Below are 115343 nucleotides of genomic sequence, written 5' to 3' on the forward strand. Positions count from 1 at the left end.
TCTCCGAATCTTAGTTTTTATGAATCTATCTATAGTTGACAAAGAGCGAAAGTTTTCTAAACTTTTATTCTTCTTTTTTCTTCATCAAGACTACTCCTGTCAATGCCATTAGGAGACTGAGAAGGAAAGCTGAATCCAATGTCGTTCCTGTATTTGGTAACGTTTCGGCTTTCTTGTTTACCTGCTCTTGGGTAGAAGCTTCTGTTTTACCTTTCTTCACTTGTTTCACAGTTGGCTTGTTCATTTGGTTCTGTGTAGGGGTTTCTGGTGTGCTTGGCAGTGTTGGTTTTTCTTCCTTAGTTCCCACTTCTACAATCTGATCCACTGGAGCTTTGGAGATAAAGCTATCACGTATCACACGCCCTATTTCTTGATCATTCTTAACAGTAATTTCAACCAAAGTCGTCTTCTCACCAACCTTACCTTCTTGAACAACTTTTCTTGTTCCTTTAGGCAATTGTGGATTTTCTCGTTCTATGGTCTTGAATGGAACTTCTTCCGTTACTACATCCAAGCGTGGCTTCTCTACTATCGGCGCTGCCTTTCCCTCATCTGGAGTAACCTGTCCTACTATCTTCTCATAGGTTACCGTGATTTCGACATTTGTTTTTGTGCTTTGAACTGGAACTTCAGATAGGTTATTGCTTGGTTCGCTAGTCTGTTTGACCTTATATCCTTCCACTTGTGGATGCGGAACTGCTTTGAAGTTATCTTCTGATTCTAATACCCACTTGACATTCTCTGTATCTACAGGTTTTCCATCATCGCCAAGTGTCACTTCATCCTTCGCAACTGTCAATTCTCCTTGAGCGTTAGTCGCAATGTAGTTTTTCTCGATGATCTTATCCTCTTGTGAAACTCCATCAAGGATGTTTTGACGGTAACCCAGTACCTTTTCATCCTCAGCACCAATACCAGATTTTACATAGCTGAATTTCTTTTGAGGGTCTGTTTGCTCTACTGTTACACGTGTTGTTTCTTGGACTTTATCAGGAGAAACTGTTTCTCCATTGGTATTGACATAGCGGATGGTTTCGCGGACAACACTCTTGTTTGTAATCTTAGCTTTTGGTATGTACAAGATTGTCGCAGATAACTTATCCATCGTGATGGTCTTACTACCGTTAGCCCTGCCAATCTGGTCATACAAGTTCTTAGAGTTAGTAGCAACCACATAGGCGTTGCTAAAGTCATTAATATCACCACGGCTCTTATCAGAGCCATAATAGTAACTGTTTCCTCCTAAAGTTAGACTAGAGTTGTTATCTGAGAAGGTATTGTTATTAAAGACTGCAAGATAGCAATCGCCGTTTTCCTTGGTCAATTCATAAGTCACGATACCTGATCCTTTTTGGGCATTGGTGATTTTCATGTGTTTGAAAATCTCATTTTGATAGTCAGACAAGTGCCACAAGGGGTCATTTTTTCGCAAGCTGATCAGTGATTTAGTAAAGTTTACCGCATCAGCATTTTTATTGACAAGTCCCCAATCAATCTTATTTTTCTCGTCCCCAGCATTATAGGTGTTATGTGAGTTTGACTTAGAACGGAGAAATTCTTGACCATGTTGTGAAAAATGAATCCCTTGAGAGAGAGCACTCATGGCTGTGGCTAACTCGACACGATTCATGTGTTCTTCTTCCGTGTCGTTAGGATTATAATGTTTGAGCAAGTCACTTAAAGTCATGCCATCATGTACTTCTACATAGTTGAGTTGTTGAGAAGCATTGACAAAACTACGACCGTGACCACCCATGAGGCTATCAACTAAGGTTTTTATTTTCCCTTCATCGTGTTTATAGTCTGATTGATGGTTAACGAATCCTGGAGGGTTACCATTATCATAATGAGAACCTGCGATGGAATCACGTCCGACACTGTCAAAATATCCGACTTCTGGGGTGTCTTTGGCATTGCTGACACTAGCTGGCTTGTCACCGTCTTTTTCTAAATATTTACCCATGCTGTCCCAACCTTCGCCGTAGGTTACGATGTTAGGGTCAATCTTGTTGATTGCTTCACGAACAGCTTCCATCGTTTTCACGTCGAGATCGCTCATGGCATCAAAACGGAACCCATCCATTCCGTATTCCATCGCCCAGTAAGCAACTGAGCGGACGATGTACTGACGCATCATTTGGGAGTTGGAACGGACAGCATTTCCTACACCGACATCATTATTCATCTTTCCATCTCTATTGATGGCATAGTAGTAGCCAGGGACTGTGTATTCAAATGGATTGTTTTGCCCATCGTACAGGTGATTGTAGACGACATCCATGACGAGATTTAAGCCTTCATCGTGGAGTTTTTGAACCATAGTCTTGACTTCACGGATACGATTTTCAGGATCGCTTGGATCCGTCGCATAAGAACCTTCTGGGACATTATAATTTTTAGGATCATAACCCCAGTTTTGTTGGTCTTTAGCTGAGAATTCTTTAGAAATTTCGTTATTTTTCGGATCGTTCTTTTCTAGTTCAGGAACAGTTTGATAGTCATAGATAGGCATGATTTGGAGATAGTTTACTCCGAGATAGCGGAGATAGTCTAATCCTGTCATTTTGCCTGTTTGCGGATCAGTTGTCCCTTTCTCAACGAGTCCAAGATAGTTCCCTTTATTTGCTTCTATCACACCCGAGCTCTTATCGATAGAGAAGTCACGTACGTCAACTTCAAGTACACTAAGCTTTGTTTTAGAGTTAACACGCTTGTTCTGACTAACAGTAACCTTGTCTCCAACAGTACTTGGATCTAAAATAACAGAGCGTTTCCCGTTTTTGACAACTGCTACTGAGTAAGGATCCTGGGTGGTAACTGTTTCGGCAGGACCGTTGTACATTTTAGCAATCTCTGCGTGAGAAGCAGTGGATGAGAGTTCTTCTTTTATGCCTTTAGATGCAGAAGCAGAGTTGACATATTTATCACCCTTCTGAATAAAGTAAGCTTTCGGTATGGTGAGGGTGTAATCGTAAGCGACTTTATTGAGAGTTTCCAATGTTGATGCTACTTCACTTGGTTTTAGGTGATAACTCCAAAGTCCAATGGTATTTTTTGTATGGTCATTTTGATTTTCATCAGTTCCACGAGTCATTTCAAATTGTTTCAGAAGAGGAGCATTTTCTGCAGTCGATTGATAAACATTTAAAGTGACTTTCTCTGCGGTCGGCGCCCAGACATTGATAGTTGCACTACCGTCAGCATGGAGGGTAGCACCCAATGCTCCTTTAGAACCGACAACATCAAATTTACCTTGCTCATTTACGACCTTATCAGTATATCCATGCTTTTTATCAAATTCTGGAGTTTGAACATTCAAAAACTGTGAATACCAGCCATCTGCACCATGATAGATGTCAACAGCACTTGCTTTGAGGACAGTTGCCGTCATGTCTCCTTCACCGCTAACCTTATTTGCTCCTTCCCATGTATCCTTATCAGTAATGATATATTGGAAAGATTTTACATCTGCGTCTGGTTTGACTGTTAAGACACGTTCCCCACCTTTGTTTTCCATTTTTAAGAAACGTCCGTCGGTCTGGTGTTGAGCAGTATCTCCCCAAACCCATGCATAATACTCCCTTGTATCACCATCTGCTGGTTTATAGTGGATGCGTACATCTTGAGCGACCTGAGCTATTGGTTTTGCTTTATCCGCTGTTGAAACAGCATTCTTGACTATCTGTTCGTTTACAGCATTATCCGTTGTATGTTCTTTGTTTTCAGTGTTGACTGATGTTGGTTCGGATTGTTCGTTAGTAACTGCCTTTACTTTTTCGATAGCCTCTTGTTCATTATTCTCTTTCCCAGTTTGCTCACCAGATGTTGCTACAACTGTGGAAGAGATAGCCTTCACCTCTTCTATCACTGCCGGATTTGTAGGTTGAGGACTGTCTGCAAACGTTTGCAATTGACCGCCTAATAAAACACTGGCGGTAACAGCAACACCAAATAACCAGTGTTTTCCTGATTTCCACATCCTAAACCCACGCAAGTTTTTCGTCTCTTTAATAGCCATGACAGCCTCCTTTGATATATATTATTTTTTTCTATTATGCAATCGTTTTCGAAAAGTGTCAAGTTTTTTTAATGATTCATTTTTATAGTGTTCTTGACCTGTTTCAGCAAAATATTCCTTATATTAAATAACCTTTTCATTTTTGATTCTTCATTTGTGTAACAGTTCCACGTTTTAGTTCACGACTAATCGTAGAACGATTTCTACCAAGTTCTCATGCAATTTCTGATTGAGATTTTCCTTGTTTATAAAGCACCTCAAATTTTCCTCTTTCGATAGCTGAAAGATGATTATAAGATGATTTTGTGGTACTATTTTCTTTAGACATAACTATCACTCCTATGCTTTGTTTTCATCGACTTAAGTATATCAAATAGTTATGTCTTTTTGTTGCACTTCATTTTACAATTCAGCTTTTTCTTTTTACAAAACAAAAACTCTTCCTTTCCTACTTTCATAGAAAAGAAAGAGTTGAATGTTATAATAATGCTTCAATTATTGGAAGATAATCTTTTTCTTCTATCTTTTGAATCATAATAATACCATCTCCTAATGGAACTAGAGTGGATTTCAACGCTTCATCTTTTTGAACAAAGTCTAAAAACAAGTTTAGACGACGATGAATTTTTCGAACTTTTCTTGGAATTTCACTTTCATCTTGTAAAATTGTTCCCCCTTGGAAAATATCATCTACCACAAGTACTCCACCTGTTTTTAATACTCGCATACAATGAGGGAAAAATTCAATATATTTCGCTTTTGCACTGTCCATAAAAATAAAGTCATATTGTTGTTCTAATGTTGGTAATACATGTGCTGCATCTCCCTCAATTTGAGTGACAATATCATCAATCCCTAATTTTTTAAAATTCTCTTTTGCTCTTGAATACATCAATTCATATCGATCAATCGTTGTCACAGAACCGCCTTTTGGTACATATTGCGCCATTAAGCTCGCAGAAAAACCTATTGCTGTTCCAATTTCTAAAATATGAGTCGGACGATACAATCCTAATAAGAAATCTAAATATACTGCTGTTTCATGGGGAATAATTGGAATTCCTAAATCATTCGCCATTTGTTCTAGTTCTCCTAATTTTCCAGGAAAGAAACGTTGACTTTTTCTCATATATTCGACCACTTCAGGTTTAACAACTGGTCGAAACATCATTTCATTTAACATATTTACTCCTTTTATCTATTTATCATGAAGCTTTTAGAAACCTCCACCGCCTGATCCTCCACCAGATCCAAACGAGCTTCCACCACTAAATCCTCCACCAAAACCACCACTATTTGGTGAATCTGAACTTGAAGTAATTTCATCCATTGCTGAATTGTAACTATCAAAGAATGTATCTTGTAAAATATTATGATACATTGCTAACTGCCAACCATATGTCGGTGAATAATAAATACTTTCTTGAATCCATTCAGGGAATTTTTCTTCTAATACTTCAATGACTTCTTCAGCAACTCCTAAAGAAATCGCATAAACAAGCAAATGATCCCAAATTTGAATACTTGGTAAATCAGCTCTATCTAAACTAGAAATATCGACTAACATTTTACGGAACGCTTCCCAACGTCGATATTCATATTCACCTTTAATACTTCTCTGTTTAGAAGTTATTAAGCTTAAACGCAAAATAACCAAATAGAGAACAACACTAATCGCTACTGCTATAATGAGTGATAGTAGATCCTTCGTTGCCCAAAATACACTGACAACAATTAAAATACAACCTAAAAGCCCTAAAATAGGAGCTCCTATCGCTTTTGGAATTTTTTCTCCTTTTTCTAAACGATAAGCACTATATTCTTTCGCATCATCTGCTACTTGATCAAACCAATCTTGCATCATATCTGCATATTTCTGAGGACAATTCTCTGCATAGTCTTGAACATCCGCTAAATCTAATTGATTTCCTTTCGCAATTTTTTCAAATAAAATCTCTACTAATAATTGTTCATGAGGAAGTAAAGACTTCGTAGAATCTTTCAATCCTAAAATATATGGCTCATGACTTGTTAATATTAAGACCTTTTTGCGGACCAAATTCATCACTGTTGCACTAAAATCATCCATATCTACACCATAATAAATGGCATCTGACATCACTGCTGGTGACATATCTTGAGGTAATTCAAATAAATGTTCTGGAACAAATGGAACTTTGGCTAAACGTTTTTTATTGGCTAAATATCCTTTCAACCATGCCCATACTACTGAAATCAGACTAATAATTGCTCCAATTCCAACAACCGTCCACTTCGTTTGTTGCTCTTCTACTTGTTTTTGTACAAGGCTCTCTTCCATTTCTACAATTCTTTGGAAGGCATCCATATTTTCTGTCACAGGATTATCCTTTGTGATGTATGTTGGAAAAACCATATGTGTTTCTACAAAACTTCCTGGATGATTTCTCTTTGCTGTAAAAGTAGCCCCTTTATAATCCGGATCAATTTCTACTGTACCACCAATTCCACCATGACCCCAAGCTCTTAATGTTTCTTTCGTTGCAGCTTCTGGTAAACTTACATGAATTTGAATATTTTTTTGATCAATTTCCCAATTTTGCCCAACAACTCTTCGATTTAATTCAGCAGTATCTCGATAATTTTTAATCATATGCGGAATCGTATAATTAAAAACGACTGTTCTAGAATCATTTGCAAAAGGTAAGAAAACTTTGAATTTCAATACTTTTCCACTATTTTCTGAATAATAAGTACTATTATTTCCTGTATCTCTTTTGGCTAATGGGACGACTTCTCCCTCACTTGTTTTAAAAGCAACAGATACATCTTTTGGCTCTTCTTCTCCTAAATAATCTAAATGATAGAAAACACCATTATAGCTACCCTTCGCTTGAAACGTAATTTCTTCTTTAAAACGAACATCACCATTTGCACTTACACTTGCATCAATATGATATTGACTAACGATTAAACTTTTACCTTTCGCTTCAATTTTTGAAGTGAAAAAGAATAGAGATACCATCAAAAACATGAACCAATATAAAATTTTTCGTAATGATTTCATCATATTCCCCCTTATATAGTAAATGTGGGCAAGAAAATTTTCATTTCTACGCCCACAATAACATCTCTTCATCAGTAAACAGATGTCTTATAAAATACCGCCACGAATATCCAAGGTTTTTTTCAAATACCATTTTAAAACAAGGGAACCTGAACCGATAAATAAGTACACAATAGCTGGGAAGACATAGTTAATGCTTGTTGGAATCAATAATTGTGTTCCCATTACAATGACTAACCATGCAAGCATCACTAATGAACTCACCACTAAATAGCGAATATAGCCACGTTTACCTTTTGGTCGATTAATATCTGGTGTTACTTTAGATAGAGCTAATAATGCTAATCCACCTGCAATAAAGTTCATGATTAATGAGATAACGCCCATCGCTTCGGATTGTTCTGGATTTAAGAATAATGTAACTCCAGCGATTAAAGCGAAGAATCCTCCAACCATTAATCCTCCATCTACTGCAATTTGCCAATCTGGTGATTTTACCATTGGATCTTTTTTAGGCCCTTCCAATACAGATTGAGTTTGTTGTGTCACGGTACCAAATAGTTGGCGAGCTGTTAAGCCTTTTTTCTGTTTTTCTACTATAACCGGAAGCATTTCTTCTAAAGTTGAAGCAATTTTCGATTTAGACACTTGAGCTTCTTTTAATGAACGTTCTAATTGTAAAATATATTGTTCATTTTTTTTCGTTAATTGACTACGTAATGTAGCAACATCTACTTTTTTTACTTCAGTTTGATTTTCTGTCATGATTCAATCCCCCACAAAATATGATGATTACACGTTAAATCTGAAAAGCATAACATCGCCATCTTGTACGATATACTCTTTTCCTTCTTGACGAACTTTCCCATTTTCTTTTGCAGCAGCCATACTACCAAATTCTAATAAGTCTGCATACGCTACTGTCTCAGCACGAATAAATCCTCTTTCAAAATCAGAGTGAATAATCCCCGCACATTGTGGAGCTTTCATTCCTCTACGGAAAGTCCAAGCACGAACTTCTTGTTCTCCAGCAGTGAAGTAAGTGGCTAATCCTAATAAATGGTAAGCCTTTTGAATTAAACTATCTAAACCTGAAGTTTTAATTCCCATTTCTTCTAAGAAAACTTGTTTTTCTTCTTCTTCTAATTCAGCGACTTCTTCTTCTACACGTGCACAAATAACAACTACTTCTGCATCCTCTTTTGCAGCGTATTCTTCTACTAATTGAACATATTGATTATGTCCACCTTCTGCTACATCATCTTCTGAAATATTAGCAATATATAACATAGGTTTTGTTGTTAATAAGAATAAACCTTTCACGATTGGTAATTCTTCATCTGTAAATTCAATCGTACGCGCTAATTGACCATCTTCCAATACTGGTTTAATTTTTTCTAAAACCGCTAATTCTGCTACTGCATCTTTATCTTTTGTTTTAGCAATTTTAGCAACACGAGCAATTCGTTTGTCAACAGATTCTAAGTCTGCTAATACTAATTCTAAATTAATCGTCTCAATATCCGCAATTGGATCTACTTTACCAGCAACGTGTGTAATATTTTCATCTTCAAAGCAACGAACAACTTGGCAAATTGCATCTACTTGGCGAATGTGGCTTAAAAATTTATTTCCTAAACCTTCTCCACGACTAGCACCTTTTACAATCCCTGCAATATCCGTAAATTCAAATGTTGTTGGAACTGTCTTTTTTGGTTTTACTAATTCTGTTAATTTTTGAAGTCTTTCATCTGGAACTTCTACTACCCCAACGTTTGGGTCAATAGTCGCAAACGGATAGTTTGCTGCCTCTACTCCAGCTTTTGTAATTGCATTAAATAATGTCGATTTCCCAACGTTTGGTAATCCAACGATTCCTGCTGTTAACGCCATGTATTTTTCACACTCTTTCTATTCATTATTTTCTTTTTTAAAAGTTACTTTTTTCATTTTGCGTTCAAATTCTCGTCTTGGCATTAAGACCATTTGCCCGCAATGATTACATTTGATACGAATATCCATTCCCATTCGAATGATCGTCCATGAATTGGTTTGACATGCATGAGGTTTTTTCATTTCAACACTATCTCCAAGTGCATATTCCATAACAGCCATTCTATTCACTCCTAATCATCTAATTCAATTTCTAATACATCTAAAATACGAGTTAAATCTTTTTGAGAAAGGTATTCAATCTCGATTTTCCCACGTTCTCCTTTCGGAGTGATTTGGACAGATGTTCCAAATTTATCCATTAATCTTTCTTCAGACTCCACAATGTAAGCTGGTTTTTCTTGAATCTTTTTGATTTTTTTGACTTTTTCAACAGGCTCATTCATTGTTTGAATCAATTCTTCTAGCGCTCGAACCGTCATTCCTTCTTCAATTACCTTTTTAGATAAAGGAATTATTTTGTCTGCTTTTTTTAATCCTAATAAAGAACGAGCATGCCCTACTGATAATTGACCTTCTTGTAATTGTGTTTGAACTTCCAATGGTAATGATAATAATCGAAGGAAGTTCGCAATATACGGACGACTTTTCCCAATTTTTTTTGCCACTTCTTCTTGGTTTAATTTTAATGCATCCATTAATGTTTTATAAGCTAGTGCTTCATCAATTGGTCGTAAATCTTCCCTTTGTAAATTTTCTACAACGGCTACTTGAATCATAATTTCTTCGCTATATTTACGAATAATAGCTGGAATGGTTTCTTTTCCCGCAAGTTTAGAAGCTCGTAATCTTCTTTCTCCTGCTACTAGTTCATAGCCTTTAATACTTGACTTACGAACGATGATTGGTTGAAAGACTCCTTGTTCTCGAATAGAATTAGCCAATTCTTGTAAAGCTTCTTCATTAAACTCTTTTCGAGGTTGATACGGATTTGGACGAATTTCACTAATTAGAATTTCTTCAATTGTTTCATTTTTTGTATCTACTTTTTCTAAATTTTCGATACTATCAAAATTCCCACCAAAAAGTGCATCAATTCCACGACCTAAGCCTTTTGATTTTTGATTTTTAACCATTTGATAACACTTCCTTTGCTAATTCGAGATACACTTCTGCTCCTCTTGAACGAGGATCATAATCCACAATGGCTTGTCCATAACTTGGTGCTTCTGATAAACGAACATTTCTTGGAATAATGGTACGATATACTTTTTCTCTGAAGTATTTAATGACATCATCTTTTACTTCATTTCCTAAGTTTGTTCGTGCATCAAACATTGTTAGTAAAACACCTTCAATTTTTAATTGAGGATTAAAGTGTTTACGAACCATCGTGATCGTATTCATTAATTGAGATAATCCTTCTAATGCATAATATTCACATTGCACAGGAATTAATACTGTATCACTAGCAGTAAATGCATTCATTGTTAAATGTCCTAGTGAAGGTGGACAATCAATAAAAATATAATCATATTCATCACGAATCGTTGTTAAAGAACGTTTCAATCGTTGCTCACGATGAGTCTGATTTGTTAATTCGATTTCAGCTCCAGCCAACTGAATCGTTGAAGGTACAATCATTAAATTTTCTCTAGTAGTTGGTACAATCACTTCATGAACATCGACTTCATTTACAATTACATCATAAACATCATAAGCTAACTCTGCTTTTTGTACCCCTAATCCACTTGTTGCATTTCCTTGAGGGTCACTATCAATAATTAAAACTTTTTGACCAAGTTTTGCTAGGGAAGCTGCTAAACTCACCGTTGTTGTTGTTTTACCAACTCCACCCTTTTGATTCGCAACCGAAATGATTCTTCCCATTCTCTTACCTCCAATCTTCATAAAAAAAGGAGAATGCAAGCATTCTCCCTCTCGCATGTCTACAAAATGTTTTCCATTTCTCGCAATTGTTAAAATTTATCCATTCCTATTGTAACAAAAAAACAAGAATATGAGTAGTCTTTTCCTTGGAAATCCATTGAGAGCATGACAAAATATATGTACTATTTTACAATGGTAATGCTTTTTTATGTTGTTGATTCATTCCGTTAAACATTACTTCATAAGTCTTCTGAATGGTTTCATCTTCTTCATTTAATACTAAAGAAAAACTTTGAATGACGTTCGTCTTTCGATCAGCTTTCATTTTTATCGTGATTTTAGTATTCTCATGCACCTGAATATTAATCGAAGATAATGCTAAACGTACTGCAGAATCACTTCCTTGGTAAGTGAATGTTCCATCCGTTTGCCATGTAGCAAAAGTAGCAATATTTTGAGCTAATTGCAATACACTATGATAAGAAAAACCTATAACATTTTGTAAACTAGATTGTGCAGAAATCGTTGGCTCCCAGCGATCTTGATAATATCGAATAGCTCCTTTACTGCCTTCACTAATGACTTCAATTTGATTCGTTGCTTTTCCATCCGTTTTATCAATACGAGTCCCAAATCCTGTACCATCACCCCAGACAGAAGCATTCGCAATGACTTGAGTTGAACTTGTACTATCCTTTTTCTTCACTTCATTTTGCTTCAATGTTAAATGGTAATTTTTAATTTGTGTTTCTTGTTGAACTAATTTATCTTGAAATTCTTTATCATCAATCGCTTTACTACACGCAACAAAAAAAATTGCTATAAAGCTTAAAAGAAATAAATGTATTTTTTTCATTTTGCATTCTCCATTACTGTTTATAGAAATAGTATACAAAAAAAGAGAATTTCCTTCCAGAAATTCTCCTTCTAATCAAAAGCGTGGCAACGTCCTACCCTCACAGGGGGAAACCCCCAACTACTATCGGCGCTAAGAAGCTTAACTTCTGTGTTCGAGATGGGAACAGGTGTATCCTTCTTGCCATCGTCACCACACTTCTCTCTTGAAAAAGCTCTCGCTCTCTCAAAACTGAATCTATATCCAATTCCTTCCTCATTTACCTTCAACCTTGGTTAAGTCCTCGACCGATTAGTACTAGTCCGCTCCATGCCTCACGGCACTTCCACTCCTAACCTATCTACCTGTTCGTCTCTCAGGGGTCTTACTCATTTTAAATGATGGGAAATCTCATCTCGAGGGGGGCTTCACGCTTAGATGCTTTCAGCGTTTATCCCGTCCACACATAGCTACCCAGCGATGCTCTTGGCAGAACAACTGGTACACCAGCGGTGTGTCCATCCCGGTCCTCTCGTACTAAGGACAGCTCCTCTCAAATTTCCAACGCCCGCGACGGATAGGGACCGAACTGTCTCACGACGTTCTGAACCCAGCTCGCGTACCGCTTTAATGGGCGAACAGCCCAACCCTTGGGACCGACTTCAGCCCCAGGATGCGATGAGCCGACATCGAGGTGCCAAACCTCCCCGTCGATGTGAACTCTTGGGGGAGATAAGCCTGTTATCCCCAGGGTAGCTTTTATCCGTTGAGCGATGGCCCTTCCATTCGGTACCACCGGATCACTAAGCCCGACTTTCGTCCCTGCTCGACTTGTTGGTCTCGCAGTCAAGCTCCCTTCTGCCTTTACACTCTTCGAATGATTTCCAACCATTCTGAGGGAACCTTTGGGCGCCTCCGTTACACTTTAGGAGGCGACCGCCCCAGTCAAACTGCCCGTCTGACACTGTCTCCCACCTTGCTTCTAGGTGCGGGTTAGAGGGTTCATGTAACAAGGGTAGTATCCCACCATTGCCTCCTTGGAAACTGGCGTTCCCATCTCTTCGGCTCCTACCTATCCTGTACATGTCACACAAACACTCAATATCAAACTACAGTAAAGCTCCATGGGGTCTTTCCGTCCTGTCGCGGGTAACCTGCATCTTCACAGGTACTATAATTTCACCGAGTCTCTCGTTGAGACAGTGCCCAGATCGTTACGCCTTTCGTGCGGGTCGGAACTTACCCGACAAGGAATTTCGCTACCTTAGGACCGTTATAGTTACGGCCGCCGTTTACTGGGGCTTCAATTCAAAGCTTCGCCCTAATGGACTAACCTCTCCTCTTAACCTTCCAGCACCGGGCAGGCGTCAGCCCCTATACGTCATCTTTCGATTTTGCAGAGACCTATGTTTTTGATAAACAGTCGCCTGGGCCTATTCACTGCGGCTGGTATTTCTACCAGCACCCCTTCTCCCGAAGTTACGGGGTCATTTTGCCGAGTTCCTTAACGAGAGTTCGCTCGCTCACCTTAGTGTTCTCCACTCAACTACCTGTGTCGGTTTGCGGTACGGGTTCTGTTAATCTCACTAGAAGCTTTTCTCGGCAGTGTGACGTCAGTTGCTTCGCTACTTTTTTTCGCTCCCCTTCACAGCTTACCCCGTTTGTGACAAGCATTTCACTCATCAGCGGACTCGCTGCTTGGACGTACTTTTCCACTCGTACGCTCAACTTAGCCTCCTGCGTCCCTCCATTGCTCAAACAATTAACAGAAGTACAGGAATATCAACCTGTTATCCATCGACTACGCCTTTCGGCCTCGCCTTAGGTCCCGACTAACCCTGGGAGGACGAGCCTTCCCCAGGAAACCTTAGTCATTCGGTGGACGGGATTCTCACCCGTCTTTCGCTACTCATACCGGCATTCTCACTTCTAAGCGCTCCACATGTCCTTACGGTCATGCTTCTTCGCCCTTAGAACGCTCTCCTACCACTCAGTTATTATCTGAATCCACAGCTTCGGTAATCTGTTTAGCCCCGTTACATTTTCGGCGCAGGGTCACTCGACTAGTGAGCTATTACGCACTCTTTGAATGATGGCTGCTTCTAAGCCAACATCCTAGTTGTCTGTGCAACCCCACATCCTTTTCCACTTAACAGATATTTTGGGACCTTAGCTGGTGGTCTGGGCTGTTTCCCTTTCGACTACGGATCTTATCACTCGCAGTCTGACTCCCGGACATAAATACATGGCATTCGGAGTTTATCTGAATTCGGTAACCCGAGATGGGCCCCTAGTCCAAACAGTGCTCTACCTCCACGATTCTTCATTCCGAGGCTAGCCCTAAAGCTATTTCGGAGAGAACCAGCTATCTCCAAGTTCGATTGGAATTTCTCCGCTACCCACACCTCATCCAAGCACTTTTCAACGTGCCCTGGTTCGGTCCTCCAGTGCGTTTTACCGCACCTTCAACCTGGACATGGGTAGATCACTTGGTTTCGGGTCTACGTCAACATACTCTGCCGCCCTATTCAGACTCGCTTTCGCTACGGCTCCGACTCTTCATCTTAACCTCGCATGTTAACGTAACTCGCCGGTTCATTCTACAAAAGGCACGCCATCACCCATTAACGGGCTCTGACTACTTGTAAGCACACGGTTTCAGGTACTCTTTCACTCCCCTCCCGGGGTTCTTTTCACCTTTCCCTCACGGTACTGGTTCACTATCGGTCACTAGGTAGTATTTAGCCTTGCCAGATGGTCCTGGCGGATTCCGACGGGATTCCTCGTGTCCCGCCGTACTCAGGTGCTCTCTTGTGCCAACTTTCTGTTTTGCATACAGGACTGTCACCTTCTTTGGCCCTGCTTTCCAACAGGGTTCTGCTACAGATTGTCATACACGTTGTTGAAAGTCCTACAACCCCAGTGTGCATGCACACTGGTTTGGGCTCTTCCCGTTTCGCTCGCCGCTACTCAGGAAATCGATTTTTCTTTCTCTTCCTGCGGGTAATGAGATGTTTCAGTTCCCCGCGTCTACCTCGTCATAAGCCTGCGCTTATGCGTAACACCCCATCACGGGTGTTGGGTTCCCCCATTCGGAAATCTCTGGATCTTAGCTTACTTACAGCTCCCCAAAGCATATCGGTGTTCGTTCCGTCCTTCTTCGGCTCCTAGTGCCAAGGCATTCACCGTGCGCCCTTATTCACTTAACCATTATGGTCGCGTTGCTTCTTGTTAAAAAACTCTTTTTCGTTAGATTTCTCTAACTCTCGGTAAATTTTTGGTTTTCATTTGTGATATAGTATTCAGTTTTCAAAGGTCGAGTTGAGAGTTAACCTCTCAAAACTAAACAAAGATTTCAACCTGTAGGGTTCCGTGTTCATCTAACGTCGAAACATTAGATGTTATCCTTAGAAAGGAGGTGATCCAGCCGCACCTTCCGATACGGCTACCTTGTTACGACTTCACCCCAATCATCTATCCCACCTTAGGCGGCTGGCTCCGTAAGGTTACCTCACCGACTTTGGGTGTTACAAACTCTCGTGGTGTGACGGGCGGTGTGTACAAGACCCGGGAACGTATTCACCGCGGCGTGCTGATCCGCGATTACTAGCGATTCCGGCTTCATGTAGGCGAGTTGCAGCCTACAATCCGAACTGAGAATGGCTTTAAGAGATTCGCTTACCCTCGCGAGTTCGCTGCTCGTTGTACCATCCATTGTAGCACGTGTGTAGCCCAAGTCATAAGGGGCATGATGATTTGACGTCATCCCCACCTTCCTCCGGTTTGTCACCGGCAGTCTCACTAGAGTGCCCAACTCAATGCTGGCAACTAGTAATAAGGGTTGCGCTCGTTGCGGGACTTAACCCAACATCTCACGACACGAGCTGACGACAACCATGCACCACCTGTCTCTTTGTCCCCGAAGGGAATGCTCTATCTCTAGAGTGGTCAAAGGATGTCAAGACTTGGTAAGGTTCTTCGCGTTGCTTCGAATTAAACCACATGCTCCACCGCTTGTGCGGGTCCCCGTCAATTCCTTTGAGTTTCAACCTTGCGGTCGTACTCCCCAGGCGGAGTGCTTAATGCGTTAACTGCAGCACTGAAGGGCGGAAACCCTCCAACACTTAGCACTCATCGTTTACGGCGTGGACTACCAGGGTATCTAATCCTGTTTGCTACCCACGCTTTCGAGCCTCAGCGTCAGTTACAGACCAGAGAGTCGCCTTCGCCACTGGTGTTCCTCCATATATCTACGCATTTCACCGCTACACATGGAATTCCACTCTCCTCTTCTGCACTCAAGTCAACCAGTTTCCAATGACCCTCCCCGGTTGAGCCGGGGGCTTTCACATCAGACTTAATTGACCGCCTGCGCTCGCTTTACGCCCAATAAATCCGGACAACGCTTGCCACCTACGTATTACCGCGGCTGCTGGCACGTAGTTAGCCGTGGCTTTCTGGTTAGATACCGTCACACGCATAACAGTTACTCTATGCGCTGTTCTTCTCTAACAACAGAGTTTTACGAACCGAAATCCTTCTTCACTCACGCGGCGTTGCTCCGTCAGACTTGCGTCCATTGCGGAAGATTCCCTACTGCTGCCTCCCGTAGGAGTTTGGGCCGTGTCTCAGTCCCAATGTGGCCGATCACCCTCTCAGGTCGGCTATGCATCACAGCCTTGGTGAGCCGTTACCTCACCAACTAGCTAATGCACCGCGGGTCCATCCATCAGCAGAAGCCGAAGCCTCTTTTCCTTCTTCAGTCATGCGACTAAAGAACCTATGCGGTTTTAGCATCCGTTTCCGAATGTTATCCCCCTCTGATGGGCAGGTTACCCACGTGTTACTCACCCGTTCGCCACTAGATTGACCAATGCAAGCATCGGTCGCTCTCGTTCGACTTGCATGTATTAGGCACGCCGCCAGCGTTCGTCCTGAGCCAGGATCAAACTCTCATGAAAATACATTCATGAGCTTTTGAAAGCTCATTTTAATTACTGACTTATTGTTTTTCTCCTTAGAGAAAAGAAATTGTTGTTTCTTCATTTTTGTGAAGTCCCTACACATTTGGTTTGTCTTCTTTGTTTAGTTTTCAAAGGTCAACGTCGCTTTATCGCGACAACTCCTATATATTATCACAGGTGTTTTTTTCTGTCAACTACTTTTTTCATATTTTTGAAAATTGTTTCAGAGTTGACTTGTTGTTTCGCAACAACGTTTAATAATTTATCACAGATATATGTTATCGTCAACCCCATTTTTCAAAAAATATGTTATAATTTTTCCGATTACAAAATTGGAGGTTTTTATGCGTCTTGAACATTTAATGATGAAGCATTTTGATATTTCACGAAAGCAAATGAAAAAATTAATTTCTTCTGGAGAAGTTCTTATTGATTCAATTCCCGCAACTCACGTAAGTAATAATGTCGATCCACAAATTCAATTCATTACAGTACAAGGAAAACAAATCGAGGATTCTTCTCAAAAATATTTTATGTTGAATAAACCTAGTGGCCTCATTTCCGCTACAAAAGATGAACATCTTCCAACAGTCATTGATCTTTTTTGTAAGGAAAACGTTAAAGATCTTTATCCCATTGGACGTTTAGATAGAGATACTGAAGGTCTTTTAATCATTACCAACAATGGGCCTTTAGGATATCGACTTTTAAATCCCGTTCAACATATTGAAAAGGAGTATTATGTCGAAGTCAACGGATTTTTAGACGGTTCTTGTATTCAAAGTTTTCAAGATGGAATTATGTTTCATGATGGAACGATTTGTAAACCTGCTAAATTATCAATCCTTGAATCATCTCCATCATTTAGTAAAGCTAAAGTTGTTATTTCAGAAGGGAAGTTTCATCAAATCAAAAAGATGTTTTTATGTGTCGGGGTAAAAGTTACTTTCCTAAAACGAATACGGTTTGGTAAATTTGTTTTAGATTTATCCCTTGCACCAGGTGAATATCGTCTTTTAAATACAGAAGAACTTCAAATTATTAAACAATATTTTTAACACAAAAAGAGGCAAGCAATCCTCTCGCTTGCCTCTTTTTTAAAATTAGTTACTTGCACTTGAAGTTGCGTCTGCTGAACCATGACTTGGAGTATCAGATGAAGCACCTGAAGTTGCATCCGCGCTTCCGTGAGAACCATGTCCTGCTACAGCTGGAGCATTTCCTCCAACTAAACGTTGACCAGTTGTTTCTAAATACCAATCTAACCATGGTTGGAAGTTAAAGATAATTTCGTTAATTCCTGCATATGAACCATCTGGATAGTACATTGCTTTATAGTTATGAGTATTAATAACTCCTTCTGGTTGTCCTGGAACAATTGTACGAACGTACTCTTGATCACCATTACGTAATACGCCTACAACCCACTCAACGTTTTTCATTCTTGCTGGTGGTAATGAAGCGTGCACAGTTCCTAATCTGCTACCCGCTTGGACACGTACACGTTTACCAAACATTGTGCTTGGTTCTTGGTGAGCGTTATTATAATACAAGAATTGGTTGTTATCATCTGCATATGTTAACTCAAATGGCATTGCTTTTAAGAACATATCAATTTGGTTAACTGTTAAGATACCGTGGTCTAATTTTACATAAGTATCTCCTGAAACAGCGCCAACGATTTCTGCTGCTTTTTCTACCCAATCTGGATCATCTGGGTCAACGCCTTGAATCGTTGTTGCAATTGGATTTGTACAATATAAATCTTCTGGAGCAATTGGTTTTGGTTTTTTCAATTTAGAAACTACCTCCACATATTTTACAAAGTTATCTAAACAAGATTCTAAGAATTTCACTGTTCCTTCATTTGTGATATTCCCGTTATTATCAAATGCTTCTTTAGCTTTTCCTAATAAAAATTCATTTCCTGGTAATGTATAAGCATTTACACCTGGAGCATCTAAAATTTTACGTAAATGTACTTGCGCACGTGATGTTCCTTGATCGTGATAGGAAGCACCTACAATCATAACTGGTTTGTTTTCAAATGGGTGTACTTTATAAGATAACCATTCTAAAACGCTTTTTAGTGATGCTGTAATTGTATGATTGTGTTCTGGTGTTGCAATAATAACACCGTCAGCACGTGTAATTTTGTTATATAAATAACGTAATTGGAAACTGTCATCCCATTTTTCATCTTGATTAAATACTGGAACTTCATCGATTTCCAAAACTTCTAATTCAAATTTTAATTTAAATTCACGTTGAATGAATTGTAATAATTTACGGTTATAAGATAGTTCAGCATTTGAACCTACAATCCCTACAAATTTCATAATGTCTTTTCCTCTCTTATTGTGGTTTAAATATTTTCCCAATCAAAGTTTTCTGCTTCTTTGTGTAATAAATCTTGAGCACTTCTTAATTTTTGAGTAATTTTCACAAATAAACGGAAATCATCAAATAATGCATCTAATTTTTTGATTGTATCTAAATCGATTAAATCACCTTTTTTATCAAATGCTTGAAGTGAGTGAGATAATAAGAACTCAGATCCTGGCATAACATTTGCTTTTAATTCTGGAGAGTCCAAAATTTGGCGTAATTGTAATTGAGCACGAGATGAACCTAATGTTCCATAAGATGCTCCTGTAATCATTACAGGTTTATTTAATAATGGATGAATGCCATATGATAACCATGCTAAAGCGCTCATTAATACAGCTGGAATAGCGTGGTCATATTCTGGAGTACCAATAATTACTCCTTCAGATGCTTCAATTTTAGCAGCAATTTCTGTTACAAGTTCTGGAACTTGTTTGTTTGCTGGTTTGTTGAATAATGGAATATCTTTAATTTCCACTAATTCAATTTCAACTTTATCTGCAAAATGTTTTTGCATATATTGTAATAAAGTACGGTTTGTAGAACGTTGTGAGTTTGTTCCTACAAGTGCAATAAATTTTGTCATAATAATTCCTTTCTATACATCTCTGATTAAACGAATTGAATTCCAGATGTATACATCATTTTTTGATTTTTTGTAATCACAAATGCTTCCAGTCCAGGTTGTTGTTCAATTTCTTCGATAATGTCGTATGGATTTTTTCCAAATAAACGCGTCGTCCATATTTCGCAATCTACTGATTTTTCAGCCACAATCGTAATACTTGCTACCTCTGTTTCCATTGGATACCCGCTGGTTCTATCAAATATGTGATGATAGGTTTTTCCATCTATCACTAATTGACGTTCATAAATCCCTGAAGTTACAACAGATGCATCAGATACAGCTATCACTGCAACATGTTCTCCTCTATCCAACAATGGATTTTGGATACCAATTCTCCATGGTCTTTGATAGGTTGGATTTTCTCCAATCGTAAGAATATTGCCCCCTAAATCAATGATTCCTGATTGAACACCTTGTTCTACCAAAAATTCTTTTAACTTGTCAGCAATATATCCTTTCGCTAAAGCTCCTAAATCGATTCGCATTCCAATTTTTGATAAATAAACTTCCTGTTTCGAGTCTTCTAAGACAATTTCCTCTGGATTCGTTATTGGTAATAAAGTTTGAATCTCTTCTTTTGAAGGGAGTTTAGCATCCGAAAAACCAATTCTCCATGTTTGAACTAAAGGTCCAATCGCAATATTAAGATAACTATTCGTAGCAATACTATGTTTCTTTCCTAACGCAATTAATTCAAACAATTCCGGATGAACTCGAACTGACTTCTTTCCGGCTTGTAAATTAATCGCCATTAGTTCTGAATCAGCATCATTCGCACTGAAACGATTTTTATAAAGATGCAACAGTTGTTCACTCTGTAACAATAAACTTTGCGCATCCTCATGGAATATCGTTAATGTAATAGAGGCCCCCATTAATCGAAGACTGTGACTAGCACTTTGCAAGCAATTTCCTCTTTCCTTTTGCATTTGCCTCTAATATACCAAACCGTTTGAGTTTTCACAAGTATTTTAGCTCATTTTATCACATTGCTTTTATATAAAATAAGTACACATTTTCTCAACTGTTCCTGTAACTAAAAAGAAAAACACCGTTATAAACAATCCTTCAACTATCTATAACGGTGTTACATTTTATTCATTCATCTTAATCTGAGTAATAGACTCTAGTAAATATTTTGCTAACTCTTCACCACCTTGATTATTCGGATGTATCTTATCTTCATAAAACCATTCTGCATGATTTTTCGCTAATTCATACCAATCAATGATGTGTACATTTGCGTGACGAGTTTTCGCTTCATGCAATTGCTGATTCACTTCATTATTCCATTTCACTGGAGCAAAAATTGTCACAAAGTATAACTCTCTATCTTCTCCAAGAATACGAATATATTCATCTAATTGTTTTTGAGAAAATGTACCATTTGTTCCCAATAACGTTACTACTCTGTCAGACATTTTTCCTTTTGAAATTAAATCTTCTAAAGTTGCCGGACTAGAATATAATTGTCTGCCTATTTTCCCGTCAATCATCGCTTTAGGGAATAACTCTTGAACTTTATCTGCTGCTGCTAATAAAATCGAATCTCCTACAAAAGTAATCGGTTCTTGAGCAATTTGTTCTTTTAATTCGATTTCTTTATTCGGATCTACTGTTGTACTTTCTTCCTGTGTTGTTTGTTCAATGAGTTCTTGATTCCGTTTAATGACGTTCTCTAACTGTTGCGCTACTAAATTCGTTTCCGTTGAAGATTGGAAAAATCCAACAAATGCTAACCCTATTAAAATAACATAAGTAAATGAAAAGGCCATCCCCATCATTTTCTTAACCGGCGGTAATTCCTTTACAGAAAAATGATGAATGCTCATCAAACTAAAGGTTTGTCCAAAAGGAACCATCCATTTTTTCGTTTCAAACACTTTATAAGTAATTTCTGCTAATAAAATAATCCAAAGCATTTGAACACCTACAGATACAATGCTAGACTCTTCTCCAATTTGGAAATACGGTGCAAACATATGCACTGGATAAAACCATAAATAATAAGAAAAAGTTCTTCTTCCCAAAATTGTAAATCCTCTAAAACGTAAGAAGTAATTTAACACAGAATTTTCATGTAATATACTCCATAAAAATACAATAGAAATTACAGAGAATAATTGCATTCCATATAAATATGTTTCATCTTGCACACCATTAAAGCTTAATATCATCCAAATCATTATTAGAAAACTACCAATACCCATTAACTGAGTCAGTAATGCTGTAGATTTATTTTTTGGCAATGCTAACGATAATTGCCCTTCAGTAAGATAACTTAAGAATCCCCCTAATAAAAACGAGAAAATTCTTGTTGAAATTGCATAATAGATATACGAAGGATCCTTTTGTATCACATACATGACAGTCATGAAAATTGCTGAAAGGACACTTAGAATCAATAGCACTAAACTTTCTTGCATTCGTAATAAGTTTAATCGATTGAGTAACTTTCTAATTCCAACAGCAATTAACATTAATTGTAAATAAAGAGATACATACCATAAATGAACAAACGGACTTGGGTTAATTGATTGCACAAAATAAGATTGTTGATTAATAATTTGATAATAATTATTGAAAAATACTAACGACGATAAAGACATCATCCGAATATTTTTTAATTGTTCCGGTAATGCAATAAATAAGAACGAGACTGTCCCAATAATCATAAACAACATGGGAAGCCATAATCGAGCTAACTTTGAAGACAACTGCCATTCAACTGGCTTTTTATGAAATAAATGCTTGTTATCACGAAATGCTAAATAACCACCTATCGCAAAAAATGCATTTACCGCAAAAAAACCACCTGGTAAATAATTTTGAAAATAATAATATCCTATAATTGCAAGAATCATCATCCCTTTAAAGCCATCAATGGCTGCTACACGTTTATATTTAGGATTTTTGTGAGATTCTTGTATCGTATTTTGTTGAGCCACGTGAATTTTTCCATCCTTTAACTAGTATTCCTCTTCATTATATTCTCTGGAAAATTTTCCGTCAAACCTCTTTTGAAATATTTTTAAGGAATCATAAAAAAAGCTGGAGATAATCTCCAGCCTCACTTAAACTCGTTAGATTTTTTAACGAATTCTGATTTTAATTTCATCGCACCAAAACCATCAATTTTACAATCAATATTATGATTGCCTTCTACGATACGGATATTTTTCACACGAGTTCCTTGTTTAATATCTTTTGAAGCACCTTTAACTTTTAAGTCTTTAATGACTGTTACAGTATCTCCATTTTCTAAACGATTCCCATTCGCATCAATGGCAACTACTCCATCTTCTTCAACTTCTTGTCCTGGTTCCCATTCATGAGCACATTCTGGACAAACTAATAATACACCATCTTCATATGTGTATTCTGAACTACATTTTGGACAATTTGGTAATGCCATAACCGTCTCCTTTTCTATCAAATATTTTTATTTATTTTACCTTCTTTTTCTTATCATGTCTAATGGTTTCACTGGTTCAGTTACTTTCATCTTGCAAATCATCATCGCATGAGGAGCCGCTTCGATTTCTTCACCATTTTCATCCCATAGAGTTGTTAACACTTCTTCATGATGACGCATTCCAGGACCATAAAACTCAATATGATCTCCAACTTTAAAGTTATTTCTTTGTTGAATCGTTGCAATTTGAGTTTCTGGATCATACGCTAACACTTGACCTACGAAGGCATATTGTGGAATTTGACGACGGGCACCAAATAATTGCTCTTCTTCTGTAGGGATTTGATAATAGAATCCAGTTGCTAACTCACGTTGAGCTGCTTTCCATAATTCATCAATCCATTCTTGTTTACATACATAATTATCTGGATCGTCACAATAACTATCTACTGCAGCACGGTATACATTCGCTACTGTTGAAACATAGTGAATAGACTTCATACGTCCTTCAATTTTCAAGCTATCTACTCCTGCTTCAATTAAATCAGGTAAATTATGAATCATGGATAAGTCAACCGCACTCATAGAGAATTTCTCTTCGATACCTTCTTCACCAGCACCAACCATATTTTTCTCATTCACAAATGGCATATCGAATAAACCGTATTTCCAACGGCAAGATTGTGCACAGCCTCCACGGTTCGCATCACGACGTACCATGTGATTTGATAATACACAACGACCTGAATAGGAAATACACATCGCACCATGAATAAATGCTTCAATTTCAACATCCACTTTTTCTTGCATCTCTTGAATTTCTGCCATAGAAACTTCACGTGCTAATACGACACGCTCTAAGCCTTCATCTTTCCAGAAGTTTAATGTTTCCCAGTTTGCTGCAGAAGCTTGTGTTGAAAGGTGAATTGGTAATCCTGGAGCCTCTGAAGCACAAATATCCATTAATGCCATATCGCTGACAATCGCAGCATCAATTCCAAGATCACGAACGGTACGAAAAAATTCTCCCGCACCTTTTTCGTCTCCTTCGTGAGTAACCATGTTCGCTGCAATATATATTTTAGCATTATGGCTATGCGCAAATTCAACGGCCTCTTTCATTTCTTCAAAATCAAAGTTTCCTGCACGACTTCTTAGTCCGTAAGCTTCTCCTCCTAAGAATACTGCATCTGCACCATATAAAATCGCTGTTTTTAATTTTTCAAGCGTTCCTGCCGGAGCAAGAACTTCTGGTTTTTTCAAAATTTTTCTTCCCATTTGTCTCCTCCTATTTTACATCTTCTGGATTTAAAATATAAAAACCTGCATCTAAACCACGTTGTTCTGGATGAAGTTCTCTTATTTGTAATTCTAAGCTAGCACTCTTTTCAACTGTCCAAGTACCTGCTTCAATTTCTTTACGCGCATTATCAAATAATTGAACCACTTTAACAAAGTTTTCTCCAGGAGTTAAAACTCCATCAAATTTCCATTGAGGAACACCCATTTGACTTAATTCTAATAAATAAGGTGCAAGAGAAACATCATTATTGGCAAAGATATGTGTGCCGTTAATATCTTGATAAATAGAATAATGAGAATCTTCATCTGCAGGTTCACTCACAAATAACCCACGTTTTTTCTCAACACTTTCATCTTTCTCAATATAGTTAAAATAATTCTGTAATAATGGACGTTTAGAATGATGGATACATGTCGCACCATAAACTAACACTTCAATAGGAACTTCAACTCGGCTTGCTAAAATCTCCATTTCAGCTCTTGGAATTTCTCTAGCAATTACTGCACCTATCGCTCCACGTTTAGCCCAGAAATTAACTTGACGACTACTTGTGACTAACACTGCAGCGTCGTAATAATATGGAATTGAGTATTCGGGGTTCTTCATAATTTGAACAACACCAGGGTCTCCTACTGTAATCATATCTACATTGATTGATTTTAAAAATTGTAAATATTCCGGAACTTTCGCAATTCCTTTATTATGAAAAATCGCATTAACCGCTACATTTACTTTTTTGCCATAGCGATGTGCCAATTCTGTTAATTCTTTTTGTTCATCACGTGAAAACGACATTGGTAATCTTAAACCAAATAAGTCTTCACCAAAGCACAATACATCTACTCCTGCTTCAAGTAGCGCTTGTGCTTGTTGGATTGATTCAACTGTTGCAATCAGCTCTATCATTCCAAACGCCTCCTATTCTTTCAATAAAAATATACTGATATAGAGTAGCATAAAATTCAAAATATCTCCACTCATATCCCGTATTCTAGAGTGAAAACAATTTTCAATTAAATTTTTATCTCAAACGCAAAAAAATCCTCCCAAAAGGGAGGATTGAAAATCAATTTAATCAAAATTATTTTTCAATGCTAGCTACGATACCAGCACCAACAGTACGTCCACCTTCACGGATAGAGAACTTAGTACCTTCTTCGATCGCAACTGGGTGGATTAATTCAACTTCCATAGTTACGTTGTCACCAGGCATTACCATTTCAGTACCTTCTGGTAATACACAAACACCAGTGATGTCTGTTGTACGGAAGTAGAATTGAGGACGGTAGTTAGAGAAGAATGGAGTGTGACGTCCGCCTTCTTCTTTAGTTAATACGTAAACCTCAGCTTTGAATTTTGTATGTGGAGTGATTGTTCCTGGTTTAGAAAGAACTTGTCCACGTTCGATGTTGTCACGTGTCACACCACGTAATAATGTACCAATGTTATCCCCAGCTTCAGCGTAGTCTAACAATTTACGGAACATTTCAACACCTGTAACAGTTGTTTTAGAAGTTTCTTCAGAAATACCAACGATTTCTACTTCGTCACCAACACGAACTTGTCCACGTTCAACACGTCCTGTAGCAACAGTACCACGACCAGTGATTGAGAATACGTCTTCGACTGGCATCATGAATGGTTTGTCAGTGTCACGTTTTGGAGTTGGGATATATTCGTCAACAGCAGCCATTAATTCTAAGATTTTTTCTTCGTAAGCTGCATCGCCTTCTAAAGCGCGTAAAGCAGAACCAGAAACAACTGGAGTGTCGTCTCCTGGGAAATCGTATTCTGATAATAAGTCACGAACTTCCATTTCTACTAATTCTAATAATTCTTCATCGTCAACCATGTCAACTTTGTTTAAAAATACAACGATGTAAGGTACACCTACTTGACGTGATAATAAGATGTGTTCACGTGTTTGAGGCATTGGACCATCAGCTGCAGATACTACTAAGATAGCACCGTCCATTTGAGCAGCACCAGTGATCATGTTTTTAACGTAGTCCGCGTGTCCTGGGCAGTCAACGTGAGCATAGTGACGAGTGTCAGTTTCATACTCAACGTGAGCAGTGTTGATAGTGATACCACGTTCGCGTTCTTCTGGAGCTTTATCGATTGCACCGTAATCTTGAGCTTGTGCGAAACCTTTCTTAGCTAAAACAGTTGTGATAGCTGCAGTTAAAGTTGTTTTACCGTGGTCAACGTGGCCGATTGTACCAATGTTAACGTGTGGTTTTGAGCGGTCAAATTTTTCTTTTGCCATTTTAAATAATTCCTCCTAAATGTTTGAGTATTTTTGTTAGATTCTATAACAGTATCTACCGATTTGAATTATACCAAAGAATACCTATAAAAATCAACTGGTTACACTAGGTAACCAGTTAACCTAGATTCTTTGATGAAGTTGCGTTTTTAGCGATTGATTATTCGCCATTTCCGCCATTTTTCTTAATGATTTCTTCTGCAATGCTCTTAGGAACATCTTCGTAGTGGTCGAATGTCATTGAGAATGTACCACGACCTTGTGTTGCAGAACGTAATGTAGTTGCGTAACCGAACATTTCTGATAAAGGAATCATACCTTTAACGATTTGTGCGTTACCACGAACTTCAGAACCTTCAACGCGTCCACGACGAGCGTTAACGTGACCCATTACATCTCCAAAGTATTCTTCTGGAACTGTAATTTCTACAGCCATCATTGGTTCTAAGATAGATGGTTGTGCTTTCTTAGCAGCAGCTTTCAATGCCATTGAAGCAGCAACTTTGAAGGCAGTTTCTGATGAATCGACATCATGGTAGCTTCCATCATATAATTTAGCTTTGATGTCAACTAATGGATAACCAGCTAATACCCCGTTTTCCATAGCGTCTTTCAATCCTGCTTCAACAGCTGGGATGTATTCACGAGGAACTACCCCACCGACGATAGCATTTTCGAATTCGAATCCAGCACCTTCTTCGTTAGGAGCAAATTCAATCCATACGTGACCGTATTGACCTTTACCACCTGATTGACGAACGAATTTACCTTCTGCTTGAGTAGAAGCACGGAATGTTTCACGGTAAGATACTTGAGGAGCACCTACGTTAGCTTCAACTTTGAATTCACGACGCATACGGTCTACGATAATGTCTAAGTGTAACTCACCCATACCAGCGATAACTGTTTCACCAGTTTCTTGGTTAGTGTAAGCACGGAATGTTGGGTCTTCTTCAGCAAGTTTTTGTAAAGCAATACCCATTTTATCTTGGTCAGCTTTTGATTTTGGTTCAATCGCTACTTCGATAACTGGATCAGGGAATTCCATAGACTCTAAGATAACTTCTGCTTTTTCATCACATAATGTGTCCCCAGTAGTTGTATCTTTAAGACCTACCGCTGCAGCGATATCTCCTGAGAATACTTCTGGAATTTCTTGACGTGAGTTAGCGTGCATTTGTAAGATACGTCCTACACGTTCACGTTTACCTTTAGTTGAGTTTTTAACGTATGAACCTGATTGTAAAGTACCAGAGTACACACGGAAGAATGTTAAACGACCTACGAATGGGTCAGTCATAACTTTAAATGCTAATGCTGAGAATGGTTCTTCATCTGAAGAGTGACGTTCTACTTCTGCATCAGTGTTAGGGTCTACCCCTTTAATAGATGGTACGTCTAATGGTGATGGTAAGTAGTCAACTACCGCATCTAACATTAATTGTACCCCTTTGTTTTTGAAAGCTGATCCACATAATACTGGATAGAATTCAGCAGCACATGTAGCTTTACGGATAGCTGCTTTTAATTCTTCTTCAGAAATTTCATCGCCTTCTAAGTAGCGTTCCATTAATTCTTCATCAGTTTCAGCTACTGCTTCCACTAATTTTTCACGCCATTCTTCTGCTAAATCTTGTAAATCTTCAGGAATATCTGTTTCTTGGATATCTGTACCTAAGTCATTTGTATAGATTTCAGCTTTCATTTTAATTAAATCGATGATACCTGAAAATTCATCTTCAGCACCGATTGGTAATTGAATTGGGTGAGCATTTGCTTGTAAACGTTCATGAATTGTACGTACAGAATATAAGAAGTCCGCACCAATTTTATCCATTTTGTTAGCAAATACGATACGAGGAACACCATATGTTGTAGCTTGACGCCATACAGTTTCTGTTTGAGGTTCAACCCCAGACTGTGCATCAAGTACCGCAACAGCTCCATCTAATACACGTAGAGAACGTTCTACTTCAACTGTGAAGTCCACGTGCCCTGGTGTGTCGATGATGTTAATACGGTGACCTTTCCATTGTGCTGTTGTAGCAGCAGATGTGATAGTGATACCACGTTCTTGTTCTTGTTCCATCCAGTCCATTTGTGAAGCACCTTCGTGAGTTTCACCAATTTTATGGATTTTACCAGTGTAATAAAGTACACGCTCAGTTGTTGTAGTTTTACCTGCGTCAATGTGAGCCATGATACCGATATTACGCGTGTTTTCAAGAGTAAATTCTCTCTTTGCCATCTTCGTTCTACACCTCTTTATTTAATAGTTAATTTATGCATAGATTAAAAAGCCCGAAGGCTTTTTGAATCTTACCAACGATAGTGAGCAAACGCTTTGTTTGCTTCTGCCATTTTATGAGTATCTTCACGTTTTTTAACAGAAGCACCTGTGTTGTTCGCTGCGTCCATGATTTCACGAGCTAAACGAACTTCCATAGTGTCTTCACCACGTAAGCGTGAGTAGTTTACTAACCAACGTAAACCTAATGTAGTACGACGGTCTGAACGAACTTCAACTGGCACTTGATAGTTAGAACCACCAACACGGCGAGCTTTAACTTCTAATACTGGCATAATGTTCTTCATAGCTTGATCGAACACTTCCATTGGATCATTTCCAGTTTGTTCTTTAACGATGTCAAATGCATTGTATAAAATTGTTGCTGCTTTACCACGTTTACCATCTACCATTAAACGGTTGATTAAACGAGTAACTAATTTTGAATTATAAATTGGATCAGGCAAAACATCACGTTTTGCGACAGGACCTTTACGAGGCATTTATAATCCTCCTTTCATCATGTTGAGTTATTTATTATTATTGTTTATTGTGAGCCTAAATTATTTTTTAGGACGTTTAGTACCGTATTTAGAACGACCTTGCATACGGTTGTTAACTCCAGCAGTGTCTAATGCACCACGGATGATATGGTAACGTACCCCTGGTAAGTCTTTTACACGTCCACCACGGATTAATACTACGCTGTGTTCTTGTAAGTTGTGACCAATACCTGGAATGTACGCAGTTACTTCGATTAAGTTTGATAAACGTACACGGGCATATTTACGTAACGCTGAGTTAGGTTTTTTAGGCGTCATAGTACCTACACGAGTACATACACCACGTTTTTGTGGAGAGTTTGTATTCGTTTGTGATTTTTTAAAGCTGTTATATCCTTTACCTAACGCTGGAGAAGCTGATTTCTCAACTGCTGATTTACGAGGTTTACGGACTAATTGGTTAATTGTTGGCATTTAGCTCTTCCTCCTTCCCTATCGGGTTCTTCTTGGTCCACACATCCTGGTGGTCCATTTTTTTGTAAAAATTAAAAGACACATAAATGTCCCTCTCAGTGGCCTTTTTACCAGTCAGCACGACTGATATGATTTCTAATCAGGAATCAGGTATAAAAGCACCTTTGACATAGTACCATAATTATCTATATCCGTCAACAGGTTTAGGCTATTTCTTTTTTATAGTTTTTGCATATAATTTAAATATTTTCCAATTTGCAGATTATACTCTATCCTCAAACTTCTTTTACGTAACAGTAATGATTTTCTCTCGAAAGTGTTGCATCAAAAATAAATCCATCTATGTTAAATTTTTGTAATTCAAATTTATATTGAACATCGTGACTCATCATCCAAGCTGCCATTTTCCCTCTAGCTTTTTTCGAAATCGTAGAATGTTGTTTCAATGCCCCTTCTTTTTTCTCATAAAACTCAACATCTACCCAATCATAATCTTTTTTAGAAAATAACGAAGAAAACTCACTACTTGCTAAATTAACAATACATTCTCCTTTTTCAAAAGAAGTTGTAATTCGTTCCTTCCAATATTTTTTCAGTGTTTCCCCTTCTACTTTTAAATTCATCGTTAAATCTAAACGATACGGCTTCACACATTCCTCCGGACTAATCGCACCATATAATGCTGAAAGTATTCTAATATGTTTCACTGCATAATCTCGATGTTCTTTCCATTCAGCTACTTGCTTAAAACTTCTGAAAGCTAACCCCTGATATAAATCCATCGCATGATACGTAGCACTTTCTTGAAACTTTTGAATTTTTAACCAATTTTCTTCTAATAAAGTATCACTTACTTTTAACAACTGCTGCAACTCTTCTTTAGTAACGGTCATTAATTTAGATACAATTGCTCGACTATCTTGTGTTAACTCCCAATCTTTTTGCACAGGTAAATCTGTCGCCATTTCTTTTGCGGGTGATAAAATAATTTTCATTGAATCAACCTTTCCTTTTTGGATAATTCTATTGTAACGCAAAAAAGGAGCAAGAAACAACTCACGTTATTTCTAGCTCCTTTTTTGCGTTCTATTAGTTTAATTTCCAAATATCACGGTTGTAATCTGCGATTGTACGGTCACTTGAGAAGAAACCAGCCATCGCAATGTTTGTAATTACTTTTGCAATCCAATTTTCACGATCGTGATAATCTACTAACATACGTTCTTTTGTTTGGATATAGTCTTCTAAGTCTAATAAAGTCATGAACCAGTCTTTATTTCTTAATTCATTGAATAATCTTTCTAGACGTTCTCTATTTCCTAATGATACTAAAGTATCACTTACGATAAAGTCTACTAACGGACGAATCGCTTCTCTTTCATAGTATGAATATGAATGGTAATCACTATTTTCGTAATGTTTAATAACAGTGTCGCTATCTTCACCAAAGACATAAATGTTTTCATCCCCAACCAATTCGTGGATTTCCACATTCGCTCCGTCTAATGTTCCTAATGTTAACGCACCATTTAACATGAATTTCATATTTCCTGTTCCACTTGCTTCTTTTGAAGCTAATGAAATTTGTTCAGAAATATCTGCTGCAGGAATTAAGTGAGTTGCTGCAGTAACATTGTAGTTTTCTACCATTACCACTTGTAAGTGTGGACTTACTTCTGGATCATTAGCAATTAATTCAGATAAACATAAAATTAAATGAATAATATCTTGCGCAATCACATAAGCAGGAGCTGCTTTACCTCCAAAGATAATTGTGATTGGTTTTGCAGGAATGTTTCCATTTTTAATCTCTAAATATTTGTAAATGACATATAATGCATTCATTTGTTGACGTTTATATTCATGCATACGTTTAATTTGAACATCAAAAATTGAATCTTCTTTAACCGTAACACCTTGGTGTTCTTGTAAGAAGTGTTTCAAACGTAATTTATTGTTACGTTTAATACCTTTCAATGTTTCTTGGAATTCTAAATCATGTGTATGAGATTTTAACGCTTCTAATTTAGTTGCATCATAACGGTATTCTTTACCAATTGTGCGGTCTAATAATTTTGCTAATTCTGGGTTTGCATGCATTAACCAACGACGGAAAGTAATACCATTTGTTTTATTGTTAAATTTCTCTGGATAAATTTCATAGAAATTCTTCAATTCACTTTGTTTTAAAATTTCTGTATGCAATGCTGCTACACCATTCACGCTATATCCATAGTGGATATCCATGTTTGCCATATGAACACGGTTGTACTCATCAATAATAGCTACACTTGCATCATCAAATTGCGCTCTTACACGTGCATCTAATTCTTTAATAATTGGTACTAAGTGAGGTACAACTTGTTCTAAGTAATGTAAAGGCCATTTTTCTAATGCTTCTGCTAAAATTGTATGGTTTGTATAAGCTGTCATTGAACGAACAATTTCAACTGCTTCATCAAATTCAATTCCACGTTCGCCTAATAAACGAATTAATTCAGGAATTACCATTGATGGGTGAGTATCATTAATTTGAACTGTTGCATATTCTGCTAAGTCATGTAAGTTACTTCCTTTAGCAACTGCTTCATCTAATAATAATTGAGCTCCATTACTTACCATGAAGTATTGTTGGTAAATACGTAATAATTCACCTTGCTCATCACTATCGTCTGGATATAAGAATAATGTTAAGTTTTCAGCAATTCTTGTTTTATCAAATGCGATTGAATCGTCATGAACTAATGATTCATCAATTGTATCTACATCAAATAAATGTAATTGGTTTTTATGAGATTGTTCATAACCTAAAACATCGATATTGAACATTTTTGATTTTAATGTAAAGTTCGCAAATGGCACTTCGTATGAAACAGAAGTTGGAACTAACCAACTATCTGGAGTTAACCAATTATTTGGAACTGCATTTTGTTGGTTATCTTTGAATTTTTGTTCAAATAATCCAAAGTGATAATTTAACCCAACGCCATCCCCTGGTAAACCAAGAGTTGCGATAGAATCTAAGAAACACGCTGCTAAACGACCTAATCCGCCGTTTCCTAATGATGGTTCTAATTCAATTTCTTCGATTTCTGCTAAAGTATGACCTTCAGCTTCTAATTCTTCTTTTACTTCATCATAAATCCCTAAGTTAATTAAATTATTTGAAAGCAATTTACCAATTAAAAATTCTGCAGAAATGTAATACACTTTTTTCTTTCCTTCATTTTCTGGTAATGCTGCACTTTTTTCTTTTGTATAATGTAATAAAGCTACATATACTTCTTCTTTTGAACATTCTCCTAATGATTTATGATAATTACTTTTTACATATTGTTTTAATGTTTGCATTTTTATCTCCTTCTACTTATTAACCCTACAACTGTTCGTTTGAACGATCATATAATTTTGTGATTTCTAAAAGGAAGCTTTCTACTTCTGATGTAATATCTCCCTCTTGCATTCTCCACACCCAGTTTCCACCAAGAGTACTTGGAATATTCATACGAGCAGTTGTATCTAATTGTAATAAATCTTGCATTGTGGCAATAGTCATTTTACTTACAGAACTATATAAACTTCTTAACATTGCATAGCTAATCGGTTCATCTGTGCGATTTAAATAACGATTACAGAAATTACGCTCTTCCTCTGACGCAGACTCATACCAACCCAATACCGTATCATTGTCATGAGTTCCAGTATAAGAAACAGAATTTACTGGATAATAATGTGGTAAATCTGTACTACTTGGACTTGCACCCATAAAGCCAAACTCAACAATTTTCATTCCAGGGAATCCTGTAGCTTCACGTAATTCGATAACAGCATCATCCATAAATCCTAAGTCTTCCGCAATAATTGGTAAATCTCCAAGTTCATTTTTCACCGCTTCAAATAAATCATAACCTGGACCCTTTACCCATTGACCCCCAGTAGCATCTGTTGCACCTGCTGGGATTTCCCAATAAGCAGCAAAACCACGGAAATGGTCAATTCTGACAACATCAAACAATTCAAAACTTGCTTTCAATCGTTTAATCCACCAAGTAAAGCCATCTAATTTCATCGCTCTCCAATTATAAATTGGATTTCCCCATAATTGTCCTAATGGTGAGAAACCATCTGGCGGACAACCTGCTACACAAGCCGCATTGCCCACTTCATCTGTTTTAAAGTAGTGAGGTGTTGCCCACATTTCAACGCTGTCTTCTGCAACATAAATTGGCATATCTCCAATAATTTGAATATGGCGTTCATTCGCATAGTATTTCAATGCTTTCCATTGTTTGTCAAATAAATATTGAGTAACTCGATGATATTCTAATTTATCTGCTAATTTTTCACGGTAGTTTGCTAAAGCCTCTGGATGACGACGTTTAATTTCTTCGTCAGTCCAATTAGACCAACTCTTCATATCGAAACTTTCTTTAATCGCCATATATTCTGCAAATGGTTCTAACCACTCTGCTTTTTCTTTCACAAAACGATGGTAATCTGACAAATCTTCTTTTTCTAAGAAACGTTGAACTACTTTTTCTAAAATAGGTCTTCTTCTTTCATAAATTAACGCATAATCAACAGTTTTTGCATCTTCTCCCCAATTACCCGCTAATTCTTCAGTCGTTAATAGACCTTCTTGAACAAATTGATCAAAATCTAAAAAATGTGTATTTCCAGCAAACGCTGAAAATGATTGATATGGCGAATCACCATAACTTGTTGGTCCTAAAGGCAAAATTTGCCAATAAGTTTGTTTACTACGTACTAGAAAATCTACAAAATCATACGCAGATTTCCCAAATGAACCAATTCCATATTTTCCTGGTAAAGAAGAAATATGCATTAACACACCAGATTGTCTTTCTGTCATAAGTATTACTCCTCTTTTCTTTATCAACTTTTAGATACGTAGTTTTTCAATTACGCAACCGTTTGCTTTAATACTAGTAGAAAAAATTTAAAAATGCAAGTAGAAATTTATTTTTTATAAAAGCTTTAAAATATTTGCTATTAAACGGAAAAATCTCTTCTATATATATTTTGATTTTTTGAAGTAAATTCCCACCAAAAATGTAAACGCTAAAATTTTTTATTTTTTTTACAAAAAAAGTCTTGCAAACGATTTCTAAAAGAGGTATACTAAAGCCAGTTAAGAAATCGTTTGCGTTAACTGAATATATCTCAAGGGAGGAAAAAATAATGGCAAACAAATGGCTTAAAAAATCATTTGTTGTCGGCTTAGCTGGTTTATCATTAGCAGCTTGCGGCAGCAAATCTACTGACTCTACAAAAGGAGGCTCTTCTGAAAGTAAAAAAGAATTCACTTTATATAGTAACAAGAGTGAAATTCAAGACGCTTTAACAGCATACGCTAAAGAATGGGGCGACAAAAACGGAGTTACAGTAAATATTAAAACATGTTCTGGTTCATGTAAAATTGCAGACCAATTAAAAACTGAATTTACAGCTGGAACTGCTCCAGACGTATTCGTAATCGAAGGACAAGCTGGATATGACTTGTGGAAAGATAACTTACAACCACTTAAAGGTGACTGGATTGACAAAACAGAATTCGAATTCAAACAAGGAAACGATGTTTACGGATTCCCAGTTGCTGTTGAAGGTTACGGTTTAGCTTACAACAAAGAAGTATTATCTAAAGCTGGTATCGACCCTGCTTCATTAACTTCATTTGATGCAGTTCAAAAAGCAATGGATACATTAGAAAGCAAAAAAGATGAATTAGGTTTATCTACAGTAGTAGCAACAGCTACTAAAGAAGGTGAAACTTGGATCATGGGTATCCACGACTTCGCTTCTTACTTAAGTTCAGGTTTACCAAATGGTGACCGTACAGTTACTCAACAAGTAATTAAAGGTGAAACTGATAAAGCTCGTTTATCTAACTATGCTGACTGGGTTGAATTATTATTCAAACACACTGAGAAAAAATTATTAACAGTTGGTACACAAGAAGATATGGACTCTGCATTTGCTAGTGGTAAAGCAGCATTCTTACACCAAGGTAACTGGAAAGATCCTAACTTAAAACAATTAAATGCTAAATTCGAAATGGGATTCATCCCTTATCAAACTTTAGGTAAAGACAAAAATGCTGATGGATTATTCATCGGAGCTCCATCTTATTATGTAGTTAACAAAGACACTAAAGCTTTAGATTCAATCAACAAATTCTTCGCTGACTTAGTTGATACTAAAGAAGGTCAAGATTACACAGTAAACAAAGCTAACATGATTTCAGCATTCTCTACTTCTAAAGAAATGCCAAGCGCTCCATTATCTAAATTCTTAGCTGAATGGGTTGCTGCTAAAAAACCAGTTTATTCATTTGATAACCCATACTTCATGCCTGACAACTTCTTAATGGGTAAATTAGGACCAATCTTCGGACAATACGCTCAAGGTTCAATCGACAAAGCTAAATTCCAAGAATTGATCACAAATCAAATCAAAGAAGTACCAAACTTACTTCAAAAATAACATTTAAGTATGTAACACAGGCCCACAACTACTTACAACGGTCGTTGTGGGTTTGCTGTTATAAATACCTCAGTTATACATAAAAGGAGGAACCCTAACATGTCTAAGAATAAAAAAGCTCTTAGTCGTGACGATCGCGCAAGACGTACGTTTTACTGGCTTGTGCTACCGGCATTTATCATTTTCGCACTCGTAATTATTGTACCTTTTTTCTTAGGTTTCTACTATTCTCTAACAGACTGGAAAAGTGTTACTCAAACTAAAATTAATTTTGTTGGATTAAAAAACTTTACAGACAGTTTTGCTGATACTCGTTTCCAATATTCATTAATGATTACTGTTATTTTCGCATTATTTAACGTAGTAGTTGTAAACTTTGTATCATTTGGTTTAGCTTTACTAGTATCAAGTAAAATTAAATTAAGTCATATTTTCCGTGCAGGATTCTTTATTCCTAACCTTATCGGGGGACTTGTATTAGGGTATATCTGGCAATTCATTTATAACTCTGTATTCCCTGCTTTAGGTTCAGCTATCGGTAGTCAATTCTTAGTTGAAAACCTATTTTTAGGTGATGTTAAATTAGCTGTATTGGCTTTAATCATTACGAACACTTGGCAATATGCAGGTTATATTATGATGATTTACTTTGCAGCATTACAAAATGTACCTTCAAGTTTAGTAGAATCTGCTTCTCTTGATGGAGCAAATGCTTTACAAAGATTAAGACATATTATCATCCCAATGGTAATGCCTGCGTTTACGGTATCACTATTCTTAACTATTACAAACTCATTTAAAATTTTCGATGTAAACTTCTCACTTACTGGTGGTGGGCCATCTCTATTATGGCATGATAAAGCTATCCAAAGTACAGAGTTTATTACAATGAACATTTATAACACTGCTTCTGGAGACAACTTAATGGCACAAGGTCAAGCTCGTGCAGTTATTCTATTCTTCATCTTAGTAGTAATTAGTATTGTTCAAACAACAATCACTAAACGGAAGGAGATTGACTTATAATGAAAAACCAAAAACTTGGCTTATTACTTTTAGAAATTTTTGGAGTTGCTTTATTCCTATTATTCTTAAGTCCAATCTTTTTATTAGTGATCAACTCAGCTAAAAGTTCTGCTGAAATCTTAGCTAGCCCATTATCATGGCCTGCAAGTTTCGGTCAATTATGGACAAATGCGGTAACAATTTGGAATAACCCTTCCATTAAATACCCATCATCATTCTTTGCTTCATCAATTATTACAGTGATTTCATTAGTAACGATTACATTATTCTCAGCATTAGCTGCTTGGGGATTAGTTCGATACCGTTCTAAATTATCAACTGTAGTATTCTTCATCTTTGTAGCATCAATGGTAATTCCTTTCCAAGTTGTAATGTATCCATTAGTAACTTGGTTCAAAATTTTAAGTGACGCAATTACAAATCCATTATTTGGATTCAGCTTATTACGTACTTATCCTGGTATCATCTTTGCATACACTGGGTTTGGGATGTCTCTATCTGTATTCATGTTCCATGGCTTCATCAAAGGTGTTCCACTTGAAATCGAAGAAGCTGCTGAATTAGATGGATGTAATAAAATGCAAACATTCTTCTATGTTGTATTACCAATTTTAAAACCAATCTATGTAACAATTTTAATCTTAAATGGTATTTGGATTTGGAATGACTTCTTATTACCACTATTATTATTAGGTAAAGGAAATGCAATTCAAACACTTCCAATTGCAGTATCTAACTTTGCAGGATCATTTACAAAACAATGGGATATGATCTTAACATCTACTCTATTAATTATGTTACCAGTCATCATCCTATTCTTAATTGCTCAAAAACATATCATGAAAGGTATGGTTGACGGAGCTATCAAATCTTAAGATGATTTTTACTCTGGGCTGGTTAACAATGTTTCCCTGCCCAGATTTTTTAGTGTTAAATTTTAAAAAGGAGGAACATAAATGGCTGTCACCATTAAGGATGTTGCTCGGCTAGCAGAAGTGTCACCCTCAACGGTTACACGAGTAATTCAAGATAAGCCAAGTATTAGCCAGGCAACTAAAAAAAGAGTTCGACAAGCGATGAAAGCTCTTAATTACCATCCAAATTTTAATGCTAGAAGTTTAGCTAGTAATAAAACGAATGTCATTGGCGTCGTTCTTCCAAAAGATACGGATGCTTTTTATCAGAACTCTTTCTTCCCTGAAGTTATTCGAGGGATTTCTCAAATTGCTGCTGATCATCATTATTTAATTCAGCTATGTACTGGTAAAGATGACGAGCAACGTTTACGTATTTTAAAAGACACTATTTTAGGGAGACGTGTTGATGGGATTATCTTTCTTTATGGAGAAACGGACGATCCATTAGTTGAATTAGCAATCGAACAAGAATTTCCTAGTGTTGTGATTGGAAAATCTTTATCTCCATTTATTTCATTTGTGGACAATAATAATGAAAAAGCTGGATTTGATGCTACTGAATACATGATTCAAGAAGGTTGCTCTTCTATCGCATTCATTAGTGGGCGTCATCAATTATTCGTTTCTCAAGACCGTTTAATTGGTTATCAACGAGCTTTAGAACAGTATCATATTCCTTTTAAAGAAGGGTTAATCTCACATGTTGGGGAATTTACAAGAGAACGTGGATATCAAACAATGAAATCAATCATTGAACGAGAATCGATTGATGGTGTTGTAACAACCGATGCTTTAATAACTGAAGGAGCACTCAGGTATTTAAATGAACAGAAAATTTCTCTTCCGGTTATTACTTTCGATTCAAATCCTCCTCTACTTCCCTTGACTGCCTATGTAAACATTCATACATTAGAACTTGGTAGAAGCGCCTTTCAAATGTTATTAAAAGTCATCAAATCTTATAACGATAAACAAATAATGTGTTATCGTACATTTGTAGAACATTCTATTATTCGATTATAAGAAGAAAGCGAGCTTTGGATAGCTCGCTTTCTTCTTTTTTAGGTTCTATAATTTATAGGGTTGATGGAGAAAATCCACCAACCCTATTTTAGTGTATACAAAAAGGGCTTCATCCCTTATATTAAAAGCGTCTAAACTATTTAAGAGGAGATGAAACCCTATGACTACTATACAAGAAATTGTGCTACAAATCAAAGATAAAAATCTAAGAAACACAAACATTTGTGACACGAACCAGTGTCAATACAACTTGTGGGACAATTGGCTTGTACATAAAACAGTTTAACGCCTGGATTTGTCAAGGGCTTTAGAGCGAAGCGTCCCTTGACAAAGGAAGAAGGCGTTGAACTACTATACATTAAGCCGATTGTAACAAGTGCTGCTGTACTATTTGATTTGGTGATTTAAAATTTAATACACACCTAGCTACATTATTTCCTCTACTAATATATCTTTTATGAGATTTCACTAAACTATCTAAACTCTTAAAGACTCTATTATAAAATTTTCTTCCATCTTCTCTATGACTACGTTCTACTTTTCCATTTTGCCATGGAGAGTAGGGTCTAGTTTTTATATGTTTGATGCCTTTTTCTTCTAATTTTTGTTCGAAAATCGTTTTTTTAGTTGTCACTTCTGGATCATTTGTAAATTCACGTCCATTATCTGTTTGAACGGTTTTAATGGTAAATCCAAATTTTTCTTCTAAATGATCTAAAAATGCCGCTGTATGTGTAACGCTTTTCTCATCTACAATTTTACATACTCGTTTTCTACTAAATTCATCTATAGCTGTTATTTGATAATATTTAATCCCCTTACTGTCCCATCCTATACAGTGTTGAGGAACATATTTAATGTCTATTTGTACTTTTTCTCCTGGATAAGTTGTTGGTATTGGTGTCCATTTACTCTTAGGATACGTTCTTTTTTCTTTCTTCTCAGTTAATTGAAGTTTTTTAATCATTTTTTTCATAGCTCCATATGAACGTGTGTACCCTCTTCTTTGACATTGTACATAAACCTCTGCTAATCCATCTCTGTTATAACGTTTGTACATTTTACGTATCAGTTCTAATTCTTCTGTTTTATGTTCATTCGGATGATGTAAAGGTCTTCGACTCTTTGGAAGCAATAATTGTGCAGTGCCATCATATCGACTTCTCCATCGAGAAATTTGTTGTCTAGTTGTATGGTATTTTCTTGCTGCTTTAGCGTTATTATCATGTTTTATGGCATATTCTACTGCACGCTGTCTTAATTTGATTTCTTCTGTTATAATAGATTTCATAAGAGAACCTCTTTCCTGATTTTTAAGCAACTTCAGTATAACATTGGTTCTCTTTTTTTTATTCTTTTTTGTCACAAATGTATGATACCTTAACATTGTGCTACAAATCAAAGATAAAAATGTAAAATGGGAAGATAATGTAGAAGAAGGGTATTTTAAGAAGAAAAAAAGCCTGTTTTTCTTCGCTACCTATACCTATTGCCCAGATGCTTGCCCTAAGTGTGGTTGTGTAAAGCGTGATTTTTCTATTGTTAAAAACGGTACTCGTACTTCTAGAATTACGCTTAATCCGGTTTCTGGATTGCCTGCTTTTCTTAAATTAAGAAAACAGCGTTTCTTCTGCCGTAAATGCTCTCATAGTTTTACTGCTGATACAACTAGTATCGTAGACCTTAATGCTTTTATTTCTAAAAATGTAAAAAATGAAATTAAAGTTAAAGCTTGCGAAACAGTTTCTGAATCCCATATTGCTAAAGAAATGAATGTTTCCGTTCATACTGTTCGTAGAGTTGTCAATGAAACTGCTGAATCTCTTAGAATTAAGCCTTTAAATGAGTTACCTGAACATATGTGTTGGGATGAATTTAAGTCTGTAGCTTCCGCTGAATCTAGTATGAGTTTTGCTTATTGTGACGCTATTACTCATCAACTTGTTGATGTTGTTCAAGATAGAAAAATGAAGAATTTAGTTCGTTATTTCAACCAGTTTCCTTTACAAACTCGCTTAAATGTTAAAACAATTTCGATTGATATGTATGCTCCATACATTGAAGTCATTAAACGTTTATTCCCTAAGGCTAAAATTATTATTGATCCATTTCATATTATTCAAGCTTTAAATAGAGAATTAAACAAGACAAGAACAAGAAAAATGAATCAAGTACGCTTTAAAGATAGACGTCTTTATAATAAATTAAAACGTTACTGGAAACTAATCTTAAAAAATCGAGATGACCTTCAATCCTATCACTACAGCTATTACAGATTATTCGATTGGTTAACGCATTCTCAAGGAATTGTAGATTATTTATTACAAGAAGTACCTTCACTTAAACCAGAATATGAAACAGTACATCAATTAAGAGAAGCTTTTAAAGAGAGAAATTTCATTGAATTTAAAGAAGAATTGATGAGTGTACAACCAAAACTTCTGTCTGATGGATTAAATCGTGTTCTCCAAACATTTAAGAAATTTTTACCGTATTTACAAAATTCTTGTGAGTATCCAACACTTTCAAATGGACCTATTGAAGGGATTAACAACAAGATAAAAGTACTTAAAAGAAATGCATATGGCTACAGCAGTTTTACTCATTTTAGAAATAGAATTCTACTAATGTCTAAACTATTTACTCCAACAACTAAAAAAGGAATTAAGCAACCTGACGCTGCTTAATTCCTTCACTAAAATTGTTTCATCAACCCTATTTGACAAAGAGCCCTTTTTTATAGGAATATCCATTGTCAAATAGTATTTTTTTTTGATAAAATAATACCAATTCAAATACGATTGGAGAGTTACTATGGAAACTAATAACCCACTATTTGACAGACGATGCTATTCTATTTATTCTACACAAAAACTCGTGAATAAATTTTATCAACAGGCTTTAGCACCTTTTCAATTAACTTACACACAATAGATTGTTTTAGAAACTCTTTGAGAAGAAGAAAAACTTTCTTTAGGCGAAATTGGGCAACGAGTTGGCCTTGAAAGCAATACACTAACTCCTCTCTTAAAACGATTAGAAGATACAAACTGATTATTCGTAGACGTCCTGCAGCTAATAAACGTCAATTAATCATTCGCTTAAGCGCTAATGGAAAGAGACTTCACGATGAATTAGAACAACATTTACGATCTTGTTTTGCTAGCGTGGAAGGTTTTGATTTTGAAAAAGTAAAAGAACTCATAGCATTAAACAATCAATTAAAACAAACCATTGAAAATTTCATTACGAATAAGGAGGAAAATGATAACCAAGTAGAACAATAGATGTCTACTTTCATTACTGTATTATGTTTAAAAAAACATCTGTTAATTTATTAGATGGTCCTATATTACGATCTATCATTGCCTTTGCAATTCCGATTTTAATTTCAAATATTTTCCAACAATTATATAACACTGCAGATATTATGATTGTTGGACGTTATCTTGGCCCTAATGCTCTTGCAGGGGTTGGAGCAACCGCAGCAATATTCGAACTAGTAATTGGTTTTGCTCTTGGAGTTGGAAATGGGATGGGCGTTGTCATTGCTCGTTGTTTTGGCGCACAAGATATGACTCAATTAAAACGAGCTGTAGCTTCAACATTAGTAATCGGGTTAGGACTAAGCTTCTTAGTTTCGACAATCGGTCACTTTGGAATGTATCCTCTTCTCGAATTTTTAAGCACCCCTTCTGAAATTATCGATTTATCATACCAATATATTCATATGATCGTCCTATGTGTGGGTGTAACATTTGCCTATAATTTATGTGCTGGTTTGCTTCGTGCAGTTGGAGATAGTCAAGCAGCACTATACTTCTTAATATTTTCTGCTATTGTAAATATTATTTTAGATTTATTCTTTATTACTCAATTACATTTAGGCGTACAATCAGCTGGTCTAGCAACGATTATTTCTCAAGGATTATCTGCTATCCTTTGCTTCTTTTATATCCAAAGAAGAGCCAATTTTCTTCTCCCTCAAAAAGAACACTTTGTACGGGATAAAGAACTCTATCTTGACTTATTAGGACAAGGCTTAGCAATGGGATTGATGACTTCGATTGTTTCTATTGGAACAGTCACTTTACAAACTTCGATTAATGCACTTGGAGCAACCATTATTAGCGCTCAAACTTCTGCTAGAAGAATCATGTCATTTTCAATGCTACCTGTTTCAGCTATTGCTTCATCCTTAACAACTTTTACTTCTCAGAACTTAGGAGCAAATCGTCCTCAGAGAATTCAACGTGGAATTTACTTAGGTAGTATGGTTGCCATTATATGGACAATTTTTATCGCCATTACATTGTTTTTTGCCAGTCCAGCATTAAATGAATTAATTTCTGGTTCTACTGATCCTGAATTGATTTCTAATGCGTCACTTTATAATCGCATTAGTTCATCCTTCTATCCTGTCTTAGCACTGTTACTTGTGTTAAGAAATAGTTTGCAAGGATTAGGACAAAAAATCACACCATTAATTTCAAGTTTTATTGAATTATTTGGGAAAGTTTTATTTGTACTCTTCATTATTCCTTCAACTGGATATATGGGAGTTATCTTCTGTGAACCACTCATTTGGATTCCAATGACAATTCAGTTATATTATTCTTATAAACATCAACCGATTATTTTATCATTAAAAAACGCATCTCATTCCTAAAAGAGATGCGTTTTTTGTTATTATTTCACTTTTTCTTTTAACGTTGTTTTGAGCATGAATATTGCTGTCGCTAAACTAGCTAAAGCTAATCCTAGCATTCCTCCATCAAAACTTTCTCCAGTTTGAGGTAATTGTGGAACTTTCTTTTCCTCCGTTGTTGTTTCTAGAATAGTATTTTCTGGTTCTTTTGTTCCATAAAATCTGATAGTCTGATAAACTCGAGATAATGTCTTTCCTGTTTTTTTATCCTTATAATTTACTTTACGAGTTACTTCTTTTTCATACCCCTTTGGTTTGGTATTGACCGCCGTATCTGGTGCTTTTATTCTCCTAGCTGATACTCCATCTTCATCCGTAAATTGTTCAGCATAAGGGAATTGCTTCACAAAAGCCTCATTTAAAGCTATTTCAGCTGCATTCAGTTTTTCCGTATTATTTTCTTGTGCGCTAACGATATGTGAAGTATACAATCCTCCGAATATCATTGCTGCTAAAACTATTTTTATCATTCTACTTTTTTCATTTTAAAACACCCACTTTATCTGTTTTTTCTTTAGAAATTCTTCCATATTCTTTTTCATATTCAGCTTTATTGAACCGCTATCAAAATCCGCTTTCAACATTCCTACATTCAATTATTTCTTCCCCTTATGTGAAAAAATCCTAAAATAAAAAAGCCTCCCTTAGGAGACTTCAATACTTATTTATCTGGAATAACTTTAAAGAGATAATACGTAATAAACACTGTTAATAAAGCTAGACCAATTTTCACATAAATAATTGGGGCAAAATAAATGGAAATACCCATTAAAATGTAAATATAAATAATAATTTTCTTTTTACGAGATCGTGCAATAGATTTTGTTTCTAAATAATCCGATACATAAATTTGGTATAATTTTGTATTCGCAAACCATTCTTCAAATCTTTTCGAACTTTTGGAAAAACAGAATACCGTCAATAACAAAAATGGTGTCGTTGGCAAAACTGGAAGAACAATTCCTATTATTCCTAATGCTAATGAAATCCATGCTACAACAAAATAAAACCCTCTCATATTTCCTCCTTAATTCATTCTTTCTAATACAGCTACTGTTTCAACTTGTTCATCATTGTCCAAACTTATATTTAGGTCATCGTCTATAATTGGGAGCTTGAAAGTAATTGATTTTAGCCATTGTCCGTTAGGTTGTTTTTCTTCATAAACTTGAATTTCAGAAATCAAAGCTGTAATTAACTGCCTACGCTCTACATCATTCATGACTTTATAGAGTTTATCAAAATAGATCAGAACCTTATATATGTTATCTCCTGTGAGTTTTTCAGCTTCAATAGTCTGTTTCTTTGCTTTCGCATCAATTAGTGATGATTCTAATTCATCTATTTTGTCATACATACGATATAGTCTATCATCTAAATCCTGTTTCCTTCTCTTATAATGCTTATCTTCAACATCTAAATTATCTATTTCCTCAATTAGCTTAAACTTTGTAGAATGACTCTTCCTCAATTCCTTTTGGTAATTATCTATTTCTTTTTCTATTTCAGAGGTGTCCACCTTCATGTTGATTTTTTCTTGCATCATAGAAGCAAATTTCGGATTACTTACAATCTTGACAATCACCTCTGCAACAGCATCATCTAACAATTCTTCTCTAATTTGCTTACTGAATGTACACTTATGACCTCTTATCATCTGCCTATGTTTACAACCATAGTAATAAAAATCTTTATATTTTGTGCCATCCTTCTTTTTCTTGGTACACTTGTTTCCAAACATTCCCACTCCACATATAGGGCATTTTACAATTCCAGAAAGCAAGTGTGTGCGTGTATCTTTTCCTTTATTCACATGCTCATATTTCTTTGCTTGAGATTTTAGCTTAACCTGAGCAGCTTGCCAAACTTCATCGGAAACTATAGCTTCATGTATCCCTTCAGATATTAGATACTCATCTTGTTCAACCTGCTTATATTCATTTCTTGTACCATGAACTTTTTCTAAAGTTCTTCTTCCAAATGCTATTTTCCCATTATATACAGGATTCTTTAATATCTTTCTTATAAGACCTGCATCAAACAAAGGATTCTTACCATTCTGTCTTGGGATTTTTCTAATTCCATGATTCTCTAAGTATTTAGATAGCCCATTGGCTCCTATCGTAGTATTTACGTACTGGTCGAAAATCGTTCTTATGGCAACTGCCTCTTCCTCATTTATAAACAGCTTGCCATCTTCAAGTTTATATCCATACGGAGCAAAGCCACCATTCCATTTTCCTTCCCTTGCTTTTTGAATGCGACCTTCCATTGTTTGAATACGGATGTTTTCTCTTTCTATTTCAGCCACAGCTGATAAAACAGAAATCATTAGTTTCCCAGCATCTTTAGATGAATCAATGCCATCTTCAACGCAGATAAGATTAACTCCATAATCCTGCATTGTCTGAAGTGTAGAAAGAACATCAGCGGCATTTCTTGCAAATCTTGATAACTTAAACACAAGAACAAAAGATACTCCATCTTTTCCAGATTTTATATCTTCCATCATTCGATTGAACTGTTTTCTACCTTCAATAGACTTGCCAGACTTTCCGGCATCTTCATACTCTCCAACAATTTCATAATCGTTGTAAATAGCAAAAGATTTCATTCGTGATTTTTGTGCCTCTAACGAATACCCCTCTATCTGTATTGACGTAGATACTCGTGTATAGAGGTATACTTTTATTTTTTCTTTTGACATAGCATTAACCTCAATATAACTTTTCTATATCATATATAAACTTTGATTTTTAAATTTAAGTTTGGACTATAGTTTCAAGTATATTATAACACTTTTATTAGTCCGTCTCAATTTGTGTTTTTGCCTTGTCAAAACTATTTTTCATCTCTTGATTTTTTGCTGGCGTTGGATCGGGCAGATTATCTAAATCTAAAGAACCAGCATATTTTGCAATCAGATTTGCTATTAAATCAGCCAATCCATTCCAGTCATTGTCCAATATATACCTCCTCTAAAGTTTTATATCTAATAATTATTTGTTTAATTAAGTTTTACGACATTGACAAGTGCTTTGGATTAGCAACATAGGAATCTCACCTCCGCCTCTATTCCGGATGAGCCGGCTTCAACCTTAGAAGTATCATTATCCTCATTTTCTTCATAGCGGATAGGGTATCCCTCCCTATATTCAAACTCTTACTTATCGCTCACTTTCTTTTTGTTTAGCAGTTCTTGTTTTACCGATTATTCAGCAGAAAGATCTTAGCGGATAGGTTATTACGCTCCAAAAATAATTAACGTCTTGTCTTGGTCTATTCAATTGTTAAGGTTCAAAATTTATCGAGAGCTATTAATCTTTTAAAAATTTAACCATAAGAAAATATTTATCCTGATGAAACAAAATTCTATAAATTACCCTCTTATACTTAACAGTGAAAAGAAGCCTTTCTTGGTAACCAATTTTGAAATAGAATTTGCTTATGTAAAAAGGTCTAATTCCCACTGCATAAGTAACAGTGAAAATTAGACCCTCTTGGTAATTGTCATCTAAAAGTCTTCTAACATTTCCTTTAATTTATTCTAATCGCCTTTTAAGTGTCATATTTACATTTTTATTATATCTGGCATACTTTTATACCTTTTTAGACTTAAAGTCTTTAATAGTGGCTTTCCACCTCTTTTTATCTATAAAGATTCTCCTACATCATAATTCATTTTTTTATTTCCTCCTTGATGTCTTAGTTTTTCTTTATCTTCTTCATACCATTTTAAGATTGTCACATAGTGGTTTTGATAGGTCTTACCGCTGCTTTCCATGTATCTGGATAGTTTATTTATCATTATTTCTGCGTGTGAGTTTAATTTTTCTTTAAGATTTTTGTATTCTTCTTGGCTTAGCCTTACATTTTTGTATTCTCCATAAAAAATGGGGGTGGACTTTTTATCTATCTCTCCCTCTCTCTCTTTATCTATCTCTATATCTTTCTCTATCTCTATCTCTTGTCGGACATGGGTTGGACTCATCAAGGACAATGTCCTCTGTTTATTTTGTCTGTATCTTCTTTTTTTCTCTGCCCATGCTGTTTCTGATCCGATTAAGTTTGGTATTTCAGTTAAATAATATTCATCATTTTCTGTTACAACTTCTAGTAAGCCTTGATTGATTAAATAATTAACTGTAACCATTACATCATCGTCTGTTTCATCTATGGTTAGTGCTAACTCTTTTATAAAATCACTTTCTACTCCGTCATAATAGAGTTTTCCCTCATCTTTTAGGCTTAGTAGTAGAAGTTTTAGGTAGATAATCGTGTAGGTATCTCCTCCCGATATTCTTCTTAATCTTTTTATCCTTTTGTCTGTGAAAAATTCTTCTTTTAATTTTATCCAATAATATCTTTTGTTTGTTGCCATATCTGCTCCTTTCTTGATTTTCGATAATCGAAATTCTTGATTTCCGATTTTCGGAAGTCTTGTTATTATAGTTATTTAAGGGTGTAACTTTTCATTACTCCCTTAGATTTCTCTGGTCATATCTTTTTTGTTTGGTTTTACTTTTTCTTTTACTTTCCTTTTGACTTTCTCTTTTGTCTTATCCTTGTTCTTGGATAGGTCTTTGTATTTCTTTATTTGTTTTAGGATACTTTCTTTTTCTTTTTTATTTTCCTTGGCTATGACTTGTTTAAAGGCATATTCCATTACTTTTATGTCTTTGGCTTGGAAGAATACTTCATAGTTTTTGCTTTCTTTGTTTTTCATTACTGAGAAACTTATTCCAAGTTTGTTTAGTTCTTTTTTTAAGTCTTTGAGGTCGCTTTGATCTATGCTTATATTTTCTAGTTGTCCTTTCTTGTAGAGGTCTTTTAGTTTCATTTCATCGCCCATAAGACTTTTGAGGTTTCCGTTTGCTTTTTCTAAAGTTTCATTCATCTTTTTTCTTATTTCTTTTTCAAGATTGATTGATTCTTTTGCTGCCTTTATTGTGTATGTTATTATGGTTTGTGCTGCTTGACCTGCTTCTTTGCTTATTTCTTCGTTTATCATGTTTTCTCTCCTTTGTTTGAATTAAAAAAAGGGAAGTATAGGCTTTAATTTTTCTATACTTCCCTTTGATTGTTTTTATTTTATTGTTCTTGGTGGTGGAATGCTTTATTTTGTTGTTTTTATAGCTTACTTAGGTATTTATACCTTTTATAATTTAAAATAGCTTACAATACCTTTCCACCTTTAGTAGTTTGTGTGTGTTCTTTTGTCTGATAGATAGTTTTTCATGTTGGAATATATAATCTGTATTTCTTCATTGTTCATTGCTTTTATTTCTTCTGTGCTTTTATAGGTTTTGTATGTTCCATCTTGATCTGCTTTTATGAGTTCATCTATTAGCTCTTGCCTTTTATTCATCTGTATTACCTCCTAGATCTGCCTTTATTTTCTTGGTCATATTATAGCTTGGATAAGATATTTTTACCAGGTCTTATCTTTCTTGATTTTTGTAATAGTCTTTAGTCATTTGTCTTTTTTTATTAAAGCTATCACTATCTTGCTTATACTCTTTTATTTTTTCTATGATACTTTCTTTTTCTCCCCTCTTAATCGCCTTGTCAATTTCTATTGATAGGTCGATACCATATTCTCTATTCACTACCTCTACTGCATATTTAATATGATTTATTTCCTTGTATCTTTCCCTTATCTTTTCTGACTCTGTATTTAATTTACTGATTTCATCTTCTAAGTTTTTGATTTCTCCTAACCATTCTTTTTCTCTTAAATTTTTCTTTCCACTTATTTTTCCAATTAAGTTCCTTGCCCTTATATGTTGGTCTATTTCCTTTTGATTATTCTTGTAGAAGCTTTCTTTGAATATTTTCTTGCTTTCATAGTCTTGATAGGTTGCTTTTGTTTTTCTTACGGTCTTTGCATAGGCTAAACACTTATTAAGGTCTTCTATCTTTTTACTGTTTTCTTTTATGGTCTTATATATATCAGAGTTTTTACTTCTTAGGGTGTTTATATGTCCTTGTAGGTCTGATATGGTTTTTATTTTGTTTTCTCTTAGATAATTTATTCCACTTGCATATCTTTTTAGATCATAGATTGCTTTATTTCTTTTCCCATAAAATGATAATTCAGCTCTATTGTTTTCTTGCATTTCTTGATAAAAGCTTAAATATTCATAGAGGTTAAAGAGCCCTGATTCATTTTCTATTTGCTTTTTACTTTGGTCTTTATATTCCCTATATGATTCTTTTAGCTTATCTTTGAAGCCTGCTAACCATGATGTTATTTTCTTTATTTCATTACCTATGTTTTTTAATAGTTCATTCTGTTTTTTTATTTCACGATTTATATCTCCTTTTTCTGTTCTTATTCCTTTTCTTTCCGTTGCACTAGCACTTGCTCCTAGATGTATTGTTGGTATTTGTTTTATACCTTGTCTTTTAAAACTCCTATGGTCTACTCTTTTTTCTATATTATTTTTTGCTAGATATTCATTGCAAAGGTCTGAAAAATTTCCTCTCCATTTTTCTACATTGCCTTTATCATTCCAGGTTGTTAGTTCTACTTTTCTTGTCTTGGGTTTTCCATTTTTGTTTAATACTTTTTCTCCTTTTTCATCTAGGATATATTCTTTTTTTGACTTAGCTAAGAACTCTCCTTTTTCGTTTATGGGTCGCATTATGGTCATTATATGACAATGGATATTTCCATTTTTATCTTGACTCTCATCATGAATTGCATAATCTACTATCATTCCTTGTGATGTTAGATTTTCTTTTATAAATCTTTCGACTAGGTTTTTATTTTCACTTAAAGATAACTCTTTTGGTAGTCCTATTATGAATTGTCTTGCTAGTTGTGCATTATAATTTTTTTCTGTCATTTCTACTTTATTCCATAAGGTAGACCTATCATTAAATTCTTTTGGTATATGATCAGGCAATATTATATTTTTTACTAATACTTTTTCTTTTCTTGTATAGTCATGGGTTACTCCGTCCCATTCATTTTTTATTTTTTCTCCACTTATATATGCTGCACTTGCTACTGCACTTTTGCCTTTTCCTCTTGATATTATGTTTACTGAAAAATGAAAACTGTCTGCCATTTTTATCACTTCCTTTCTTTGTTGTTTTAGGTGGAGGCTTAATAGATTTTTTATATCCTCTTTGTGAATGAGCGTTTTGAAATGATAAAATAGAAAAAGCCGACTACTGAATTAATTTTTGTTGTTTCAGTATGTCGGCTTAATTGTTTTGTTCATTTCAAATTTTAAAAGTCAAGGGTGAGCCTTAGCGAGTTTATTTACCCTTGACTTTTAAAAAGCGAATGGTTGTTGCTCCCTGCAAGGGTTTGGCTCCGCAGGACGCAAGCACCCTTTAGGGTGTATAATTGCGCCCTTAGAAAATCTAAAGGAGATTTGGTTATTTAATTTTTCTTAATTTTCTCTCATTATTTTTAGTGTTTCTTTAAATTCTTTTGTCTTTGTTGCTTCTTCTAGTAGGATTTTTATTTCTTCATCTGTTAGTTCTTCTGCATTTTCTATAAGGCTTTCTAAGATTGCTCCTCTTGTTATTAGCCTATGGGTTCTTTCTTTTCTTCTTTTTTCTATGTCTTGTTTTAATATCTTCTTTTCTTGATTTTTTAGTTGCCTTAATCTTTCCTCTGTATCATCAATTTTATCTTTTATTTCTTTTGATTCTTGTCTTAGTTGCTCTAACTTTTTCATATATAACTCCTTTCTTGTATTAAAAAAAGACGATAGATTTTTTACTTTCTATCGCCTTTAATTCTATTATTTACTTTTTCATTATGACACTTATTTCATACTTCAAATTTTGAAAAGCAATAGTTTCCTAATAATGTGGACACTATTATAATCAAAACACATGGAAGAAACATTTCTGTCAAAATATTTATATTATCAATCGGAGCAATGGCATTTATTTTCATTAGAGTAAATTTCCCAAATGCTTCTATATTTATATTTATTTTATTAAATATATTTATTAACATACTTATAATATCCTTTTCTAAGAATACAAAGGCTAATGATCCTAAAATTCCTGCTATATGATTTTTAAAACTCATTGAAAGAAATACCACAATGCTAGTTAAAGCCATATATACTATTACTCCCCTCCTTATGATAAAAATAAACTTGCTAAAATCTATAGATTTACCAAGGATTACAGAAACAAAATATGAACTTAGTGTATACATTAAAAATATTGTTATTGCTAACATAAGGGCAAAAATGTATCTACTAATATATATTTCTGTCCTTTTTCTTCCTGAACATATATAATGTTGCCAAGTATTAAATTGATATTCTCCAGCTATAAATAAAGCTATAGCAAAAGTTACTAAAAAACCTAATCCCTTTGTATAATCTAATCCATTTAAAAGCACTTCTGACAGATCTTTATAAGTTGTAAGATTTCCAAATACAGAAATTCCTATTTTATTTCCGTTTGCTACAAAAAATGTAAATATACCCGAAAATAATATAGTTATAATAAATACAACTTGTATGTGAAAACTTTTTAAAGCTCTCAATATATCTCTTTTAATTAACATAAGTCTTTCCTCCAGCCAAAATATCACAATAAATTTCCTCAAGACTTCCCTTTTCTAGTTTTTCTTTACTTACATTTATTATTTTTGCTTGGTGTAAAATAGCGAAACTATCACATATTTTTTCTAATTGCTCAGTATTGTGGCTTGTTATAATAATTGTTTTGCCAAGTTTTTTTGATTCTTTTATTTTTTCTTTTAATATAACAGTTGATTCAATATCTAGCCCATTAAATGGTTCATCTAGTATCACTATATTAGAATTAGTTATAAAGCTAAGAGCCAATTTTAGTTTTTGAAGCATTCCTAGTGAAAGTTCATTGGCCTTCTTTCTTAACATTGATTCTAAAGTAAAGTCCTTGATTATTTTTTCAATCTCTTTTTCTCTTTCATCTTTATTTTTATAATAAAGCATAGAATAAATACTAAGGTTATCTTTTACGCTAAGGTTCATATAACAAGATGGATTACTAATAAGTGCTGCTATATTTTCATTGTCATCTGAGATTTAACTTTTTGATTATACATTTTTAAAGGAATAAGCTTAGTAATTATTTTTAACAAAGTAGTTTTTCCAGCTCCGTTTTTTCCTAGTAAGCCATATACTTTGCCCTTTTCAAGGCTAAAAGATACATTATCTAAGACAAAATTATTCATGTATTTTTTTGTAATATTATTTACCGTAATACTATTCATAAGCACACCTCTTTTACATCGTTTTAATTGCAAGAAAACTAGCACATAATATAATTATTAGACACAAAGCTAATAATAAAAAATTTTTAATGTTACTTTTATTTTTCATAAGATTACTTCCAAACAATTTTTATACCAACAAAAATATGAACAATTAAAAGTACTGCACATACTAATAACAATGTAGATATAACACCTTTAAGCATAGATTTCTTTAATTTTTTATTCCATTCTTTAGATAGGTTTCTAATAGGATCAGCTTCAGTTAAATTTAGCTCTATGTTTTCCATGGGAAGATTTTCTTTTTTCATTTGCTTTAGAATTTCACTACATTTGCTACATTCTGATAAATGTTCATCTACTATTCTTCTACTTTCTTCACTACATACATCATCTATATATAGTGGAAGAAGATCTTCAATAATTTTACAAGAAATTTTCATTATATTCCTCCATCAACTTATTTTTTGCCCTATAAAATACTACTCTCGCCCATCCATCTGATTTGCCAAATATTTCTCCAATATTTTTGAAAGACAAGCCTGCAAAAATTCTCAAAGAAAAAACTTCCTTGTATGGTTCTTCTAACTTGCGTAAGAGAACATGAATTTTCATCACGTCCTCTTTCTCTTCAAACCTTAAAACAAAATCTAAATCAGATGTCAAGTATTCAGAGTATTCATTTATAGATACTTTTTTCTTTTCTTTTTTATAAAAATCATATAATGCATTTTTTGCAATTTGACATAACCAAGTGTATAATTTGCAATCACCTTTAAATGTTTCAATTTTTTCAAGAGCTTTAAAAAAAGTTTCTTGTGTGATTTCTTCAGCTATATGTTCATCATGACTAATGGTCAAAACATATAAATATACTTTAGAAAAATATTCTTTATATATTATTTCGTAATCATAGTCCATAAAATCACACCCTTTCTTGTTTTCTAATAGTTAGACGATTAAAAAACCAAAACGTTACAAATTTTATATTAATATTTTTACCCGCATTTCATATAAAAAAGACGATAGAGTTTTTAATTTCTATCGCCTAAAATATCCACGTTTTAATATTTTCTAATTCAATAAGTTTTTATCTCTTTGCTACAAGACCATATTTTAGTTTCAGCAACTCTGAATCTTAATATAATCACTTATTAAACTCATTAATTCTATACCTAACATCTAATATAGATATATCATCATTAATCCTAAATATCTAATTTTAGATTTTCCATTCTTTTTGAGTTCAATACGCATGATGTTATAAATAGCATCAAATATATTACACAAAGTGCAACATTTCCTCCTGACTTAGAAAATCCAAGTCTATTTAATGTAAATATTTCTATTGATACTAGCATTATAGACCCAATCAAGCCTAAAACCATCCACAAGTCACCTTTCTCTAAATCAATAAAGTACATGGCTAGGTAGAAGATTGATACTAATTGTAATATAAGACCTAATAGAACATTTAACAAAGATATTAAGTCTGAAGATCCATAATCAAAATAATGCTTACCAAGATAAATTGATATATAATTCAAAATAATCAACATCAATATAGAGAAGAGAATAATAACTACTTGACTTACATATTTTGATAGTATTATATTTTTACTTTTTATTGGTAACATGAATTCATATTTATATAATTTTAAATCATAATCTTTTCTTTGAGATAAAAGTAGCAATAAACTATTAGCGAAGATTACTACTGCAAAATACGCAAAAACAATCATTTGTATGTCAGCAAATAAATTTATTAGAATCCATACTAAAATTAAAAATGCATTCATTATAAAAATATTTTTAATGTTTTTATAATATATTTCTAACAACAAACCTTTCATATATTAGTCCTCCTTCCCTGTTAATATTAATAACATTTCATCAAAATTTGGTTTATTCACAACAAATTCTTTATACTTATTCTTTATCTTCGATATATCTTTTACTAAAATATCTGCCCTTTCAAATTCTCTTCTATATGAAATTATGTCTGTTTTATCGACTTTTTCTAAATCCGTATCATTACAACGAAGTATCCCATAGTTATATAACAATTCATCTTTTTCTTCGCTCAACACGACTTTACCATTATCCATAAAAACTATATAATCAGCTATTTTTTCCAAATCTGTTGTAATATGTGATGATATATATACCGAGTGTTCTGGGTTTTCTATAAATTCTAATAATATACATAAAATCTCATCTCTACTTACTGGGTCTAACCCTGAAGTAATTTCATCTAATATGAGAAGTTTTGTTTCATGAGACAATGCAATAGCCAACGATAACTTTTTTTCATTCCAAATGAAAATTGCTTAGTTTTCTTGTTTATTGGCAAATTAAATCGATTCAAATAATTTTTAAAACTATCTTCTTCCCAATTACTATAATTAAATTTCATTACCTCATTTATCTCATTAGGTGTTAATAATAATGAATAGTTTGGGTCATCTAAAACAACACCTATGTGTTTTTTAATATCTATTTGATTACAATATTCAGTGCCAAATATCTCTACTTTTCCATCATCTTTTTGAAACATTCCAAGTATACAAGAAATAGTAGTACTTTTCCCTGCTCCATTTCTCCCTATATTTCCTACAATAGATCCATAAGGTACTTCAATATTTATATTTTTCAAAGAAAAATCATTTGTTTTATTCTTTTTATTTAATCCAGATACCTTTAATGCTAATTTATTTTCATATGAATCCATCATTGCCCCTCCTCATATATCTTTTTTATTAAATCTATCAAATCCTCTATTGAAATTGAACTTGATTGTATTTTCTTGACAATTTTCTTTGCTAAATCTTCCACTTCTTTATATGTTTCTATTTTTTGTAATTCAATATTTCTTGCTGATATAAAACTGCCTTTACCATGAATAGTTTCAATAAATCCATCTTTTTGTAAATTTTCATAAGCTTTTTGAACTGTAATTACAGCTACCTTAAGATTTCTAGCTAAGACTCTCATAGATGGTATAGAATCTCCAGTTTTTAAATCTTCATTCATAATTTGTTTTTTTATCTGATTTTCGATTTGTTCATAAATCGGTTCGCTAGAATCGGTATTTATAATAATATTTATAATGCACCTCCTGTTCCAGAAGTGTACTTATGTGTACTTGTTGATTTAATAATACCACCAATAAAAATTTTTTTCAACTCCCTTAATTTTCTAATTTTGAGTATAAAAAAAGACGATAGAGTTTTTAATTTCTAACGCCTAACATCTATCTGTATTAATTTTTTTCATTCAAAAAAATAGTTTCTGTTTACTTGTGATAGTCTTCTATTTTATCCTCATATTTTTTTATAAGTTCTCGTGAATAAACTTTTTTGTTTTTTGAATCTCTGACTTCTTTCCAAAGAATTGCAGCTACTTGTATTTTATTAGAGTAGTTACAACTAATTTCGTCTGCACAAAAATCCTTTAAAAATTGATTCCATTGACAAACCGAATTATTATACTTAGCATAATCTGATTTTCCATAATAAACTTTGAGCATATCTTGAATTGTAAAACTCAAATCATTTTGTCTTTTCACTTTTCTCCAAGCCGTTGCCATATCTGCAGTAAATTTGAAAGGCAAAACACCTGTTACAACAGAAAAATATTCTCTGAATTTTGAATTAAAGGAAAATCCACATTCAAGTAAAGGCATATCTAAAGTAATATAATCAACTTGTTTCTTTATGTTTTTTATTGATGACTTTTTAATCACATCACCCTTAAAGTACTGCTGAATAATATAAGTGAGTTCTTGTTTTGTACCTCTATATTCTAATCCTAATAACTTGCATATCTGTGAAAGTTCTTCACGATACCAATAGTATTTATTAAACTCATCAAACGATGTGATTTTATCAAATTTAGGTCTACCTTCTATCATTGTTTTATCCTTTCGAAAAGATCTAAATATATGAATAGGCTACTCCAATTTATCTATTTCATTATTTTCATAACACTTGAACATGACTTGCTTCTTCACAATTAAGTGATTCCTTCAAATCTTTAAAATACAGTTTTTGTTGGTTTCTTAAATATAGTCCTACAAAAGGTTTAAATGTAAATTTTTTAGAAATAATATTTTCTGTAAAATCTAATGTTGTTTTATCTCAATTCGAATAAAATTTTCCTATCCAAGTTCCTTTTATATTTGCGTTTTCAATTTCAAAAGACCAGCATTGATGTTTCATACATTCTATAAATTTAAAATTTGTTTCTATCCCATCTTTTGTAATCTCTACAAAATTCTTATCATCAATAATTTTGATATCTTTGATATCACTCCTCCAACCAAAATCACGAAGGTCAGTAACTTTATCCCATACTTTTTCTATCGGGCAATTTAATGTAACTTTGATATTTGCAACTGCCATAAAATCCTCCTAAGTAAACTTATTTATACTTTTCTATCTATAGAACTAATTTCTTCCATTTCCTAATCTTAGTCCTAAATGTTCCAAATGGTGCTACTGTGTTTACATGGATAAATTTATAAACTTCCCAAGTAGCAGTTTTGGTTGCTTCATCTGCCCATTTTCTCATATGTGGTTTAAATAATTCTTCATCTGTTAATTCATCTATCAAAAGATAAATATCTTCTATATTTTTTGTGAGTTTTTCTTTTAGTTCTTTTAACGATTTATTAGCATAGGTATCTGTAAACCATTGATATAATTCTCCAAGTTGATTCCACTTGAATTTATCTGATGGTGTTTTAACATCTATACCTTTTTTCTCATCTTCTTCCCATTTTAATACTAAAGTAGTCCAGCCCACTTGATAGGCAAGATTTTCTGCTGGTGTCCTATCAACTTCTTCTAGTCTTTTATCTTTTAGTTCTTCTGGTATATTATCAAACTCTGAAATATATTTTTCAAAAGTTTTCTTTATCTCATTTTTTAATTCTTCCTTACTTTCATAAGACCTCATATGCCTACCTCCATGGTTTATATATAGATATTATCCTACCATTCTTTATATTGAGCCTATTTTCTAATTGATACCTTGCAAGAAAGGAATAATAGCTGTTCCTATACCAAGTAGGAATGTAATAAATGCAGAAAGTCATATGCTGCCATTCTTTTCTATTCAATCATTTTGAAGTGTCTCAAGGCATCCATAATGGCTTCTTCTTTTTCAGGTGTACACTGTGGAATAATTTGTTTCTCCTTTTTAGACTTGTTGTAATGTTCTCGTAATTCTATTCCACATTTCCTTTTTATCTGTGCAATATATAATGTTGGAACTTTTAATTGAAATTTATTCCAAACATATTCTTTGATTTGAGCATATGTTGCCTTACTTTCAGCACTTGTCAAATCAAGCTCATCCAGCTCAATTTCAATATTTATATGCTTATCGACATCAAGTTTGGACAAAAGTGCTACCGTCTCAACCCCTATGGTTAAGGGGAACATATCCACACTCGTAGTTGGAAACATATCCAACATTGGCTCTCGTTCGTGAGAACATATCAACTCAAATCATTTCATGGTTAATCCCTTATCAATGGCTTCCTGAATAATCTTATGACAACATACCCCCAAAGGATTGTTTTCCTTACAAAGCGAATTTTTCATTGCTCCAGTTATGGCATTTACTTCTTTAACGGTTTTCGCACCATGCTTTACAACTGCTTCAATTACCTGATCTTCTGTGACTTTGCTGCAATAACAAGCATACTTAGGATCTGCATCTTTCTTAAACCAGATAGGAACCCTAACTTGGTCTTTTAAGAATTTTATTTCTTTATCTAAGTTATAGTAAATAACGTCGCAGTCCTCATTCATGCATATCTTATATTGATCTCCATCAACGGCATTACGATAATCATCTGCCACCAAGTGTTCAACGGTTATCCTACTAACTGTTACTCCTTCATTATTACAGACAGGGCAACTCTCCTTTGTTCTATTTAAATTTTGCGTGATACATTCACAGCAACATTCATCAATAACTTTCAATTACATAACCTTCATATCTTTAAAACCATTTAATTCAAGGTAAATCCCAACCAATTTTCATTTATAGTTTTTAAATTAAAAAATACCCCTTGATTGTATCGTCAATTATCGGTATCATTCAAGGGGTGAATAGGAAAAATAGTTTATAGATTCTTTACATTCAAAGCTCTAAAAGCATTTAATACTGCGATGATAGTTACACCTACATCTGCAAATATAGCTGCCCACATAGTAGTTATTCCAAAAGCACTCAAAATAAGAACAATTATTTTTATTCCAATTGCAAATACTATGTTTTGATGTGCAATTTTTAGTGTCTTTTTAGAAATCTTCATTGTAGTAGCAATTTTCGATGGCTCATCAGTCATAATTACAACATTAGCAGCTTCAATGGCCGCATCAGAACCTAAACCACCCATTGCTATTCCAATGTCTGCACGAGCTAATACAGGTGCATCATTGATTCCGTCACCAACAAAGGCAAGTTTACCTTTTTTAGATTTTTGCGAAAATAATTCTTCTAGTTTTTCAACTTTGTCTGCTGGCAACAGTTCTGCATAAACCTTATCAAGACCAAGCTCTTTAGCAACTTTTGAACCAATACTTTTATTATCACCTGTCAACATAACTGTTTGTTTAATATTAGCTGCCTTAAGTTCCTTGATTGCTTGTGCTGAATCTTCCTTTACCTCATCGGCAATTACAATGTAACCTATATATTTGTTATTAACAGCAACATGTACAATAGTACCGATCAGCTCTCCCTTGAAATAAGGGATATCCATCATTTTCATAAGTTTGATATTTCCTGCCATAACCTTTTTGCCATCTACTGTTGCAATAACACCATGACCTGATATCTCTTCTACATCTGAAATACGTCCATTGTCTATTTCTTTGCTATATGCACGTTTCAGTGAAAGTGAAATCGGATGATTGGAATAGCTTTCCGCATGTGCAGTTAATTCTAGTAGCTCTTCTTTGGAAACTCCTTCTGGATGAATTTCCTGTACATTAAATACACCTTTCGTTAGTGTTCCAGTTTTATCAAAAACAACAATTTCAGTTTCTGCTAATGCCTCTAAATAATTACTACCCTTGACTAAAACACCTTTTTTTGAGGCTCCACCTATTCCACCGAAGAAACTCAAAGGAATTGAAATAACTAAAGCACACGGACAGGATACCACAAGGAATGCTAGTGCTCTATATATCCAATCACTAAAAGTCGCCCCGTCTATAACAAGAGGTGGTATAATAGCTAGAAAAACTGCAATTATAACCACAACCGGTGTATAATATCTCGCAAACTTCGTAATAAATTGTTCTGAATTGGATTTTTTACTACTTGCATTTTCAACTAAATCAAGAATTTTACTTACAGTAGATTCTCCAAATTCCTTGGTAACCTCTGCTGTAATAACCCCATTAATGTTGATGCACCCACTTAGGATATCACTTCCAACTTCTACTTCACGAGGAACAGATTCGCCTGTTAGTGTCGATGTATCAATCATTGAACTTCCCTCAATTACCTTGCCATCAAGAGGAATTTTTTCTCCTGCTTTAATTACAATAATATCTCCAATTTGTACTTCATCTGGGTCAACTTTGACAAGTTCATCACCTTTTTTAACATTTGCATAATCTGGTCGAATATCCATAAGGCTTGCAATTGACTTTCTCGACTTGCCAACTGCATAGCTTTGAAACAGTTCTCCAACTTGATAAAACAGCATAACTGCAACACCTTCAGGATACTCACCAATAAAAAATGCACCAATTGTTGCAATACTCATTAAAAAATTTTCATCGAAAACTTGACCTTTAAAAATATTTTTTACAGCTCTTTTTACAACATCTCCACCTACAATAATGTAACTTATTATAAAGAAAGCAATCTGTAACCATTCGTTATTTAAACTAAGCAATACTGCTGTAGCTAACACGGCTGCACCAATAATTATTCGCCATAGTCGTTTTGTCATACTAAATAGCCTCCTTTAAGCCTTTTTCATAGTTGTATCGGGTTCGATTTTTTTAACTATTTTTTCGGCCTCTGCTATTATTGTTGGCATTTTTTCATCCTCACCATCAATAAAGAGTTTTGTGGTCATAAAGTTAACAGTAGCTTCTTTCACTCCATCAAGCTCATTAATAGCCTTTTCCATTTTTGCCGCGCAATTTGCACAATCTAAACCTTCAAGTATAAATTTCTTTTTCATTATTAAATCCTCCTAAATATTATTTGTAATTTTATTTTGAATACTACAAGTCTTTTTCAAATTTTCTTGAAGCATTGCTCATTTGAAATGAAGACTTAAATATATGCCCAAATATCTTCAAAAAATATTCTATTCTACCGCAATACTACTTCTCGTTGATATGAATTAGACCTTGGTCAAATATTTCTCTTACATGATCATCAACTAATGAATAATATACTACTTTGCCTTCTTTTCTGTTTTTCACTAAATTAGCTTGTTTTAAGACTCTCAGCTGATGTGAAATTGCTGATTGTGTCATGTTAAGTAATACAGCGATATCACAAACACACATTTCAGCTTCATGTAAAGCCCATAATATCCTGATTCGTGGTGAATCTCCAAATACTTTAAATAATTCTGCTAGATCATAAAGGCTTTCTTCTTGAGGCATTTTATCTCTAACTTGATTTACAATATCCTCATGAATTACATTGAAGTCACATCTTTCAATTGAATTAAATTTTTTAGTCATATTATCACCTCTTTTTAAATCATTTTATCTGAATACTTGAGCAAACATTCATACGTTGTATATTTATTATATTATTGTTTTTCTCTTGTGTCAATAGTTATATGAGCATTTATTCAAGTGTTTTTTATATTATTTAAAATATCTCAAAAACATCTACTAAGACATTAGTACAGTCCTTTCTCGGTATCCTGTTCCATACATATCCTTTAAAAAAATCCTTAAAAAAATCCTTAAAAATAAAGACTTCTCCTTCGTACAAGTTTGCGGTTTCTTTAATAGCTTCATCTAACCGCTTATTACATCACTCATGTGGTCAACTCCTTATCAATAACCTTATAAACAACATTTTTGATAATATCACATGTATAAATCATGTAAAAGTCAATGCAAAAACCGCCAATCAAGAGAACCTAACTCTTAATTGACGGTTTATATTAGTATTAAATCATACTTCCATTTCAATTCCAGATTTAAAGCATATTACAAAGTAGTCATCATAAACACTAACATTCTGGATAATCTTCCTTACTAAGGTATCATCATAACGTGTAACCATTACTGGAACATAAGCTATAAATTTCGTCTTTAAAATGTCCGTTATTTGCAGTTAATATGTTGGGTACATTTTCTAGCACAAAATACTTCGGTCTAACAACACTAATTACCTCAAAAAAATATTTAAATAAATAATTACGTGGATCATCCATTATTTTTCTTTTCCCTTTTTGAGAAAATCCTTGACAAGGTGGTCCCCCAACAATTACGTCTATATTTTTATACTCATTAAAAACATCATCAATATCTAATTTTGAAATATCTTCATTAATCATTTTCACTTTAGGATGATTTTTTATAAGAATTAGCTATAGAATAGTCAACTTCATTTGCTAAAACAATTTCAAATCCTGAGTCGAAAAATCCTTTAGATAGTCCACCAACTCCAGAAAACAAATCAATAACTTGTCTTTTCATCTTCTACCCTCATATTCGCTAATTTAGCATATTTTTCTTCTAATTCAACACCGATAAAATTTCTATTTAATCTATAGCTTGCAATTGCAGCAGAACCGCTTCCTAGAAATGGATCTACTACTAAATCGCCCTCATTTGAAATCAATCTTATAAAATGTTCGAATAATATAATTGGCTTTTGTGTTGGATGTTTACCTCATTTCTTTTCCCTAGCAGTCGTGACAGATGTTTCAATATAGTCTAGAACCAATTTACCTTTATTATTGAATGTTCCTGTTTTTGTTTTATAAGTAAAATATATCCAGCACTCATTTGAATTAACAAAATGTAAATTCATATTTCTATGGATTTGTTTTGTGCCAAATTCCAGTGGTTTTATAATAAAAACCAAATTCATTTGCTATTTCAACAAGAGTTTCAGCCCTTAATAGTGACATAAAAACTATCATGGAAGCACCATTCTTAAGTATCCTACTTGATTCTTTAAAAACAATCTCATATGGTCTTTCCAATCATTAAAATCTAAATCATCCCAACCAGCAGCACCAAAAAAATTAGAACGCATTTTTTGTAGATTTGTATCTCTCCCGTTCATGAAATTCGCAATATTATATGGAGGATCTGTAATAATTAAATCAACCGTAGATGAGTCTCACTTCCTCAATTCTTCTATGCATTCTCCATTTATTATTTCAATCATTTTTAATACACTCCATAATTTCTGATATGTCGCAATCCAATGCATCACAAATTCTGAGCAAAATATCGGTAGTTACATTCTCACCATTCTTTAATTTATAAAATATACTCCAACTTACATTTGCTTTTTCCATAAGCTCATTATGTTGCATATCTAAATCAATAAGTTTTTTAAATAACCTTTTATAACTTAATTCCATATAACCTCCAAGATTATTTTTTCGATAGCTAGTCTCGTACATATATACATTAAAAAAATACTTATGTTTGTTATTACATACAAATTTGTTATAACATTAACTATAGGTTATTTTCAATCAATTGATACATCACTTTAAAAAAGCAAAAAAATAAAGGCAGTCCGAAAACTGCCGATATTTATCTCTCTGTATCTTTGCTATGGTCTTTCTTATTTGACTTAGTTTTGTCACCTGTCTTAAAGCTTTTTATTTGCCCTAATATAGAATTTTTTCCTCATCATCATACCCTCCAACTTTTGAGTATAAAAATAGACAATAGAGTTTTTAATTTCTATCGTCTAAGGTTATCTAATATTTATTTTTCTTTAAATTGATTTTATTGTATAGTTTAATAATTCTATTAATCCAATTATAAAAATTAAACTTCTAAAAATATGTTAACTTACTCTTAAACTTGCAATAAAAGAAGCTAACGCCCAAAATAAGCAGAACACCATAATGATATACAACAACGCCGTTCCAATACCAAGTAGGAATGTAATAAATGCAGAAAGTCATATGCTGTCGTTTTTTCTATTAAATCATTTTGAAGTGTCTCAAAGCATCCATGATGGCTTCTTCTTTTTCAGGTGTACACTGTGGAATAATTTGTTTCTCCTTTTTTGACTTGTTGTAATGTTCTCGTAATTCTATTCCACATTTCCTTTTTATCTGTGTAATATATAATGTTGAAACTTTTAATTGAAATTTATTCCAAACATATTCTTTGATTTGAGCATATGTTGCTTTACTCTCCGCACTTGTCAAATCAAGCTCATCCAACTCAATTTCAACACTTATGTGCTTATCGACATCAAGTTTGGACAAAAGTGCTACCGTCTCAATTGCTGTCGTCATTGGGAACATATCCACTGGTTGAGCATAAAGCCCTTGATAACCTTCTTCTTGGAATAAGGCTAAATCACGTGCTAATGTTGCTGGATTACAGCTAACGTAAACAATTTTTCTTGCTTTTGTTTTAACGGCTGCCTCAATAAATGCTCCATCTAATCCTTTTCTTGGCGGATCGACTACAATCACATCCGGTTGCAATCCTGAGTCTACCCATGTCGGCATGACTTTTTCAGCCGCTCCCACTTCAAATATTACATTGTCAATCTCATTCATTCGAGCATTTTCTTTTGCCATTTGAATCGCATCTGGCACAATTTCCATGGCATAAACTTTTTTAGCACGTTTGGCAAAAGATAAACTCATTGTTCCGATTCCACAATAAGCATCCACTACTGTTTCATCTCCAGTTAATCCAGCTGCTTGAATGGCTTCATGATACAGCACTTCCGTTTGAATCGTATTAACTTGGAAAAATGAACGTGAACTAATCGTAAAGGTAAATTCCATTAATTCTTCTTGGAAAGCATCTTCACCAAATAACACTTTCTTTTGAGAACCCATAATGACATTTGATTGATGCGATTGAATATTTTGGACAATCGACACCACTTCTGGTAATTGCTGAGTAATTTTCTCTACAATTTCCTCTTTTTGAGGGAATTTTTCTGTACGAGTGACTAAAACAATCATCACTTGAGACGTACGTAATCCTCTACGAACAATAATATGACGTAAATCGCCGGTATGTTTCTCTTCATCATAAGCTTCAATCGCAAATTTTCTTAAAATATCTCTGACTACTAAAATAATACGGTCAATTTCTGGATCTTGAATATGAAAGTCTTCGATTGGAACTAAGTCATGGGAGTTTTTCTTGAAAAATCCAGTTGTTAATAAGCCATCCACCATTCTCACAGGGATTTGCGCTTTATTACGGTATCCAAATGGATGTTCCATCCCAATGGTTGGACGAACTTCTAAATCCGGCATTTTCGCAATTGTATTCATGACATGCTTCACTTGTTTTTGTTTGAACGCTAATTGAGCTTCATACTTCATATGTTGTAAAGGCATCGTTCCTACTCGTGTTCCGTTTGGATCAACTAATGGAATACGGTCAGGACTCGTTAATAACCATTCAACGACTTTAGCATAGCCAAATTTTTTCCCAAGTTTTAAAACATGCGCTACTACTTTTTCCCCTGGTAGAGCATTTTCAATAAAAAGAGGGAATCCATCTACTTTCGCAACGCCCATTCCTTCATACGTCAAATCTTCAATTTGTACTTCTATACGGTCATTTTTTTTCATCTCTATCCTCGCTCACTACTATTTGTCTGACTTATTATAGCTTATTTTTGTATAATTTTATAGTGAAGTGAGACATTCCGTATCAATCTCTAACTAACTCCCTTGAAAAAAGAAAAGACTTCCCACTTTAGTATTAGGCATGAGATTCGCTTGCGAAGCTGCTGCCGTCCTTTACTACAGTGAAAAGTCTATTTCGCTCCCTACACCGCTTTTCTTGTCAGTTTTGCTAAAAAGATTTCTTTTCGTGTTGGATTTAATACAATTAAGTTTACTAAGAATAAACCTACAAACCAAGCTAACGCTACACCAATCGTTTCAAGACTTAACTCAAAACTTTCTTTTGTAAAGAAGTCTACATAAACTCCCATAAATGTATAATGAGCAATTTTCGAAATCGACTCATTTAACCCAGAGAACAATGGTAAGAATGAAATAGCCATCATAGGAACTAAACTATTCACTTGTGCTTGTGATTGAGTATTCGAAAGAGAAGCAACTAATAAGTTTAATAAAATAACACATAGTCCCACAACAATCGCTACTACAAAATATTCTCCATTTCTAACACCACTGAGCAGTAAAGACTTCAAGTTTTTCTTTTCCTTATCTTCAGCAATTGTTAAGGAAGTCAAGCTTCCTAGTGAAACTGAGAATGCTAATGATAAACACATGAATACCATATATGAAGAATGTTATCCATCTGCATTCATAAATTGGTTATATAAGATTAACAATCCATACGGTAATAAAATGGTTGCTAATAAAGTGCTGTTACTGAATAATACTTGTGGCTTATTGATTAAAGCTCTTGCTATAAACATTCTTTGTTTCATCCCTGTCGATAATTTTTCTACTGCTAAGTTTTTACTATCGTATAAATCAACTTGTTTTAACACTTCACCTACACGTGAATTTGCTTTTCCATATAATTTTGCATAAGCTTGTAAATTTTTATAAAGGCTTAGTTTTTCCTGAACCAGATGGCCCTAAGAATCCAAAAATTTCTCCTTTATTCACTTCAAAAGAAATCTCTTCCAAAGCTATTTTTTGACTAAATTTTTTTGTAACATTTTTACGTTAATTATGTTTATCCCCTCTTTACTCATTTCCTAACTAATGAATTCATTATAGAAAAAATTTTCTTTCTCACAGTAGTGTCTTAGGTCACTACCTACCATAACTTTCGTCACGACTTCTCATGCAAATCGTCACGACAAAAAAGCATACCGAAATCGGTATGCTTCCTTATTATCTATTAGACTTTTACCACAATACGCCTCTATACGATAATACAACCGCTAGAACATAAAGCAATTCAAACCCTATAAAGAGTTTTTTCATTTTCACACACATCGCTACATATTCGCGAATAAAAGCTGATGGAATATAATAACTTGCAGTGGAACAACCTAAGCCATCTCCCTGCATTCCAATTTGACGTGCATAAGTACTCGTACGAAATACATGATAGTCATTTGTTACAAATAAAAATCGAGGATTTTCAACTAATTGCTCGCCTATCTCTTTAGAGAACAATAAATTTTCATAAGTAGTTGTAGATTTTTCTTCCAGTAGAATAGATTCTTTTGGCACATCTGTTTGTTCCACTAAATAGTTATACATCGCTTGTGCTTCAGATATTTTTTCATCGCTGCCTTGTCCACCACTTACAATCAGTCGAATATGAGAATTTTTTGATTGATGAAATGCCTGTACCGCTTTATCAATTCTTCTTTTTAGTAGCGGTGTAACTTTTTCCCCATCTAACAATCCGGCTCCATGAATAATAATAAAATCATAATGCTGTTTCTTCGGCACCCATAAATAGACACAGGAGTACATCATAAATCCTACAAATGCAAAACCAAAAATAATATAAGAATAAATGATAAACATCAATAGTATATTAATCCACGGATTATTAAAGAAAAAATCATTTGTAACTAGCCCAACTCGAATCCACATGAAAATAAAGAAAAATAGAATCACTATTCCCATAATTGGAGATAAAAAATTCGCTTTAGAAAAGCCTTCTTTTTTTAACAAAATAAAGCCATTAATGATTAAAAATAAACCACTTAAAAGAATCAGAACAGGAGTGAGTAAAATTCCTACTATCATCACAAAATGAGCATTTTCATACCCAAAACTGAAAAAGAGATTCGCAATAGATAGATATAAAAAAAATACTTCAATGACTAATAAAGCTGGATTCCATAAACTGCGATTATCCTTCCACATAGAAAAGAGTAAGGCTATTAATACGATAATCGTTACTCCATATAAAAACATGCTAACCTACTTTCTTACTCTGCTAAGATCTTTTCAAAATCAAAAGCTTCGCCTTTTTGTTTATCCCTTAAAATCAAAGCAATCACTATCCCTATTAATGCTGGAACTACCCATCCTAACGATAAAGTAGAAAATGGTAATTGGTTCATTACAGTAGATAATACTGATAATTTTAAGGAGTCTCCTAATACTGTTAATATTGATACTAGAACCGTTAACCATACTGTTAACTGCATTCCAACTTTCGACAATGCGAAGAATTTATTTAAAATAATTAACACTACAATAATAATTGTAATTGGATATAAAATTAATAATACTGGAATTGAGAATTTAATAACGGTATTTAACCCTAAATTCGAAATGGCAAATCCAATAACTGAGAAAATTGTAACATAAACTTTATAAGAATATTTAGGGAATAATTCTTCAAAGAATTCTCCTGTCGAAACAATCAATCCAACTGTTGTTGTAAAGCAAGTTAAAATAACCATTGCGCCTAAAAATACTTGCCCAAATACTCCGAAAATATCTTTTGAAGCAGCTGTTAAAATATAAGATCCTTTATTAACTGCTTTATCTGCCAATACATCTGCTGGTACTGTAAAATGATTTCCTAAATTTGCTAGCCCTAAATATAAGATACTAAATCCTACTGCAGTTACTAAACCTACACCGATAATCGTTTTTGTAAATTCTTCTTTTGAAGAAAAATGGAATTTCTTCAATGTATTCACTGCAACCACACAGAAGGCAACAGAAGCTAAGGCATCTAATGTATTATATCCTTCAATAAATCCATTTCCAAATGAGCCCCCCTTTTGATAAGCCGTTGCTGCTTCCATTGGAGCTACTCCTGCATATTTAATCGCTCCTAATAACACTAAGACTAAAATTAATCCTGCAAATAATGGGGTTAAAATTTCCCCGATACTATTTAAAATCGTAGAACGATGAATCGCAATCCAATACGCTGCAGCAAAATATAATACTGTATAAATAAACAATGAGAAAGTACCCGAAATTCCCATTGAAGCTAATGCCGTTTCAAATGGTTGGATACTAATCGAATACGATACTGTTGCTGTTCTTGGAATTGCAAAAAATGGTCCAATTGATAAATATAAAATTGCTAAAAATGCTACCGCAAATACAGAATGAACTTTTGTCTCTAATTCATGTTTAAAACTTCCATTGCTTGTGGCACCCACAATTAATGTAATAATTGGAATACCTACGCCTGATAAAATAAATCCCGCAATCGCTGACCAGAAATACTCACCAGAAAATAATCCTAATGAAGGAGGAAAGATTAAATTTCCTGCCCCAAAAAAGAAACCAAATAATAATAAACCTGTTAATAAGCCCTTCTTCATCGTATATTCTCCTTTTTTCTCTTATATATACGAAAGAGCACGTTGTAAAATAACGTACTCTCCCTACAATAACTGTGTTCTCTATTGATTATGAAACAAATGAACCATTTGGCATTTCTTGAGGAGCTAAGACTACTTGTAATACTCCATCTTTTTCTGCCGATAAGATCATTCCTTGACTAATTTGTCCTCTCATCTTACGTGGTTTTAAGTTTGCGACAATCACGACTTTTTTACCGATAAACTCTTCTGGATTTGGATACCATTGAGCGATACCTGATAGAATTTGACGGTGTCCACCAGCATCTCCTGCATCTAAGCGGAATTGTAATAACTTATCTGCACCTTCCACTGGTTTACAGTCAATAACTTCTGCAACTTTTAATTCTAACTTGTCAAAGTCATCATATTTGATTGATTCTTTTTCAGTTGTTAATTCTACTTCTTCTGGGTTCCATTCTGTCGCAACTTCTTCTTTAACAGTTCCACCCATTTTGCCTTGAATATAAGCAACTTCTTCTTCCATATCTAAACGTGGGAAGATTGGTTGTCCTTTTTCAACAACTTTTGTACCAGCTGGAATTACTCCAAATGTATGAAGTGACGGATAATCACGTAAAGCTTCATCCTGAATTCCTAATTGTGCTAAGATTTTTCCTGGTGTTTGTGTTAAGAATGGTTGTAAAGCTACTGCAATAATACGTAAGCTTTCTGCTAAGTAACTCATTGTACGAGCTAATTCTTCTTGACGTGCTTCATCTTTTACAGCTGCCCAAGGAGTTGTTTCATCAATATATTTATTTGTACGAGAAACAAATTTCCAAATTGCTGATAACGCAACTGAAAATTGCATTTCTTCCATCGCTGCTTCTACTTCTTCAATCATCACTTTTGAAGCTTCTACTAATTCATGATCAAAGCTTGAAACTGGTGCTGAATAAGCTGGAATTGTTCCATCGAAATATTTATTAATCATCGCTACTGTACGGTTTAGTAAGTTTCCTAAGTCATTTGCTAAGTCATAATTAATGCGTTCTACAAATGATTCTGGTGTGAAAATACCGTCTGAACCAAATGGTACTTCACGTAATAAATAGTAACGTAAAGCATCTAACCCATAACGTTCAATTAATGTATTAGGATCTACAACATTTCCTTTAGATTTAGACATTTTACCGTCTTTCATTAATAACCAACCATGTGCAAAAATTTTCTTTGGTAATGGTAAGTCTAATGCCATTAACATAATTGGCCAATAAATTGTATGGAAACGAACGATTTCTTTCCCGATAAAATGTACATCTGCTGGCCAATAACGATTGAATAATGTCTCATCATCACTTCCATAGCCTAAAGCTGTAATATAGTTTGATAGAGCATCAATCCAAACATAAATGACATGTTTTGGATCATTTGGTACTGGAATTCCCCAGTCAAATGATGTACGAGAAACAGCTAAATCTTCTAGACCGGGTTTAATGAAGTTATTAATCATCTCATTTTTACGAGATTCTGGTTGAATAAATTCTGGATGTTCTTCGTAGTATTGTAATAGGCGATCTGCATATTTACTCATTCTGAAGAAATAAGATTCTTCCTTCACTAATTGAACTTCATGACCACTAGGAGCCACTCCTCCAATCATATTTCCATCTGCATCACGATATACTTCGACTAATTGAGATTCTGTAAAGTATTCTTCATCACTAACAGAATACCACCCTTCATATTCCCCTAAATAAATATCGCCATTGTCCATTAATTTTTGGAAAATTTTTTGTACAGCTTTTTTATGACGAGGTTGAGTCGTACGAATAAAATCATCATAAGAAACGTCTAATTTTTTCCATAAATCTTGAATACCAAAAATAATATTATCGACAAATTCAATTTCGCTCACACCTGCTTCTTGAGCTTTTTGTTGAATTTTTTGCCCATGTTCATCTGTTCCTGTTAAGAAATAAGTATCATAACCTTGTAATTTTTTATAACGAATCATTGCATCACTTGCTACAGTTGTATATGCATGTCCGATATGTAATTGTCCACTTGGGTAATAAATTGGTGTTGTTAAATAAAAAGTTTTCTTATCTTCCGCCATTTGGCAGTATCCCCCTTAAATTTATAGATAGTATTATTTTACCATAACGATTACTAGAATTAAACCACTAACTCTTTTGGTGAATAAAGCATTATTGCACATCTTTTTTAGGTGAAAAAGCCCAAAATCTTTGCCCGATATAATTAAATCCAACAAATAAAACCATTCCTACAAATAAAGCAATATTTCCTTGAATATTCGCAGTGACTCCAGAAAGCATCCATGTAACAAGCGGCTTCGCAAATCCATAAGCAAGAACGTAGCAAATCGTAACATTCACGATAAATTTCCAAACGGTATTCCAATCATGCCCTTTATGCTGGAAAGTATATTTTTTATTCAGCAAATAACTCACAATACTTCCCACTATATAATTCATTGCACTAGAAATCCAATAACTCCAAGCTAATACATTAAAGCAAAAAAACATCACCGCTGTTCCGACAAGCGTATTAATGACTCCTACTAACATAAATTTTAGAAAAGTCGCATCAAAAAATGATGATAAAATTCTTCTCAAAATTTTTCCTCCTACAAAAAAGAGGAGCGCTACGCACTCCCACTTTCTAACTTTTTACAGATTACAAAGGATTATAATTCATCCTCTTCTTCATCTTAATCGCTTTCTAACTCGTCATCATTAATAATTGATAAATCTTCATCCGCACTAACTTCATCATCTAAATCTTCGTCAGCACCTAATTCACTTAAATCAGAACGATATGTATCTAATTCTGTTTCTTCTTCATCATCTACATCATCGTCTAAATCGATCACATCATCATCATCTTCTTCATCTTCTAACAAGCCATCTTCATCTTCTGGATCATCATCATTGTAATCGATAAGATCTTCTTCCGACCCAAAGGTATTAACTTTTTTACGTTTTTTACGACGTTTTTTCAAGTCTTCATCATCCATTGATGAAACAATTTCTTCATCGATTGAATCAATTGGATACCATGAACGTAAGCCCCAACGATTTTCTCCAAGTGAAATGAAACTTCCGTCAATATTTAAATCTGTATAAAAACGAGCCATGCGTGCTTCTAATTGCTCATCGCTTAACTCCATATATGATTGAACTTCTACTAATAATTGATTAAAGTCCATCACTTCTTGTTTTGTTTCCAAGATAGCATGTGCTACTTCAACCATTGATAATTCGTTTTTGTTGATTCCATCCAGTGCTTTTAATTTCAAAGGATACACTTCCTTTCCACATATTCCTTAACAGTATAGCACACAAAAGCTATGATACGCTACTATTGCACAATGTTTTCTTTAAGAATTTCCATATTTACTATAAATTCTCCTAAATTTTCTCCTAATTGAGATAATTGATATTCAAAAGAAATTTGTTTCCAGTCCGATGAAACCTCTACTTTCTTCGTTTTAATCTCAAATAAAATTTCTTGTCCTTGCGCTAATTGATAACGTCCCTTTGTTTTCTTTTGATGTTGGAATAATAATTGACTAGCTACTTCGCCTTTTCGGAATAATTGAACTTCTCCAGTAGATACTAGTAAATCCACTTTTGTCAGTGTTTCTTTTTCTTGATACGACAGTGCTAATTGTTTGTTTTCAACTTTCCATTCAATAGATTCAATCGGTGATTCTAATTTTGTTTGCAAAACCTCTCCGGCTTGAATAATTTTTGTGTGAACTCGAATCATTTTGACACCTCCATTCATTCGTTATGAAAAAGAGAGAAGGAGTGAATAAGAAGTCGGAAAATCCGTTTTCTATTCACTCCCAGCGGTTATTTAACTGAACGCATCATAGAAATTTTTTCTACTACGTTTCAGTTCTCTCAGTTATTAATATTTCGCTAATTCTTCTTGTAATAATTGGTTTACAATTCCAGGATTTGCTTTTCCTTTTGTTTGTTTCATAATTTGACCCACTAAGAAGCCAACTGCACGATCTTTACCATTTTTGAAGTCTTCAATCGATTGTGCGTTATTAGCTAACACATCTTGAATAATTGGTAATAATTGTGATGGATCACTTAATTGAATCATACCATGTTTTTCAACCACTTGACGAGCAGTTCCACCTTCTTCAGCTAATAATAAAAATACTTTCTTCGCTAATTTAGAACTGATTGTGCCGTCTCCAATTAATTGAATCATTTCTGCTAAACTTTGTGGTGTTAATAATAGATCTTGTAATTCTAATTTTTTACTATTTAAGTGAGCAGAAATATCTCCCATTAACCAGTTTGAAGCTAATTTCGGATCACTACCTGCTGCAACAGTTTCATCAAAGAAATCAGACATTTCTTTTGATAATGTTAAGACCATTGCATCATATTCTGGTAATCCAAATTCACGAATATAACGTTCACGACGAACGGTTGGCATTTCAGGAATCGATTGACGAACTTCTTCTACCCATTCATCTGAAATTTCTAAGTTTGGTAAGTCTGGTTCTGGGAAGTAACGATAGTCACTTGACCCTTCTTTCACACGCATTAAAATAGTTTGACCATTTGATTCATCAAAACGTCTTGTTTCTTGACCAATAACGCCACCGCTACGTAATACTTGAGCTTGACGAATTTCTTCAAATGCTAACCCTTTACGAACATTGTTAAATGAGTTTAAGTTTTTCAACTCTGTTTTTGTACCGAATTTTTCTTGGCCATAAGGACGTAGAGAAATATTCGCATCACAACGCATTGATCCTTCTTCCATTTTCACATCAGATACGCCTGTAAACATAATAATTTGACGTAATGCTTCTAAGTAAGCATATGCTTCTTCAGGAGAACGCATATCCGCTTCGGATACAATCTCAATTAATGGAGTTCCTTGACGGTTTAAGTCTACATAGGAGAATCCATCCGTTCCGTGAGTATTTTTACCAGCATCTTCTTCTAAGTGAACACGCTCGATACGGATACGTTTTGTTTTTCCTTCAACTTCAATATCAATCCATCCATCATGACCAATTGGGTAATCAAATTGAGAAATTTGATACGCTTTTGGATTATCAGGGTAGAAATAGTTTTTACGGTCAAATTTTGTATGTTGTGAAATTTCACAGTTTAAGGCTAATGCAGCACGCATTCCAAATTCAATCGCACGTTTATTAATAACTGGAAGCACCCCTGGATAACCCCAGTCAATCACTGTTGTATTTGTATTCGGCTCTGCTCCAAAATGAGCTGGTGAAGGAGAGAAGATTTTTGAATCTGTTTTTAACTCTACGTGAACTTCTAGCCCAATAATTGTTTCAAAATTCATCTTATTTTCCTCCTTATACGTTTGCTTGTTTTAAGTAATAGTCATTTGCTTGTTCAAATGCAAATGCCGCTTGATAAATCGTTTGTTCTTGGAAATAATTTCCGATTAATTGAATACCAATTGGTAACCCTTCGCTAGAGAATCCAGCAGGTACAGAAATTGCTGGAAGACCTGCTAAGTTTACAGGAACGGTTAATAAGTCTGCCATATACATTTCAATTGGATCGTCATTTCTTTCCCCAATTCCATATGCAGTTGAAGTCGTTACAGGTCCTAAAATTAAATCATAATTTGCAAATACATTGGCAAAATCTTGTTTAATTAATGTACGAACTTGTCCTGCTTTCTTGAAGTATGCATCATAGTAACCAGAACTTAATGAGAATGTTCCTAACATAATACGACGTTTTACTTCCATACCGAATCCTTCTGTACGGCTCATAATGTATAAATCTTCTAAAGTTTTTGCTTCAGCTGAACGGTGTCCATAACGAATACCGTCAAAACGTTGTAAGTTAGAAGATGCTTCTGAAGAAGCAATAATATAATATGCAGGAATACCGTATTTAGAATGAGGTAAGCTCACTTCTTCTACCGTAGCTCCTAACGCACGATATTGTTCTGCTGCTTTTAAAACTGCTTTACGAATTTCAGGATCAATTCCATCTCCTAAATATTCCACTGGTAAAGCAATTTTTAATCCTTTAATATTGCCATTAATTTGTTGGTAATAATTTGGAACAGGTACATTCACACTTGTAGAATCACGGTGATCATATCCACTAATTGCTTCTAATACTAATGCATTATCTTTAACCGTACGAGTTAATGGCCCAATTTGATCTAAACTTGATGCAAAGGCAATTAATCCATAACGAGATACACGACCATAAGTTGGTTTCATTCCGACAATCCCTGTAAAACTTGCAGGTTGACGAATCGAACCACCTGTATCAGAACCTAAAGTGGCTAATACTTCTCCAGCTGATACAGCTGCTGCAGAACCACCTGAAGATCCTCCAGGAACTTTTGTTAAATCCCAAGGATTTCTAGTTTTCTTGAAATAAGAATTTTCTGTCGAACCTCCCATGGCAAATTCATCCATGTTTAATTTACCGACATTCACAGCACCTGTTTTTTTCAACAAGTCCATTACATGCGCATCATAAATTGGATTAAAATCTTCCAACATACGACTTGCAGCAGTTGTGATTAAATCACGAGTGACAATATTATCTTTAATTCCGATTGGTAAGCCTTGAAGAGAAAGAGTTGAATCATAACCTTTTTCATCCGCAGCTTTCGCTTGAGCCATTGCTTCTTCTTCATTTAGAGCTAAGAAAGCTCCAACTTTATCATCTACTGCTTGAATTTTTTCAAATGTTGCACTTGTTAATTCTTGAGAAGTAAATTTCTTTTGAACTAAACCTTCATGCAAGCTTACTAATGTTTGATTTTCTAATAAACTCATACTTTTTACTCCTCTCCTTCACCCATAATTGCAGGTACTTGGATAAATCCATCCTCGCTTGTTTTTACATTTCTCATTAATAAATCACGATCTGTTCCTTTTACTGGCACATCTTCACGTAAAACATTCACTAATGAATATCCATGAGTTGTAACTTCTACTCCTGTTGTATCCACTTCTTTTAATTGTTCTACCATATCGATAATATCACTCATTTGCTCTGTGAAATGTAAAATCTCATGATCTGCAAATGATAATTTCGCCAATTTTGCAACGTGACGTACTTCTGATTCTTCAATTGCCATGACTGTTCCTCACTCTCTACTTTTCTTTCTTTTCTATTGTAAAAGGCACGTACCTTTTATGTCAATCTTTAATCAAAAACATGATACGTAAATACACCTTGAGCCGTATCTTGCAATAAGAATGCTTCCATTCCATTAATAGAAGAAATACGAACTTCTACTGGTGTTGTTTTTGGTAAATATTTATTCGCAACATCCGTTACATGTTGAGATAATGCAATAATTTCTGACTCTCCGTAAAATTGAGTCATAATATTCACCACCATTTTTTTAGCAGCACCTTCTTGATAATATACCTTACCCGTTACTCCTGATAAATTCGGGAAGAAATTTTGAACTTCCGTTCTAAAGTTTTCAAAAGCAGATGATTCTTCTGTTGGATTCCCATCCACTAATGGTAGTACCACCACTTTTTGATTCATATTTGTCCAATTCGTAATTTCAGTTCCTTCAACAGAAGTTGCTTCTAAAATATAAACTCCCCCACCAATGTCGTCTTTTGGAGTTTGTTTAAAAATTCCAAACACAATCGGCACTGTCTTTAGAGCATCATTTTGACGTAAACGAGTCAACACGGTATTTGCAATCGATTTTGCTTGCTTCAACATGGCATCATTAGAAATTTGTTGTTCAGCATCTTTATCTCCAGCCGTATAATAATCGACTGTATTCATCGCAAGGCCAATACTAATACCACCTAATTCATAATTGTTTTCCGTTTGAATCATAAAATCTTGTTCTAAAACTTGAGCCAAATAATAAGGATTTCTTTTCGTTGCATCTGTCTCGCCATTATCTTCCGGGTTTAATCCGTCAGGATTTTTTTCTGATTTACGAGCGATCCACTGATTCGTTGTCGTTGAATCAATCACTTGTCCTTCTCTAAAGAAGTATTGATTCGTTGGAAAAACTGCACGTGACAATTCAATTAACCCTGATTCAAAATTTCTTAAATTGAATCCATTATTTAAACTTAATGTTGCTCCACGAGTCTTGCTCACTTGATATTTTCCATTTGTAATTAATGCACGATAATATTGGTTCGACAATTGATTCGTCGTTGATTTCACCACTTTTGAACGAGAAGCTTCGGTTTCAATATTTTTTTGAGTGGCTTGATTAATATTTGCACACCCTGCTAATAACATCGCTGTTACACTAGCAAGAGTGATGATTTTCTTTTTCATAGGTCTTCCTTTCCTTCAATGATTGTTCTAAATTGTTCTTCATCCCATACTAAAATCCCTAGAAATTCTGCTTTTGTGAGCTTACTTCCTGCTTGCGCTCCAGCAATGACTAAGTCCGTTTTTTTAGAAACAGATCCTGTCACTTTACCTCCTAAAGATTCAATCGCTTCTTTTGCTTCTTGTCTTGTCATCTGCTCTAATGTTCCTGTTAACACAACTGTTTTTCCAGATAATAGTAAATCTTCTGCTGAAACTGACTTAGCTTTTCCTAAATAACGCATATTAACGTCCGCTGTTTTTAGTTCTTCTAACATTTCCCGAACGGTTTCTTGGTTAAAATATGCCAAAACACTCTGCGCAATAACTTCTCCTAATCCTTCAATGGCAATCAATTCTTCCGCAGTCGCTTTTTGAAGATTTTCCATTGTTTCAAAATGCATTGCTAAATCTTTTGCCGCTTTTGATCCAACATTTCGAATGCCCAATCCCGTTAATAAACGCTCTAATGAATTTTGTTTACTTGTTTCAATTGCCTGTAAGATTTTTTGTGCAGATTTTTCTTGAATTTTATCGAGTGTTAGTAATTGCTCCATTGTTAAGTGGTATAGATCTGCTACATCGTGAACCAATCCACTTTCAAATAATTGATGAATGATTCTTGTGCCTACTCCTGACATATTCATCGCATCCCGAGACACAAAATGAGTTAAGCCTTCTTTTAAAAGAGCCGGACATTTTGGATTCATACATCTTAACGCAACCTCTTCTTCTAAATGCACGAGTGGATTCAAACAAGACGGACATTCTTTAGGAAATTCATACGGTTCTAATCCTTCCGGACGTTTGTCTAAAATCACTTGCGTCACTTCAGGAATAATATCGCCCGCTTTATGAACGACAACCGTATCTCCAATTCGAATATCTCTTTCTCGTATTAAATCTACATTATGTAGGCTGGCACGTTTCACAGTAGTTCCTGCAAGAAATACCGCATCCATCACAGCTGTCGGTGTCACCACTCCTGTACGTCCCACTGTCCATTCAATATCTCGCACAATCGTTTGTGCTTCTTCAGCAGGAAATTTATAAGCAATCGCCCATTTTGGAGCTTTTACGGTGAACCCTATTTCTTCTTGCGCTTTAAAGTCATTAACCTTAATTACAATTCCATCAATTTCATACGGCAAGTTCTTTCTTTCCACTGTCATTTTTTCAATAAATGCCCACACTTCATCAATCGAATGGCAAAGTGCTCTTTCTGGATTCGTGACAAATCCTAATGCTTGCATCTTTTCTAGCAATTCCATTTGAGAAGTCACTTCTAAAACCTCAACACTAGGACTTTGATATAGAAATACCGCTAAATTTCGACTAGCTGCTACTTTAGAATCTAATTGTCTTAAACTTCCTGCAGCTGCATTTCTAGGATTAGCAAACACTTCTAAACCTTCTTCTTCCCTTGATTGATTTAATTGTTGGAAAGATTTCTTTGGCATATAACATTCCCCACGAACTTCAATCGACCATGGTTGACTTAAGGAAAGAGGAACGGACTTAACCGTTCTAATATTATGCGTAATATCTTCGCCTATTACACCATCTCCTCTTGTAGCACCTAGCACTAATTGTCCTTTTTGATACGTTAACGCTACAGATAAACCATCAATTTTCAATTCGCAAACATAATCAATGGTACGATTCGTTAATTTTTTAATCCGATCATCAAACGCTTGTAAATCTTCTTTCGAAAAAGCATTTGATAAACTCAACATCGGATTTTGATGGGTAACTTTTTCAAAACTGTCTAACACAACACCACCAACACGTTGAGTTGGTGAATCTGGAGTAATCGATTCAGGATATTTCGATTCTAATCGTACTAATTCATGATACGCTTCATCATACTCATGATCCGTAACGGTTGGTCGATCTTGAACATAATATTCATGACTCCAACGATTTAATTGTTTTCTTAATTGTTGGATTTTTTGTTCTACTGAAGTATCCATTTACGACTCCTCTATTCTTTCAATTGGGGCAAAACTTGCTAATAATCGTTTAATACCCATTCCTGCAAAAGCTACATCAATTTCTTGATTCGTGCCTTCACCAGTTACTTTTACGACTGTTCCAACATTCCATTTTTTATGCATCACCTTGTCGCCCACTTTCCATACAGCTCCATCATTGGCAGCAACTGTTTGTTTTTGTACTTGTCGAATGACTGATGGCTGAATGCTAGAAGGCTGAACTGCTTTTGATTGATACGCAGTTACCTGAGATTTTGAACGATATTTGTCAAATAACGAACCAGATGAGGAAGTTTTTGAAACAAATGAAGCAGATTCCCTACTTGTGCTGCCATACGATTTCTGTTGATTGGAATCAAATAATTCTTCTCCAATTTCTAAAATAAATCTTGATGGACGGTTCGTCTGTGTACGTCCATATAATAATCTAGAATACGCATTTGTTAAAAATAATTTTTGTTCTGCACGAGTAATGCCTACATAAGCTAGACGACGTTCTTCTTCCACATCGTCATGTTCCATTATACTTCTAAAACTTGGGAAAATTCCTTCTTCTAATCCAATCATAAATACAACCGGAAACTCTAGCCCTTTAGCTGCATGAAGCGTCATCAATGTCACCACACGACCATCCCCTTCATCGCTATCCGCATCAGAAACTAACGATAAATCTGTTAAAAATTGTAATAATGGAGAATCTTCTGACTCTTCTTCTAAACGTTCTTGTTCGAATTGTTTTGCCACCGAGATAAACTCTTGAATATTTTCAATTCTCGCATCAGCTTCCATTGTATGTTGTTTCTCTAAAGAAGCAAGATAGCCTGTTTTCTCAATCACTTGTTCTACAAATTCACTAATAGATAGAAATTCTTGCATTTTTCTTAATTCTTCAATCGTTGTGGCAAATTTTTCTAAAGCTTTCGCCGCTTTCCCAGATAAAGGAGATACAGAGATTTGCTCACTTGCTTCTAACAATGAAAGTTGATATACCTCAGCAAAATCCGACAACTTCGCTAAAGAAGTAGCCCCAATTCCTCGTTTTGGACTATTGACAATTCTTCTAAAGCTTAAATCATCTTGAGGATTTACAATTAAACGTAAATACGCTAACAAATCCTTGATTTCTAATCTGTCATAGAATCGTTGTCCACCTACTAATCGGAATGGGATATTTGATTTTAATAAATTTTCTTCCATGACACGAGATTGCGCATTTGTTCGATATAAAATCGCAAAATCATCATAATGATAGCCATCTCTGAGCAGACTTTGAATTTGAGACAGCACATAATACCCTTCATCTTGCTCCGATTGAGCACGGTAATACGTAATGAGTTCTCCTTCTTCATTTTCAGTCCACAATTTCTTCACTTTACGGTTAACATTATTCTCAATGACATGATTGGCTGCTTGTAAAATCGTTTTTGTAGAACGATAATTTTGTTCTAATAAAACAACTTTCGCCTGTTGATAATCTTTTTCAAATTCTAAAATATTGCTCATGTCAGCACCACGCCAACCATAAATACTTTGGTCTGCATCCCCAACAACACAAATATTTTTGAATTTCTTCGCTAACATCGTTACTAATCGATATTGGGCATGGTTCGTATCTTGATACTCATCCACATGAATATATTGGAATTTTTGTTGATAATACTGTAATGTTTTAGGATGTTTTTGGAATAGTTGTACCGTCAACATAATTAAATCATCAAAGTCCAATGTCATACTTTTGGCTAATTCTTTTTGATATTCACGGTAACATTTTCCAATAATTTGTTCCACATATCCCGTATATTTCTTATTAAATTCTTCCACATCTTCTAAATCATTTTTAGCTTGGCTAATACGATTTAAAATCATGCGATAATCATATTTCTCATTATCAATATCTAATTTTTTCAAAATTCGCTTCATTGCCGTTTGTTGTTCACTCGGGTCACAAATCGTAAACGAACGTTGAAAGCCTAATAATTCGATATCTCTTCTTAAAATACGCACACACATAGAGTGGAAAGTAGAAACCCACATCTCTTCAGCTTGCGAGCCAACTAATTGACTCACTCGCTCTTTCATTTCACGTGCTGCTTTATTGGTAAAGGTAATTGCTAAAATATTCCAAGGATGAACCTCTTCTTCTGCTAAAATATACGCCATACGATGCGTTAATACTCTCGTTTTTCCACTTCCAGCCCCTGCCATAATCAACAATGGACCTTGAGTATGCTGAACAGCCTCTTTTTGACGTTCATTCATACCTTCTAGTAATTTCGCTGAAATACTCACAAAGTCATCCTTTCTTCTCTTATAAAATCTTAATCATGTAATCCACTTAATTCTAATTCATTGACTAAATCCACACTAGAAGCTCCTGTTAATCGAATCACTCCAACTGCCTCTTCTTGATTCCCACCTTCAACTTGGAAATATTCAAATTCCCAATGTGGTTTTAAAATTGTTAAAACATGTGCTTTTTCTAGCATTTCTCGATAAATCGGAACAATTAACCCTTCTTCAATGAGACCACTTTCCAGCACACCTAATCCTGTCGCTAATCGTAAAATGATTTCACTAAACGATTGAGGAATTTGTTTAGCACTAAATTGATGTTGCAAGAATGGTAACTGATCCACTTTTTTAACATAGAAAATACCATTTTTCGCCATCACAACTTGAATCGATACTAAAGTTGAGCCCGAAATGGAACGCATCATTTTAGAAGCAATCGTTCTTAATTCTCCAGCCCATTCAGGATTCATGCGCTTTGAGGCAATCGAATATTTTAATTTTCCATCTACATACACATCTTCTGTAATTGGTAAAATCGTAATGTGATCTTCATAGTCGCGCAAAATTGTCAAACTGAACTGACGTTGCGCAGGAACAAATGCTGTCACCATACAAGATTGCCCCTCAACTAACTGAAATACTTGATCATCCATGTCATGGTCATACAACATCATGCTCGTATTATTTTTACGGAAACGATTCGTCTCCAATATAGCTGGAAAACCAATGCTCGATAATAAGCTTGGAAGTTCTCCGATACTCGTAATCATGCCATAAGGCGCCACATTAATCGCATGTTCTTCTAAAAACAACTTTTCCACCATACGATTTTGAGAAATCTCTGCTAATTCAAAAGATTGATAATAACGACTTTTACCACTGAGAGCTACAATGGTATCAATTTCAATTTCATTGGTTAAAATATAAATCGTATCCACTTGCATGGCAAAATTGAATAATGCTCTTCGGTCAGAATAACGACCAATCTCTTCCTTATCTGTTAATAAAACACTAGGCTCATCTTTTTCTCGAAAATGATAAATGCGATATCCTAATCGTTTCGCCATTAAAATCACCGATGAAATTTGAGAATCTCCACCAATAATTCCAATAATACTTCCTGGTAATAATTGACTCATACGTGCTCTACTCCTTTACAGATTTTTCTTGAAGTTGATCATATTGTGCTAAATGATGCGTTTCAATCACATGAATAATTTTTTGTGCATAAGTTGGATCTGTGGCATATCCTGCTTTTTGAAGGGCGTGTGCTGCTTCTTTATAATTTTTTGCTTTCAAAACAGGCTCGTATAATTTTGGATTCCAATCTACTCCATACGTTAATAACTTTGCATGGGCTTCTACTGATTCCGCCCAACTATTATAAACTCGAAAAGGTGCCATAATCGTAATCCACTTTCCATCGACATATTCACTCGTTTCTAATTGAACACTCGGTTCAGCTATCCCTGCTTTGACCCCATATAAATTATAATAGTCCTTTGAAAGTCCGCTTTCTCCCCAATCAGATTCTAATATAGCCTGAGCTAAACTAATACTCGGTAAAACTTTATATAATTGATATGCTTTTTGAGAAGATGGAACAAGACTTTGAATAAATTGTTGATGAGCAATTGCTGTAGGATTTTGCCTTGTTTCTTGAAATTGTAAAGTTCCCATAATAATGACACTACAAATGGCAATCAACACTAAAACCACTCCTAGCGTTAATCTTTTAAAGCCTAATTTCATATGCGATTTCCATTTGATTGTTTTTCGTCTTCCCACAGCAACACCACTTTCTATACATACCTCTAATTTTATCATAAACCTTAATTTTACGCTTGAATTTTCCATGTTTTTTTATGAAATTTAATTTCTTTTGCAAGTAACAATGTCATTGTTCCATCTCAAAACTCTCCTTCGTTGTCGTTTCATACATTTTATGATATGATATTCAAGAATTTTAAACAACGAGGTGAAATTGTGCCTAATCAACAACATTCTTTTCACATTGGACTCAGAACTTTTAAGACAGCAGTATCTGTTTTTCTCTGTATTTTACTTTTTAAAGTACTACATCGTGGTTCTCCTATGTTAGCCGTACTATCAACTGTTTTTAGTTTAAGAAAAGATCATAAACAAACTTGGAAGTTTGGAATTGCTCGTTTCTTTGGAAACATGTCCGGTGGGATACTTGCAATCGTACTTCTACAATTATACAAACACTTTTCACTTCCAGATTATTTCGACTTAATACTAGTTCCTATTGGAATCATACTGTTAATTTTGTTTTGCAATCGATTCAATAAAACAGCTGTCATTAATTCGTCAGCGACTTTCTTAGTCATCTTTTATACGATTGAAGCAGCTGTTAATGTGGAATATGCAATTCAACGAGTATTAGATACTTTAATCGGGGCAGTCATCGCCATGATTGTCAACCGACTATTACCAAGCCCACATTTACAAGAAAAATAGAGCATCCCAAACGGAATGCTCTTTTTGTTCGTTAGATTTTCTTAATTATTTAGGCTCACCAACAGGATTTGTCGAACAACCTGAATAAATAGTCGGACGGAGTCACACCGTCAACTTCTTGGACAACCGCCTATTTATTACGCTTTAGTACATCACATATTCACGTTTTCTTTGGAAATATAATTTCGCATCTGCCTTTGGTGTAATTTTTGCTGAGAAAACTTCTTCTTTTTTATTCAAATCAAACACACGAAGTGCATTTTGACCTTGTTCGAGTCCAACATAGACTAATGTATCTTTGTTTAGCACTTCTTCTGAAGAATATGGATCACGTTGAATTGTTCCAATTTTTTCTAATGATAAATCTGAAGTAACTTGATAAACCGTTTCATTATTAGCTTGACGCTCACTATTTTCAATATATCCTGGTCGTTCAGCAGGATCCGGTCTTCCATATTTTCTTCCGGCAAATTTTGGCAAATTCGTTTCTACTGCATAAATTTTAGAACCTGAAATATAGAAGTTTGCTGGACTTCTCAGTGAACTAATATCTAACTTACGGAATGTATTGGTAAATACATCATATTGATAATACTCTTCTTTATCATCTGGTTTTTCAGAAGGTTTTTCCTCTTGTTGTAAAGGAAGTACATTTAACACAATTGTTTCCGGATTATAAGAACGATTTCTAAATGTTGCATTGAGAATCGAACCCTCTTTTTCAAGTGTTAATTCTCCCAGTTCTTTCACAGTACCTTCTTCAAAAGATAGAATAAACTTCAAGAATTTTCTTGCATGAGTGTTTTTTTCTAAGAAAGGAACAATGACTCCTAACTCTTTCCCCTTACGTTGGAAAATTGGTTCTTCTCCCCATCCAATTAATCCCTCAAAACGAATCGGAATTTGTTTTTCAATGATTCGTTTGTTTTCATTAGAGTACATCGCATAATTAAATGTAAAGTCTGCAGTATGACTAAAATATGAATCCCAACGAACATCATAAAATAGTGAATAATTGTCTAATTGTAATACATGTCTATGACTGACTAATAATGAACGTTCCAAAAGAGGGATTCGACCAAATATTGCTCGTTCTCTCTCTGGTCTATTCCAACCACCTACTGTTTGAAATATTTTTTCCACTTTTCCATCAACAATGGCTGATGTCGAAACATTATTACTTAATTTTCCTGCACCTTCTTTTCCTACTTCAAAAACTGTCCCTTTTAAGTATTGATTCGCTTCTGCTGAAGATTCTACGGTATAAGGAACATCTGACATTGACGTCCAAACCATATTCCCAATTCCTAATAATAGAAATCCAACAACAATAACCAATAATCCCCATGCAAATTTAATTGATTTCATATACTCACCCCCATTAAACACTGACTTTACGTTCTAATAAATAATAATCGACTAACCAATGAATGCCTATAAATCCAACTGCATACAACATTGTCACAAAATATTGTTCCGTTTGAGTAAGCGATAAGTTTATCATTAACTGAATATAACTTGCTAAAATCCCACAACAAATCACAAAGTATCCAACTAAAGATGCCCCCATTAATACCCAACCATACGCTTTCAATCCTTCTTCTAAAATCGCTAATTGGAAGAAGAAAACAATGACAACCATTAAAAATGCCATCAACCACGCATAGGTAGTTCCATTTAACGGTAATAAATATTGTAACAGTGAACCCGAATTTAAGAAGTCCGTATAATGAATATGGTCTGCTAAAACTGGAAACCTCCAAAGCAATAGCATCATATTCACCCCAAGAATGATCAATTGAACGATTTGAAGAACTAAAATGTAGGACAAAATCGTTAAGAATTTTGCAACATACACTTGCATTCGATTTCCTGGTAGTAAGAATAATCGATTAATAAAATTCCCCTTACTACGAAATTCTTTTACCCAAATATAAACAGAAGCAATAATAATAATGATAAAGGCTGCCATCAGCGCTAAATCCATTCCAAATCTTGATCGCACTAAATCCCTCACACTTCTTACATCATCAGCATTAAGCTCTTTAGGTTCTATTCTTAAAATGCGCATAAAATGAACTCCAACTTGAATGACAAAAAACACAATTGTTAGAAATCCTAACATAAATTTACTTTTTCCCAATTCATACAACCATAAATTAAAAATCTTTTTCATGATTGATACACCTCCCTCATCACATCTACAATGGATTTACCTTCTTCTTCACGCATTTGTTCTACGTAAAATTCTTTAATCACTTTTCCTTCATCTAATAAAATGGCTTTATCCACAATATATTCAATATCTTCAATTTCATGAGACGTTAAAATAACACCAATTCCTTCTAATAAACCTGAAGCAAATAATTGTACAATGTGTTCTCTTGAAAAAATATCGATTCCAGAAAATGGTTCATCCATTAATACGAAATCAACATCTAGAGATAAGCCTAATAACAAGTTAACTTTTGCAACATTTCCTTTCGATAATTGCTGAATAACCTCATTCCCTTTGAATTTGAAGAACTGCAATAATTTTTTAGCTTTCTCATCATTCCAATTCGGATAAAAAGTTCTCATAAAAGCCATTGCTTCAAAAATCGTTTCACCTTTATTGACGACAATTTGATCACAAATGTACGCTAACTTCTTCGAACGATCTCCAATAATCACTTGTCCATCAATGCTCACTTCCCCTTTTTTGATTGGAATTAACCCCATCATCATATTCATAATTGTTGTTTTCCCAATCCCATTCACTCCGATTAATACGGTAATTTCTCCACGTTCTGCTGTAAAAGAAATTCCATTTAACACTGTTTTTTTGCCAAATCTCTTATGTAAATGTTTCACCTCTAACATGCTACTCTCCCTCTCTTCTCTTCATCGCCTGTTCCAACTGTTTCATGACTTCCTCATTCGAAACATGTAATGGATAAATCGAATCTGCAAATATTTGTATTGCTTCTTGTAACATTTCTTGCTTTAATTGCCCAATTAATTCGGGATTATCTGTCACTCGACTCATGACATTATTTCCTGTCGAAATCAACCCTATCTCCTCCATTTCTCGAAATGCCCTTTGAACAGTGTTCGGATTCACTTGAAGTTGACTAGCAAATTCTCTTCGACTTGGCAATTCTCTTCCTAATTCCCATTCACCCGATACAATTTGCTTTTTAACATACGCAATAATCTGTTCATATACCGGCAATCGTTTATCAAATTGAATCATAACATTCCATCCCCTCCTCGTACTATTGTATTAATGCATTAATACACTTTGTTCTTCGACTGTATTATACGATTAATACACTCGTTTCGTCAATCGTTTTTTGAAAACATTTTTATGAAATCTTATAAATTCTTTTGATGGTCAGTTTTTACGATAGATTCGTCGAACGAATAGCGATTTTGGCAATAAAAAAACTTTAGACAGGAATTCCCCATCTAAAGTTTCTACTAGACATTAGCCACGTAATTGACCATTTTGCCCTAAGTTTTCATGTTTGATTTCTTGAATAATAATGTGAATATGTTCTGTAGGAGCTCCCGTGTTTTTAGAAACAACTTCTGTTACTTCTTTGACAAGTGCTTCTTTTTGTTCACGTGTACGTCCTTCTAACATTTCAATATGAATAAATGGCATGGCTATCCCTCCTTATTGTAAGAATAGTATACGCCTATACTCGATATTTCTCAATGATCTGTTGCATGGTTTTATTACGAAACAGCACATATAAAATCACTGTATTCAACGGTAAACTGATAATATTTTTCAAAATTCGAAGTCCCATAAAGGCTGAAAAAGCTTTTTGCGTCATCATATAAATCCAAATCGAATTCAATCCTAAATTAATCACAACTGTAATGATTAATACTGTCACAAAAATACGTGGAAGTGTTAATTCTTTACGATACAAGCAATAGCCATAAATTAATCCACCTAAGACAGCTGTTAAAGTAAATCCAGGGAAAAAGGTACTTGCTTCCCCTCTTAGAAAATTCCCTAAAATATCTACAAAAAAACCTACAACAGCTGCTCGATAAGGTCCTAAAATCACTCCAGCCAATGCCGCTCCGATAAATCCGAATCCAATTTGTACGAAATTCCCCATTTTAATCGATGGAATCATTTCAATTATTAAACGCATCGCAATCATTAATGCGGTTACCGTTAATGTTCTTGTTAATTGTGTTTGTTTGTTCATATTAGCATCTCCTTTTAAAATTCATTAAAGAGCTGCTCCATTTAATAAATGGTCTGTCATTAAATGCAGCGAATGCGAATACACTACCGCAAAGAATTTTCTTTTTCGTCCAATCGGCAACATCCCATCCGTTTGGCACTTAACGCAATGTATTCTACTCTGATTTGTATTGGTTCATCTCCTCGATTGATGAAACCTTTTCCATGCACTCCTTTCTACCAGAAAATAGCATACCTGTTTTTTAAGGTATCGTCAATGAAACTGTCATTCTTCCGTTTCTTTCTAACTTTTCCCAAAGGGAATTGATAAAAAATGTGCTTTTAAGTATAATGAAAGTAACAGATAAAGATATGAAAAGTATGAGTAATGAACGTTATTTAGTAATTGAATCGAATATGCGCAGTTTATCCGTCCATTTAGAATCCATTACAAAATCAAAATATGATAGCGACTGGCACAGCTCAATCCATTCTCATCCATTTATGAAATTATTTTATGTATTAGATGGAAACTTCGATTTTTAATTAAAAATCGAAGTTTCCCTGTAAAAGCACAAGATTTTGTCATTATAAATCTTCAAGTCGATCATACAGAAGTTTCTTCTCCTGAAGAACCTCTCGAATATATCGTATTAGGAATTACAGGTCTTGATTTTTCAAAACAATTTAAACAAAAAATTGGTATGACACCACTCGCATACCATAAATCTCAATTGGAATAAGGTGAAATAATGATTAGACAACCAAAACCAGAAGAAAGAAAGCAAATGATTCCGCTCATCCAAACGATTATGGAAGATATGGAATTACCTATTTTGAAAGAAGTTTCGCCTAGCACTCTTCATGCAATGCTAGAAAAAGCCATACTACAAGAAGACTTCCGTTATAGTCTAACGAATACACTTGTTTATATGGAAGACGGAAACGTTGCAGGAGCAATTTTTGGATACCATGGACATCTAGAACCACGAATTGATGACCCATTTTATCAATTATATGAAGTCTACAATATTCCTTCTTCCATTCGTCTCTATGAAGATTCTGAAACACAGGCAGGAGAATGGTATATCGATATTCTCTCGGTGCATGAAAATCACCGAAGAAAAGGAATTGGTATGAAATTACTACAAGCTGTTGAGGACTTAGCCAAAAAACAAGGGGCTAGTGTCATTGCTTTGAATTGTGATGAAATTAATAACAAGGCATATCAGCTCTATCAAAAACTAGGCTATACTGCGACTAGTACAAAAATCTTAAGCGGACATTCTTATTATCATATGACAAAAAAACTTGAGTGACTCACATCACTCAAGTTTTTGTTTTACAGGATTTTATTGCGCACTTGCTTGGCGTAAGTTTACCGTACGTCCAAACGGTAATACTTCAAGTCCTTTTACATTTTCAGCTAATAAATAACTTTGAGAAGCTTGGTAAATTGGTGCTACGACTGCATCATTCATAATGATTTTTTCTGCAGCTAGCATTTGATTCCAACGATTTTCTGGTTGAGTTGCATAAGTAGATTTTACTGCATCTACTGCTTTATCATATTCAGCATTTGAATATTTCGCAAAGTTAATACCGCCACCTGTAATATATTGCTCTAAGAAGTTCAACGGATCTTGATAATCTGGAGCCCAAGTTCCGTAGAAAATGTCAAAGTCGCTTGCACGTTGTAATTCTAAACGGTTTTTCAATGGAACAGGTTGTAATTTAAAGGTTACACCTGGTAAGTTCTTTTGAATTTGCGCTTGTAAATATTCCCCTACAAGTTTTGAAGTCCCTGTATCAGAAGTTAATAAAGTAACCGTTACTTCGCTAACACCTAAATCTTTTTTCGCTAATTCCCATTCTTTTTGAGCTTCTTGTACATCAAACTTCAAGAAATCGCCTGATTCATCTACAAAATCTTTTCCAGTTGCTTCATTTGTTGCAAAACTTTTTGGAATTAATCCTGTTGAAGGGATTGAGCCATCTTTTAAGACATTATTTGTCAACGCTTGTTTGTCATAAGCCATCGCAATGGCACGACGGAAATGTTGGTTAGCAGTTGTTGGTTTCAATGTATTAAAACTCATATATCCCATTGTTGCTTTTGGTTGCGCATGGAATGTTGGTTGAGATTTATATTGATCGACAAATTGGTCACTAATCGTTGTATATTGAACTTGTTTTGAATCAAACAATTGAACAGAAGTTGCTACTTCTTTTGATACATTCACCGTTACTTCGTTTAAAGCAACATTACTAGCATCCCAGTAGTCCGAGTTTTTCACTAATTTCCAAGTTAATTCTGAACCTGTCCATCCTTCTAATTTGAACGGTCCATTTACCACTACATTTGAAACATTTGAGCCATATTGGTCGCCTAATTTTTGAGCGACTGCTTCAGATTGTGGTAAGAAACGTGATCCCGTTAATAATTTTGGTAAATATGGAGCTGGATTTTCAAGCGTAATTTCTAATGTTTTATCATCAAGAGCCTTAACTCCTAATTCTTCCACTGGCAATTCCCCACTACGAATTTTTTTCGCATTTTTGAACACGTCTGCTGATTGTGCTACATGTCCTTCTTGAGGATTGACTAATTTACGATACGTAAAGACAAAATCTTGTGCTTTTACAGCAGAACCATCTGACCATTTTGCATCACGTAATGTGAATGTGTAGACTAAACCGTCTTCACTCACTTTTGGCTCTTGAGCAGCCATTCCTAATTCCACTTTATTATTCGCAGCTACACGATATAATCCTTCAAAAATTTGTCCCATCATATCTGAACTTGGAACATCATCATAATCTGCACTATCTAATGTTGTTAATTCGCCAAAGGTCGTCATTGTTAAGCGATTTGCAGCATTCGTAGAACTTGATGAATTGCTGCCACACGCAGCCAAACCTACCGCCACTAATAAACTGGTCGCTAACATTTTGGTTGTTTTTTTCATAACAATTCTCCTTTTCGTTTCATTCATCGTTTTCACGATAGAGTTATAGTAACAGATTTTATCCGATTCCCCAATTATTCTGCTCACGGGTTTGAATATTTTCTAAAAATAAAAAGGCTGCCCTTAAAGACAACCTTTAGTTTCATTATTCATGATAAACGCTTTTTGTTTTATTTAAGAATGCATAAGCTAATCCTACGATTACACCACCACCGATAGTATTACCGATGAACGCAACTACCCAGTGACGAATTAAGTTGAACCAGTTCATAAATTCTAGAGATGAAGAAACTGCTGAGAATTTAACAATTGAGAATGAAGCAAAGTTTGCTACAACGTGTTCTTCTCCTAAGAATACAAACATGAAAATTGCTGAAATAATAATCCACATTTTAGCAGCTTCATCTTTAATTAATAAGAATGCTAAGATTGCAACGTTAACAAAGATATTCGCTAAAACAGCTTCTAGAAGAACTTGTCCATTTCCACGAGTTGCTTTCCCTTGAACTAAATGAACGATGAAGTGGTGTACATCCATTGCATTAAAAGCTGAACTATGCGCAAATGCTGCCCCAATAATCATCGCTCCAATCAAGTTGAAGATTCCACAATATAATAAAATCGTTACGGCTTTTGATAGGCGAATATTTTTTTGGTACACTCCTGCTGTTAAATACATCATATTTGATGTTGCTAATTCAGAATTTAAGAATAGGATATAAACTAATCCCCAAGTAAAAATAAATGCAAAGAAAAATTTACTTAACGCTGGATTTAATCCTGCAATCACTTGTGCTGCTGCCGCTCCTGCTGCTGTACTCATGGTTAGGAATGCTCCTGCAAACATTGAACGGAATGCATAACGTGCTTTACTTTCGTCAAACAACGCCTCTTTCTTTTGACAAGCTTTCGCTACTTTTTCTGAAAACTCATAACCTTGTGCCATATAGGTCATTTCCTCCTTTTAATGATTCTTACTTTTCGAAATGATACTTTGTCAGTATACCATTATTTTCACAAGGTGAGAAGATACGTTTTAATATTTTTTACTCGTCTTCTATTGAAAATCACTTTACATTCCACCTTGCTTTCGCTATGATAATAAAGGGTTAAATGATAACTTTAGGAGGATTTTATGAAAAAATTATTAGCTTTAGCTTTATTAACACTATCTCTAGGAGCTTGCGCACAACCAGCAACGCCAGCCAAACAATCGACTCAAGAAACAACAACTACAGCAAAAGTAGAACAAACCATTACAGTAAATGTTAAAAAAGATGGCGAACCAATTTCAGGAAGCCCATTTACCTTAACATTCAAAGATGGTGATAAATTATTAACAGTTATGAAAGAACAAATGCAAATTATTGAAAAAGATGGGTTCGTATCTGCAATTAACGGAATCGAACAAGAACCTGCAAACAAAAAATATTGGTTATTTGATGTCAACGGAGAAATGAGTCCAGTCGGAGCTAATCAAGTTGACTTAAAACAAGGCGACGTTATTGATTGGAAATTAGAAACATTTAAACAATAATGAAAAATACAGCTATTTTTTCAATTAGAAAAATTACACTAATTGCACTACTATCAACACTAGCCTATGTTGGCAGAATCTTATTTGCTTGGATTCCAAATGTTCAACCAGTCACAGTTATTCTATTAATCATCACACTGGAAATAGGATTGGTCGAAGGAATTCTGACAGCTAGTTTATCCATGTTCTTGTCGAATATCTTTTTAGGAATGGGACCTTGGACATTGCATCAAATTGCAAGTTTTGCGATTGTCATTCTTGTATTTTCTTGTTTGAAACCTTTATCGAGACAAACTTGGAAACAACCCTTATTGAAGTTAGCCTTTTTTACAATCATGGCTGGTTTGATGGGATATTTATACGGATTTGTCATTTCGATTTTTTCTGTGTATTTCTATCATATTCCTAAATTTTGGGTATATTATTTACAAGGATTGCCCTTTGATACACTACATGCTTTGGGAAATATGGGCTTTTGGATTATCTTATCACCATTATTGCCACGTATTATTCAAAAGTATCAAACTAAATTCCAATAACACAAAAAGGAGATTGATACCGTTCAATCTCCTTTTTTTTTGATTTCTATTGGTGGACAACAACCACAAGTTCTCTTCTTACGAAACTCTTTATGTCGTCTTACTGTAAATTCATCCGGAACTGGATCTTGTCCTCCTAAAATAAATGGATGACATCTCATAATTCTTCCACTTCCCATAATTATACCTTTGATAACACCATGTTTTTCAATGGCTTGAATCATATACGTTGAACAAGTTGGTCGATAAATACAAGTTGGTGGCAATAATGGCGAAATCCACTTTTGATATCCTCTAACCAGTCCAATCATTATTTTTTTCACTGAAACACCTCTACCCTTGAATCCATTTAAAGATTACTTGTACTCCTTCTGCTGCAATCAATGTATACACATAAAGAGTAACAGGTTTTGCCACTAAGCAAATCGCCACAAATTTCTTAAACGTCATCTTCCCTAATCCTGCTACCATACATAAGAAATCATCAGGAAATCCCGGCAATACTAATGCCCAGAAGAAGAAACGTTCGAATTTCTTTCCATCGTTTAAATAGCTAATATATTTATCATAAGTTTCTTGAGAAACAAATGCTTGAACAACTGTCTCTCCATAACGTCTCGCTAACCAGAAATTGATTATAGAACCAATCATAATCCCAATAAAATTATAAATAAAGCCATATAAATGACCAAACGCAATATGCCCAATAACACAAGTTAATCCGCCGGGAATAATCGGATACACCACTTGTACAATTTGAGCGAAGATGAAAAATAGTACTCCATAAATTCCCCAATGACCGACTAACTGATGGAAGGCACCGCCAACTTCAAAATAATGATGTTTCGCAATGATATATCCTAAATAAATCGTCAGGATAATTCCCGCAATCGTCAATAATTGAATCATCTTTCTATTTAATGCAATGGCATTTTGTTTATTCATAATTTCCTCCAGTAATCTCATTTGATAAGACTACTTTAACAAATCAAATATGAAAAATCCTTGATTTTTTCTAACAAAAACGGTGATAACCTTACATTACTGTCATAATGATTCCATCCAAGGCTTATGAATAGAAACATGATTCATTAATTCTTCTTGACGTTTCAATTGTTCTAATCGAGCTAAACGTCTCTGTTCATAGCCACTACAAATGAATTTTTCTTCTGCTGTTTCTGGTTCAATCGCAGGAACTGCAAAATCCGTTTCCCCTTCACGTGGCATTGCGACAAATGTCCAAAAACTAGTCGCCGCCAAATACCGTTCACCTGTTAAAACATCTTCCCCTACCACTTTACAAAAGACTTCCATACTTTTCTTTCCAACTCCAGAAATATAAGTTTCGACACAAACAGAATGTCCTAACGGTAAAGGTTTTAAATAATTCATCGCATCAACGGAAGCAGTTACTGCTAAACGACGGCAATGACGAGATACCGTAATCGATGCACAATCGTCAATAATACGGGTTAAATTCCCTCCAAATAATGTTTGATGCATATTCACATCAAATGGAAAAATTCTTCTAGACTGAATCGCACGTGTTTGTGCGCAAGTTTTAATGGTTGTATTCATAATAACTCCTCTAATATTCGATAACGTTATTGTACCATTCCTTTTCTTTTTTTCAAAAAGTATGGCTTTGAGATATTCACTTTAAATGGTACTTTTTATACTGGTATTCATAGGATGAAAAAAATAATAGAACTGACTGAGGTGAAACTCAATACGTGGAAGAGAAGGGAGCAGAAGCGCCCTTCTTTTTATATTTCCTCCATTCTACAAATTAGGTCATTTTTACTTGTGTTTGACACAAATGATTCTAATCGAATTCATTTTCGACAAAATGGTTGTTAAAGTTATCATATAGATAACAGAATTACCACTGAACAATATGCGGGATATAAATGGTTGGGTTGAAAGTTTTTGTTAGGGAGGTTATAAATAGGGGGGGAATGGTTTTTATATTCACCGATTGTAAAATTAAGTATTGAAAAAAATCAATATACTGCATTAATGATTTTTTCTCATATTTCCCGAACAAAATGACAAAAAGAGAGCAACTCTCGTTACTCTCTGTTACAATTTCTATTTATCTAATCCAATCTCGTCACGCACAATATCTGCGATTCGTGTCACATAATCATGACATAATTCATCTGTTGGTGCTTCTACCATGACACGTACTAATGGTTCTGTTCCACTTGGACGAACGAGAACACGACCATTTCCTGCCATTTCAGTTTCCACTGTGTCGATAATTTCTTTAATCGCTGGAACTTCCATTGCTCCATTTTTATTGCTCACTCGAATATTGACTAATTCTTGAGGATAAGTAGGTACTTCACTAGCTAATTCACTTAATTTCTTACCGGTTTGTTTCATCACATTCATTAATTGAATTCCTGATAACAATCCATCTCCTGTTGTATTTAAATCTAAGAATACAATATGTCCTGATTGTTCTCCACCAAAGTTATAACCATTTTTACGCATTTCTTCTACAACATAGCGATCTCCTACAGCTGTTTGAAGAGCGACCATTCCTTCTTCTTCAACTGCTTTATGAAATCCTAAGTTACTCATCACTGTTGAAACAATTGTATCTTGATTCAATTGTCCTACACTACGTAAATATTTCCCACAGATGAACATAATTTTATCGCCATCTACGATTTCTCCGTTTTCATCTACCGCAATACAACGATCTCCATCGCCATCGAAACTTAATCCTAAATCTGCGCCATTTTCTTTGACGAATTCCGCTAAAGCTTCTGGATGTGTTGAACCCACTCCGTCATTAATATTCACACCATTTGGTTTATTTCCCATTGTATAAAATTCTGTTTCTAAATCTGCAAATAAACGATTTAATACAGCTGAAGTTGCTCCGTTTGCACCATCTAATGCTACTTTCATATCTGTTAGAGGGCCGTCAATTGTATGTTGTAAAAATTGACTATATTTCATCGTTCCTTCTAAATAATCATCCACAGTTCCTAATCCATCTGTTGAAGGACGTGGTAATGTATCTTCTGGACTATCTAATAAAGCCTCAATTTCTGCTTCTGTTTCATCCGATAATTTAAAACCATCTGCTCCGAAGAATTTAATGCCATTATCTTGTGCTGGATTATGAGATGCAGAAATCATGATTCCTGCTACTGCTCCTTGCATTCTTGTTAAATAAGAAACCCCTGGTGTTGGAATCACTCCTAATTGCATGACTTCAATTCCTACAGATAATAACCCTGCAATTAAAGCATGCTCTAATAATTGCCCTGAAATACGAGTATCTCTTCCGACTAAAACTCGTGGATGTTTATCTCCACCTGCTTGTTGCAATAAGACATAACCACCAAAACGTCCTAATTTAAACGCTAATTCTGGTGTTAATTCAGCATTCGCTACTCCTCTTACACCGTCTGTTCCAAAATATTTGCCCATGTTCAATCTCCTTTAAACTTCCATCTTTTCTATTGTCTTGTTGTCTGTGTCGTTTCCGTTGTTTGTGTTGTTGTAGGTGTAACTACTACTTCTACAGAAATATTTTCTGGAGTGACACTATCGACTCCTGTTGGTAGCGTTAATTTAACCGTTTGTGTTGTTGTTTTTGTTATTTGACTAACGTCTACTACTACAGGAATGGCTGTCAATCGATCCAGTACTTCTTGAGCTCCTAAAATAGTAACTTCTTTGATATCGGATTTCAATTGGTAAGTATATTGACTTCCTGCACTTCCAGTTGTCGTTAATACAAGTGGAACTTTTTTACTATTTGTTGTAATTGGCACTCTTACTTGCACTTGCTCTGGTTCTACTTTTAGTGCAAGAGGTTTTCCCGTTGCATCCATAGCTTGCACTACCACAGAAGTAATATAATCTGTTTTTGTATTTTCAGGAACTGTTACAGTTGCCGATACATTTTCCACTTGATTAATCAGCGACTCCGGTCCCGAAATTGTTACTCTAGCAGGACTCACTAAAGCTTGTCCATTTTTATAAGCTCCTGGTAAATTCGAACGATTCACATTTACCGAAACGGGTAATTCAACTGTCGCTTTCTTTTCAATTATAATCTCAACCGTCTCTGGAGAAACTGTCCCTTTTACTCCTGAAGGCAAGCCTGTCACTTGTAAGGTTATCATATGTTTCCCAGTTCCTAATTCATTTAAATTAGGAGTTTTTACACGATAAGACGCATTTCCGGTAACTGCTAACAATGAGCTACTCGAACCTTCGATTCTTAATGTCACAGACTCTGGCAAACCTGTTACCGTATATAACTGACTATCCATATCGACATACACTGGAACATTTCCAATGGTATTCGAAGTTGTCTGAATAGAAACTGTTGCAGATTGTCGACTCGGACTTGATTCACTTGCGTATACAAATAAAGCCATTGTTAAAATAAATGATATCACTACCAAAAATGATTTTTTCGTCATCCATTTACTAATCATTCATACGACCTCCTCTAAAGAAATCGATCATCATCGTTAACATTGTCGAATCTTTTTGAGAAATTTCTTTGGTAATTAAATGTTCACTTAACACTTCTACAAATTCATCCGGAGTTAGCTCACGTAATAATTTTTCACGCAATGCCACACTAACTTTCCCTGTTTCTTCTGAAATAACAATAATCAACGCATCCGTTACTTCACTTAATCCGATAGCTGCACGGTGTCTTGTTCCTAATTCTTTCGGAATAAATTTACTTTCAGATAATGGTAAATAACACGCTGCCGCTTCCACTTTATGACCACGAATAATAACCGCACCATCATGCAGAGGTGTATTCGGAATAAAAATTTGCGTCATTAATTGATTTGAAATTCGTGATTGTAAAGGAATCCCTGTATTAATATATTCTTCTAAAGAATTCGATTGTTCGATACAAATTAACGCACCAATTCTTCTTTTCGCCATATACTGTACAGAAATATTTAACTCTTCAATCATCCTTTGAGCCTGATTCGTGCCCGAATATTTCCTTGAGAAAAAGTTCGAACGTCCAATATGTTCCAACCCTCTGCGAATTTCTGGTTGAAAGACGACAATAGCTCCAACTACTCCCCATTGAATAACTAAATTCATAATCCAATCCAAAGTAATTAACCCAAACATATAACTGATGAATTTGACTCCTGCAATGACTGCCAATCCCTTCATCAAATGTACAGCCCTTGTGCCTTTCATGATGAGTAATAGATTATATAATAGGTACCAAACAATCACAATATCGACAATATTCCGAACGCTACTCCATGCACCTAAACTACTCCAATTAAATTGCATCACTCAACCTCCATTTCTATATCCTCTTTAGTTTATACCTTTTCTATCAACATTACAACTGAACGCGAACTTATTTATATTTTATTTTTGACAGTAAATTCCTCTGCGTGTTACACTACACTCAACTGATTAAGGGAGGATTTATTATGCAAAAAAGTTATTTTGATGGAGGGATACTAACTTATATTCTAAGTTATATCATTTCATTTTTTATTATCACACTGACCTTTGGATTAGGAACTCCTTGGGCGATCTGCATCATGTATAAATGGGAAATTGAACACACGGTGATTGAAGGACGCCGACTTGGATTTGATGGTACTGCTCTCGAATTATTTGGGAATTGGATCAAATGGTTTTTCTTATGTATCATTACATTCGGAATTTACGGATTTTGGATTCATATTAAAGTACTAGAATGGAAAGCTAAACATACATATTTCTTAGATTAAAGTAAAAACCACTCCGTTTAACGTTACGGAGTGGTTTTTGTTATGCTGCATTCTTTTCTTTTTGCTGAACTCGTTTAGCGATATACGCTGTTAAGATTGGTGTTAATATAGCTGTCACAATAACGGAAGCTGTAATTTTAGTCGTAGCAGTTGCTTCAATTGCTTTAAAAGAAGCATCCACCGCTGAAAGTGCCGCTGGTGTCGCAATAGCACTTGCAGCCGTACTAGAAATCGCAGCACCTGCAACTCCATTTCCTCCAGACAACTTAACTGCAACAATCGCTGCAACCCCACCCATTAAAGTTGTAATTACTCCTAGGAAAATACCAGGAAGTCTACCTTCAACAATTCCTCTTACTACTTCTTTTCCAATTCCGTTTGCTCCACCTGTCACGATAGCAACTTTTCCTGAAAAATTCATAAAATCACTTCCTTTGATTTGTTGTTTATATTCCTGTGAAAAAAATCAGGTTATTAATATTTGTTACTGTTTTCACAGTTTTTAATAGGATTTTATGAAAAATCCGTAAAAATAAAACTAAAAAACCTGCTGGATTTACCAACAGGTTAGGGAGTGGTTAAATTAATCTAAATATCTTTCTGGTACTTTTAGAACAGCGCAGATTTTCTTCAAATCTTCCGACTCAATTATCCATTGATACTAATATTTTTAATCAAGAGCTTTTATGAATTCATTTGCAACACGTTCAACACTTTCATAACCTTCAATTGCAACTTTAGCAGAAAGTGCACTACCTATACCAACTGCACAAGCTCCTGCATCTCTCCACTCTTTTACATTTGATGCAGAAACACCACCAGAAGGCATTAAATCGACGTCAGGAATTGGGCCATGGATAGCTTTTATAAACTCTTTTCCAATAGTTCCTCCAGGGAATAATTTAACAATTTTAGCACCAGAATCGATAGCATTAACAACTTCTGTAACTGTTCCACACCCAGGAGAATATTCAACGTTATTTTTGACAGCATATTTTGCCAATTCCTCTGAAAAATGTGGACTCACTAAAAATTTTGCACCTGCATTTATTGCTAAAGTGGCATGATTTAAATTCATTACTGTTCCTGCACCAACGATTACTTTTTTGTTATCTTTAAATTCTTCAATCAATTCCTTGATAACTTCATCTGCCTCTGGTGTTGAAAAAGTAATTTCAATATTATAAATACCGCCTTTAATTGCATAACGTGCGATATTTTTAGCGTCATCTTTATCTTTTCCTCTTATAACCGCAAAAAAATAGTTTTCTTTTAATTGTTCAACTAACATATTTGATTCGCCTCCAAAAAATTATATGTTTCTTCTAAGTTTCTGAATAATCCTAGACATCGTACATGCTCGAATTTTAATTGATTCCGATATAAAAGTTCACTTACTAAACAAACATCTATTCCTGCTGTCACCGCAGCAGTTGCTCCAACTATTGTGTCTTCAAAAGCAATGGCTTCTTCTGAATTAGTGTTAAAACAATCTAACGCTGCTAAATAGATATCTGGTTCTGGTTTAAGTTTTTTTACCTGCTCTGCACAAATAATAGCATCAAAAACATCACAAGCATTATTTTTAGAAAGTAATTCATCTATTCTTTTCTTAGTAGAGGACGAAGCTAAAATCAACTTAAATCCTTTATTTTTCAAAATTTCAGCAAATTCTTTAGCAAACTTTCTTAACTTAATTTCGCTATTTTTTAATTTTTCCTGATAATAATTTTCACGAACTACTCGAATTTTTTTTGCTAACTCTGGATCTTTCAATAAATTAATAATTTTCTTATCATTAGAAGCTGAGCTTTGACCCGTTAAAGACTCAACAAACCCTTCTGGAATACTTATTCCGTATTCCTTAAATCCTCGATTCCATCCCTCAGCATAAATACATTCCGAATCCACAAATAGACCATCCATATCAAAAATCGCTACTTGTTTAGGCATAAAAAACCTCCTAAAAGTCATCGTCTTCGTCAGTTTCTTCAGCGACTGATTTTTCCCATACATAATCATCGGAGATTGTATAGTTTTTTAATTCTCTTACTGCAACTTCTAAGTCACTACCAAGTAATTGTTGATTAATTCCTTCAAGTACCATTGGTAAACTTGCTCCAGCAATTAATCGAACATTCTTAGCACGACTTCCATCTAGTCTATTCACTGAAAGTACCGATTGGTTATATGGAGAAGCGCTTAATAAATCTGCAAAAATTATTATTGATTCATTTTCATCAAAACTTACTAATGTTTCATATATTTTTTCTCCAAAAGTTTCTACAGATTCACCGGAGTGCAATCCTATTGTTATAACTCCTTTTACATCTCCAAAAATCACTTCAGCTGCATCTTTAAATCCTGCAGCTAATTCACCATGTGTTACAATTAAAATTTGCATTACAGTTCCTCCAATATAGTTTCTATCTTTTGACGTTGAGTTATCAAAGTATTACTATCTATTTTTTTTAAAAGTAAGTCTCTTCTAAGTTTTTCTACTTTTGGATGTAACTTCATTATTTTACGTTCTGCTATTTCATGGAAAGATTTTTCTAAAATTAAATCCTCATTTACTCCAACAGAATCTAACTCTACAATATGCGTTTGCTGTTTTACATTAGTGCAAAGAATTGCTAATCCTATATAATTTGTACATCCACCATCTACAATAGCAAAAGCTATATTTTTATTATTTTTGTATTTTTCAAGTAAACTCAACACTTCTATAACTGATGAAGAATTTCTTACTTGTGTCTTACTACTAGCTCTACCTTTAACAATTCCGTTAAATAAATAAAAGAAAGATAGTGTGAAAACGGTCAAAGCTGTTGTTAGCAACTTTCCCTCTAATACATGCATTAGGAAAAAGAAAATCCCTAATCCTATACACAAAAACGCAAAACTCTCGAAAGCAATTCGAGCCAACGTATTTCGTTTATTCTTTTTTGTATCCCTGAAAGAATAATCACCAAATGAAACAATTGGCGTATCGAAATACGTAGTGATAATTTTATCTGCCTTAGAAATATCTCCAATATAAATATTATGATATTTTCTTCTCTTCTCCTCAATTTCTATAACATTGATATCATCTCGAATGTTCGAGGCATCAGAGAGGAAAGCTCGAATAAACTTATCCTTTTGTTTGTCTGAATTTCTCTTTTTCAAAAGAAACCCATAACGAACAATCCAATCGTTCATTTGGTAATTATTTTCCATGATTCTACCTCTTATAACTCAAATTTTTTAAGTACATCATCTAAAGATGTTTTACTTGCTGAAGGAGTAGCTTGGAAATAAATATCTTTAACTCCATAATTGTTACGAAGATCTTTAAGCGTTTCAGCATCTGCTTTATTTAGATATACTGATTTTGTTACTAATAAATCTTCATCATTTTTATTAGCAATACCGCCAATATTTAATTCCTCTACAGGAACCCCATGTTTTACAAGATTTGCAATTGTTCCTACAGTCTTCGCAATTAAAATACAACTGTAGTCCTTAAATTTATATTCATCCCAATAAAATTTTGCTTTTTCTTCAGAAATTACAATTGTCTTTTGACCAGTACGGTTCCCCGCACTCTTATATAAATCCTTCATAAATGGATCCTTTGCGACTACATCATCAACAACGAAAATTGAATTTACTCCATTTCTTTGTGAAAGTGTAATCATTACTTGTCCATGGATTAAACGTTCATCCACACGTGCTAAATTAACTTTTCCCATAAAAGTTCCTCCAAATTATAAAATTCCAATAGATGCTAACACAATAAGAATTAATGTTAACCATAATAAAGCTTGTGTAACTTTGAGCCCCTTCTTAACGAAGTAATAGTATACCCCCATTACAACTGTCAGCGGCAATATACCTGGAACAATTTTATCAAGCAATTCTTGAATAACGAAGTTTTTACCTGAAAGTGCAAATTGTAAAGTTGATGTCACTTTAACGTAGTTACCTGCTAAAATCCCCATCATAAACAATCCTAAGATTGATAATAAACTAATCGCGTCTTTTACTCCTGAGCTATGAACTAAACTTGTTGCATTTCTACCTAAAGAGAAACCTTGACGTGCAAAGAACAAACCGATTAAGACTTGATATAAAGCAAATGCAATGAATGGGAATAACGCACCTAGCGCACTACCTTCTTGAGCCCAAGGAACAGCAATCGCAATAAAGATATATTGCATTGTACCTGAGTCAATCGCATCCCCGATACCAGCAAGAGCACCCATTAGACCAGCTTTTGTATTGTACATTAAGTCATCAGTCATTGTAATTTCTTCATTTTCATACTCTTGACGAGCTCTTTCTTTTTCCATTGACGACATTAAACCACTGATGACCCCACCACCCCAAGTTAATTGAGTGTTGAAAAAGAGTAATTGTCTCTTGTATGCTTCTCTTCTTTTATCTGGATCTTTATATAATTTCTTAAGAACAGGCATCATTCCGTATAGTAATGATGGTGCAAGATAACGATCAAATGAGTGTGGAATTTCATTTGCAAAATGCCATCTTAAATATGCTTTAGTAACATCCTTTTGAGTAATTTCTTCAGGAGCTAATGCAGGATTTTTTTGAGTTGTTTCAGTATTCATTATCTATTCCTCCAATTAAAAATCATCGTCGCCACCATCATCATTGAATTGAGTATTTGATGATGCAGCCGGGCTAGCAGCTACTGGTTGATTGTTGTTTTTTGTAACCATTACAAAAATAGCAGCCACAAGAACACCAATAATTGCGTAAGTAACCATTGTAATGTTTAAAGGTTTAAAGATTACACTCATGAAGTATGCTAATAAAAAGAATACTAAGTAATCTTTACGTCCGATAACATAGATTGTTGTAGAAATACCAATTGCTGCTAATCCTCCTCCTACAACTTCCAACACATGAAGAACGACTGTTTCTTTTAATTGAACAATAACATCTGCAATAACTGGAGCTCCCCAATATAAAGCCCCAAATACTAATGGTACAAATAATACGAATGAAGCAATAGTAGGATACCAAATAATTGAACGTTTAATTGCACCATCGTCCATATTTTCTACTGCACGATCCATATATTTTCCTAAAAATGTATTTAAGAAGAATCTGAATTGATATAAGTAACTTCCTAACAATCCAACTGGGACGGCAACCCCAATAGCTGCTTCCGGTGTTAAATTACCTAGTAAAGCTACTGGAACGGCAATTGCAGCGGCAATTGCAGGCTCTGAAGGCATTGAACCCCCTGGAGAGAATACTCCCATGTAAATTAATTGAAGTGCAGCTGTAACAATCATTGCATTGGTAATATCTCCCATAATAATTCCGCAAACTAAACCAGTCATTAATGGTGAGAAGCGAAGTGTTAATGTCGCACCGCCACCAAGCCATCTAGACATAACAGCTGCTACCCAAAGGGCAATTAACAAACTTTGTACTACTGATAATGTTTCCATTACCTTATTCCTCCTTTATTTGTTAGAGATATACTCTTCTAACTCTAATAATTTTTCTTTTAAATAATTAAAATTAATTTCAATTGGTAATAAATGAACTTTAGCTTTACTATCTATAAATCTAACAATATCATTTATCACTGTTTCATCTTCTGGATAAATTCCCATACGATGTAAAGATTGAGGTAAATTTAACTCTTCATAATAGGGTATCAATTCATCAATAATATTCCATTTATTTTCTAATGCTAATTGGTAGAAAATCCCGTAAGCTACTTTCTCACCATGTAAAAAATTATGACTTTCATGAATATATTTTGCAATCCCATCATGAATGGCATGTGCCGCTGCATTCCTAGCATATTTGTCACCTAAACCACCTACAAGACCTGCTACTGCAAATACTATCTCAGAACATTGAATAAATTCATCACTAAGTACTTGTTTTTTCATATCTTCGATAGCTTTGTTCCCTTTTTCCATTAAAACATCTTTTGACATTTTTGCAGTATATCTAGCAAGTGATACAAAAGCTTCTGACTGTAAAAACTCTTGAGAAGTAATTAAGTCTGATTCGTACCATTTAGCAAGAGTATCTGCAATCCCAGCTACAAAGTACTCAACTGGAGAATCTATAACTAATCTTGGATCCGTAATAAAGAAACTTGCTTGTTTTAGAAAATGCTCAGTTTTCCCTTCAGAATCTCCATTTTCTTTATACATTACAGAAAGTGGTGTCCAAGGAGCGCAGTTACTTGTTAAAGTGGGAATTACACCAAACGGAATATTCGCTACATTAGCGGCATATCCTACTAAATCAGTCAACTTGCCACCACCAACTCCAATAACAAAATCACAATTTTCGGTTTTAACCTTATCTACAACTAAATCAGTTCCATAGTAACTACATTCACCTGTATATTGATGAAAAACAAAACGATATTTTTTTGAATCTAAAAAGGTTAAAAAAACTTTAGCCTTTTCCCATGAAACAGTTCCATGAACAACTAATACTGTTTTAGCCTTATAAGCATCCAAAACGTTTACCACTTCATCAATTGCATTAACCGCATAACGATAATACTGTGGACCAACCTTTACTTTTAAATCGACAATCATTATACTTCTCCTTTCACATAACTACTTTCACTCTGAACAGATCTTATCGGAAGCTTCCCTTTGACAATCATCTCACAATCTTCTACACATTTTTCGCCCATTGCCTCTAAACATTCCATGGTATACGCAGAAGTATGTGGAGTAACAACTACATTCTCAAACGCAAGATATGGATGGTCAGCGCGCCCTGGTTCAACTTCTAACACGTCAGTTGCAAAGCCTGCAATTTTACCAGACTTTAACCCTTCTACAATTGCTTCTTCATCAACTAACGCTCCACGTGCAGAATTGGAAATATAAACATTTTGTTTCATCATTTCAATTTCCTTTTTTGAAATAAAATGATAATTTTCATCAGTAAGATTTGCACATAAACAAATAATATCTGCATTACGAATCAATTCTTCAAATCCTACTTTTTCAGCACCGTGTTGTTCAATTTCTAATTTACTTTTATAAGGATCATATGCTAGGACTCTACATCTGAATCCGAATTTTAGTGTTTCAGCAACACATCCTCCTGTATTTCCTATTCCGATAACCCCCACTACTTTGTTATATAAAGAATGTCCAATAAACGAGGCTCGTTTTTCCCAGTGATTTTCTTCTACAGCATCTAAAGCACCAACCGTTCTTCTCATAACTGCTAATAAATTTGTTATATTATTACCAGCAACTGCTTCTCTTTCTACAAGAGCTGGGACAATGGAAACAATTGTATTATGTTTTCTTGCTGCTAATAGGTCCACATTGTTGTACCCTATTCCATGTCTGGAAATTAATAGTAATTCATCTTTATGTTCAAAAAACTCTGCATTAAAAAATGGAGTTACACTTGCAATAATAATATCGTACCCTTTTACATTCTCTGCTAGTTCCTTTCCTGGAATTTCTTGTGGAAAGGTAAAATATTCAACTTCACCAATTTCCCTTAATCTTTCTAAGTGTTTTGGGAATATTCTTCCAAAACTACTAGAGTTTACAATTGCGATTTTATGATGACTCATTCAAATCCCCCCCTATATTTATTTCATCTTCATTTCATGGCCACCAAATTCATTTCTTAAAGAAGAAACTAGTTTATTTGAGAACTCATCTGTACCACAGCTACAGTTTCTTACAAATAATGAATCTGCAATCACTGGCGTCGGCACACCTAATCGAAGAGCTTCTTCTAGGGTCCATTTTGCTTCGCCATTACTTCCAATCACACCTTCAATTCGTTCAAGCTTAGGATCTTTACGAAAAGCTTCTTGAGCTAACTCCATTAACCAAGAACGAATAACAGATCCATTATTCCAAACTTTTGCTACCTTTTCATGATTGAATTTAAATTCAGAGTGTTCCAAAATATTAAAACCTTCTCCAATGGCTTGCATCATCCCATATTCCACTCCATTATGAACCATCTTCAAATAGTGTCCTGCGGAAGGTTGATTTACAAACAGACATCCATCTTCAATTGCAATGGCTTCAAAAAATTCTTTAACTTTATCAAAAGCTTCTTGATCTCCTCCAATCATTAGACAAGCACCATTTCTTGCTCCACTCATTCCTCCTGAAGTTCCACAATCAAGGAAAAATATTTCTTTTTCCTTTAAAGTTTGATAGTTAATTAAACTATCTTTATAATTAGAGTTTCCGCTATCAATAACAACATCTCCTCTTTTTAAAATATTTGATAATTCATTAACAACTCCATTTGTAATCTTTCCTGCTGGAAGACTAAGCATTACTACTTTAACATCATCTAAATTTCCAACCAGTTCTTCTATAGAGTTACTAACGTTTAATCCTGATTTTTTAGCCTTTTCTACTGACTCTGTCGACACATCAAAGCCCACTACTTCAAAATCATGTTCTTTAGCATTTAATGCTAAATTTAATCCCATTTTACCGAGACCTATAATTCCTATTTTCATATTATATAGCTCCCTTTCAAGCTTTAATTTTGTTTTTCTACTGCTTCTTCAAGTCCTTGTAAGTATGAAATACCAATGGCACGATCATATAATCCATAACCAGGTCTTGCAACTTCTCCCCAGATTGTACGCCCATGATCAGGACGAGCAATTCCATCAAATTCGATGTCATGCAAAGCTTTCACAATAGCATACATATCTAATGAACCTTCTTTACTTAGATGGGCTGATTCTAGGAAATGTTTATCTCCAAGAATTTGTACATTTCTTAAATGAGCAAAATGAATTTTCCCTTTCAACGAGTGAATAATTTCAACTAAATCATTTTCTGGATTAGCTCCAAGAGAACCCGTACATAATGTCACTCCGTTATAATCTGAATCAACTGCATTTACAATTTTTAAAATGTCCTCTTTATTTTTAGTAATACGAGGAAGACCAAACATATCAAACGGTGGATCATCTGGATGAATTGCCATTTTTACTCCATATTGTTCACAAACAGGAATCACTCTTTCCAAAAAGTAACAAAGATTTTCGAATAACTTCTCTTCAGTAATCCCTTTATACATATCTTCTAATTTTTGAAATTTAGCAAGACGCTCCGGCTCCCAACCTGATAATTGAAATCCAGAAGTTTGTCCACTTATTAATCCAAACATTTGCTTAGGTTCAATTTGTTGGACTACTTTATCATCATATTCAAGCGTATGAGAACCATCTGGTAATTCATATTCAAGATTCGTTTTTGCCCATCCAAATATTGGTTTAAAGCTGTAACAAATTACATTTACCCCAAGTTCTCCTAAATTTTTAATATTTTCCTTGTAAATTTCAATATAGTGATCTCGTTCAGGCGTCCCAGCTTTAATCGAATCATGAATCGATACACTTTCAATTCCTGCTAAACTAAGCCCTTTTGACTCCACTGAAGTTTTTAATTCTAAAATTTCTTCTTTTGTCCAAAGGTCCCCTGGTAATTTTTTTACTAAGGTTCCCACAACCCCATACATATTAGGAATTTGTCGAATATGATCTAACGTAATAGGATCGTCATTTCCGTACCATCTAAATGTCCATTTCAATTTTTTCACCTTCCGTAAATCGATTCAAAGTTAACTTATACCAAAAGTATACCATTAAATTTTATTTTGTAAACCTTTTTATAAAAAAATATTTTTTATTTACTTTTTTACTTTAGTTATGTTATTATCTCTGTAGACATAGAAAACATGGAGGTTTCTTATGCAAAATATATATTTATTAAATATAATTAAACAAAATAAAAACAAATTTAGTACTTCTGAAGATTTGTTAGTTGATTATTTTTTACAATTAAAAAATGATGAATTAGTCAATAAAACTTTGGCTGATATGGCTAATGAAACAGAAATTTCTCAAACTACCATATATAACTTCGTTAAAAAATTAGGTTTTAATGGTTTTCAAGATTTTAAAATTAAACTAGCTTCAAATTCGATTATCTCTACTCAACCAGAACGACTTATAAACTATAGAGAAATTGACCCCTCTGATTCATATATAGATGTTGCTAAAAAAACTATCCATTTTAATCAGCAATCTTTAGAAAATTTAATGAATTTCTTAGACGAAAAAACCTTACAACGCATAGTGCATTTATTAGAGAAAAGCCAAAACATCTATTTCTTTGGACAAGGTGGATCTTCTATCATGGCTTTAGATTCATATCATAAGTTTTTACGCTCAAAATTAAACTGTCACTATGTTTTTGATTATCATCTACAGTTAAGTATCTGTAGCAAATTGTCAAATAAAGATTGTGTATTTCTATTTTCACACTCTGGCGACTCAGTAGAGACCATTAATCTTGCAAAAATTTTACAAAAAAATAATTGCCCAATTATATGTATTACCGGAAATCCTGTTGGAAAAATTTTAAAACTATCTACTGAATCTGTTATTGCATTTTCTCAAGAGGCAAAATACAGAACAGAAAGCCTAACTTCTAGACTTCTTTATCAAACTGTAATGGACATTCTATATACTATCATTATGTTTAAAGACGAAGAAGAAAATGAACAAGTTTTAAAAAAAATCCGAAGAGCTATTTCACTTTCAAAAAATAGCGATGATTAGTCTTTTAACAATTTATTACTATATTTCTTACTGAATAATAGTAAATTTTAAAATTTAATCATTACCTCCAACAAACAAAAAATATCTACCTTCACCATATCATATCACTAAAAAGTTATACGAAATCTGATACTTATATCTATTAGAGAAATCCTCTTTTGATTTTTGAATCTATCTTAATCAAAACTTGGATTTCTCTTTTTTTATGAAAAATCCTAATAGTAACAATTCAACTTCATCAATGAAGTTATTAAATAACCTACTAGAAACTAAAAAAACCTGCTGGATTTACCAACAGGTTAGGAAGTGGTTAAATTAATCTAAATATCTTTCTGGTACTTTTAGAACTGCGCAGACTTTCTTCAAATCTTCTTTTGAAAGAACATTGCTTTCATAAATGCTCTTACCACTAACTCTTTGAACATCTAATGCAATATGGGCTGCTTTATCAGCAGTTTCAATTAAGCCGAAGCAATCTTGATAATCTACACCAGTAGAAAGAACTCCGTGTTTACTCCAAACAACTAAACGGTGAGTTTCTAATTCTTTAGCTGTAGCAGAACCAATTTGTTGAGTTCCTGGCACTTCCCAAGGTAGAACAGCGATTCCATCAGGGAATACTACGATTGATTCAGTTAACACTGACCATAAATCTAATGATAAAGATTCAGTTGTTACATCATTTAATAAGCAGTAAGTTACAACATTTGTTGCATGATTATGAATGACTACTCTATGATTTGGATTTTGTTTTAATCTAGCTGCATGAGACAATACATGCATGAAGATTTCACTTGTAGGACGTTTTCCTGTAACAAAACCTGCAACTACTTGATAACCTTTATCTGTTAATTGAATGATACCAGTATCCGCATGTGGTTGTGAATGTAATGTTCTAAAATGACTTCCAGAAGCTGTAATTAAAATATATTCTCCTCTTACGTGTTCTGGAACATCTAAAACTTCCACTTCTTTTCTATTTTCAGTATAGTACGTATATTCTGTACCAGCCAAGCTGCTTTCAAGATTTTCAGCTTCTTCAGCTGTCAAACGATAACTAACATTTCCACCGTTATATTCGTCCCAGCCTTTATTCCACATATCATATGTCACTTGACATAATCCTTCAATAAATTTAGGATACCCCATAATTATTCCCCTTCTTTAACTGTAATATTTTTCAGCCGTACCTGAAAAAATTCTTTTGTTTATCCAACATAATAGTAACCGTTTTCTTGACTGCCGTCAACCGAATTTGTTTATTTTTTAATAATTTATTTGTGATTTATCGCAATGGTTTATTATTATGAGTTTTTACTGATAATAAGTATTTCATTCAACAAATTACATAAACGATTTTCTAATCTGTTTTCTACAAAAAGAACGGATCCCTATAATGAGATCAATTCCTTTATTTCTTCAAATTTTTCCCATTCAACCGATTTTAAATTCATTAATTTTTCTGTTCTATCCATGTCTGAGTCAGATTTTAAAAAACTTATTTTATTCACGACTCTTTTTTCATGTTACGGATTTTTTTATCTGCTTTCGTCAAAATCCTTGAATATATTTTTCTTATCCAAGTAGATTGCAACAGGTAAAATGAAAACCGTTAACCAAATGAGTTGAGAAATGATAGAATAGACAAATAGTATTCCTAATACTAAAACAAGCAACTTTTTCATTCTATTCGCCTGCTTCTAATGCTTCATTATATTTCTTTCTATCTTTTAATAGCCATACATAAAGAGCTAACCATACAACTCCTAATACAATAGCAACAACATCACCATTAAATCCATTTGCTAAAATATAACGAATGTCTGGACCTTCAAAAGTTGCCCATGAAATTAAACCGCTTTGATTTAATGTTTTTGTTTCTGCTGCTAAACGAGTCATATATGGAGTGAAATAAGTTGCTCCATATAAGAATAAAGGAGTAGAAATTAACCCATGAATAATCATTCTTAACACATTACCATTTGTTAACAATAGAGCTCCTACAACAAATGATAAATTAATAATACCTGCAAAAGGTAATACAATATTATTCGGTAAAACGATAGATCCTACTAAAAGGAATGGGATTGTAAAGATAACTGCTACCCATAATTCATTACGTCCACCAAGTACTGGCCAGTCTAAACCGATATAAACTTCACGATCTTCAAATTTTTCACGCATGAAGTCAGATACTGCTTCTGAAATTGGTGATAAAGCTTGAGAGAATAATTTTGATACCATTGGGAATAAAGTTAAAGCTGTTGCAGCTTGAACTGAAAGAGTTAATGCGTATTTAATACCATTACCTGATGCAGCTCCTAAAGCAAATCCAATAATAGCTCCCATTACTGCATTTTCTCCAAATACTCCAATTTTTTCTTTCAATGTATCAGCATCAAATTGTTTATTTAAAAGAGGAATTTTTTTCAACAATTCATCAATTGGATGTAAAATTACTGCAATCAGACAAATAAAGTGAGGTACTGTAATCCCTGGAACTCCAGTTAATCGTTCTACTTCTGGTGCAAACACATCTCCAAGTTTTAGTTCTAATACAATCATAATAGCTGCTGCAATAAATCCTAAGAAAATGTTATTTGTAAAGTACGTTACAATTACTGCTGTAAAAATTTTATTCCAAACATTCCATAAGTCTACATTTAACGTTTTTGTTTGTTTAGTCACTAACATAATGAAGTTAATCGCTAATTGTAATGGGAACACTAAGAAAGCATATGGCCAAGCCCAGCTAATTGCTGCAGCTCCAGGCCAACCAATATCAACTGCTGGTAAACTTAATCCAGTATGAGTTGTTAAATCATTTGCTGCTGCACCCATACTTGTCATGATAAAGTTTACAAGAATTCCCATACCTGTAAATGCAATCCCTAGAGTTAACGCTGCTGTGAAAGCTTCTCTGAACTTCATTTTCATTGCTAATCCAACAATTAACATTAGAAATGGAACAAATACTGCAGCTCCTAAATCCAAAATATATTGAATAACTACTTGTAAAGTCTCCATAATTTTCCTCCTAACTATTTAAGAAATCTATAATTTTTTGTAACTCTTGTTTTTGACCCATTCCTGTTAAAAATGCAATTCCATTAAATACTGGAACCCCATAGTCTTTTTTTGCTTTAACAATTGAAATATATCCATCTGCTGATTTTAAATGCATTTCTAATGCCTTCATATCTACAGCTTCAATCTCGCAAGGCACATTTGCTTCTTTTAATAATCTTTCAACTTTTGATGCTACTGTTTGAGAAGTAGCCACTCCTGATCCACATGCAACAATTAATTTTTTCATAACTCTTCCTCCATTTCTACTGTTACAAATAATTGATAAACTTCTTCTTCCGATTTTGCATTTTGTAATTTTGTAATAAATTCATCTTGTCCAAAAATATTCATTAGTTCAACTAACAAACCTGTTTGATTTTTTGGTTCAGAAATTCCTAATACAATTACAAAATTTACAGGAACCTCTTCATCTGATGTACCCATCTGAATAAAAGTTATAGGTTTTGATAATTTTACAATGTAAATAAACGGTTTTTTCACATACTCACTATACGTATGCGGAATTGCTACTGCTGTTTTTTCTAATCTTAATCCTGTTGGAAATTCCTCCTCTCTTTCCACAATTGCAGATGAAAATCCATCTGTTACAAACCCTTTATCAAACAAAGTTTTAGACAATTTTTGAAGCAATTCTTTTTTGTCTTCACCCACTCCTTCTAAATTAATTAATTGTTTATTGACTAACTGTGATATAATTGTCATTTTTTCACTCCTTATAATATTGATTCAAAGTTAGCTTCCGAAAATAATGCTGTTATAAAACTTTCATGATTTTCGCTCTCCCATAAATTTTGTATATAAGAAGAACTATCAATCTTAGAGTAAATAACTTTTAAAGCATCTTTATAAAATTCCAATTCCTTTTCCGCAATTGCAATTAGCATTACGACTTTCACTAAATTTTGTCCCCAATAAATTGGTTTCTCTAATGTCATCATAATTAATTCACTAGTATGAACTTCTTTTGGATTTGCATGAGGAAGTGCTATACCTGTGTAAGTACTTGTAATTCCTAAATTTTCTCTATGGCGTATAGTCTTTTCAAATTTTATATTCTCAAGATTTTTCTCATCAGCCAATTGGATAATTTTTGACAAACACTTATCTACGCTGCTTACTTTTTCTCTAATATATATCGATTTTCCAAGTAATTTTTTGATGAGTCGATTCGTATATTCTTCATCATTTTTCGTTAAAAAGTTATATTGTGTTCGCTCCATTGTATTGGCTAAAAATTTTCTTTGGATTTTTAGTAAATCATCTTCTTTCATAATCGTTCCAACATGTATATACGGAAACGATACATTCTTTAATTCCACAGAACTAATCACTAAGTCGTTTATACTGATATCTAAAGAACTTGCTTTGGAATATTCAACTTTATGAATATGTTCATACTGACCTGTCACTTTTCTAACTTGATTCAATAATAATTCCGATGTTGCTAAACTATGTGGGCATATCACATAGATATTCATTGGTTTTTTTATCTTTTCTACTGATATCTCCAAATGTATGGTTAAAAGTGCTGCTTCATTATCTGTTAATTCAACATTGAAATTATTCTTAAAAACTTTTCCTGATAACCAAACAAAGTTATACAAGACTCCATACTGATACTTAATTTCTTCCATCAAATCACTTTTCAAATGAATTTTATTTCGCAATCTCATAACCATTGCTGGGATATGATTGATTAACATTCCT

113 protein-coding genes, 3 rRNA genes, 6 pseudogenes and 1 riboswitch (1 of these 123 only partly in view) are annotated in these 115343 nt (G+C 34.3%); of the genes and pseudogenes, 14 read left to right on the forward strand and 108 right to left on the reverse strand.

Going from position 1 to position 115343, the window contains the following annotated elements; genetic code table 11:
* Positions 1–64: 64 nt before the first annotated feature.
* The 13 genes from LK443_RS01505 to LK443_RS01565 all read right to left on the reverse strand — a co-directional run bounded on the left by LK443_RS01505 (position 65) and on the right by LK443_RS01565 (position 16643).
* Entirely contained in the window at positions 65–4018 is a 3954-nt protein-coding gene (locus tag LK443_RS01505; RefSeq protein WP_227931849.1) for a G5 domain-containing protein, read from the reverse strand.
* Between the two features lie 214 nt (positions 4019–4232).
* A complete protein-coding gene (locus LK443_RS01510) occupies positions 4233–4346 on the reverse strand; it encodes a helix-turn-helix domain-containing protein (RefSeq protein ID WP_227931850.1) in 114 nt (37 codons plus the stop codon).
* Positions 4347–4496: 150 nt separating this feature from the next.
* Positions 4497–5201, reverse strand: coding sequence for an O-methyltransferase (locus LK443_RS01515; protein WP_227931851.1), 705 nt, complete (start codon positions 5199–5201; stop codon positions 4497–4499).
* A 33-nt stretch (positions 5202–5234) separates the two neighbouring features.
* Positions 5235–7064 (reverse strand): DUF2207 domain-containing protein, encoded by a 1830-nt coding sequence (locus LK443_RS01520; protein WP_227931852.1) that lies wholly within the window; start codon positions 7062–7064, stop codon positions 5235–5237.
* Between the two features lie 87 nt (positions 7065–7151).
* The gene (locus tag LK443_RS01525; RefSeq protein WP_227931853.1) at positions 7152–7829 is read right to left on the reverse strand and encodes a DUF1129 domain-containing protein; all 678 of its coding nucleotides are present in this window, start codon (positions 7827–7829) and stop codon (positions 7152–7154) included.
* Between the two features lie 27 nt (positions 7830–7856).
* Entirely contained in the window at positions 7857–8957 is a 1101-nt protein-coding gene (gene ychF, locus LK443_RS01530) for a redox-regulated ATPase YchF (protein WP_227931854.1), read from the reverse strand.
* Between the two features lie 18 nt (positions 8958–8975).
* A complete protein-coding gene (locus LK443_RS01535) occupies positions 8976–9179 on the reverse strand; it encodes a DUF951 domain-containing protein (RefSeq protein WP_416217327.1) in 204 nt (67 codons plus the stop codon).
* 11 nt (positions 9180–9190) lie between these two features.
* Positions 9191–10093 (reverse strand): ParB/RepB/Spo0J family partition protein, encoded by a 903-nt coding sequence (locus tag LK443_RS01540; protein WP_227931855.1) that lies wholly within the window; start codon positions 10091–10093, stop codon positions 9191–9193.
* Positions 10086–10847 carry a ParA family protein gene (locus tag LK443_RS01545; protein ID WP_227931856.1) on the reverse strand — a complete coding sequence of 254 codons (762 nt, stop codon included), beginning with the start codon at positions 10845–10847 and terminating at the stop codon, positions 10086–10088. The genes LK443_RS01540 and LK443_RS01545 overlap by 8 nt, the downstream gene beginning before the upstream one ends.
* A 187-nt stretch (positions 10848–11034) precedes the next feature.
* Positions 11035–11703, reverse strand: coding sequence for a hypothetical protein (locus tag LK443_RS01550; RefSeq protein ID WP_227931857.1), 669 nt, complete (start codon positions 11701–11703; stop codon positions 11035–11037).
* A gap of 81 nt (positions 11704–11784) precedes the next feature.
* Positions 11785–11900: ribosomal RNA gene (gene rrf, locus LK443_RS01555) — 5S ribosomal RNA — on the reverse strand.
* Positions 11901–11974: 74 nt separating this feature from the next.
* Positions 11975–14891 (reverse strand): 23S ribosomal RNA (locus tag LK443_RS01560).
* 202 nt (positions 14892–15093) lie between these two features.
* A 16S ribosomal RNA gene (locus tag LK443_RS01565) occupies positions 15094–16643 on the reverse strand.
* Together the 16S, 23S and 5S rRNA genes form the textbook arrangement of a ribosomal RNA operon.
* A gap of 347 nt (positions 16644–16990) precedes the next feature.
* Between LK443_RS01565 and LK443_RS01570 the strand changes: the two genes are divergently transcribed.
* On the forward strand, positions 16991–17704 hold the full coding sequence (locus LK443_RS01570) for a 16S rRNA pseudouridine(516) synthase (protein ID WP_227931858.1): 714 nt from the start codon (positions 16991–16993) through the stop codon (positions 17702–17704).
* A gap of 45 nt (positions 17705–17749) precedes the next feature.
* Here the strand turns inward: LK443_RS01570 and LK443_RS01575 are convergent, their stop codons facing one another.
* From LK443_RS01575 to malQ, 14 genes are all read right to left on the reverse strand, one after another.
* Complete coding sequence (locus LK443_RS01575; protein ID WP_227931859.1) at positions 17750–18985, reverse strand: NAD(P)H-dependent oxidoreductase; 1236 nt, start codon at positions 18983–18985, stop codon at positions 17750–17752.
* A 26-nt stretch (positions 18986–19011) separates the two neighbouring features.
* Positions 19012–19620: an NADPH-dependent FMN reductase gene (locus tag LK443_RS01580; protein ID WP_227931860.1), complete on the reverse strand. Its 609-nt coding sequence runs from the start codon at positions 19618–19620 to the stop codon at positions 19012–19014.
* Between the two features lie 26 nt (positions 19621–19646).
* Positions 19647–20591, reverse strand: coding sequence for an FAD:protein FMN transferase (locus LK443_RS01585; protein WP_322563564.1), 945 nt, complete (start codon positions 20589–20591; stop codon positions 19647–19649).
* 165 nt (positions 20592–20756) lie between these two features.
* Positions 20757–22610 carry an acyltransferase family protein gene (locus LK443_RS01590; RefSeq protein ID WP_227931861.1) on the reverse strand — a complete coding sequence of 618 codons (1854 nt, stop codon included), beginning with the start codon at positions 22608–22610 and terminating at the stop codon, positions 20757–20759.
* A gap of 122 nt (positions 22611–22732) precedes the next feature.
* Positions 22733–23077 carry a zinc ribbon domain-containing protein YjdM gene (locus tag LK443_RS01595; protein WP_227931862.1) on the reverse strand — a complete coding sequence of 115 codons (345 nt, stop codon included), beginning with the start codon at positions 23075–23077 and terminating at the stop codon, positions 22733–22735.
* 36 nt (positions 23078–23113) lie between these two features.
* On the reverse strand, positions 23114–24355 hold the full coding sequence (locus tag LK443_RS01600; RefSeq protein ID WP_227931863.1) for a peptidase U32 family protein: 1242 nt from the start codon (positions 24353–24355) through the stop codon (positions 23114–23116).
* A gap of 10 nt (positions 24356–24365) precedes the next feature.
* Positions 24366–25286, reverse strand: coding sequence for a peptidase U32 family protein (locus tag LK443_RS01605; RefSeq protein ID WP_227931864.1), 921 nt, complete (start codon positions 25284–25286; stop codon positions 24366–24368).
* Between the two features lie 175 nt (positions 25287–25461).
* Positions 25462–26649 carry an elongation factor Tu gene (tuf, locus tag LK443_RS01610; RefSeq protein ID WP_227931865.1) on the reverse strand — a complete coding sequence of 396 codons (1188 nt, stop codon included), beginning with the start codon at positions 26647–26649 and terminating at the stop codon, positions 25462–25464.
* Between the two features lie 160 nt (positions 26650–26809).
* Positions 26810–28897 (reverse strand): elongation factor G, encoded by a 2088-nt coding sequence (gene fusA / locus LK443_RS01615; RefSeq protein ID WP_227931866.1) that lies wholly within the window; start codon positions 28895–28897, stop codon positions 26810–26812.
* Positions 28898–28968: 71 nt separating this feature from the next.
* On the reverse strand, positions 28969–29439 hold the full coding sequence (gene rpsG / locus LK443_RS01620) for a 30S ribosomal protein S7 (protein ID WP_227931867.1): 471 nt from the start codon (positions 29437–29439) through the stop codon (positions 28969–28971).
* A 60-nt stretch (positions 29440–29499) separates the two neighbouring features.
* Positions 29500–29913: a 30S ribosomal protein S12 gene (gene rpsL, locus LK443_RS01625; RefSeq protein WP_005607493.1), complete on the reverse strand. Its 414-nt coding sequence runs from the start codon at positions 29911–29913 to the stop codon at positions 29500–29502.
* A 275-nt stretch (positions 29914–30188) separates the two neighbouring features.
* Complete coding sequence (gene yaaA, locus LK443_RS01630; RefSeq protein ID WP_227931868.1) at positions 30189–30950, reverse strand: peroxide stress protein YaaA; 762 nt, start codon at positions 30948–30950, stop codon at positions 30189–30191.
* 52 nt (positions 30951–31002) lie between these two features.
* The gene (glgP, locus tag LK443_RS01635; protein ID WP_227931869.1) at positions 31003–33264 is read right to left on the reverse strand and encodes a glycogen/starch/alpha-glucan family phosphorylase; all 2262 of its coding nucleotides are present in this window, start codon (positions 33262–33264) and stop codon (positions 31003–31005) included.
* A 25-nt stretch (positions 33265–33289) separates the two neighbouring features.
* Positions 33290–34786 (reverse strand): 4-alpha-glucanotransferase, encoded by a 1497-nt coding sequence (gene malQ, locus LK443_RS01640; protein ID WP_227931870.1) that lies wholly within the window; start codon positions 34784–34786, stop codon positions 33290–33292.
* A gap of 329 nt (positions 34787–35115) precedes the next feature.
* Between malQ and LK443_RS01645 the strand changes: the two genes are divergently transcribed.
* The 4 genes from LK443_RS01645 (at position 35116) to LK443_RS01660 (ending at position 39383) form a co-directional block, all read left to right on the forward strand.
* Positions 35116–36417: an ABC transporter substrate-binding protein gene (locus LK443_RS01645; protein WP_227931871.1), complete on the forward strand. Its 1302-nt coding sequence runs from the start codon at positions 35116–35118 to the stop codon at positions 36415–36417.
* A gap of 99 nt (positions 36418–36516) precedes the next feature.
* Complete coding sequence (locus LK443_RS01650) at positions 36517–37443, forward strand: carbohydrate ABC transporter permease (RefSeq protein ID WP_227931872.1); 927 nt, start codon at positions 36517–36519, stop codon at positions 37441–37443.
* Positions 37443–38318: a carbohydrate ABC transporter permease gene (locus LK443_RS01655; protein WP_227931873.1), complete on the forward strand. Its 876-nt coding sequence runs from the start codon at positions 37443–37445 to the stop codon at positions 38316–38318. The genes LK443_RS01650 and LK443_RS01655 overlap by 1 nt, the downstream gene beginning before the upstream one ends.
* Positions 38319–38399: 81 nt before the next feature.
* Entirely contained in the window at positions 38400–39383 is a 984-nt protein-coding gene (locus LK443_RS01660) for a LacI family DNA-binding transcriptional regulator (RefSeq protein ID WP_227931874.1), read from the forward strand.
* Between the two features lie 358 nt (positions 39384–39741).
* Here the strand turns inward: LK443_RS01660 and LK443_RS01665 are convergent, their stop codons facing one another.
* Positions 39742–40674 (reverse strand): DDE-type integrase/transposase/recombinase, encoded by a 933-nt coding sequence (locus LK443_RS01665; protein WP_227931875.1) that lies wholly within the window; start codon positions 40672–40674, stop codon positions 39742–39744.
* 94 nt (positions 40675–40768) lie between these two features.
* On the opposite strand from LK443_RS01665, the gene LK443_RS01670 reads away from it, so the two are divergent.
* Complete coding sequence (locus LK443_RS01670; protein ID WP_416217876.1) at positions 40769–42070, forward strand: ISL3 family transposase; 1302 nt, start codon at positions 40769–40771, stop codon at positions 42068–42070.
* Positions 42071–42693: 623 nt separating this feature from the next.
* Positions 42694–44052, forward strand: a complete 1359-nt coding sequence (locus LK443_RS01675; protein WP_227931877.1) for an MATE family efflux transporter — start codon at positions 42694–42696, stop codon at positions 44050–44052.
* 20 nt (positions 44053–44072) lie between these two features.
* On the opposite strand, the gene LK443_RS01680 is transcribed toward LK443_RS01675, so the two are convergent.
* The 49 genes and pseudogenes from LK443_RS01680 to LK443_RS01910 all read right to left on the reverse strand — a co-directional run bounded on the left by LK443_RS01680 (position 44073) and on the right by LK443_RS01910 (position 84272).
* Positions 44073–44561, reverse strand: a complete 489-nt coding sequence (locus tag LK443_RS01680) for an LPXTG cell wall anchor domain-containing protein (protein ID WP_227931878.1) — start codon at positions 44559–44561, stop codon at positions 44073–44075.
* Between the two features lie 191 nt (positions 44562–44752).
* Entirely contained in the window at positions 44753–45109 is a 357-nt protein-coding gene (locus tag LK443_RS01685) for a YbaN family protein (RefSeq protein WP_227931879.1), read from the reverse strand.
* A 9-nt stretch (positions 45110–45118) separates the two neighbouring features.
* A complete protein-coding gene (locus LK443_RS01690; protein ID WP_227931880.1) occupies positions 45119–46798 on the reverse strand; it encodes a recombinase family protein in 1680 nt (559 codons plus the stop codon).
* A gap of 97 nt (positions 46799–46895) precedes the next feature.
* Positions 46896–47057 carry a hypothetical protein gene (locus tag LK443_RS01695; protein ID WP_227931881.1) on the reverse strand — a complete coding sequence of 54 codons (162 nt, stop codon included), beginning with the start codon at positions 47055–47057 and terminating at the stop codon, positions 46896–46898.
* 686 nt (positions 47058–47743) lie between these two features.
* A complete protein-coding gene (locus tag LK443_RS01700; protein WP_227931882.1) occupies positions 47744–48472 on the reverse strand; it encodes a phage replisome organizer N-terminal domain-containing protein in 729 nt (242 codons plus the stop codon).
* 102 nt (positions 48473–48574) lie between these two features.
* Positions 48575–49102, reverse strand: a complete 528-nt coding sequence (locus LK443_RS01705; protein ID WP_019132821.1) for a PcfB family protein — start codon at positions 49100–49102, stop codon at positions 48575–48577.
* 183 nt (positions 49103–49285) lie between these two features.
* Positions 49286–49459, reverse strand: a complete 174-nt coding sequence (locus LK443_RS01710) for a hypothetical protein (RefSeq protein WP_002841910.1) — start codon at positions 49457–49459, stop codon at positions 49286–49288.
* A 73-nt stretch (positions 49460–49532) separates the two neighbouring features.
* Positions 49533–51167 carry a MobQ family relaxase gene (gene mobQ / locus LK443_RS01715; RefSeq protein WP_227931883.1) on the reverse strand — a complete coding sequence of 545 codons (1635 nt, stop codon included), beginning with the start codon at positions 51165–51167 and terminating at the stop codon, positions 49533–49535.
* 330 nt (positions 51168–51497) lie between these two features.
* Positions 51498–51788, reverse strand: a complete 291-nt coding sequence (locus tag LK443_RS01720; RefSeq protein ID WP_106012201.1) for a DUF3847 domain-containing protein — start codon at positions 51786–51788, stop codon at positions 51498–51500.
* A gap of 95 nt (positions 51789–51883) precedes the next feature.
* Positions 51884–52639: a hypothetical protein gene (locus tag LK443_RS01725; protein WP_106012202.1), complete on the reverse strand. Its 756-nt coding sequence runs from the start codon at positions 52637–52639 to the stop codon at positions 51884–51886.
* A complete protein-coding gene (locus LK443_RS01730) occupies positions 52629–53090 on the reverse strand; it encodes an ATP-binding cassette domain-containing protein (RefSeq protein ID WP_265416425.1) in 462 nt (153 codons plus the stop codon). Before LK443_RS01730 ends, LK443_RS01725 begins: the two co-directional genes overlap by 11 nt.
* 29 nt (positions 53091–53119) lie before the next feature.
* Positions 53120–53332 (reverse strand): ATP-binding cassette domain-containing protein, encoded by a 213-nt coding sequence (locus LK443_RS09355; RefSeq protein WP_265416426.1) that lies wholly within the window; start codon positions 53330–53332, stop codon positions 53120–53122.
* A 113-nt stretch (positions 53333–53445) separates the two neighbouring features.
* Complete coding sequence (locus LK443_RS01735; RefSeq protein ID WP_106012204.1) at positions 53446–53775, reverse strand: zf-HC2 domain-containing protein; 330 nt, start codon at positions 53773–53775, stop codon at positions 53446–53448.
* The gene (locus LK443_RS01740; RefSeq protein ID WP_106012205.1) at positions 53759–54253 is read right to left on the reverse strand and encodes an RNA polymerase sigma factor; all 495 of its coding nucleotides are present in this window, start codon (positions 54251–54253) and stop codon (positions 53759–53761) included. Before LK443_RS01740 ends, LK443_RS01735 begins: the two co-directional genes overlap by 17 nt.
* A gap of 287 nt (positions 54254–54540) precedes the next feature.
* The gene (locus LK443_RS01745) at positions 54541–55185 is read right to left on the reverse strand and encodes an ABC-2 transporter permease (RefSeq protein ID WP_106012206.1); all 645 of its coding nucleotides are present in this window, start codon (positions 55183–55185) and stop codon (positions 54541–54543) included.
* A 3-nt stretch (positions 55186–55188) separates the two neighbouring features.
* Positions 55189–55629: a hypothetical protein gene (locus tag LK443_RS01750; RefSeq protein WP_227931884.1), complete on the reverse strand. Its 441-nt coding sequence runs from the start codon at positions 55627–55629 to the stop codon at positions 55189–55191.
* The gene (locus tag LK443_RS01755; protein ID WP_227931885.1) at positions 55587–56063 is read right to left on the reverse strand and encodes an ATP-binding cassette domain-containing protein; all 477 of its coding nucleotides are present in this window, start codon (positions 56061–56063) and stop codon (positions 55587–55589) included. Before LK443_RS01755 ends, LK443_RS01750 begins: the two co-directional genes overlap by 43 nt.
* Complete coding sequence (locus LK443_RS01760; RefSeq protein ID WP_211660233.1) at positions 56063–56365, reverse strand: GntR family transcriptional regulator; 303 nt, start codon at positions 56363–56365, stop codon at positions 56063–56065. Before LK443_RS01760 ends, LK443_RS01755 begins: the two co-directional genes overlap by 1 nt.
* Positions 56366–56627: 262 nt before the next feature.
* Positions 56628–57245, reverse strand: coding sequence for an SAP domain-containing protein (locus tag LK443_RS01765; protein WP_106012209.1), 618 nt, complete (start codon positions 57243–57245; stop codon positions 56628–56630).
* 67 nt (positions 57246–57312) lie between these two features.
* Positions 57313–57735, reverse strand: a pseudogene (locus LK443_RS09430) (polyketide cyclase).
* Positions 57736–57772: 37 nt separating this feature from the next.
* Positions 57773–58291 (reverse strand): ClbS/DfsB family four-helix bundle protein, encoded by a 519-nt coding sequence (locus LK443_RS01775; RefSeq protein ID WP_106012210.1) that lies wholly within the window; start codon positions 58289–58291, stop codon positions 57773–57775.
* 155 nt (positions 58292–58446) lie between these two features.
* A pseudogene (locus LK443_RS01780) lies at positions 58447–58785 on the reverse strand (23S rRNA (uracil-5-)-methyltransferase RumA); the annotation flags it as partial.
* A gap of 60 nt (positions 58786–58845) precedes the next feature.
* On the reverse strand, positions 58846–59325 hold the full coding sequence (locus LK443_RS01785) for a Csac_0668 family 2Fe-2S cluster-binding (seleno)protein (RefSeq protein WP_227931887.1): 480 nt from the start codon (positions 59323–59325) through the stop codon (positions 58846–58848).
* A 143-nt stretch (positions 59326–59468) separates the two neighbouring features.
* Positions 59469–61313, reverse strand: coding sequence for a heavy metal translocating P-type ATPase (locus tag LK443_RS01790; RefSeq protein WP_227931888.1), 1845 nt, complete (start codon positions 61311–61313; stop codon positions 59469–59471).
* A gap of 15 nt (positions 61314–61328) precedes the next feature.
* A complete protein-coding gene (locus LK443_RS01795) occupies positions 61329–61550 on the reverse strand; it encodes a cation transporter (protein WP_227931889.1) in 222 nt (73 codons plus the stop codon).
* Between the two features lie 145 nt (positions 61551–61695).
* Positions 61696–62064, reverse strand: coding sequence for an ArsR/SmtB family transcription factor (locus LK443_RS01800; protein WP_227931890.1), 369 nt, complete (start codon positions 62062–62064; stop codon positions 61696–61698).
* A 445-nt stretch (positions 62065–62509) separates the two neighbouring features.
* A pseudogene (locus LK443_RS01805) lies at positions 62510–62596 on the reverse strand (site-specific recombinase); the annotation flags it as partial.
* Between the two features lie 7 nt (positions 62597–62603).
* Positions 62604–63036: pseudogene (locus LK443_RS01810) on the reverse strand (DNA cytosine methyltransferase).
* Positions 63017–63181 (reverse strand): DNA methyltransferase, encoded by a 165-nt coding sequence (locus LK443_RS01815; RefSeq protein WP_265416429.1) that lies wholly within the window; start codon positions 63179–63181, stop codon positions 63017–63019. Before LK443_RS01815 ends, LK443_RS01810 begins: the two are co-directional and overlap by 20 nt.
* Before the next feature lie 300 nt (positions 63182–63481).
* Positions 63482–63631 (reverse strand): hypothetical protein, encoded by a 150-nt coding sequence (locus tag LK443_RS01820; RefSeq protein ID WP_227931891.1) that lies wholly within the window; start codon positions 63629–63631, stop codon positions 63482–63484.
* Between the two features lie 97 nt (positions 63632–63728).
* Entirely contained in the window at positions 63729–63935 is a 207-nt protein-coding gene (locus tag LK443_RS01825) for a helix-turn-helix domain-containing protein (protein ID WP_227931892.1), read from the reverse strand.
* A gap of 178 nt (positions 63936–64113) precedes the next feature.
* Positions 64114–64206: pseudogene (locus LK443_RS09510) on the reverse strand (DNA-binding protein); the annotation flags it as partial.
* 305 nt (positions 64207–64511) lie between these two features.
* Positions 64512–66140: a 23S rRNA (uracil(1939)-C(5))-methyltransferase RlmD gene (gene rlmD / locus LK443_RS01830; protein ID WP_227931893.1), complete on the reverse strand. Its 1629-nt coding sequence runs from the start codon at positions 66138–66140 to the stop codon at positions 64512–64514.
* A 200-nt stretch (positions 66141–66340) separates the two neighbouring features.
* Positions 66341–66820, reverse strand: a complete 480-nt coding sequence (locus LK443_RS01835) for a hypothetical protein (protein WP_227931894.1) — start codon at positions 66818–66820, stop codon at positions 66341–66343.
* 96 nt (positions 66821–66916) lie between these two features.
* Positions 66917–67184, reverse strand: a pseudogene (locus tag LK443_RS01840) (ATP-binding cassette domain-containing protein); the annotation flags it as partial.
* A gap of 219 nt (positions 67185–67403) precedes the next feature.
* Positions 67404–68432, reverse strand: coding sequence for a YdcF family protein (locus LK443_RS01845; RefSeq protein WP_227931895.1), 1029 nt, complete (start codon positions 68430–68432; stop codon positions 67404–67406).
* Positions 68433–68446: 14 nt separating this feature from the next.
* A complete protein-coding gene (gene brnQ, locus LK443_RS01850) occupies positions 68447–69808 on the reverse strand; it encodes a branched-chain amino acid transport system II carrier protein (RefSeq protein WP_227931896.1) in 1362 nt (453 codons plus the stop codon).
* A gap of 88 nt (positions 69809–69896) precedes the next feature.
* Entirely contained in the window at positions 69897–71909 is a 2013-nt protein-coding gene (gene metG / locus LK443_RS01855) for a methionine--tRNA ligase (protein ID WP_227931897.1), read from the reverse strand.
* Between the two features lie 91 nt (positions 71910–72000).
* Positions 72001–72429: a GtrA family protein gene (locus LK443_RS01860; protein WP_227931898.1), complete on the reverse strand. Its 429-nt coding sequence runs from the start codon at positions 72427–72429 to the stop codon at positions 72001–72003.
* Between the two features lie 95 nt (positions 72430–72524).
* Positions 72525–73112: a DNA-directed RNA polymerase subunit delta gene (rpoE, locus tag LK443_RS01865; protein WP_227931899.1), complete on the reverse strand. Its 588-nt coding sequence runs from the start codon at positions 73110–73112 to the stop codon at positions 72525–72527.
* Positions 73113–73174: 62 nt separating this feature from the next.
* Positions 73175–73585 (reverse strand): DUF1934 domain-containing protein, encoded by a 411-nt coding sequence (locus LK443_RS01870; RefSeq protein WP_227931900.1) that lies wholly within the window; start codon positions 73583–73585, stop codon positions 73175–73177.
* 144 nt (positions 73586–73729) lie between these two features.
* Positions 73730–75160 (reverse strand): Asp-tRNA(Asn)/Glu-tRNA(Gln) amidotransferase subunit GatB, encoded by a 1431-nt coding sequence (gene gatB, locus LK443_RS01875; protein WP_227931901.1) that lies wholly within the window; start codon positions 75158–75160, stop codon positions 73730–73732.
* 13 nt (positions 75161–75173) lie between these two features.
* The gene (gene gatA / locus LK443_RS01880; RefSeq protein ID WP_227931902.1) at positions 75174–76631 is read right to left on the reverse strand and encodes an Asp-tRNA(Asn)/Glu-tRNA(Gln) amidotransferase subunit GatA; all 1458 of its coding nucleotides are present in this window, start codon (positions 76629–76631) and stop codon (positions 75174–75176) included.
* A gap of 5 nt (positions 76632–76636) precedes the next feature.
* Positions 76637–76936 (reverse strand): Asp-tRNA(Asn)/Glu-tRNA(Gln) amidotransferase subunit GatC, encoded by a 300-nt coding sequence (gene gatC / locus LK443_RS01885; protein WP_227931903.1) that lies wholly within the window; start codon positions 76934–76936, stop codon positions 76637–76639.
* A 68-nt stretch (positions 76937–77004) separates the two neighbouring features.
* A complete protein-coding gene (locus tag LK443_RS01890; RefSeq protein WP_227931904.1) occupies positions 77005–78123 on the reverse strand; it encodes a CamS family sex pheromone protein in 1119 nt (372 codons plus the stop codon).
* A complete protein-coding gene (gene ligA / locus LK443_RS01895; protein WP_227931905.1) occupies positions 78120–80132 on the reverse strand; it encodes an NAD-dependent DNA ligase LigA in 2013 nt (670 codons plus the stop codon). The genes LK443_RS01890 and ligA overlap by 4 nt, the downstream gene beginning before the upstream one ends.
* The gene (gene pcrA / locus LK443_RS01900; RefSeq protein WP_227931906.1) at positions 80133–82442 is read right to left on the reverse strand and encodes a DNA helicase PcrA; all 2310 of its coding nucleotides are present in this window, start codon (positions 82440–82442) and stop codon (positions 80133–80135) included. It abuts the gene before it with no gap.
* Positions 82443–82471: 29 nt separating this feature from the next.
* Positions 82472–83584, reverse strand: coding sequence for an ATP-grasp domain-containing protein (locus LK443_RS01905; RefSeq protein ID WP_227931907.1), 1113 nt, complete (start codon positions 83582–83584; stop codon positions 82472–82474).
* Positions 83585–83591: 7 nt separating this feature from the next.
* The gene (locus LK443_RS01910; protein WP_416217878.1) at positions 83592–84272 is read right to left on the reverse strand and encodes a glycoside hydrolase family 73 protein; all 681 of its coding nucleotides are present in this window, start codon (positions 84270–84272) and stop codon (positions 83592–83594) included.
* Positions 84273–84431: 159 nt separating this feature from the next.
* On the opposite strand from LK443_RS01910, the gene LK443_RS01915 reads away from it, so the two are divergent.
* Positions 84432–84926, forward strand: a complete 495-nt coding sequence (locus tag LK443_RS01915) for an FUSC family protein (protein ID WP_227931908.1) — start codon at positions 84432–84434, stop codon at positions 84924–84926.
* A gap of 144 nt (positions 84927–85070) precedes the next feature.
* Here LK443_RS01915 and LK443_RS01920 read toward each other — a convergent pair whose 3' ends face one another.
* The 6 genes from LK443_RS01920 to LK443_RS01945 all read right to left on the reverse strand — a co-directional run bounded on the left by LK443_RS01920 (position 85071) and on the right by LK443_RS01945 (position 89137).
* Positions 85071–86294 carry a hypothetical protein gene (locus LK443_RS01920; protein WP_227931909.1) on the reverse strand — a complete coding sequence of 408 codons (1224 nt, stop codon included), beginning with the start codon at positions 86292–86294 and terminating at the stop codon, positions 85071–85073.
* A gap of 13 nt (positions 86295–86307) precedes the next feature.
* A complete protein-coding gene (locus tag LK443_RS01925) occupies positions 86308–87102 on the reverse strand; it encodes a hypothetical protein (RefSeq protein ID WP_227931910.1) in 795 nt (264 codons plus the stop codon).
* A complete protein-coding gene (locus tag LK443_RS01930; protein WP_227931911.1) occupies positions 87099–87788 on the reverse strand; it encodes an ATP-binding cassette domain-containing protein in 690 nt (229 codons plus the stop codon). Before LK443_RS01930 ends, LK443_RS01925 begins: the two co-directional genes overlap by 4 nt.
* Before the next feature lies 1 nt (position 87789).
* Positions 87790–88161 carry a GntR family transcriptional regulator gene (locus tag LK443_RS01935; protein WP_227931912.1) on the reverse strand — a complete coding sequence of 124 codons (372 nt, stop codon included), beginning with the start codon at positions 88159–88161 and terminating at the stop codon, positions 87790–87792.
* A 234-nt stretch (positions 88162–88395) separates the two neighbouring features.
* A complete protein-coding gene (locus LK443_RS01940) occupies positions 88396–88575 on the reverse strand; it encodes a 2-hydroxymuconate tautomerase (protein ID WP_227931913.1) in 180 nt (59 codons plus the stop codon).
* A 34-nt stretch (positions 88576–88609) separates the two neighbouring features.
* Positions 88610–89137 carry a folate family ECF transporter S component gene (locus LK443_RS01945; RefSeq protein WP_227931914.1) on the reverse strand — a complete coding sequence of 176 codons (528 nt, stop codon included), beginning with the start codon at positions 89135–89137 and terminating at the stop codon, positions 88610–88612.
* 64 nt (positions 89138–89201) lie between these two features.
* Positions 89202–89301, reverse strand: a riboswitch (THF riboswitch).
* Positions 89302–89466: 165 nt separating this feature from the next.
* Between LK443_RS01945 and LK443_RS01950 the strand changes: the two genes are divergently transcribed.
* Positions 89467–89661: a hypothetical protein gene (locus LK443_RS01950; RefSeq protein WP_227931915.1), complete on the forward strand. Its 195-nt coding sequence runs from the start codon at positions 89467–89469 to the stop codon at positions 89659–89661.
* 206 nt (positions 89662–89867) lie between these two features.
* The gene (locus LK443_RS01955) at positions 89868–90434 is read left to right on the forward strand and encodes a GNAT family N-acetyltransferase (RefSeq protein ID WP_227931916.1); all 567 of its coding nucleotides are present in this window, start codon (positions 89868–89870) and stop codon (positions 90432–90434) included.
* A gap of 33 nt (positions 90435–90467) precedes the next feature.
* On the opposite strand, the gene LK443_RS01960 is transcribed toward LK443_RS01955, so the two are convergent.
* Entirely contained in the window at positions 90468–92084 is a 1617-nt protein-coding gene (locus LK443_RS01960) for a peptide ABC transporter substrate-binding protein (RefSeq protein WP_227931917.1), read from the reverse strand.
* Between the two features lie 145 nt (positions 92085–92229).
* Positions 92230–93030: a formate/nitrite transporter family protein gene (locus LK443_RS01965; RefSeq protein ID WP_227931918.1), complete on the reverse strand. Its 801-nt coding sequence runs from the start codon at positions 93028–93030 to the stop codon at positions 92230–92232.
* A gap of 189 nt (positions 93031–93219) precedes the next feature.
* On the opposite strand from LK443_RS01965, the gene LK443_RS01970 reads away from it, so the two are divergent.
* Positions 93220–93621: a DUF4430 domain-containing protein gene (locus LK443_RS01970; protein ID WP_227931919.1), complete on the forward strand. Its 402-nt coding sequence runs from the start codon at positions 93220–93222 to the stop codon at positions 93619–93621.
* Positions 93621–94160: an ECF transporter S component gene (locus tag LK443_RS01975; protein ID WP_227931920.1), complete on the forward strand. Its 540-nt coding sequence runs from the start codon at positions 93621–93623 to the stop codon at positions 94158–94160. Before LK443_RS01970 ends, LK443_RS01975 begins: the two co-directional genes overlap by 1 nt.
* 23 nt (positions 94161–94183) lie before the next feature.
* On the opposite strand, the gene yidD is transcribed toward LK443_RS01975, so the two are convergent.
* The 6 genes from yidD to cdaA form a co-directional block, all read right to left on the reverse strand.
* Positions 94184–94483: a membrane protein insertion efficiency factor YidD gene (gene yidD / locus LK443_RS01980; RefSeq protein ID WP_227931921.1), complete on the reverse strand. Its 300-nt coding sequence runs from the start codon at positions 94481–94483 to the stop codon at positions 94184–94186.
* A gap of 10 nt (positions 94484–94493) precedes the next feature.
* A complete protein-coding gene (locus tag LK443_RS01985; RefSeq protein WP_227931922.1) occupies positions 94494–95105 on the reverse strand; it encodes a TVP38/TMEM64 family protein in 612 nt (203 codons plus the stop codon).
* Positions 95106–95207: 102 nt separating this feature from the next.
* Positions 95208–95738 carry an acyl-CoA thioesterase gene (locus LK443_RS01990; protein ID WP_227931923.1) on the reverse strand — a complete coding sequence of 177 codons (531 nt, stop codon included), beginning with the start codon at positions 95736–95738 and terminating at the stop codon, positions 95208–95210.
* A 513-nt stretch (positions 95739–96251) separates the two neighbouring features.
* The gene (gene glmM, locus LK443_RS01995; RefSeq protein ID WP_227931924.1) at positions 96252–97610 is read right to left on the reverse strand and encodes a phosphoglucosamine mutase; all 1359 of its coding nucleotides are present in this window, start codon (positions 97608–97610) and stop codon (positions 96252–96254) included.
* Between the two features lie 29 nt (positions 97611–97639).
* Positions 97640–98629 (reverse strand): YbbR-like domain-containing protein, encoded by a 990-nt coding sequence (locus LK443_RS02000; protein ID WP_227931925.1) that lies wholly within the window; start codon positions 98627–98629, stop codon positions 97640–97642.
* On the reverse strand, positions 98622–99467 hold the full coding sequence (gene cdaA, locus LK443_RS02005; protein WP_227931926.1) for a diadenylate cyclase CdaA: 846 nt from the start codon (positions 99465–99467) through the stop codon (positions 98622–98624). The genes LK443_RS02000 and cdaA overlap by 8 nt, the downstream gene beginning before the upstream one ends.
* A 146-nt stretch (positions 99468–99613) precedes the next feature.
* Here cdaA and LK443_RS02010 point away from each other — a divergent pair, with 146 nt between their 5' ends.
* The gene (locus tag LK443_RS02010) at positions 99614–99919 is read left to right on the forward strand and encodes a DUF898 domain-containing protein (RefSeq protein WP_227931927.1); all 306 of its coding nucleotides are present in this window, start codon (positions 99614–99616) and stop codon (positions 99917–99919) included.
* Between the two features lie 40 nt (positions 99920–99959).
* Here LK443_RS02010 and LK443_RS02015 read toward each other — a convergent pair whose 3' ends face one another.
* The 12 genes from LK443_RS02015 to uxuA form a co-directional block, all read right to left on the reverse strand.
* Complete coding sequence (locus LK443_RS02015) at positions 99960–100340, reverse strand: 2-keto-3-deoxygluconate permease (protein WP_416217357.1); 381 nt, start codon at positions 100338–100340, stop codon at positions 99960–99962.
* A gap of 249 nt (positions 100341–100589) precedes the next feature.
* Entirely contained in the window at positions 100590–101210 is a 621-nt protein-coding gene (locus LK443_RS02020; protein WP_227931928.1) for a bifunctional 4-hydroxy-2-oxoglutarate aldolase/2-dehydro-3-deoxy-phosphogluconate aldolase, read from the reverse strand.
* Entirely contained in the window at positions 101204–101872 is a 669-nt protein-coding gene (locus tag LK443_RS02025) for an HAD family hydrolase (RefSeq protein WP_227931929.1), read from the reverse strand. The genes LK443_RS02020 and LK443_RS02025 overlap by 7 nt, the downstream gene beginning before the upstream one ends.
* A gap of 10 nt (positions 101873–101882) precedes the next feature.
* A complete protein-coding gene (locus tag LK443_RS02030) occupies positions 101883–102323 on the reverse strand; it encodes a PTS sugar transporter subunit IIA (RefSeq protein WP_227931930.1) in 441 nt (146 codons plus the stop codon).
* Entirely contained in the window at positions 102323–103141 is an 819-nt protein-coding gene (locus LK443_RS02035) for a hypothetical protein (protein WP_227931931.1), read from the reverse strand. Before LK443_RS02035 ends, LK443_RS02030 begins: the two co-directional genes overlap by 1 nt.
* An 11-nt stretch (positions 103142–103152) precedes the next feature.
* A complete protein-coding gene (locus LK443_RS02040; RefSeq protein WP_227931932.1) occupies positions 103153–103656 on the reverse strand; it encodes a PTS system mannose/fructose/N-acetylgalactosamine-transporter subunit IIB in 504 nt (167 codons plus the stop codon).
* Between the two features lie 15 nt (positions 103657–103671).
* Complete coding sequence (locus LK443_RS02045) at positions 103672–104535, reverse strand: PTS system mannose/fructose/sorbose family transporter subunit IID (RefSeq protein ID WP_227931933.1); 864 nt, start codon at positions 104533–104535, stop codon at positions 103672–103674.
* 15 nt (positions 104536–104550) lie between these two features.
* The gene (locus LK443_RS02050) at positions 104551–105387 is read right to left on the reverse strand and encodes a PTS mannose/fructose/sorbose/N-acetylgalactosamine transporter subunit IIC (protein ID WP_227931934.1); all 837 of its coding nucleotides are present in this window, start codon (positions 105385–105387) and stop codon (positions 104551–104553) included.
* 15 nt (positions 105388–105402) lie between these two features.
* Positions 105403–106506 carry an iron-containing alcohol dehydrogenase family protein gene (locus LK443_RS02055; RefSeq protein ID WP_227931935.1) on the reverse strand — a complete coding sequence of 368 codons (1104 nt, stop codon included), beginning with the start codon at positions 106504–106506 and terminating at the stop codon, positions 105403–105405.
* Positions 106506–107513 (reverse strand): D-isomer specific 2-hydroxyacid dehydrogenase family protein, encoded by a 1008-nt coding sequence (locus tag LK443_RS02060; RefSeq protein ID WP_227931936.1) that lies wholly within the window; start codon positions 107511–107513, stop codon positions 106506–106508. Before LK443_RS02060 ends, LK443_RS02055 begins: the two co-directional genes overlap by 1 nt.
* 18 nt (positions 107514–107531) lie before the next feature.
* Complete coding sequence (gene gnd / locus LK443_RS02065) at positions 107532–108428, reverse strand: phosphogluconate dehydrogenase (NAD(+)-dependent, decarboxylating) (RefSeq protein ID WP_227931937.1); 897 nt, start codon at positions 108426–108428, stop codon at positions 107532–107534.
* Positions 108429–108451: 23 nt separating this feature from the next.
* Positions 108452–109513, reverse strand: a complete 1062-nt coding sequence (uxuA, locus tag LK443_RS02070; protein ID WP_227931938.1) for a mannonate dehydratase — start codon at positions 109511–109513, stop codon at positions 108452–108454.
* 160 nt (positions 109514–109673) lie between these two features.
* On the opposite strand from uxuA, the gene LK443_RS02075 reads away from it, so the two are divergent.
* Positions 109674–110546 (forward strand): MurR/RpiR family transcriptional regulator, encoded by an 873-nt coding sequence (locus LK443_RS02075; protein WP_227931939.1) that lies wholly within the window; start codon positions 109674–109676, stop codon positions 110544–110546.
* Positions 110547–110861: 315 nt separating this feature from the next.
* On the opposite strand, the gene rhaD is transcribed toward LK443_RS02075, so the two are convergent.
* From rhaD to LK443_RS02100, 5 genes are all read right to left on the reverse strand, one after another.
* Positions 110862–111695, reverse strand: a complete 834-nt coding sequence (gene rhaD, locus LK443_RS02080; RefSeq protein ID WP_227931940.1) for a rhamnulose-1-phosphate aldolase — start codon at positions 111693–111695, stop codon at positions 110862–110864.
* Positions 111696–112232: 537 nt separating this feature from the next.
* Positions 112233–113573 carry a PTS galactitol transporter subunit IIC gene (locus LK443_RS02085; protein ID WP_227931941.1) on the reverse strand — a complete coding sequence of 447 codons (1341 nt, stop codon included), beginning with the start codon at positions 113571–113573 and terminating at the stop codon, positions 112233–112235.
* Positions 113574–113583: 10 nt separating this feature from the next.
* The gene (locus LK443_RS02090) at positions 113584–113862 is read right to left on the reverse strand and encodes a PTS sugar transporter subunit IIB (protein WP_006703663.1); all 279 of its coding nucleotides are present in this window, start codon (positions 113860–113862) and stop codon (positions 113584–113586) included.
* Positions 113859–114338: a PTS sugar transporter subunit IIA gene (locus LK443_RS02095; protein WP_227931942.1), complete on the reverse strand. Its 480-nt coding sequence runs from the start codon at positions 114336–114338 to the stop codon at positions 113859–113861. The genes LK443_RS02090 and LK443_RS02095 overlap by 4 nt, the downstream gene beginning before the upstream one ends.
* Before the next feature lie 11 nt (positions 114339–114349).
* A protein-coding gene (locus tag LK443_RS02100) for a BglG family transcription antiterminator (protein WP_227931943.1) crosses the window boundary here: on the reverse strand, positions 114350–115343 show its 3' portion. 938 nt of this gene lie beyond the right edge of the window; the window shows 994 of its 1932 coding nt (coding positions 939–1932); the start codon falls outside the window, past its right edge; its stop codon occupies positions 114350–114352.

It is taken from the genome of Granulicatella elegans, assembly GCF_020735385.1.
GTDB classification, from domain to species: domain Bacteria; phylum Bacillota; class Bacilli; order Lactobacillales; family Aerococcaceae; genus Granulicatella; species Granulicatella elegans_B.

What these genes read in the sequence shown, in the direction of transcription:
- LK443_RS01505 (WP_227931849.1), bottom strand. Translation starts at nt 4,018, where the DNA reads ATGGCTATTAAAGAGACGAAAAACTTGCGTGGGTTTAGGATGTGGAAA.
- LK443_RS01510 (WP_227931850.1), bottom strand. Translation starts at nt 4,346, where the DNA reads ATGTCTAAAGAAAATAGTACCACAAAATCATCTTATAATCATCTTTCA.
- LK443_RS01515 (WP_227931851.1), bottom strand. Translation starts at nt 5,201, where the DNA reads ATGTTAAATGAAATGATGTTTCGACCAGTTGTTAAACCTGAAGTGGTC.
- LK443_RS01520 (WP_227931852.1), bottom strand. Translation starts at nt 7,064, where the DNA reads ATGAAATCATTACGAAAAATTTTATATTGGTTCATGTTTTTGATGGTA.
- LK443_RS01525 (WP_227931853.1), bottom strand. Translation starts at nt 7,829, where the DNA reads ATGACAGAAAATCAAACTGAAGTAAAAAAAGTAGATGTTGCTACATTA.
- ychF (WP_227931854.1), bottom strand. Translation starts at nt 8,957, where the DNA reads ATGGCGTTAACAGCAGGAATCGTTGGATTACCAAACGTTGGGAAATCG.
- LK443_RS01535 (WP_416217327.1), bottom strand. Translation starts at nt 9,179, where the DNA reads ATGGCTGTTATGGAATATGCACTTGGAGATAGTGTTGAAATGAAAAAA.
- LK443_RS01540 (WP_227931855.1), bottom strand. Translation starts at nt 10,093, where the DNA reads ATGGTTAAAAATCAAAAATCAAAAGGCTTAGGTCGTGGAATTGATGCA.
- LK443_RS01545 (WP_227931856.1), bottom strand. Translation starts at nt 10,847, where the DNA reads ATGGGAAGAATCATTTCGGTTGCGAATCAAAAGGGTGGAGTTGGTAAA.
- LK443_RS01550 (WP_227931857.1), bottom strand. Translation starts at nt 11,703, where the DNA reads ATGAAAAAAATACATTTATTTCTTTTAAGCTTTATAGCAATTTTTTTT.
- LK443_RS01570 (WP_227931858.1), top strand. Translation starts at nt 16,991, where the DNA reads ATGCGTCTTGAACATTTAATGATGAAGCATTTTGATATTTCACGAAAG.
- LK443_RS01575 (WP_227931859.1), bottom strand. Translation starts at nt 18,985, where the DNA reads ATGAAATTTGTAGGGATTGTAGGTTCAAATGCTGAACTATCTTATAAC.
- LK443_RS01580 (WP_227931860.1), bottom strand. Translation starts at nt 19,620, where the DNA reads ATGACAAAATTTATTGCACTTGTAGGAACAAACTCACAACGTTCTACA.
- LK443_RS01585 (WP_322563564.1), bottom strand. Translation starts at nt 20,591, where the DNA reads ATGCAAAAGGAAAGAGGAAATTGCTTGCAAAGTGCTAGTCACAGTCTT.
- LK443_RS01595 (WP_227931862.1), bottom strand. Translation starts at nt 23,077, where the DNA reads ATGGCATTACCAAATTGTCCAAAATGTAGTTCAGAATACACATATGAA.
- LK443_RS01600 (WP_227931863.1), bottom strand. Translation starts at nt 24,355, where the DNA reads ATGGGAAGAAAAATTTTGAAAAAACCAGAAGTTCTTGCTCCGGCAGGA.
- LK443_RS01605 (WP_227931864.1), bottom strand. Translation starts at nt 25,286, where the DNA reads ATGATAGAGCTGATTGCAACAGTTGAATCAATCCAACAAGCACAAGCG.
- tuf (WP_227931865.1), bottom strand. Translation starts at nt 26,649, where the DNA reads ATGGCAAAAGAAAAATTTGACCGCTCAAAACCACACGTTAACATTGGT.
- fusA (WP_227931866.1), bottom strand. Translation starts at nt 28,897, where the DNA reads ATGGCAAAGAGAGAATTTACTCTTGAAAACACGCGTAATATCGGTATC.
- rpsG (WP_227931867.1), bottom strand. Translation starts at nt 29,439, where the DNA reads ATGCCTCGTAAAGGTCCTGTCGCAAAACGTGATGTTTTGCCTGATCCA.
- rpsL (WP_005607493.1), bottom strand. Translation starts at nt 29,913, where the DNA reads ATGCCAACAATTAACCAATTAGTCCGTAAACCTCGTAAATCAGCAGTT.
- glgP (WP_227931869.1), bottom strand. Translation starts at nt 33,264, where the DNA reads ATGCAAACATTAAAACAATATGTAAAAAGTAATTATCATAAATCATTA.
- malQ (WP_227931870.1), bottom strand. Translation starts at nt 34,786, where the DNA reads ATGACAGAAAGACAATCTGGTGTGTTAATGCATATTTCTTCTTTACCA.
- LK443_RS01645 (WP_227931871.1), top strand. Translation starts at nt 35,116, where the DNA reads ATGGCAAACAAATGGCTTAAAAAATCATTTGTTGTCGGCTTAGCTGGT.
- LK443_RS01650 (WP_227931872.1), top strand. Translation starts at nt 36,517, where the DNA reads ATGTCTAAGAATAAAAAAGCTCTTAGTCGTGACGATCGCGCAAGACGT.
- LK443_RS01655 (WP_227931873.1), top strand. Translation starts at nt 37,443, where the DNA reads ATGAAAAACCAAAAACTTGGCTTATTACTTTTAGAAATTTTTGGAGTT.
- LK443_RS01660 (WP_227931874.1), top strand. Translation starts at nt 38,400, where the DNA reads ATGGCTGTCACCATTAAGGATGTTGCTCGGCTAGCAGAAGTGTCACCC.
- LK443_RS01665 (WP_227931875.1), bottom strand. Translation starts at nt 40,674, where the DNA reads ATGAAATCTATTATAACAGAAGAAATCAAATTAAGACAGCGTGCAGTA.
- LK443_RS01675 (WP_227931877.1), top strand. Translation starts at nt 42,694, where the DNA reads ATGTTTAAAAAAACATCTGTTAATTTATTAGATGGTCCTATATTACGA.
- LK443_RS01680 (WP_227931878.1), bottom strand. Translation starts at nt 44,561, where the DNA reads ATGATAAAAATAGTTTTAGCAGCAATGATATTCGGAGGATTGTATACT.
- LK443_RS01685 (WP_227931879.1), bottom strand. Translation starts at nt 45,109, where the DNA reads ATGAGAGGGTTTTATTTTGTTGTAGCATGGATTTCATTAGCATTAGGA.
- LK443_RS01690 (WP_227931880.1), bottom strand. Translation starts at nt 46,798, where the DNA reads ATGTCAAAAGAAAAAATAAAAGTATACCTCTATACACGAGTATCTACG.
- LK443_RS01700 (WP_227931882.1), bottom strand. Translation starts at nt 48,472, where the DNA reads ATGGCAACAAACAAAAGATATTATTGGATAAAATTAAAAGAAGAATTT.
- LK443_RS01705 (WP_019132821.1), bottom strand. Translation starts at nt 49,102, where the DNA reads ATGATAAACGAAGAAATAAGCAAAGAAGCAGGTCAAGCAGCACAAACC.
- LK443_RS01710 (WP_002841910.1), bottom strand. Translation starts at nt 49,459, where the DNA reads ATGAATAAAAGGCAAGAGCTAATAGATGAACTCATAAAAGCAGATCAA.
- mobQ (WP_227931883.1), bottom strand. Translation starts at nt 51,167, where the DNA reads ATGGCAGACAGTTTTCATTTTTCAGTAAACATAATATCAAGAGGAAAA.
- LK443_RS01720 (WP_106012201.1), bottom strand. Translation starts at nt 51,788, where the DNA reads ATGAAAAAGTTAGAGCAACTAAGACAAGAATCAAAAGAAATAAAAGAT.
- LK443_RS01725 (WP_106012202.1), bottom strand. Translation starts at nt 52,639, where the DNA reads ATGTTAATTAAAAGAGATATATTGAGAGCTTTAAAAAGTTTTCACATA.
- LK443_RS01730 (WP_265416425.1), bottom strand. Translation starts at nt 53,090, where the DNA reads ATGAACCTTAGCGTAAAAGATAACCTTAGTATTTATTCTATGCTTTAT.
- LK443_RS09355 (WP_265416426.1), bottom strand. Translation starts at nt 53,332, where the DNA reads ATGAATAGTATTACGGTAAATAATATTACAAAAAAATACATGAATAAT.
- LK443_RS01735 (WP_106012204.1), bottom strand. Translation starts at nt 53,775, where the DNA reads ATGAAAATTTCTTGTAAAATTATTGAAGATCTTCTTCCACTATATATA.
- LK443_RS01740 (WP_106012205.1), bottom strand. Translation starts at nt 54,253, where the DNA reads ATGGACTATGATTACGAAATAATATATAAAGAATATTTTTCTAAAGTA.
- LK443_RS01745 (WP_106012206.1), bottom strand. Translation starts at nt 55,185, where the DNA reads ATGAAAGGTTTGTTGTTAGAAATATATTATAAAAACATTAAAAATATT.
- LK443_RS01755 (WP_227931885.1), bottom strand. Translation starts at nt 56,063, where the DNA reads ATGGATTCATATGAAAATAAATTAGCATTAAAGGTATCTGGATTAAAT.
- LK443_RS01760 (WP_211660233.1), bottom strand. Translation starts at nt 56,365, where the DNA reads ATGAATGAAGATTTAAAAACTGGAGATTCTATACCATCTATGAGAGTC.
- LK443_RS01765 (WP_106012209.1), bottom strand. Translation starts at nt 57,245, where the DNA reads ATGATAGAAGGTAGACCTAAATTTGATAAAATCACATCGTTTGATGAG.
- LK443_RS01775 (WP_106012210.1), bottom strand. Translation starts at nt 58,291, where the DNA reads ATGAGGTCTTATGAAAGTAAGGAAGAATTAAAAAATGAGATAAAGAAA.
- LK443_RS01790 (WP_227931888.1), bottom strand. Translation starts at nt 61,313, where the DNA reads ATGACAAAACGACTATGGCGAATAATTATTGGTGCAGCCGTGTTAGCT.
- LK443_RS01795 (WP_227931889.1), bottom strand. Translation starts at nt 61,550, where the DNA reads ATGAAAAAGAAATTTATACTTGAAGGTTTAGATTGTGCAAATTGCGCG.
- LK443_RS01800 (WP_227931890.1), bottom strand. Translation starts at nt 62,064, where the DNA reads ATGACTAAAAAATTTAATTCAATTGAAAGATGTGACTTCAATGTAATT.
- LK443_RS01820 (WP_227931891.1), bottom strand. Translation starts at nt 63,631, where the DNA reads ATGAACGGGAGAGATACAAATCTACAAAAAATGCGTTCTAATTTTTTT.
- LK443_RS01825 (WP_227931892.1), bottom strand. Translation starts at nt 63,935, where the DNA reads ATGGAATTAAGTTATAAAAGGTTATTTAAAAAACTTATTGATTTAGAT.
- rlmD (WP_227931893.1), bottom strand. Translation starts at nt 66,140, where the DNA reads ATGAAAAAAAATGACCGTATAGAAGTACAAATTGAAGATTTGACGTAT.
- LK443_RS01835 (WP_227931894.1), bottom strand. Translation starts at nt 66,820, where the DNA reads ATGGTATTCATGTGTTTATCATTAGCATTCTCAGTTTCACTAGGAAGC.
- LK443_RS01845 (WP_227931895.1), bottom strand. Translation starts at nt 68,432, where the DNA reads ATGTTTTTATATGGAGTAACGATTATCGTATTAATAGCCTTACTCTTT.
- brnQ (WP_227931896.1), bottom strand. Translation starts at nt 69,808, where the DNA reads ATGAAGAAGGGCTTATTAACAGGTTTATTATTATTTGGTTTCTTTTTT.
- metG (WP_227931897.1), bottom strand. Translation starts at nt 71,909, where the DNA reads ATGGCGGAAGATAAGAAAACTTTTTATTTAACAACACCAATTTATTAC.
- LK443_RS01870 (WP_227931900.1), bottom strand. Translation starts at nt 73,585, where the DNA reads ATGATTCGAGTTCACACAAAAATTATTCAAGCCGGAGAGGTTTTGCAA.
- gatB (WP_227931901.1), bottom strand. Translation starts at nt 75,160, where the DNA reads ATGAATTTTGAAACAATTATTGGGCTAGAAGTTCACGTAGAGTTAAAA.
- gatA (WP_227931902.1), bottom strand. Translation starts at nt 76,631, where the DNA reads ATGAGTTTATTAGAAAATCAAACATTAGTAAGCTTGCATGAAGGTTTA.
- gatC (WP_227931903.1), bottom strand. Translation starts at nt 76,936, where the DNA reads ATGGCAATTGAAGAATCAGAAGTACGTCACGTTGCAAAATTGGCGAAA.
- LK443_RS01890 (WP_227931904.1), bottom strand. Translation starts at nt 78,123, where the DNA reads ATGAAAAAGAAAATCATCACTCTTGCTAGTGTAACAGCGATGTTATTA.
- ligA (WP_227931905.1), bottom strand. Translation starts at nt 80,132, where the DNA reads ATGGATACTTCAGTAGAACAAAAAATCCAACAATTAAGAAAACAATTA.
- LK443_RS01905 (WP_227931907.1), bottom strand. Translation starts at nt 83,584, where the DNA reads ATGAGTCAATTATTACCAGGAAGTATTATTGGAATTATTGGTGGAGAT.
- LK443_RS01910 (WP_416217878.1), bottom strand. Translation starts at nt 84,272, where the DNA reads ATGATAAAATTAGAGGTATGTATAGAAAGTGGTGTTGCTGTGGGAAGA.
- LK443_RS01920 (WP_227931909.1), bottom strand. Translation starts at nt 86,294, where the DNA reads ATGAAATCAATTAAATTTGCATGGGGATTATTGGTTATTGTTGTTGGA.
- LK443_RS01925 (WP_227931910.1), bottom strand. Translation starts at nt 87,102, where the DNA reads ATGAAAAAGATTTTTAATTTATGGTTGTATGAATTGGGAAAAAGTAAA.
- LK443_RS01930 (WP_227931911.1), bottom strand. Translation starts at nt 87,788, where the DNA reads ATGTTAGAGGTGAAACATTTACATAAGAGATTTGGCAAAAAAACAGTG.
- LK443_RS01935 (WP_227931912.1), bottom strand. Translation starts at nt 88,161, where the DNA reads ATGATTCAATTTGATAAACGATTGCCGGTATATGAACAGATTATTGCG.
- LK443_RS01940 (WP_227931913.1), bottom strand. Translation starts at nt 88,575, where the DNA reads ATGCCATTTATTCATATTGAAATGTTAGAAGGACGTACACGTGAACAA.
- LK443_RS01945 (WP_227931914.1), bottom strand. Translation starts at nt 89,137, where the DNA reads ATGAACAAACAAACACAATTAACAAGAACATTAACGGTAACCGCATTA.
- LK443_RS01950 (WP_227931915.1), top strand. Translation starts at nt 89,467, where the DNA reads ATGAAAGTAACAGATAAAGATATGAAAAGTATGAGTAATGAACGTTAT.
- LK443_RS01955 (WP_227931916.1), top strand. Translation starts at nt 89,868, where the DNA reads ATGATTAGACAACCAAAACCAGAAGAAAGAAAGCAAATGATTCCGCTC.
- LK443_RS01960 (WP_227931917.1), bottom strand. Translation starts at nt 92,084, where the DNA reads ATGAAAAAAACAACCAAAATGTTAGCGACCAGTTTATTAGTGGCGGTA.
- LK443_RS01965 (WP_227931918.1), bottom strand. Translation starts at nt 93,030, where the DNA reads ATGGCACAAGGTTATGAGTTTTCAGAAAAAGTAGCGAAAGCTTGTCAA.
- LK443_RS01970 (WP_227931919.1), top strand. Translation starts at nt 93,220, where the DNA reads ATGAAAAAATTATTAGCTTTAGCTTTATTAACACTATCTCTAGGAGCT.
- LK443_RS01975 (WP_227931920.1), top strand. Translation starts at nt 93,621, where the DNA reads ATGAAAAATACAGCTATTTTTTCAATTAGAAAAATTACACTAATTGCA.
- LK443_RS01985 (WP_227931922.1), bottom strand. Translation starts at nt 95,105, where the DNA reads ATGAATAAACAAAATGCCATTGCATTAAATAGAAAGATGATTCAATTA.
- LK443_RS01990 (WP_227931923.1), bottom strand. Translation starts at nt 95,738, where the DNA reads ATGAATACAACCATTAAAACTTGCGCACAAACACGTGCGATTCAGTCT.
- glmM (WP_227931924.1), bottom strand. Translation starts at nt 97,610, where the DNA reads ATGGGCAAATATTTTGGAACAGACGGTGTAAGAGGAGTAGCGAATGCT.
- LK443_RS02000 (WP_227931925.1), bottom strand. Translation starts at nt 98,629, where the DNA reads ATGATTAGTAAATGGATGACGAAAAAATCATTTTTGGTAGTGATATCA.
- cdaA (WP_227931926.1), bottom strand. Translation starts at nt 99,467, where the DNA reads ATGCAATTTAATTGGAGTAGTTTAGGTGCATGGAGTAGCGTTCGGAAT.
- LK443_RS02010 (WP_227931927.1), top strand. Translation starts at nt 99,614, where the DNA reads ATGCAAAAAAGTTATTTTGATGGAGGGATACTAACTTATATTCTAAGT.
- LK443_RS02015 (WP_416217357.1), bottom strand. Translation starts at nt 100,340, where the DNA reads ATGAATTTTTCAGGAAAAGTTGCTATCGTGACAGGTGGAGCAAACGGA.
- LK443_RS02020 (WP_227931928.1), bottom strand. Translation starts at nt 101,210, where the DNA reads ATGTTAGTTGAACAATTAAAAGAAAACTATTTTTTTGCGGTTATAAGA.
- LK443_RS02025 (WP_227931929.1), bottom strand. Translation starts at nt 101,872, where the DNA reads ATGCCTAAACAAGTAGCGATTTTTGATATGGATGGTCTATTTGTGGAT.
- LK443_RS02030 (WP_227931930.1), bottom strand. Translation starts at nt 102,323, where the DNA reads ATGCAAATTTTAATTGTAACACATGGTGAATTAGCTGCAGGATTTAAA.
- LK443_RS02035 (WP_227931931.1), bottom strand. Translation starts at nt 103,141, where the DNA reads ATGGAAAATAATTACCAAATGAACGATTGGATTGTTCGTTATGGGTTT.
- LK443_RS02040 (WP_227931932.1), bottom strand. Translation starts at nt 103,656, where the DNA reads ATGGGAAAAGTTAATTTAGCACGTGTGGATGAACGTTTAATCCATGGA.
- LK443_RS02045 (WP_227931933.1), bottom strand. Translation starts at nt 104,535, where the DNA reads ATGAATACTGAAACAACTCAAAAAAATCCTGCATTAGCTCCTGAAGAA.
- LK443_RS02050 (WP_227931934.1), bottom strand. Translation starts at nt 105,387, where the DNA reads ATGGAAACATTATCAGTAGTACAAAGTTTGTTAATTGCCCTTTGGGTA.
- LK443_RS02055 (WP_227931935.1), bottom strand. Translation starts at nt 106,506, where the DNA reads ATGATTGTCGATTTAAAAGTAAAGGTTGGTCCACAGTATTATCGTTAT.
- LK443_RS02060 (WP_227931936.1), bottom strand. Translation starts at nt 107,513, where the DNA reads ATGAGTCATCATAAAATCGCAATTGTAAACTCTAGTAGTTTTGGAAGA.
- gnd (WP_227931937.1), bottom strand. Translation starts at nt 108,428, where the DNA reads ATGAAAATAGGAATTATAGGTCTCGGTAAAATGGGATTAAATTTAGCA.
- LK443_RS02075 (WP_227931939.1), top strand. Translation starts at nt 109,674, where the DNA reads ATGCAAAATATATATTTATTAAATATAATTAAACAAAATAAAAACAAA.
- rhaD (WP_227931940.1), bottom strand. Translation starts at nt 111,695, where the DNA reads ATGGGGTATCCTAAATTTATTGAAGGATTATGTCAAGTGACATATGAT.
- LK443_RS02085 (WP_227931941.1), bottom strand. Translation starts at nt 113,573, where the DNA reads ATGGAGACTTTACAAGTAGTTATTCAATATATTTTGGATTTAGGAGCT.
- LK443_RS02090 (WP_006703663.1), bottom strand. Translation starts at nt 113,862, where the DNA reads ATGAAAAAATTAATTGTTGCATGTGGATCAGGAGTGGCTACTTCTCAA.
- LK443_RS02095 (WP_227931942.1), bottom strand. Translation starts at nt 114,338, where the DNA reads ATGACAATTATATCACAGTTAGTCAATAAACAATTAATTAATTTAGAA.